The following is a 96987-nucleotide window of genomic DNA, read 5'->3' on the forward strand; positions in this document are numbered from 1 at the left end:
TTACATTAAACATTAATGGCCCTTGAAGTTTGCGTATTCTCGATTCATCTTCTCTGAAGTTCATATCAAGCATCCAATGCATGCTTTCAACCTGCCAGTGACTGCGTACTGCATTGAGTGCTTGCGCTGCATTTAAGTCTAATGAACTTATATACCAGCGTGTTTCAGTGGTATCCGACCCTGCCGACTTATCATGAACTTCAGCCCTGACCTTAATAATACTCGTTAAGCCAGGCCAACGATAATCCTTGCCTAGCCAGCTTTTATCTATAAGTAACTGCTGGCATGTACGTGTTTCAACACGCCCATGTCCTGAGCTTATTTCGGTATGTTCATCACAATTATGCTTAGTTAACCTTTCACGCTCGCACTTGTGCCACCACGCTTCTAGTTCCTTTTGCATGCCTGAATGATTACCTTTAAGTGCAAGAATATAATCTGCTTTTTGTTGGATGATTTGTTTTGCTATTTCTTGTTGGCATCCCATCGCATCTAACGTAATGATACTGTTTTCAATATCGAGCAGGGTGAGTAATTCTGGTATTGCGGTGATTTCATTTGTTTTATTATCAACAGCCGTCTGCCCAAGCACTAACTGGTGTTGGCAACTCCATGCACTGACCGTGTGTAAGGCACTTTTTCTGTCTTTTGTGGTAAATGAACGCCGTGCGGTTTTGCCATCGATAGCGATGATATCTGCACCTGTAGTTTCAATCAGTGATGATATCCAAGATTGAAATGCCCTTTCTATTTCATTTGCTTTTAACCGACACATGACGCGAGCAATCGTGTCATGTTTTGGAATTCCTGCGTTGAACGTGCCGTATTTTTTTAACCAATCAAGCTTTAGGTGCCCAAAGTCTTCAATATCTTCCCATCCTTCTGCACCAGAGAGTACAGCGCTAATAGCAAGGAGAAGAATATCGATAAGTTCATGCTTTTTACAACGTTCAATGCGAGGATCTGTAATTGAATTAAAATGTTTCAGAAAAGTAGTGCTCATATTTATGCGACCAAGTAATTATTATGCCTTGATCTGATCACTACTTGCTCTATAAGTTCAATTTATAATGATCTTGCCGTGAGAACTACCTTCAATATACTCTGAAATAATGAGGTTAGCTGAGGCTGGTGTACTGAGACTTGCTAATACAAGTGCCAATGGCGTTATTTTTGTTTTCAACATTATTATTTTTTCCCGTGTTTTTTTGTTTCCCCAAATGGGATTATTAGTGTAGGGAAAAATGATTACAAATAGAATACAAAACATTAACAATGGTGAGGTTATAAATATAAAAAAGGGCTATATAGCCCTTTTTTATTTGCAAAATGCTTTTATCACTTACTTAAGTAGCGAGCAGCCTGCTTTGCAAAGTAAGTTAAAATACCGTCTGCACCTGCACGCTTAAATGCTAATAAAGATTCCATAATAGTCGCTTCCTCACTTAGCCAGCCGTTATCAATAGCGGCTTTATGCATCGCGTATTCGCCACTGACTTGGTAAGCAAAGGTTGGTACACCAAAGTCATCTTTAACGCGACGTACAATATCTAAATAAGGCATACCTGGCTTAACCATTACCATATCGGCGCCTTCTTGAAGATCGAGTGCGACTTCACGAATTGCTTCATCAGAGTTGGCAGGATCCATCTGGTAGGTCTTTTTATCGGCCCCTTTTAAGTTACCAGCAGAACCGATAGCGTCTCTGAATGGGCCATAATAGCTAGATGCATATTTAGCTGAATACGCCATAATGCGGGTATGAATAAAGCCGTCAGCTTCGAGAGCTTCGCGAATTGCGTAAATACGGCCATCCATCATATCTGATGGAGCAACAACATCTGCGCCAGCCTGGGCATGAGATAGTGCTTGTTTAACTAAGATTTCAGTGGTTACATCGTTTATAACATAGCCATTATCATCGATAATGCCGTCTTGGCCGTGTGTAGTAAATGGATCAAGAGCTCCATCAGTAATAACACCAAGTTCAGGAAACGCTTCTTTAAGTGCACGCACGGTACGTTGTACTAAACCATTATCATTGTAAGCTTCTTCAGCAAGTAATGACTTTTTGTCTGATGGTGTTACAGGGAAAAGTGCTACCGCAGGCACACCTAAATCTACTAGTTCTCTAGCTTCTTCAAGCAATAAATCAATAGATAAACGCTCAATGCCAGGCATTGAGTCGATAGTTTCTCGGCGGTTTTTACCTTCGAGTACAAATACCGGAAATATTAAGTCGTTCACAGTTAGCTGATTTTCTGCCATTAAGCGGCGCGAAAAGTTATCGCGGCGCATTCTGCGCATACGAGTATAAGGGAAAAGATCGAGACCTGATTGGGCCATTATTGTGCTCCTAGTCTAAAATTGGAAAATTAACTACGCGATTTTGGGCACTTTTCTTGGCTGGATAAAGCGCTTTACCTGCATAATTAGTGAATAATTCTGGGTTATTAATATCGTTGGCAATGGCGCTATAACCCCCTGCACTTATTGTAAAACTGATACTGCTATTAGTAGCGGTTATATTCATTTTGGTAACTGATTGGCAAATAGTCTTGGCGATTTCTATCGCACTATCTAGCGCAGTGTTAGGAAGTAATGCCACAAGCCCTGGTTTTACGGTATCGTTGAATTTTAAATCCGTAGCATGGATAAAGTGCTCATCTGCGGTAACAGTGTTGGCAATCCCCGAAAGAGACAAAGTCAGCAGTACTGTGGCAATAGCTCCCCAAAATGCCTTCATTTAGTTAGTCTTATTGACAAATAACTGTTGAAAGTTAGCTGTAGTTTGTTTTGCAACGTCATCAAAGCTAAGTTTTTTGAGCGTAGCGATTGTGTCGCAAACATAGGCTAAATAACTCGGCTCGTTTCGACGTGATTTAGGCTTTGGTGAGATAGTACGAGGGATTAAAAAAGGCGCGTCTGTCTCAATTAATAATCGCTCAAGTGGAATGTCAGGGATAAGCTGTTGTAGCTCTTTTCCTCGGCGTTCATCACATACCCAGCCAGTAATACCAATATATAAACCTTGGTTTAAGTAGCTATCTAAAGCGTTTTTGTCACCTGTAAAACAGTGTAAAACTCCGTTAACAGAATGCTCTTTTAAAATAGCGAGCATATCTTTGCTTGCATCACGCTCATGTAAATAAACGGGCTTATTCAGTTTTTTAGCAAGATCAAGTTGCTTTGAAAAAACCTCACGTTGAATATTTCTAGGTGAAAAGTCGCGATTATAATCAAGCCCACACTCACCAACAGCCACGACTTCTGGTTGTTGTAGCAAGCTGCTAAGCTTTTCAATAAAATGTTCGTCAGCTGATTTTGCGTCGTGGGGGTGTACGCCTGCCGTCGCGTAATATCGATACTTTTTAGCGAGTGTTAAAACGTCTTGGCTGCTTTGTAAGTCGCAGCCAATTAACAGCATATTGGTTACATTGGCTGCGTTTGCGCGAACAATGATATGATCATGCAGGCCATCAAATTGATGGTTAGTTAAGTTAACGCCCGCATCAATGAGTGGCTGCATTATTGGATACGCTTAACGCGAATAGAGCGGTTTTGTCCTTCTTTTTTTAGTAAGAATGAGTTGAACATACCACGGCTAATAATAACTTTGTCACTACTTGAAATACGGATGTTGTCAGACCCAATTTGACGCCATTGTTGGCCGTTCTCTAAGGTGATAATTAACTCGCCATAAGGTGCTTCATCGACACTTTTAACGATTACTTTGATCTCATCGTCATTATCTTTGGCCACTTCTTTGTGCTCTAAGCCAAAGTTTTTGTTCTTAGCTTCGGGGCTTGATGCTACCGCAGCATTTGCAGCTTCAGGCTTATTTGAAGAAGCGCTGACTGGCACCATAGTCGCATCTTTACGGCTCAAAGACTTGCCCGCCATAGTATTGTCGTAACAGAGTAGACGATTAGTGTCATTTTCAACAAATGCACAAGCGTGTAGTGCTTGTAAATTAACTTCCTCAGCGTGTGCCATTGTAGTCACACTTATTAATGTAAGTAGGGGTAATAGTTGTATTTTCATTTATTCCTCGGATTCCTGTTGTGGCTTTGCTGTATAAAAGGCAGCTAAAATTAAACCCAGTTCAAATAACAATAGCATAGGAAATGCTAATAAGGCTTGTGACAGCACATCAGGTGGGGTTAAAAACATTGCAATAACAAATACCCCAACCACAATATATGGTCGTTTTTCTTTTAAGCTTTGGGTTGTTGTGGCGCCACTCCAACATAGCAACATAATGGCTACGGGTATTTCAAACGCGACACCAAAAGCAAAAAACAGTTTTAATGCAAAGCTTAGATAGCTGCTTATATCTGGTGCTAATGTCATCATTTCAGGCCCCGTACTGGTAAAAAAGCCTAAAATAATTGGCAACACAATAAAATAGCAAAAAGCGATACCACCATAAAATAGCAAAACACTTGATGCTAAAATAGGCGTGAACATGCGCTTTTCATGTTGATATAAACCAGGGGCAATAAACCCCCAAACTTGATGCAATATCATCGGTATTGCTGCAAAAATAGCGACGAATAGAGTTAATTTAAACGGCGCGAAAAATGGCGCTGTAACATCGGTTGCTATCATGGTTGCCGTGCTTGGTAAATGTGCAACCAGTGGCGCGGCAACAAAACTATAAATATCATTAGCAAAATAAACTAATGATATAAAAATAATCAGTACTGTCAGTAATGCTTTCATTAACCGGTTACGCAACTCAATTAAATGGCTAATAAAACCTGACTTAGCTTGCTCCGTCATATTATTTAACTCATTACTTAATTAGTTGGCTACAAATAGCGGAAGTAATTTCATTTTTTTTCATTATCAATAGCTTTTTCTGGTTGTTCTGGAGGTGTTTTTTTATAGCTATGGGTAACCGAGTCAGCAGCATTTTTTAATTCATCGAATGAATCCTGTAAGGCTGGGCTAAGATCTTGCATATTTTTCTGCTCAGCTTTTTTGAGGTTTTGATGTAGCTCATGTACTCGAAGCTCTTCATTAACTTCAGCCTTAACAGAATTAGCCATTGATTTTATGTTTTTAATCCATTGGCTTACTGTGCGAACTGCAACAGGTAGCCGGTCAGGACCTAAAACAAGCAGGCCTACAATTAAAACGATGATTAACTCCCACATTCCCATTGCAGTTAGGCCTTATTATCTTCTTTCTTAGTTTCAGCTGACTCTTTTTCATGCACTGAGGTAGGTTCAACGTCGTCTAACTGTTCTGTTTTCTTGGATTCATCTTCTGAAACAGCTTTTTTAAAACCTTTAACAGCATTACCTAAGTCGCCACCGATGCCACGTAATTTTTTTGTGCCAAAAAGTAGTATGATGATTGCTAAAACAATTAATAATTGCCAAATACTGATACCGCTAAAACCCATTATGCTCTCCAATTGAATTAATATTGTTATAACTGATTATACTTACCAAGCATTAAATAGCACTTAGTTTATGATGCGTTTCGCCAAGCGATTATAAAACCTGTTAAGGATGCAACCCCTGCAATAAGAGCAGCAATCGTATCATGCTGTAAGTAGCATAGCCCTGAGACTATCATAGCAGCTGCAGAAAAAACGCCAATTAAAAGAGGTTTTTGTGATGTACTCACAATTGGTGCTGTAATAGGCGCTTTTTGTTGCTGCTTTAAATTATAGTAAATTAGATCCGGTAATTCAGGCATTTTTTCAGCCCAAAATGGTAAGTTTGCATAAACTTGTTTGAGCACTGACCAAGGACCCACTTGTTGTTTAACCCATTCTTCTAAAAAGGGTTTAGCTGTTTTCCATAGATCAAGTTGCGGGTAAAGTTGTCGTCCAAGCCCCTCTACATACAGCAACGTTTTTTGTAATAACACTAACTGAGGCTGAACCTGCATATTAAAACGACGAGCGGTATTAAATAGATTCACAAGTACGTGACCAAATGAAATTTCTGCCAATGGTTTATTAAAAATAGGTTCACACACGGTACGTATAGCAAACTCAAACTCTTCAATACTGGTGTCAGCGGGTACCCAGCCGGAGTCCACATGCAGCTGCGCTACTTGGCGATAATCTCGGTTAAAAAAGGCTATAAAGTTTTCGGCAAGGTAGCGCTTATCTTCTTTACTGAGTGTACCAACAATACCGCAGTCTATGCCTATAAACTTAGGGTTTTCTGGTGTTTCATACGAAACAAAAACGTTACCAGGGTGCATATCTGCATGAAAAAAACTATCACGAAACACCTGGGTGAAAAAAACCTCAACACCACGTTCAGCGAGTAGCTTCATATTAGTGTTTTGCGCAATCAGGGCGTCAGTGTCCGAAACTGGAATGCCATAAATTCGCTCCATTACCAGTATATTTACCCGACTATAGTCACTGTAAACATAGGGGATATAAAGTGAATCTGAGCCTTCAAAGTTACGCTTTAGCTGGATACCATTAGCGCCTTCGCGCATTAAGTCGAGTTCATCGAGCAACGTTTTTTTGTATTCTTTTACTACTTCAACAGGGCGTAAACGTTTGGCTTCGCTAAGTAGTTTGGCAATGATATGAGCAAACTTTTCCATTAACGCTAAATCGGCATCAATTTGGCTTTTGATATTAGGACGAATAACTTTAATGACGACATCTTGCGGCAGATTTTTTTCATCAACCAACGTAGCGGTATGCACTTGTGCTATAGATGCCGACGCTAAAGGCATTTGGTTAAAATTGCTAAAGTGTTCACTAATATCATGAATACCCAGGGCTTTTTCAATGATTTTTTGCGCCAGTTCACCCTCAAAGGGCTGTACTTGGTCTTGCAGTAAAGTAAGTTCAACTGCGATATCCTGAGGTAATAAGTCACGTCTCGTTGAGAGCATCTGGCCAAACTTTATCCACACCGGCCCAAGTTCTTGTAAGGCTAAACGTAATCGCAGGCCTGCTGGTTTATCAGGATGTTTATTACGAAACCAAAATAAACATTTTCGGCCTAACTTACCGTACCATGGAAACTTATGCTTTGGGATCAGCTCGTCTAAGCCGTAATTAAGCAAGGTTTTAGTTATGTTATAGAGCCTAGCTGTAGACACGAAAAATCCTTACTGATTTTATTTAAGTAACTGATTAATGCGCATTTCAAGTTGCGCAGTTCGGCTTTTTAATTGGCGGTTTTGCTGTTTTAATTGCTCAAGTTCAAGTGGGTGAATAGTTACGTTAAGCTCATCTTGGCAAAGGCTTGTAATCGTATTTGAAAGTTGTGCAAGGGACTTGGTATTTTGGTTTTTTAATTTTTGTATTATTAAGTGCAATTGCTGGGCACCTGCATCACCTAAGTACCTCGAGGCGTGTTCAGGCCAATCAATATCAATGTTGGCAAAAGCATTGCTGTAAGCTTGTGCTACATTAAGGTCGCCTTGTAAATCGAGTTTATCTTGGCGAATAAGCTGGGTTAAAACACTCGGATCTTTTAGGGCGATAAGAGTTTCTATATCTGCGCTGATCATGCAATCGCCGTGTTGATCATCACTTAAGTATAAATGCAAATGTTGAGCTGAAAATACAATCAATAAGTGTTGTTGCCAGTCACGTATTTCAACTAATAAGCGTTGATGTTCAACTTTTTTTAATTGCGTAAGAAGGTTTTTATCAAGTGCCAGAGTGGTGTTAATAATACGCTCAATTAGCGCGATAACTAGATTTGATAACATCACTCCTCCTATTAAAATTGACCGTTAGTATTTAAAACCACGATGTAGTGCGACAATACCGCCGGTTAGGTTTTGATAAGTGGTTTGTTCAAAGCCCGCATCATCCATCATCGCTTTTAGTGTGTCTTGATCGGGATGCATACGGATAGATTCAGCTAAATACTTATAAGACTCGCTGTCGTTGGCAACCAGTTTACCCATTGTTGGTAGTAAATTAAATGAGTAAAAATCATAGGCTTTACTTAGTGCTTCATGCTCTGGTTTAGAAAATTCTAGTACCAGTAAACGACCACCCGGTTTTAATATGCGGTACATTGAGCGTAGTGCTTTGTCTTTGTCGGTGACATTGCGAAGGCCAAAAGCAATGGTGATTAAATTAAAGCTATTATCAGGAAAAGGAAGCGCTTCAGCGTTCATTTGTACGTAATCAATGTTACCGACAAGGCCCTGATTTTGTAGCTTTTCACGGCCGACTTTTAACATTGAAGAGTTAATATCGCCTAAAACAACTTGCCCCGTTTCACCGACTAACTGGCTAAATTTGGCGGTTAAATCACCGGTGCCGCCAGCTAAATCAAGAACATGATGCCCTTTACGAACGCCAGAGCTAGCAATAGTTTGACGCTTCCATAAACGATGAATACCAAACGACATTAAATCGTTCATTACATCATATTTTGCTGCAACCGAATGAAATACATCAGCAACCATTGACGCTTTGTCGTTTTCGGCAACTGTTTTGTAGCCAAAATGTGTGGTCTTTTCTTGATTTTCGTTCATGAATTTTCTCTATCGTGGCAATACAGCCTAGTGTACTTGATAGTGGTAGTGGGGTGCAATTTGATTATATAAAAAATGCTTTTGGAGCAAGCTTAATTTAGAGCAAGTCATTGGCCGGCAATAAAACTGCTTTGACCAAGTGATTTTGCTTTATGGGCTGCAAGAGAAGCTTTACGAGCTAGCTTATTAAAATCAACTTCATCATGATGCTTAGCGATACCTAAACTTATATCGATTGTAGGTAGTTTTGTCTCACTTTTAGAGCTAACAAAACGTAGCTTTTCTACACCGGTACGCACTTTCTCGGCAATAATATTCGCAGTTTCAGGATCAATATCAGCAAGTAACACAGTAAATTCGCCTTTACCTGTACGGCCAGGTAAGCCACTTTCAAAAACATACTTTTTAATTTGCTTAGCCACTTTACTTAAAATGGCTTCACCAATTACATCACCGTAATTATTAATAAAATGGTCAAGATTATCTATTTGAATGGCTATCACGCAAATTGACTTGTTTTGATTTAGCCAAAGCTGAGTCTGTTGGTTGAGGAAATGACGCTTATACAAACCTGTTTGTTGATCGGTTATATGTTGTTTGCGAAGCATTGTTAGTTGTTTTTGGGTTTTTCTGTGAAGCTGCTTAGCTTTTGTTAGCGTCAATTTAAATTGTTTATGTTGATTGAGTATATGTGCTGTTTTATTGCTAAATGTGTTTAATGCTTGGCGGCTTTTTGCGACATTATTTTCATCAAGCGAATGAACACAGTCATTTACTTGATCGGCAAACTGTATCACTTCTTGCTCTGTAATTTTGGCGTTACGAGAAAGTGAACCGAGCAAGTTATCAACATTATTGACTATGGCCGTTTCTGCTTGGTGTGCAGTGTTCATAAACTCAAAATACAACTGCTCGATATATAGGCAGTCAATTGTTTGCCTCTGTTTAAGCGCACGGTCAATTTCGGTATTTAAATTTGGGTTTTTTTTACTAATGTATTGATAGATTACGCTATAGTTTAATGGCGACGGAGGGAGTACGTGCAGCTCTAAAAACTGACATACTCGAGTCATTTTTTCTTGTGCAATAGCCATGGAGTCATGGAACATCATTTAAATACACCAATTAAATAAGCGTAATAGCTAAACTAACCATTCCATGGGGGTTTGGGCATCCAAGCGATGATATTAAGTATCAATAGCATTACACTAATCTTTATCGTTACGTTTTAAAAGTAAAAAGTACAATTTAGCTGTGAAATTTGTAATTTTTAGAGCAAATAGTTTGTTTTCTCAACAATCTATTTTATATAACATTTTATGACTCATCTATGAGGCCGTTACCGCGTTATTTTTGAACGTTCAATTAAGGCTCTTGATCGCATTTGTTTGGTGTTTTAGCTAAGCTAAGATAGGTTGGGTATATAATTAAAGTAAAGTGAAACTATTTATATGAAAAAGTCTTTTTCTCGCCAGTTGTGTCATTCAGTGGTTGCTATCACGCTTGTCGGTGCTTTAAGTGCATGTCAAGCAACTCGAGTTGATGCCGACAAGCAGTTTACGCAAGTAGCTCAATCTATTGTTGATTATCGTCAGAGCGTTAACCCTTACAAGCATAAAGAGGGTGTTGATGGCTATTTACTGCCTAATTTATCAGCGGAGTTTTTAACGCAGCAATATCAAAAAAATACAGACTTACTCGCTCAGCTAGATGCGGTTGATAAAGATAAGTTGTCAGAACAAAATCGTATTAATTTAACTATTATCCGAGCGCAAGTGCAAAATAGTGTCGATGAGTATGTGTTTAACACCCACTATATGCCGCTTACTTCTGAATATGGCTTTCATTCTAGTTTATCTTTTATGATTAATAGCTCTGATTACAAAAAGCCGGCAGAATACCAAGTATATTTAGCGCGTTTGCAGCAAGTTCCTCGCTTTTTTACGCAAAATATTAACTGGATGAAAAAAGGTATTGAAGTTGGACTTACTCAGCCAAAAGCAGTGCTAGTAGGTTATCAGGACTCGATCAGTGCTTATATTGTTGATGACGTAACAAAATCTGAATTTTATAAACCTTTTTTAAATAATACCGCAGGTTTAAGCGAGAGTGAGTTTAAAGACCTACAGCAACAAGCCAAGCAAACGATTCGTGATAAAGTGCTGCCTGCTTATAAAGGCTATTTAAGCTTTTTTAATGAGCAATATCAGCCAGCTGCTCGCAGTGATATTGGTATTTCATCGACACCAAACGGTAAAGCATTTTACGCTAATCGTGCAAAATATTACACCACCACAGACATGACGCCTAAAGAGATTCATGAACTGGGTTTAAAAGAAGTGGCACGGATTCGCGCAGAAATGGATGAAGTGATTAAAGAAGTTGATTTTGACGGTACGTTTGCCGAATTTGTTAACTTTTTACGTACTGATCCACAATTTTACGCAAAAACACCTGAAGAGTTATTAAAAGAAGCTGCCTATATTGCTAAAAAAATGGATGCGCAATTGCCAAAGCTTTTTCATACTCTGCCAAGAATGCCTTATGGTGTAGCGCCTGTGCCTGAAAGTATCGCGCCTAAATACACGACAGGACGCTATATAGGCTCAAACCGTGACGATCAAGCCAGTTATTACTGGGTGAACACCTACGCATTAGATAAGCGCCCACTTTATGTACTTGAGGCGTTAACATTGCACGAGGCAGTTCCAGGCCATCACTTACAAATATCACTTAATGCAGAGCTTGATTATTTACCAAGCTATCGTCGAGATGCGTACTTATCAGCGTTTGGAGAAGGCTGGGGTTTATATTCTGAATATTTAGGCTTAGAAGCAGGCTTTTATCAAGACCCTTATAGTAACTTTGGTCGCCTAACGTATGAAATGTGGCGGGCAGCGCGTTTAGTCGTCGATACGGGCATGCATATGTATGGTTGGAGCCGTGAGCGAGCGATGAAGTTTATGAGCGAAAACACAGCATTGTCATTGCATAACGTTAAAACTGAAACTGACCGTTATATTTCATGGCCGGCGCAAGCACTATCTTATAAAATTGGTGAGCTAACAATTAAGCGCTTACGTGAAGAGACCGAGCAAGCGCTTGGGCAAGATTTTGACATCCGCGAATTCCACCATCAAATATTACGTCATGGCTCAGTGCCATTGTCAGTTCTTGAAGAGCAAATAAACCTTTATATTCAAAAAGCACTCGCCACGGCAAGATCATTATAAATTGAACTTATAGAGCAAGTAGTGATCAGATCAAGGCATAATAATTACTTGGTCGCATAAATATGAGCACTACTTTTCTGAAACATTTTAATTCAATTACAGATCCTCGCATTGAACGTTGTAAAAAGCATGAACTTATCGATATTCTTCTCCTTGCTATTAGCGCTGTACTCTCTGGTGCAGAAGGATGGGAAGATATTGAAGACTTTGGGCACCTAAAGCTTGATTGGTTAAAAAAATACGGCACGTTCAACGCAGGAATTCCAAAACATGACACGATTGCTCGCGTCATGTGTCGGTTAAAAGCAAATGAAATAGAAAGGGCATTTCAATCTTGGATATCATCACTGATTGAAACTACAGGTGCAGATATCATCGCTATCGATGGCAAAACCGCACGGCGTTCATTTACCACAAAAGACAGAAAAAGTGCCTTACACACGGTCAGTGCATGGAGTTGCCAACACCAGTTAGTGCTTGGGCAGACGGCTGTTGATAATAAAACAAATGAAATCACCGCAATACCAGAATTACTCACCCTGCTCGATATTGAAAACAGTATCATTACGTTAGATGCGATGGGATGCCAACAAGAAATAGCAAAACAAATCATCCAACAAAAAGCAGATTATATTCTTGCACTTAAAGGTAATCATTCAGGCATGCAAAAGGAACTAGAAGCGTGGTGGCACAAGTGCGAGCGTGAAAGGTTAACTAAGCATAATTGTGATGAACATACCGAAATAAGCTCAGGACATGGGCGTGTTGAAACACGTACATGCCAGCAGTTACTTATAGATAAAAGCTGGCTAGGCAAGGATTATCGTTGGCCTGGCTTAACGAGTATTATTAAGGTCAGGGCTGAAGTTCATGATAAGTCGGCAGGGTCGGATACCACTGAAACACGCTGGTATATAAGTTCATTAGACTTAAATGCAGCGCAAGCACTCAATGCAGTACGCAGTCACTGGCAGGTTGAAAGCATGCATTGGATGCTTGATATGAACTTCAGAGAAGATGAATCGAGAATACGCAAACTTCAAGGGCCATTAATGTTTAATGTAATGCGAAAGATAGCCATGGCGCTTTTTAAACAAGATGCATCTAAGTCAGCAAGTATGGCGAGGAAAAAGAAAATGGCAGGGCTAGACGATGATTACCGCTCAACCCTGCTAGAGTCTGGGATTAAAATGCGCTAGCCGTGAAGCACTCGCAGAAAAAGCGCAGTAATAGATTGATAATGGTTTAGTAATTAGCTATACGGCGCGATGTAACTTTTTAAATTATATCCATATACGGGATATATTGCGCCGTTTTCATTTAAAAGGCTTTGCTTGAAATCTAAACTACTTATATTCTTTCTCTTAAGTGGGAGAGTTATTAATTAAGGGCGTTGAATGAATGACTTTATAATTTTTAGTATTGATGTGTTTGCCAGCTTATTTATCGTGCTGTTGGGTTGTTTAGTGTTGGTGGTGATTTACTTTTACATAAGTGATGTTACCCAGTCAAAGCAGGCTATTCGACGCAATTACCCCGTAATAGGGCGCTTTAGGTATTTTTTTGAACGCCAAGGTGAGTTTTTTCGCCAATACTTCTTTGCTATGGATCGTGAAGAGATGCCATTTAATCGTGCAGATCGTAGCTGGGTTTATAAAGCGGCTAAAAATGTCGATCGCACTAGTGCCTTTGGCTCTACACAAAGTTTAGATGTTACCGGCACTATCATGTTTATGAATTGTGCTTTTCCTACCTTAGATGAAGAGGCGCTAGAGCCGAGCGCCGTTACGTTAGGCCCATACTGTGAAAAGCCTTACAGTACACAATCGTTATTTAATATTTCAGGTATGAGTTATGGGGCGCTTTCTAAACCTGCGGTTAGCGCATTGTCAAAAGGTGCAAAGCTAGCAGGTTGCTGGATGAATACCGGTGAAGGAGGTTTGAGTCAGTATCACTTAGAAGGTGGTGCAGATATCGTATTTCAAATTGGTACTGCAAAATATGGAGTGCGTGATGAGCAAGGTAAATTAAGCTTAGATAAGCTAAAAGCCATTGCAGCTCATGAGCAAATTAAGATGTTTGAAATAAAAATGAGCCAAGGCGCAAAACCAGGTAAAGGGGGGATGCTACCGGGTGCTAAAGTGAGTGCAGAAATCGCCAGTATTCGCGGTATTCCAGAGGGGCATGATTCAATTAGCCCAAATGGTCACCCTGAGGTCAAAACCCCCGCAGACTTGCTTGATATGATTGCAAAGGTTCGTGAAATCACAGGTAAACCCACAGGATTTAAAGCCGTGATTGGTGCATATGCATGGCTTGAAAGCTTATTCGCCGAAATCAATCATCGCGGCCCAGAATCGGCGCCTGACTTTATTACTATTGATAGCGCTGATGGCGGTACGGGGGCTGCCCCTCAGCCACTACTAGATTCAGTTGGCTTACCTCTAAAAGAAAGCTTACCGTTAGTGGTTAATATGCTTGAAAAGCATGGCCTGCGTGAGCGAGTAAAAGTTATTGCCTCAGGTAAATTAATTGTTCCTTCAAAAGTGGCTTGGGCGTTGGCTTTAGGCGCTGACTTTGTTGTTTCGGCGCGTGGACACATGTTTGCGCTTGGTTGTATTCAAGCTATGCAATGTAATAAAGATACCTGTCCCACTGGTATTACAACGCATAACGAGCGGCTGCAACGGGGGTTAAATGTGGCCGATAAAGCGCAACGTGTAGCAAATTATAATAAGTATATTCACTACGGCGCGGGGCTTATTGCGCATTCGTGCGGTGTATTTAGTGCGCGTGAATTAGGTCGTCAACATGTACGGGTAGTTCAAGAAAATGGCCTGTCCGAGCCGCTAGATAAACTCTATGAAAACTATCAGTAAAAAAGTGAATTGATATAGTGCTAAATATTAAAGGCGCTTAATGCGCCTTTATTCTTTGAACCAAAGAAATTATAAAAGACATTAGTTTAGTTGGCTGATGAGTAAAGAGAAAAAATCTTTTTTATTGTGACAAGTATGGGCGTTGAGTATTAACTGCTCGCCAATAGCTAATGTATGGCGCTGTACTTCTAGACGCGCTTTTTCATCTTCAATACCATCAATATCTGCCACATGAGCTAACCCAATGGTACGACGAATCAATTCTGTGCCACAGTAACCAATCGCGTCTTGTAGTACTTGTTGCATAAAGTACTCGCCGAAACCCGCGGCTTTTAAATTGTTATCATTAGTTTGTGTGGCAATTAATTCAAGCCATTGCTGTTCAAATAAACCGTAGCTTTCTTGCAAGCAAGTTAACAAATGAGACTGATAATTACGACGAGCTACAAAGTCGCTTATACGGCCATTTTGGGCACAATAATTAAGTAACAAGTTGCCGATAAATGAGCCAATATCAAAGCCTACGGGACCAAAAAAACCAAACTCAGGGTCGATCAGCTTAGTTGAGTTTTGATCGACAAAAATACTGCCACTGTGCATATCACCGTGTAACAATGTTTGCGGGCAAGATAAAAACTGTGCTTTTAGTTTGGCTATAGCTAAATGAAGTGCCTTATTATTTTGTAGCTTATTAACCGTACTTTGTAATTCACAGGGGTAGTTATTGCGTTCATGCTCACGAAGGATATCGTTAAAAAATAAATCCTCGGTAATTTGGCACAGCTCTGGGTTGTTAAATTGACTTACTTTTGCTTTTTTATCTTGCGCGGTTAAGTAAAAGTCAGAGTTATAAAAACCGGTTTTACTTAAATAGATGGCAACATGTTGGCCTAGTAATGGAAATTGCTCAGCGTTAATTTGTGCTGCGCGCAAAATTTGTAAATTGCTTAAGTCTTCTAAAACCGTTAATGCCTGTGATGGGTTGTAATGCAGTACTTTAGCTGTGTGTTCAGGGCAATGCGCACCATGATTAAGTAACACTTCGGCTTCAATGCGTGCTCTGTCAAGAGTTAATGGCCACGATTCGCCTGCACAGCGAGCGTAGGGGAGTGCTTGTTTTAATATCACACTGCGGTTTTGCTCATCACTTATTCTAAATACTAGGTTTAAATTACCATCACCAAACTCATAGGCTGTGAGCTTTTGTGCAGGCTGAAAAAAATCATAACCGTCTTCTTCTACAATATTTTTAATATAATCAACTGCATGTTGGGCATTAAACGCAAAGTATTCGGCCATGGGGTTATTCTCGCTAATTTATAACTTACTTAAAAATAATGGCATTCTATACCCTCAACCGTTTAGATGTCTACACTTCCAGGTTGTGTGTTTTATAAAGTGATGTAAAATGCGTTTATTCCATTTGTATTAAATAAATAATGCGAGACCGTGCATGCAAAACCTCATAGCCAGTAGCTTGAAATACCAAAATAATTGCTTAACCGTGCTTGATCAGTATTTACTGCCGCATCAGCAAACGTGGCATGAGTGTAATGATGTAAATACGATGAGAGATTTAATCTTAACCCTTAAAATACGCGGTGCGCCGTTAATAGGCTTAGGAGCCAGTTTATTAGTTGCTCATTTAGCAGAGCAAGGAATGCAAAGGAGTGAACTGAAACAAGCAATAAACGAGCTGGAAGCTACGCGCCCCACAGCCGTTAACTTAATGCATTGCATGGCACTGTTAAGGCTTGCTTTGCAGCACGATGATTATGTTGCTGAGATTGTTAAAACTGCTGTGCAGTTATTTAATGAAGATATCGCATTATGTGAAAGTATGGCGAATCATGGTGCTAAGTTGGTAAATAGCGGCGATAATATTCTTACGCACTGTAATACAGGCGCATTAGCAACGTCTGGAATTGGTACTGCTTTGGGGGTTATTTATAAAGCGCACCAACAACATGGCGATATTCATGTTTGGGTCGATGAAACTAGGCCTCTATTGCAGGGCGGGCGACTAACCGCGTTTGAGCTTGAGCGCTGGCAGGTACCTTATACCTTAATTTGCGATAATATGGCCGCAAGCTTAATGGCTGCGGACAAGGTTGATAAAATTTTTGTTGGCGCTGACAGAATTGCTGCTAATGGTGATTTCGCTAATAAAGTTGGCACCTATAATCTAGCTGTATTGGCGCACTTTCATAACATCCCATTTTATGTAGTTGCACCAACTACGACACTTGACGTAAATACCGAAAGCGGCGCAGATATTGAAATAGAACAACGTAATAGCAATGAAGTACGCGGTGTTAGTGGGAGCTTTGGAGAAGCGCTGTGGGCGCCAACGAACGCGAGTGTTTACAATCCGGCATTTGATGTTACCCCAGCCAAGTTAATTACAGGTTGGGTGATCGATACCGGCGTTTACAATCAGCAGCAAGTCTTAGCCGGTAAATTAAAAGGAAGACTCTAAACCTTTGCCACATACACCCAAGCGCTGTTACCTGTATTAAATATCTCTTCTACACGAACGTAGTCGTCAACTTCATAGCTATCGGCATTGGCAAGCTCTTGTTCGGTAATGCTAAAAATGGTGCCGGTTACAGTGTCGGTTGTTTGCCCTGTTTTTATAAGCGCAGGGTGAAAACGCTGTCCGCTACTTTTAAGTACTGCGGCATCAGTAATTTCTACTTCACTTACGATATAGCCTGATAAAGTATCAGTTTCACCTTCGAGCAAGCGGTTAAAGGTATCAAGCTGTACTTGTTCAAACTGTAATGTGCCGTATGAGAATAGCTTTTGCATTTATATCCCTTTACTTATAGGTACTTAATCTAATAACGGAAATTGCGTGGCTATTTCAGATTCGGTACTTTGTGCTACCCAGCCTTCGGTATTATTGAATAAGCGAATCGCGGTAAACTCAGGATCACTGCCCATATCAAACCAATGTGGGGTAAGCTCGGGTACTGAAATCAAGTCACCTTGTTGGCAAAGTACTTGGTAAACTTTGTCGTTAATGTGTAGGCAAAACAAGCCTTGGCCTTTTACAAAAAAGCGTACTTCGTCTTCACAATGAGTATGCTCAAATAAAAATTTTGCGCGTAGTTCCTTGGCTGATGGGTTACCCTTAGCGAGTGAAATAACATCTACTGTTTGGTACTTGCCTTGTTGCTTTAGGCGTTCGATATCAGCGCTGTAAGCATTAATGGTTTCTTCATGGCTAGTATCAGTGGTAATGGTTTCTGTTGCCTGCCACTGCTCAAAACGTACATTTACTTTAGCAAGCTCTGTGGTAATTTCACTGGCATCGTTACTTTGTAAAAGCGCATTATCGCCATTGCAATCAGCGAATATTGTTAACTGGCTCATGCTAAATACTCCGTAGTAAATTGGCTAAAGTCGTTAATATAATTATGCTCTTGTGAGCTTGCCTGACCGTCACGAATTAAATGTAGGGTTTTTAAACCAGCGCTTTTAGCGGCATCAAGTTCAGCTACCACATCACTTAAAAACAGTACTTCGCTTGCGGCGAAAGGAAGTTCTGCAAGAATATTTTCATAAGCGATTGACTGTTGTTTTGCCCCAATTTTGGTATCAAAATAATCATTAAACAGTGAGCGAATATCGCCAAAGTCCGAATACTGAAAAATTAACTGCTGGGCTTTCACCGATCCTGATGAATACACATAAAGTTGTTGGCCTGCTTGTTGCTGGTTTTTTAGGAAATGGTAGGCATCAGGGTATAAATGGCCGGTAAAATCACCATTTTCATAACCAGCTTGCCAAATAAAACCTTGTAGTTGTTTGAGTGGAGTGATTTTTTTATCTGTGGCAATCCACTCAAGCAGGGCACTAATTACCGTGTTTATATCTGCACTTGGCTGCTCGATAAGCTCTTTAACGGCAGTTACTTGCTCTGCCACTAGCGGTTGATGTTGGTTGGCTTTTACAAATTCAGGTAATTGTTTAGCTGCGTAGGGAAATAGCACCTCTTTTACAAACGAAATACGCGTAATTGTACCTTCAATATCGGTAAGTAATGCCTTGATCATACCTTGAATCCTGCTTGTATGGCTTCAAGCTTTAAACGCTCAAGCTCGCAACTAAATAAAAACTCTAAACCTTCAAGGTGACGCTCTACTTCTTGAAGATTACGGCCAACCACATACAAACCATGGCCACGAATAAGCACACCATGTTCAATAGGGCTGTGTAAGTGGTGATCGCTGACCAATAAGGCTAGGCGGTCAACATCTTGGTCGTTATCAAAAATAGGAATGCTTAGCGTGTCTAGATGTGAAGTATTGCCAGTCAATGATTTTTGCATTTCATAACCTTGTAAATCTAGGTTGTGGCCTTTAATCACGCGTGATAACACGGTTGCTGCGACCGAGTGGGTATGCAATACAAAATTAGCATGAGGAATAAGCTTATACATACTTAAATGCAATTCAGTTTCGGCTGAGGGTTTACCTGCGCCAGCGGTGCGATAACCCAAATGGTCAAGCTCAATAAAGGTGTGAGTGCCTAATTGACCTTTATCAAAGCCACTTGCCGTGACAACAAAACCAGTCGCTGTGCGCGCTGAAAAGTTTCCACCTGTGGCGGGGACCCAGCCGCGCTGGCTGATCCATTTACCTGCTTTTATAAGTTCTGAAATTGCAGTATTGTTATGCATATATTCCCCCAAGCTACTGAAATAGTATAGACGGCTATACTTCTACTTAGTGCAATGATAGCATCGCTTTGGGCGCAAAACCATCATTAAGGGCCACCTGTGTTTGAAAGTAAACTGCCAAATTTAGGCACCAGTATTTTTAGTCAAATGACCATGCTTGCAAATCAATTCCAAGCTATTAATTTATCACAAGGATTTCCTGAATTTGAGGTGCCAGAGCTACTTAAAAAGCAGCTTAACCATTATGTGCTTGAAGGTGAGAATCAATACTCTCCATCCGCAGGTATACCCCGTTTACAACAACAAGTAGCTGGATTAGCAAAGCGTAAATACAACGCTAATATTAATGCCAGCGAGCAGGTCACCGTTACCTCGGGTGCAACAGAAGCGTTATTTGTGGCAATTCAAACCATTGTACGCAAAGACGATGAAGTGATTGTATTCGACCCCGCTTACGATTCCTACCAGCCCGCGATAGAACTCGCTGGTGGTAAATCGGTTCATGTTGCATTGAGTGCTCCTGAATATGTAATTGATTGGCAAGTGGTAGCAAAGGCGGTAAACAGTAAAACGCGCGCTATTATTATCAATACGCCGCATAACCCCAGCGGTAAAGTATTGAAGGTACACGACATTGCTGCATTGAAAGCATTAGTTTTAGAGCACGATTTATATGTAATAAGTGACGAAGTTTATGAGCATATTACTTTTGATGATAAGCCGCATTTAAGTGTACTGCGTGATGATGGGCTGTTTGCTAAAAGCTTTGTAGTTTCAAGCTTTGGTAAAACTTTTCATAGCACTGGCTGGAAAATGGGTTATTGTATTGCCCCGGCCGAACTTGCCGCAGAGTTTCGTAAAGTTCACCAATATGTAACGTTTTCAAGCTTCACCCCCGCACAACATGCTTTGGCAGATATGCTAGAACAGGAAGGGGAACATATCGACGAGCTTAGCGAGTTTTATCAACGAAAGCGTGATGTACTTAGCGGCGCACTAAAACAGAGCCGCTTCACTATTTTGCCAAGCGAAGGTACTTACTTTTTATTGCTTGATTACAGTGATGTCTCTGATTTAAATGATATTGAATTTTGCCAGTGGTTAGTTGAACAAGCCGGTGTTGCGGCCATTCCGCTCAGTGTGTTTTATCAGCAGCCTAGCAATGATAGAGTAATTCGTTTATGTTTTGCTAAAAACGAATTGACCTTATTACAAGCTGCGGAGATTTTATGTCAACTTTAACCATTGCCTTAATACAAACATCGCTTAACTGGTTAGATAAAGACGCTAATTTAGCAAGCTTTAGCGCTCAAATTGCGGATATCGATAAATCAGTTGAGCTCATTTTACTACCTGAAACCTTCGCCACCGGCTTTGCTATTAACCTAGATTGCGCAGAGCCTGAAAATGGTAAGGTGCTCGATTGGATGGTCGCAAATGCAAAGTCAGCCAATGCAGTAATTGCCGGTTCGGTACTCGTACAGCAAGGTGATAAAAAAGCCAATCGCTTTTACTGGGTGTGGCCAAACGGGGATGTTAAATTTTACGACAAGCGCCATCTGTTCTGTTTAGGGAAAGAGGGCGATTTTGTACAAGCTGGCGAGCAGCGTAAAATATTTACGCTCAATGGCTTTAGAATTTTACCGCAAGTGTGCTATGACCTACGTTTTCCGGTCTTTCAACGTAGTTGTAATGATTATGATGTAATGGTCAATGTCGCTAATTGGCCCGCAGCCAGACGCAAAGTATGGGATACCTTACTGATGGCGCGCGCGATGGAAAACCAATGTTACGTATTGGCGGTTAATCGGGTGGGTGATGATGGTAATGGCGTTGCGCATAATGGTGGCACTGGTGTGTATGATTTTAAAGGTGACACCCAAGCACTGGCACAAGACAATCAAAGTGAGGTCATCATTAGTACAATCAGTAAGGAGCCACTTGAACTGTTTAAACAACGCTTTCCTGCACATTTAGATGCCGACAAGTTTAGTGTGCAGAATTAACCCGCGTTAACAACCAGAGAGGCTATTTAGCCTCTATATTTTTGGTAACTTTACATGGATTACCAACGGCCACTGAATTGGCTGGAATGTTTTTAGTAACTACACTACCTGCGCCAATCACACAGTTATCGCCAATGTTTACTCCTGGCAACACCGACACATTACCGCCGAGCCAGACATCGTTACCGATTGTTATTGGTTTTCCAGATTCTGTGCTACGACGCTCAATAGGGTCGATAGGGTGAGTGGCTGTTGAGATCATTACATGTGGGCCAAACATCACATTGCTACCAATCGTCACTTTGCAAACATCTAATATAGTTAAATTATGATTAGCATAAAAGTTATCACCTAATTCAATATTGCGACCAAAATCACAGTAAAACATTGGCTCAAGATACGCTTTGCCTCTAAATTTAAGTAATTCGCCAAGAATTTTAACTCGCTCATGAGGCGTTGTAGGATCAGCCAAATTAAACTGATGGCAAATAACCTTTGCGTGAGTGCGCGCTTTCGCAAGTTCGGGATCGGAGGCGACATAAGGTAAGCCCGCCAACATTTTTTCAAGTTCAGTCATAGTATTAGTCATAAGATTAGTTCGCGTAAGTAAAGGTGACTAAGATTATAAAATACTAACAAAAACTAACAAGAGGGCCTAACGCAGTGAGATTATTGCAGATTTGAAGTCGGAATTTGCTGATCATTACAGGAAATGAATAGGCTTGCTTATGTCCATGTACTTTACCCTTCGGCCGCACTACGTGCGTTTAACTTGGTTTAAGACAACGTTTGGGCGAACCCTGTAGAAGCTTCTCACCTGCCTTCTGTTATTTTTTATAACAAAAAAAGCCCCACAATAAATTGTGGGGCTTTCTTCGATAATAAATGGCGGAGAAGGAGGGATTCGAACCCTCGATAGAGCTACAAACCCTATACTCCCTTAGCAGGGGAGCGCCTTCGGCCACTCGGCCACCTCTCCGGCGCATAAACTGTTATTTTGATAATCGAGTGAATCACCAAAACATAAAATGGTGGAGAGATAGGGATTTGAACCCTAGAGGGGCTACAAACCCCTGCCGGTTTTCAAGACCGGTGCATTCGGCCACTCTGCCATCTCTCCGTTGGGAAAGAATAATACGCAGGTGATTGAGGTGTGTAAATAGCAAAATGTTCGTTTGATGGTTTTTTGTTCTAAAAAGGCTTTTTTATTATATAGATGGGCGTAAATAGCGTATTTATAGATTAAATAATAAAGGGTTGCAGCAAACGAGGAGCTAAAGAAGAGTCTTCATTTAGTGGTTGGATGTTTGCTGCACCGCTAAAATAATCATGGTTGGGTGATTATTTGTATTGAATTACGCCGCCTAATGCGAGCGCTTTTCCATACTGGTTAAGTCTAGCTAACATTTTTGCTTTGCGATTGGTTGATTTAGTTGCCACAGGTGGGGTTGCTGCGCCATTTAATGTATTTACTGGTGTCATTACTTTTGCTCCGAATTGTTTTGGTTGAAAACGTGCGTATTTTGCATGCTATTTGGATAAAAAGACAACGATAAAAATTGAGGTTGAAGGATTAGTTTTATTTATCTGAAAGTGGCTATTAACTTGTTGTTAAGTTTGTGAGATTTTAAGGTGTTGCATTTTTATGCATAGCGGTTTATTTTTAACTTGTTGTGTTTATTCATTTTTATTTTTATTTTGTATAGGTTTATGCATTTGAATATAAAGTGGCTGCGTAATTATTCAGATTAATATAATTTGCTTTTTTGTGTTTTTAAGTGGCCGTTAAGTCTAGCAAGGAAAAGCGTATGTAGATGGTGGTAACAAGAGAGTCTATAGCTAAAAAAATACTAAAAAATAATTGATTAATTACTATAGGCTACCTCAAGGAAGGGGTTAAGTATCGACTAGTTAACCAATGGGAGCTTTGACTTAAACCGTGAAAAAGTTTGCCAGGTCGCTTTAGTGTTTTTAGTAGTGGTAATAAGGGCTGATAGGTTGCTGCACTTAACAGTGAATGCATTATTTAATAGTGGTTGTATCATTAGCGTTTTTATCATGTGAAACAGATAATAACTTTGCACGGGGCTTTAACTGTAAAGCTAAAACTTAATGCAGCGCTGCTTTGAGTTTAAAGCCAAGTTATATCGATACCAGCCACAATTAAAACGTTTGGTTTATTAATTAAAGCCGATGGGAGTTTATCAGTTTAACGCGAGCTAAAAATAGTGTTCATCCATCTGTCTTGCGTTATAAAAAAGTAAAGTATAAAAAAAGCGCCTACTAGGTAGGCGCTTTGGCGTTAGTTGCGCAATAGCGCACTCTAACTGGGGATAGAGCTTTTTTGCTGAAATGATCTGGCAGCAAAAAAGCGTTAATTCGCTTGGTGGGCGGGCGTCAGTACAATAGCATTACCGAGTAGCACTAAACTAAACCCTAAAAAGGTATTAGCTTGCCAAATAAAGCATTCAAAAATACTACTTAGCGTTACTGCAACTAACGAAATAATACTATTACGTAACAGACCCGCTCTGGGCGGATATTTTTAGTAAAGCTAAGTAGCATGTAAAGGAAATCACAATACCGAAGACCGCGAACTAAAGCAGTGATAACCAATAGCTACTCAGGGCAGAAATAACAAAATTACTATTACTTAATAGTACATATATGGCTAAGCCAAGTGCACTATATAACATGCCCCATATGTTAACTTATATAGCACCAATATGTTACCTTGCATGGCACCAATACAGTGCAATGAGTTGCGCTCACTCACCATATTGCCCAATGAGGCCACAAAGGTACCCGTAAGTGCAAGGAGTAACCCGACGAACACCCAGTTACTCAAGTCGAATTGCTGGTTTTGTGGCCAAAACACGCTCATGATACCAATAACCTCCAGATTTGCACCAAAATAAATATGTTTTGCCATCTGTTTACCAATAACCTACAGGGTTGCACCAAAATAACTACGTCTTACAATCTGTTTAGTAAAGAATAACCGGGTATTGATTGTGTTCATTAAATAGCAGTATTGAAAATGTTGCATATTCCGGAGCATCGTGAACAGTGATTCCGGCCCATCGTGAACACCCGTTCTGGTTTTAGCGTGAACGCTCATTCCGGTTTTATCGTGAACACTTTTGACTGATTTTCCGGAATCGGTGTTCACACCAAACCAGTACAATTTCAACGCATTGATTATTAATTACTTTGTTAAGCTATTTCCTTTTTGTATTACTGAGGAAGGGATATGGCGACTAAGAGGATCACAATGCGTAAAATTCGAGAAGTGTTGAGGCTACATTTTGCTGCCCAACTCAGTGTCAGAAAAATAAGTGCCAGCACTAAGATCAGTGTCGGTGGTATTCAAAAACTACTCACTAAAGCCAGAGCTTTATCGTTAAGTTGGCCACTGCCCGACGAGCTTGATGATTCTGTGCTTGCTAGTCAGTTCTATCCTCGCGCCGACACTCGGCCATCCCAGCGATTTGAAGTGCCAGATTGGCCAGCCATTCGAAAAGAATTAACGGGCAAAGGCGTCACCAAGAACTTACTCTGGGAAGAATATACTCAGCAATATCCGAATCGTTGTTACAGCTATTCTCAGTTCTGCGATCGCTATATGACCTGGCTTAAAAAGCAAAAACGTTCGATGCGACAAGTGCATAAAGCAGGAGAAAAACTCTTTGTCGATTATGCGGGTCAAACGATGCCCATTGTTTGTAATGCGACGGGTGAAGTGAAGTTCGCCCAGATATTCGTGGCGGTGATGGGCGCATCAAATTATACATTTTGTGAAGCAACCTGGAGCCAAAGTCTACCCGACTGGATCGGCAGTCACGTGCGAGCATTTGAATTTATCGGCGGTATACCTGACATGGTTATCCCCGATAATTTACGCAGTGGTGTCAGTAAAGCGTGTCGCTACGACCCTGATGTTAACCCGAGTTATCAGCAATTGGCCGCGCATTATGGCACCGTGATTGTGCCTGCTCGTCCCAGAAAACCACAAGATAAAGCCAAGGCCGAAGTGGGCGTGCAAATCATTGAACGCTGGATACTCGCCAAGTTACGACACCAAACCTTTTTCTCATTAGCTGAGCTAAACCATTGCATCAAAGCCTTACTGCTTGAGGTCAATAATAAGCCCTTTAAGCAACTGAGTGGGACACGACAATCATGGTTCGAGTCAATCGACAAACCCGCCCTCGCGCCCATGCCCAAACTAGCTTATCAATTCACGGATATTAAACACGTCAAAGTGAATATTGATTATCACGTTCAGTATGATAACCATCTTTACTCGGTACCCCATCACTTGGTGGGTGAAAAGCTTGAACTTCATGCCAAAGACAACTTGATTGAGGTTTATTTCAAGCATAAACGCATCACCAGTCACCCGAGAAAATATCATCCGGGCATGACCACCACATCCGAGCACATGCCTGTAAAGCATGAGAAGCATCATAAATGGTCACCAGGGCGTTTAATGAATTGGGCGAAAGATATTGGAGATGACGTTTTGCTCTGGGTGAAAGCACAATTGGCACAGAAACAACATGAAGAACAAGCGTATCGTGTGTGCTTAGGCTTACTCAACCTATCAAGAAGCTATCCCGCCGATCGGCTCAATAACGCCTGTGCGATAGCCAATCAATACAGTTTATATCGGTTAAAACATATCAAAGACATACTCAGTAGCAACCAAGATAAATTGCCGCGAACGCAAGAAGAGCCGTCGACGTTATTGCCACAATCCCATGAAAATATCCGTGGTCCTAAAAGCTTCCATTAAGGTAAGGAAATTCTATGTTAGAACAAACGATAACTCAGCTTCGTCAACTCAAACTCAGTGGTATGGCCAACGCCTTAGTGAGCCAAATGGAACAACCAAGTACTTATGAAGGGTTGTCCTTCGATGAGCGACTACAACTGCTAGCAGACAGTGAAGCCCAAGACCGAGAGAGCCGAAAACAACAACGCTTACTTAAAGCGGCAAAACTTAAATTAGCCGCTAACGCCAGAGACATAGATTATCATCACCCGCGAGGTCTCAATCAATCGATGATGGCATCGCTACTGCAATGTGATTGGCTGAATAAATCACAAAACTTACTCATCACAGGCCCTTGCGGTAGCGGTAAAACCTATATCACTTGTGCGCTTGCGCATACAGGATGCATGAAAGGCTACAGCGTTAAATATTACCGACTCTCAAGGTTGATGCTTGCGCTGACACAAGCCAAAGCAGATGGCACTTACAGTCGAATGTTACAGTCACTCGCTAAGATCGACTTACTCGTTTTAGATGATTGGGGGCTTGAGCCACTTAAAGCGGCACAACGAAATGACTTAATGGAGATCATGGATGATAGGCACGGCAGTTCATCAACCGCCATCATCAGTCAATTACCCACCGAAGAATGGCATCAATCCATCGGCGATAATACCTTAGCCGATGCCATTTTAGATCGACTAATGCACAATGCTCATCGGATAAAATTAAAGGGGGAGTCTATGAGAAAAATTCAATCTAAAATTGACCATCGTGAACACTTAGGTTAAAAATGTCATGAACCCAATGCGTGGAATTTAAGTGTTCACGATAAAACCGGAATCGGTGTTCACCATCACCGGAATACGCAAATGTGATAGAGACCATTGCTGAGCTTTGGTAATTTGCGTCCAATAAAGTAATTTAAGCCAAAATTGCAAAGTGCCAGTAAGCCATGATCGTGAACTGAATTATGCATCGGTAACTTTTTACTTAATACCAATATCCAGGTTAGTACAATTGCTATATAACGCTGCGCTTTTCATACGTTGTGCCTTTAACCGTTGAGTTTAGAATCCTAGCTATCGTGTTGATTGGATTATAGCGGGTAAATTTGCAGCTCAAGTACGACGTTAAAAGTGTGCTTTGAATTGTTCGGCGCCGTGTATTAATCCGTGGACCTTGTATGAATTTATTGCCAGTGGTGAGTATGACCGTTATTTAGGCTGATTTAGGCCCAGAGTACGGTACAGTAAAACTTTTTCATTTAGCACTTTTTGTGGGTATAAGTATTACGCTAGGGGTTATTTTCTGTGGGAAAGAAGTACCGTAGTTGCTTTAGAATAAGCTTTGGCTTGCCATGGGGTGAGAGCGTTTAGAGGTGGTTTTTTATACTTTGGCAGAATTAACTCAGCAAGCTAAAAGTAAAAAAGCAGCAAGTGGAATTAAGCCATTTGCTGCAAAAGGGATATCAAAACTTTACTGTTTAGAGGTGTTTTGCTTGTAGCTAAACAATGAGTAGCTTTTTAACTCAGGAAGCAGCGTTACAAGTTGCTGCTCTTGCTCTGCAATAACCGAAAAGTTACTGCATAACGTATCTGCGCGTTTTTCTAAACGTTTAGCCTGCTGCTCTACTTTGGTTTCTATTGCTGTGCCCATGTTTTCCATGCGTTGTTCAAAGCTTTTCATGTCGCCACCTGAGTCCATCATTTGTGAGCCTACCGCCATTAAAATACTACCCATGGACTGGCTGATTGCAGATTCAACCGCAGCTGATATTTGCTCTTCAAAATCTGATTCAAAGTTTTCACCAAATTTTTGAAAGCTTTGCTGGCCCATCACAAAATCATCTTGCTGGTAAAAAGTATCGTTTACTTCAGTTTCAATATCAGCCATTAACTTGTCGATACTATCAAGCTCTTCAATATTAAATGCTTGAGCGACTTCATTAATTGCAACACCTGCAATTTTTACGCTTTCTAGGGCTATATCAGCAACTTCGGGTAATTGGCTACGCAGGCTTTGCGAGTAATCGTTGATTGCTTGGCGCTGCTCACTATTAAGTGTAATACTTTGATCATCGATATAAAGTTGGTTGTCATTAACAATTTTCATGGTGTGATTATCACTGGTGAAGATCTCTAACTCGTTAGGCTTAATACGCACGTCATTATGAAACTCAACGTCGCACTGCTCACCATTAAAAGAAATATTATTATCATGATCGTTATGCGCCATTACAGAAGTCGTAATGAGTAATGAGCTAATTAACAGTAACTTTTTCATGTTATTTTCCATCTTATTTGAAATAATAATTCGTTATTATGTAGTTATTATCAAGCTTAATGCCAATTGTATTTTGTATTTATAAACAAGGAGTTAACGTTTTACGATGAACTTTATGTAAAGCCTTTTATTAAAAATAAACTAATAGTTAGTCAATTTGACTAATAAATCCTGGGTAATAAAATTTTTTTATCGTTTCGATAAAAAAGTCTCACTTTCTAAAATTCAAATTTAGCGCTATTTATTCACATTAATGACATAGAAGCTATTTAAGGTAGCAATATGGCTTTATTTTAATGCGCCTTCATAGTCTGGATAGCCGCATTAAATTTATTTAATCTACCAGCTTTTGTCGCAATGAGCGTTTGGTTGGTTTCAAGCATTTTATGGAGTGGGTTGTGAGTAAGACATTTAGTTACGATGCGCTAGATGATGATTTTGTTGAAGACGAGTACGAAATGGTCGGGCGCAATCAACATGACAAGAAAAAGCAAAAAGTGAAAAAAAAGTTGGAAGACTACCTGGAGCAAAAACGCTTGCGTAAAAGTATAGGTGATGATGACTTTGATGAGTACTTAAACGACTAAAAGTAAAGAGGCCTAATGCCTCTTTATTGTTTGGTGGTGTTCTAAAAAGTATGCTGGCATCAGACGTAGCCATAATTGATGTAAAAGAACACCAAATCAAACACTTTAAAATGATTATCAAGCTTTTTTGAGAAGCAACAAGTCTTTCTAACCGCTCGTCTTAATCGGTGTCTAAGGCGACAGTTATTACCCTCTATACCTATGGTATGCTGTTTGCCAACCTGTTTGTGATCACCTTTAAAGGCGGTTTTAAAGCTATCCCAGTTGTCCATACTGATAGAGCCATAGCTTACTTTAAGTTGCTTTAAACGTGCTCTTAGCTTCTTAGCTGTTTTTAAGTCACGTTTGCCCCAGACATAAGCGACAATCTCATTAGTAGCACGGTCATAAGCGTAGATGAGCCAGACTTTACGCTTCTTGCGATACACGTAAGTCCAGAACTCATCAACCTCTAAGCGTTCATAGTAGCGCTTCTTAGGCGCGATCTTATAAACAGATGAGCCTATGGTGCCCAATACTTTACCGATACTGACTGAGGCTATAATAGCTATGTCTCTAACACCGCAACCTCTCACCGTCATTAGCCGTATGATGTCTTCTATTTTAGAGTGACAGCCCTTATAAGTTAAGGCATGGTCACCAATGAATTGACGTTTGCAGTCCTTGCATTGGTAGTTCTGCTTGCCATAGCTTTTTATGCCGTTTTTCTTTAAACTGGGACTGTGACAGTCGGGGCAGCTGATATCTATTTGTGTCTTCATAACCTCAAATATATCATCTTGCTTTGGCTGTCACCCTCCTTTATTTCTTCAGCATACTTTCTGACACACCACCTATTGTTTTAATGCTTACGACTTATTTTTAAGCGCCTTAACAATCGCACTTTCAATTTGCTGTGGCTTGGTAAAAGGCACAAAACGCTGAATTGCCTGGCCATCTGAACCAATTAAAAACTTGGTGAAATTCCATTTTATTTTGCGAGTAAATAGCCCCGGAAGTTGTGACTTCAAATGGCGAAAAATTGCGTGAGCATGCTCGCCGTTTACATCAACCTTATTCATCACCGTAAAATCTACACCATAGTTAATTAAACAGCCTTTAGCTATTTCATCTGCATTACCGGGCTCTTGCTTACCAAATTGGTTACAAGGAAAAGCCAGCACCACTAAACCCAGCTCAGCATATTTTTTATGTAGTGTTTGTAGCCCTTCATATTGCTTAGTAAAGCCGCACTCACTGGCGGTATTGACTATTAATACGACTTTATTTTTTAGATCGCTAAATTCGTAGGGTTGGCCTTGCAAGGTCATCGTTGAAAGTTGATAAAAGTCATTCATGTTGGCTCAATAATTATTATTGTTATTTGCGTCAATATTAACTTGAGTACTGAGTTATGCAAAGCCGAACTTTTAATAATCCCTTACATTTCACTGCTAAAACTTTTTAGTAAATACTCTATCAGTAGCCTAACCCGATACGGCATTAAGTCTTTACGCGGGTAAACCAACCATGAGGCGTTATCAGTTACTTGAAATTCTTCTAAAATAGTAAGTAGCTGGCCAGTTGCTACATATTCATCAACAATATCAGCTGCTAAGTGAGCAATACCAAGCCCTGCTAAAGTGGCGCCTAGCAGTGCTCTAGGGTGGCTGCTACGCCAGTTACCCGTTACTTTTACTTCTTGCACCTCGTTATTTACATTAAAGCGCCAGCGGTTACCCATGGCAATTAGGCAATTATGTTGCTGTAGTTGTATTGGCTGTGTGGGAGTTGAGTTATGTTTTAAATAAGTAGGGCTGGCCACTAAGGTCATAAAACGTGGACAAAGGGGGCGAGCAATTAAATTAGAGTCTTGCATGCGGCCAAAGCGAATGGCTAAATCAAAACCCTCTTCGACTAAATCAACATTGCGGTTGTTAAAGTCAATTTCAATTTCTACTTCAGGGTAGTCTGTAACAAATTCGGCTATTTTAGGCGCTACCTGTGCAGCCATAAATTCACCAGCACCTGAAATACGAATAAGCCCTTTAGGTTTTCTTTGCTCACCTTGCAGTTGATTGTTGGCATCAATCAACTCTTGTTTGATGGCTTTTAGTTTTACCGCGTATTCGCGACCTGTATCCGTTAGGTTTATTTTACGCGTAGTGCGCTGAAATAAAATTGAGCCAAGGCGCGCCTCTAATTGTTGAACTTGACGGCTAATGTGGGAGGTAGACACATCCATCTTTTTTGCGGCTTGTGTAAAGCTGCCGTATTCAACCACGTGTAAAAATTCATCGAGTCCTTGCCACATAGGAATATTTCCAATATAGATATAATTATTACTTATATCATTCATTGTTGCATACATGCAAAGGAGATTACCTGCTGAACCACTTCTTTTTAGAAATTAAGGACCTACAATATACTGCATATTAATGACACAATGATGGATAAAAAATGCTAAATTTTAGTTTTTCAAACCCGACGAAAATTCACTTCGGCGAACAACAAATTGCAGAAATTAAACAAGAAATACCTAAAAACTCAAAAGTACTTGTTACTTACGGTGGCGGCAGCATTAAAAAAAATGGCATCTATGAGCAAGTCAGCGATGCACTAAGTGAGCATCAATGGTTTGAATTTGCAGGTATTGAACCAAACCCAAGCTACCAAACGTGTATGAAGGCCGTTGCATTAGTTAAAGAAAAGCAGATTGATTATATTCTAGCAGTGGGCGGTGGCTCGGTTATTGACGGTAGTAAGTTCATTGCTGCTGCGGCTAACTTTGATGGTGAGCCGTGGGATATTTTAGCCAAGGGTGCTGAAATTAAATCTGCGATTGCATTGGGTGTCGTACTAACTTTGCCAGCAACAGGTTCAGAATCAAACAAAATGAGCGTGATATCTAACCTTGAAACTGACTCTAAATTGCCATTTGGCAGCCCCTTTGTGCAGCCACAATTTGCAGTGCTTGATCCGGCTGTTACTTACTCATTACCTAAACGCCAAGTAGCCAACGGTATTGTTGATGCGTTTGTGCATACTATGGAGCAGTACTTAACTTATGATGTTGGCGGTAAGCTGCAAGACCGCTTCGCAGAAGGTATTTTAATGACCTTAATAGAAGAAGGTCCTAAAACATTTAGCGAGCCAGATAACTATCAAGTGCGCGCCAATGTTATGTGGTCAGCAACTATGGCGCTCAATGGTTTAATTGGTGCTGGTGTGCCACAAGATTGGGCAACACATATGCTTGGTCATGAAATGACCGCTGTGTACGGCCTTGATCATGCGCAAACTTTAGCAATTGTGTTACCGCGAATGATGTTAGAGCAGCAAGAAACCAAGCGCGATAAAATTTTGCAATACGCCGAGCGTGTATTAGGCCTTGATATTACTGATGAAAATGAAGCCATTAAGCAAGCGGTAGTCGCGACAGAAGCATTTTTTCATAGCGTTAATATGCCAACTCGATTGAGTGATTATAACTTAGGTGAAGAAGTTGCAGATAAAATAGTATCGCAGCTTGAACGCCACGGCATGACAGCACTTGGCGAACGTGAGCAAGTGACGCTAGATAAAAGCCGTAAAATTTTATTAGCGAGCGTTTAGCGTTGATCTAACTCACTAAAATAAGTTAGTTTAATATTAAAAATAAACCCATGGCTACCAATGTTGTGTAGTAAATGTTGTGCGTTTTATAGGCCACAATAATTGCCGAAATTGCAGCGCTCAGGTATGGGTTTTGCCAATTTAAATTAATCCCATCATCAGTGACAAACACAATCGGCACCCAAATAGCGGTAAGTACAGCGGGGGCGCTAAAACTTAAAAACTGCTGCATTTTAGGCCCAACTTTAAATGGTAAAGCGCGGTGTAAAAATAAATAGCGAGTAAAAAAGGTAATACAGGCCATGAGCAAAATAGTGGTCATCATACGCTGTGCTCCTTCTTTGTTTGGATGCGACTAATTAAGTAACCGACACTCATTGCTGTTAAAGCCGCTGCAACGAGCCAAAGTTGAAAGCCTTGGCTTTTTAAAACAGTAGCAACAATACCGGCCGTTATTACTGTGGCTAAAGTAGCCAAACTTTTAATGCCTGGGATAACCAGTGCAATAAAGGTGGCGGCGATGGCAAAGTCGAGGCCAAGATTAGTCAGATCAGGTAATAAACTACCCGCCACAATGCCAATCAAGGTCCATAAATTCCACGCGATATAAAAACTAAATCCTGCACTTAGGGCGTAAATTAAGCGCACTTTAGTACGGTATGCTTTACGGTGATGCGAAAATGCAAAGAGCTCATCAGTTAATACAAAGCTTACAGGTAAGCGCCAGCGTATAGGTTTATCAATCACTTTATGGCGAACAGCTAAACCGTATAAAAAATGCCGAGAACTAATAATAAAAGTAGTAAATAAAATAGTTAATAAGGAGGTGTTACCCGCCATTAGTTCAATTGCAACAAGCTGCGCAGAACCTGCAAAGACGAGTAATGACATGACTTGAGTTTCAAAAGCAGTAAAGCCATTTTGAATCGCCAATGAGCCGCACAAAATTCCCCATGGTATCACCGCAAGGCACAGCGGCAGCATGTCTAAAAAACCTTTCAAAATGGCGCGGTAAGTCGACTTCATAAAATGGTACTCTTTTTATTCTTTTTTTGTCATAGATAAATCAAGCGGTAATGCTAAAATATCGTAAGTTTGGAATAATACCCTTTTTATTGGCTTGAGGTTAGTGATGACAAAAATTAAAGTATGGGACGGTTTTATCCGAAGTTTTCATTGGCTGTTAGTAATCGCTATGGCAACACTTTACTTTAGCGCTGAAGAAGCAATGATGGAACTGCATTTTGTTGCAGGCTTTTTTACAATCGCACTACTGGCTACGCGACTTATCTGGGGCTTTATTGGCAGTAAAACTGCCAAGTTAAGCGCGCTTATTCATTCACCTATTAAAGCATTTAAGTCGTTTACTGAAACAGATGAAAAGCCAGGCCATGGCGCAGCGGGTAGTTATATGGTGATTGCATTTTTTGGTTTGCTGATTGTGCAATTAATTTCAGGGCTGATGAATAGTGATAGCATTCTTATTGATGGCCCTTTGGCGGAATATGTTTCAAGCGATACTGTGGATTTTGCCGGTTGGCTTCATAGTATCAATTTTGATATTTTATTTTATGCGATTGTTTTGCATGTTGTAGCGATTGCTATTTATAGTATTAAAGGCAAGCCATTAGTTAAAGCGATGATCACAGGCAGTAAAGAGCAGCAAAGTCCCACTCCAGCAAAATCAGTGACCAAAGCTCCTTGGCTAGCTTTTGCCATTTTTGCTGTGCTGTTAATTGTGCTAATGCTTACGTGGGGTAAAGAGCCATTGAGTTATTTATTTAGCTAGAATTTATCTTTGCGGTTATGACATTTAAGTTACCGCTAAAAAAAGGCACTGAATTCAGCGCCTTTTTTGTTTGTTTTATTGATTAGCTTTTATATTAATCTTTAAATGATTTGTGGCAGTCTTTACAGCCTTTAGCCCATGGACTAAATGCTTTAGCAATAAGCTTTTTATCGCCTGTTTTTGCCGCCACAGCTAACTCATCAGCGTACTGCTGAAAAGCGGCTGATTTTTTCATAAAGGTTTCGTTGTCACTCCAAATTTCAGGTAATGCAGCGGTATCACCTTTATCACTACCTTCTACAAATGCTTCCCATGGCATTTTTGCTAAAGCCGCCGCATTGTCGGCGCGTTTTTGAAAACGTTCTGCGTCAAAAGGAACTTTACCTTTTAGCATATCACCCATGTCACCAATTTGTACGCGGATCATTGAAAATGCAGCTTGACGATATTCGATGGCGTCGCTTGGTTCTTCAAATATTGAGTTCGCCGATGCTCCAAATGTAACTGCTGATAATGCAGCACCTAAAAATAACGATGTTAATTTCATTCCTTTTACCCCTTAGTTTATTTATTCATTACCAGAATAATTTATGTTATACCCTAACCATTATAAATAATTTTTCAAGTTTAGCTTAGCTCAGCTTTAATATCAGATTTTAGTCACCGATATCAATGTCGGCAAATATCATTCCTCTGCGCATACTTCGAGTTGCAAGAAACACCTCTCCAAGTAATGCTAAAAACGCAAAAATAAGTAATGCCATTGCTATTACAAAACAAAAAGCGATAGTCACACCTAAATTAATTGATTGAATATGCGATAAGAACAATAACATAACCACAGTACATACCAATAGTGCACTTAATACGCTAAAGCTAAATGCAATATGGATACAGCGCGAACGTTTTAGTAGTGCTCTGAGTTCTGTTGCTAAAGTTAGATTAAAGTTTTCATCAACGCTTACTTTTAATCTTCGCTCAAGCTGACGTGCACGATCGGTTATACGAGCTAATCGGTTCGATAACACGCCAAGGGTTGCTGCGATACCGGTAATTAAAAATACCGGTGCAACAGCTGTTTGGATTACTTTTGCCATGGTTAAAATATTAATAACGTCTGAATTCATTCATTGCCTCGAGTCGTTTTCTCTTGTTTTAGCGGCGAAAATCAATTTCGTTTACAAGTTTTTACAATTGTTTATTTTATGTTTGTTTTGTTTTTTATCAAAGGTTTACTTTATTTTTTATGTTCAAAATTAATAAAGTATATGTTTTATATTTACTAAGTGTTGGTACTAATAGCCTAGTCACTTTATATTGCTTGTGAAACTTTGTTTCATCATACAACAAGCAAAATAAAACATAACCATCCCAGGGGATTAAATATGTATTCTAAAGGAATTAAGTATTCAGCAATTGCACTAGCCGTTACAGGGGCTTTATGCGCATCTGCACAAGCAAATAATGATTATACTAAATATAATTTATCGTCACAAAAAGCAGTAAAAGCAAGTACGGTCGCAAAAAAAGAACAAATAAAAGTAGGCGAAGCGACGAGCTGGCTAGTTAAATTAAATGCCCCAGCCTCTGTTGCTGCTAAGTCTTTAGGTCAGGATGTTACTGCAGCGCAAGCGCAAGTAGCGAATGCACAAATAAGTGTAGAAAATTCGATTTCTAGCATGGGCTTACCAGTGCAAGTCATTGCTAAAACATCGACATTAATTAGTTCAGTCGTTGTTAATGGTAATAAAAAAGATATTCAAAAACTATTAAGTAATGTGCAAGTTGCTGATATTTATCCTGTATATGATTATGAGTTACATGTAGCTGACAGTGCAGACTATATTACAGCAACGCCTCTAGTTGATAACGTCCTTGCAACAGGTGAAGATGTTCGCGTTGCGGTACTTGATACTGGTATTGATTATACTCATAGTCAATTTGGCGGTGCTGGTACAGCTGAGGCATATCAGGCGGCTATTGCTGACCCTGCAACGGTAGATTGGCCTCAAGGTAAAGTTTTAGGCGGATATGATTATGTTAATTTTGATGATGATCCAATTGATGTTTCAACTAATCATGGTACGCATGTATCACACTCAGTAAATGGTATTGCCCCAAATGTTGACTTATTTGTTTACTCTGTTTGTGATAGTGGTTGTAGTGGCTTAGCTCAGTTATTAGCACTAGAAAATGCAATGGATCCAAATAATGACGGTGACATTTCAGACCGTGTTGATGTGATTAACATGTCTTTGGGTGGTACTTATGGCGATATTGCCACTGATGCTGTGTCGTTATTTATCAACGAAGCCGTTAAGTTAGGCACTAATGTTGTGATCTCTGCAGGTAATGATGGTGCATACCCATTTATTGTTGGCGGTCCAAGTACCACTGAAAATGCGCTATCAGTAGGTGCCATGACACACCCTACTAACGAGGAGTCGGTAGCTAAAGGGGTGGTTAATGGTGACGAAACTGTAGTTCAGGCACCTAGTTTTGGTCCTCAAACAGCCTTTTCTTATACTGATAATGATTTTGACGTTGTCTACCCTGAAACAAATCAAGATGGTTGTTTAGCTTTTGCTGAAGATGTCGACTTCACAGGTAAAGCGGTCATTATTGATCGTGGTGCATGTGCATTCACTGAGAAAGTATTAGCAGCGCAAAACAACGGCGCTATATTTGTCATTATTGCTAATAATGTTGATGATGGAGCCGCATCGCCAATGGGTGGAGAGGATGCTGCTGTAACGATTCCTTCTATCGGAGTAACACTCCCAGCAGGTGATGCAATCAAGGCCGGAGGGTCTTTTGCGTTAACCGTTGAGCGTTTAGTTATGTCTGGTGCTATTGCCAGCTTTACTTCACGTGGTCCATCTATGGGGGGGTTATTGAAACCTGAAATTACTGCGCCAGGTGTTAATATCATGACCGCGCACCCTGGTTTAGGTGATGGCTTAACAGGTGTATCGGGTACATCGTTTTCTGGCCCTATTACGGCAGGGGCGATGAGTTTGTTAAAAGAAGCGTTACCAGAGCGTAATGGCCTTGAACTTAAAGCAACACTGATGAATACCGCAAACCTTAATGTAACGATGGAATCGGCTGCGCTTAACCCCGATACAGAGCTTGCACCTATTAGTTATATTGGTGCGGGTTTAGTTGATGTTAATAAGGCGGCTAATTTACCTGTAGCCGCATGGGCGCAAGATACTAAACAGGCGGCGTTATCGTTTGGTTTAGTTAATACAGCAGAAGTGGTTGAGCTTACCAAAACCATTGAAGTTAAAAACTTCTCAAGTGAACCTAAGGTCTATACGCTTTCTTTAGAACAGCGTTATCAAAATGATATCGACCGTGGCTCATTTTCTCTGGATTATCCTGAAACGATTACAGTCCCTGCAGGCCAAACATTCTTATTTGATGTGGTTGCATCGATTGACCCAGCAACATTACCAGAATGGACGCTGGATGCATCTAACATCGGTTCTGTTGACGCGAGTGCTGATTTAACAAACCTTGAGCTAGATGGTGCATTGGTTTTCTCTGATGGCAGCGAACCTGCCTTTCACTTGGTTTATCATGTATTGCCTAAAGCGAATGCGAAAGTAAGCATTACGCCTGTTGCTACTGAAGAAGGGCCTGCACACCAAATTACCAATACCGGTGCAGTCGAACTTGCACCTGTTTTTTCGCCTGTTGTAGCTGTGGACGCAGTGGATTCAGAACATCGTTTTGATATTGTTGGTACATCAATTGAAACATTTGCTGTTCCTGCTGAGGTCTGTGAGCAAGGCTTTTTAACACTCACAACAATGGTATTCAATGAGGGTATTACACATACCTATGTTGGCGGCTTTATGGCTGACTTTGATATCGACCAAGATGGTATCTACGATGCTACAGCGCAAAACGGTATGCTAGAGTGGTTCGAAGATGTTGAGCCTGGTACCGCAATTTCATTTACCCATGGTTATGGTGAATCTTCAGGCTTATTAGATGATATTTATCAAGTCACAGGTAATAACCATTTAACGCTAAGAAGCTGTATAGGTGGGTTAGGTTTAACTGCTGAAGATATGGAAACCACTACGGCTACAGTGCGTTTTCGTACTGAAGAGGCTACATGGTCTCCACTTGCAAGTAACACCGGAGACGTTGTTATGGGCACTTACACATTCACTGATGCGACAGAAAATGTATATAGCATGATGGTTGATGAATCAGATAATTTTGTTGATTCATTAGCACCGGGTGAATCAGCGATGATTTTAAACGCAGGCGCTGATTTTATGATTCTATCTGATTCAGGCTCAGAGCTTTATGTTGCAACACCCGAAAGTGATAGTAGTGCAAAGCCTACACTTGAAAATGCGACTTTTGATGTTGATGAAAATACTGCAACGGATACTGTGATTGGCAGGCTAGAGGCATCTCATGGTGCTGATATGGCAAACCCGGTATCTGAATTTATTGTAATTAATTCAACCTCAACTGCCGTATCCGTTAATGCCCTAGGTGATGTTGTAGTAATGGATGAGGCGCTCCTTGATTATGAGGCTGGCTTGATGAGTGTAGAGCTTGAAGTTGTTGTTACTGATACAGCAGGCAATATCTCTGAGTCAGCAAGTGTCACAGTAACTGTCAATAACGTTGCAGATGAAGGCACTGAAGTAACGCCAGTTGTCGACGCAGAGCAAAGCTTCACTGTGCAAGAAAACTCAGCAATAGATTCGGTGATTGGCTCAGTTACTGCAAGCGATCCAGATGCAGAAGTAACTCCAATCGCGAGCTATACAGTGACAGGCAGTGAACTGGTAAGTATTTCAGAGTCCGGTGAATTGAAAGTGGCAGGAGCTATTGACTATGAGGCAGTGACAGAGCTTAAGGTTATGGTTGTAGCTATTGATTCTGATGGTCATGAGTCTGAACCTGTTGAAGTAATGATTACTGTTACTCAAGATCCAGCTGAGGATGTAGTAACACCTGCTCCAGAGTCTTCAAATAATAATGACTCAGGTTCACTTGCTTGGTTTACATTGCTCCTTGCGCCATTGGCATTTATGCGTCGTCGTAAACAAAAATAATATTTAAGTTAAGTATGTAAAAGGGAGCTTCGGCTCCCTTTTTTACATTCAAATATAAACTTTATGGGTGGTGTGTCAGAAAGTATGCTGAAGAAATAAAGGAGGGTGACAGCCAAAGCAAGATGATATATTTGAGGTTATGAAGACACAAATAGATATCAGCTGCCCCGACTGTCACAGTCCCAGTTTAAAGAAAAACGGCATAAAAAGCTATGGCAAGCAGAACTACCAATGCAAGGACTGCAAACGTCAATTCATTGGTGACCATGCCTTAACTTATAAGGGCTGTCACTCTAAAATAGAAGACATCATACGGCTAATGACGGTGAGAGGTTGCGGTGTTAGAGACATAGCTATTATAGCCTCAGTCAGTATCGGTAAAGTATTGGGCACCATAGGCTCATCTGTTTATAAGATCGCGCCTAAGAAGCGCTACTATGAACGCTTAGAGGTTGATGAGTTCTGGACTTACGTGTATCGCAAGAAGCGTAAAGTCTGGCTCATCTACGCTTATGACCGTGCTACTAATGAGATTGTCGCTTATGTCTGGGGCAAACGTGACTTAAAAACAGCTAAGAAGCTAAGAGCACGTTTAAAGCAACTTAAAGTAAGCTATGGCTCTATCAGTATGGACAACTGGGATAGCTTTAAAACCGCCTTTAAAGGTGATCACAAACAGGTTGGCAAACAGCATACCATAGGTATAGAGGGTAATAACTGTCGCCTTAGACACCGATTAAGACGAGCGGTTAGAAAGACTTGTTGCTTCTCAAAAAAGCTTGATAATCATTTTAAAGTGTTTGATTTGGTGTTCTTTTACATCAATTATGGCTACGTCTGATGCCAGCATACTTTTTAGAACACCACCACTTTATGAAATTATTTTGGATTACCCGCATTACTAGTTAAAGACCCTTCAAGTTTATTAAAAAGGGATGCTTTAGTGAATGGAGTAACTCACCAACAGTATTAAAAATCAATGGTGTACCTAAACGTATGCAGGAGTTTGAACAATGTAAGCGCAATTGTTATATTCATAATTTTGTTTTGTTATTGAGCTATTCCAGCTGCAAATAAGAAGACGCTAATTTAATGTAATTGGTATAAACCTGAGCAATCAATATATACTTTAATCTTTGAGGGGTTGTCATTCGTGATAATTAAAATCAGCGTAAAGAGAAGCTCTGAGTAATATTGGTTGTTTTTAGCTTCTGTTGTTGATACTCAGTATTAAATAGCAGCATAATGAAAAGCACACAAAGTTGTCATATTTATCACGGTCACTTTTACAAATTAAGGAATTGTTTAAATTAATAAAGTACTTAAAAGGAAACTATTATGGAAGAAAATCAAAGACCTGAATCTGAAACAACACAATCAACTACGCAGCCTTTAGAGCCGCAAGCTGCCCCTCTTGAACCGACTAATAAAGAGGAGCATACTTGGGCTATGGCTTGCCACTTAAGTGCACTTGTTGGTTTTTTTATTCCATTTGGCGCCATCATTGGCCCTTTAGTTATATGGCTCATCAAAAAGGATGAAATGCCACTGGTTGAAGTACATGGTAAGAAATCACTTAATTTTCAGCTTACATTACTGATTGCTTATGTGGTTTGTTTTATGCTGATGTTTGTTGTTATTGGTGTGATTTTACTGCCTCTGGTTGCTATTTTCTCGTTTATTATGGTGGTGATTGCCGCTGTTAAAACCAACGATGGTAAAGAGTTTTCCTACCCGATGACGATTAACTTTATAAAATAATAGCTAGCAAGCTAGGCATTTTTTTAACCCAGCTACGGCTGGGTTTTTATTTGTGTGAATTAAAGGTGCTATGGCTTATTTAACTCTATTTTTTACGGCATTTGTCTCTGCGACTTTACTACCAAGTTCATCAGAACTGGTGCTTACAGCGATGGTAACCGAAGGGGGTTATTTACTATGGTTACTTTGGTTGGTGGCAACGTGTGGCAATGTGCTTGGTAGCTGTACTAGTTATTGGCTAGGTACACAAATAATGCGCTTTAAAGATCGTCGCTGGTTTCCTGTTTCATCAGGGAGTATCACGAAGGCTGAGCTGAGCTTTGAAAAATATGGCGTGTATAGTTTATTTTTTGCATGGTTGCCGATTGTTGGCGACCCACTTACGGTTGTTGCTGGGATATTTAGAGTACGCTGGTGGACGTTTTTGTGGATTGTCACCCTTGGCAAAGGAGTTCGTTATCTCGTCGTACTCGCCTTTGCCACGGGGCTTGATAAGATTATTATTTAGTCCAATCAAGGGTTAATGATACAGAGTCAGCAAAACGCAATGCATGGGGTTTATCTACTCTTACCTTGGTGTAATTGACACTGCTGTGGCTATGGCACACAGCTAGAATTTCAGCGACCAACTTTTCAAGTAATAAAAAGTGTCCTTGCTCAACAATACTGATTACTTCTTTGGTGATTACTTTGTAGTTAAGTGCTTGCTCTACTTCATCAGTTTCGCAGGCTTGATCAGCTGGGTAATGAATTTCTAAGTTAATCACAACATCTTGTTTTTTTTCACGCTCATCAGGATTAAAACCAATGTATGTACGCAGGCGTAAGTTGGTTACGTTGATAATTGCATTGGCCATTAGCTCAACCTTTTACTAGTTGTAAAAATTCATTACGAGTTTTTGAATTTTCTCTAAAGCTACCTAACATAACCGATGTACGCATACTTGAGTTTTGTTTTTCGACACCACGCATCATCATGCACATATGCTTTGCTTCAATGATTACGCCAACACCTTTAGCACCCGTTACCTCTTCAACCGCTTTGGCGACTTGATGAGTGAGTTGTTCTTGAATTTGAAAGCGACGTGCGTACATATCAACAATACGAGCAAACTTAGATAAGCCAAGTACTTTGCCATCGGGAATATAAGCAATATGGCAGCGACCAACAAATGGCAATAGGTGATGTTCGCACATAGAGTAAAGCTCTATGTCTTGAATAAGTACCATATCATCGGCATCAGAAGTAAAAACTGCGTTGTTGGTGATTTCATCTAAGGTTTGGCGATAGCCTTTAGTTAAATACTCCATAGCTTTGGCTGCGCGTTTAGGGGTATCGAGTAAGCCTTCACGGTTAGGATCTTCACCTACAGCGCTGATAATTTCTTGGTAACTGTTTTTTAGTTCATTGTGCATAATGTTCTCAATTATTTATAAATTAGTTATTTTAAATGCCGGCCACCATCGACAGGTAATGAGCGTCCTGTGATGTATTGGCTATTTAGTAATAATTCGACACTGTTGATAATTTCTTTACAGCCTGGTTCGATAGCCATTAATGATTTTTTTAGCGTTTTTTGGCGATACTGTTCATCATCACCTTCATTAAAAATAATTAACGAAGGGGCAATCGCATTTACTTTTATATAGGGGGCATATTTAGCTGCAAATGATTTTGTAAGGTTTTCGAGTGCAGCCTTACTAGCGGCATAAGCTAAGTGCTTTGGGCTACCTTTTTCAATTACATAATCAGTTAAATGGATAATGTCTGCAGGCTGATTATGCTGCTGGTATGCTAATAACAGCTCACTCACAGCTAGGTTTATTAAATAAGGCGCTTTAGCATGAATACGCATCATGTTATCAAATAATGCAGCACTGTCAGGGTTGTTTGCTTCACAGTCCCAGCTAGAGGCATTATGAATAACCGCTTTTAACGACTGACAATGTTGCTTTAATAGCGTAATAAATTCATTAATTGCGGTATCGGTATTAAAATCTGCGTAGAGGCAAATTGCACCTTGTGCTTCGAGTTTATCAATAGCGGCATGGCGAGTACGATAGGTAACAATAATAGATTGCCCAGAAGCAATAAAGTGTTCGGCCAATGCTAAACCAATTCGTTGGCCTGCACCGGTTATTAAAATCGGTGATGTCATAAAGTATGTTGTTCTCAATTTAACACGGTGTTTTATTCCGCCCACTATAAACTAAATGGCGGTAATATTTCATCCATAGTGACGCCAGCTATACGTAAAAAACCTTTACAACGATCAACGGTTTTATTTTAGCCTGATATAAAAAAGCAGTTAACGAATAGTCATTGGCGTTAACTGCTCTTAATTTAGCGTGTGATAGCTGTAATTAGCTATAAATAATTACAGCTCATCATAAATTGTAGGTATTGCTTGGCGTTTATGTTGGGTATGTTTGTATATTGCGATGAGCTTTTCTTCTACTTCGGTCGCGACTTCTTTGCCTTCTAAAAAGTCATCAATTTGCTCATAACTTAAGCCTAATGCTTCTTCATCTGTAAGGCCTGGGCGGTCGCATTCTAAATCAGCCGTTGGCGTTTTATGAACAAGAGCGGCAGGGGCTCCTAATTGCTCAGCAAGGGCGCGAACTTGGCGTTTTGACAAACCAAACAGGGGGGCTAAGTCGCAAGCACCGTCACCAAACTTGGTATAAAAGCCAGTAATATTTTCTGCGCTATGATCGGTGCCAACCACTAAGCCTTGGCAAAAACCGGCAATTTCATACTGCGCTACCATGCGCTGACGGGCTTTGACGTTGCCTTTAATAAAATCAACTTGAGTTTGTTCAGGTAATGACTCATCCGCGCCTACAATCGCGGCGAGTGCTTGCTCATGCATGCCGTCTGCGCCGGGTTTGATGTTAACTGTGAGGCGTTTACTTGGCTTGATAAAATCAAGTGCCATTTGTGCTTCATCTTCATCGGCTTGCACGCCGTATGGTAAACGCACAGCAATAAATTGATAGTGAGGTGTAGTGTGTGCTTGATTCAGTTCATCAACAGCAAGTTGGCATAAACGACCGCAGGTTGAGGAGTCCACACCGCCACTAATTCCTAAGACTAAAGAGCGACACTTGGCAGCCTCTAGGCGATTTTTTAGAAAGTTGACTCGACGGGTGATTTCAGCGGTTACATCTATAGTCGGCTGTACTTTCATTTCAGCAAGTATCTCAGCGCGCATTGGTTTGCTCCTCGTGTTGATTAGGGGGTAATTATGTAATGAGATTAACCGAAGTTAAAGCCCTAAATGTTGTTTTATTTTTGCAAGCTCGGTTTTTAGTTCGTCAATTTCAGCCTGTAATTCACTGAGTTCATCGGTTTTAAATTTAGTCACTGGTACCGGCTCTGTGAGGGGGCTAGGGCTTTTCGCATCACAAAATAAATGGCTATAACGGCTTTCGCGTTTACCTGCTTCTCGTGGGTGTTTAGTTACCAGATCTAAGCCCGTTAATGTATTCAGTGCGGCTTCTACTTCATTAACATTATTAAATTCAGCAAGGCGATTACAGCGTGTTCTTAATTCGCCAGGTGTTTGTGCGCCTCTTAGTAGCATTAAGCAAATAATAGCGCGTTGTTGCTCACTGAACTGTAAATTGCCAAACTCGGTATTGCAAAAGCGATGTGCATATTTATTTACTCGTCCAGATAGCCCTTCATCGAGGGTAACTAAGTGTTCTGAAATTAGTTCATCTAGGGTGTTTTGTACTTGCTCTTCACTCAGTGTAAGTATTGGGTCACGGTTTGACTTTTGGTTGCAAGCATTGGTTAAACTATTTAAAGATAATGGGTAATGCTCTGGCGTAGTGCTTTGCTTTTCTAATAAACAGCCGATTACTCGTTGTTGATTTACGGTTAACTGCATAATATTTCTCTGCCTACTTAAAGTCTTAGCTTAGCGCGTTATTGATGGCTTAGCCATTGTTGTAGCATAGGATTAAGGACTTTAAAATCAAGTGGTTTCGTTAGGTAGTCATTCATGCCGGCAGCTAAACACTTTTCTCTATCGCCTTGCATGGCGTTAGCTGTGAGCGCAATTATTATTGTCTCTTTATATTCCTCTCCCGCTTGGCCTTGACGAATTGCTTTTGTTGCTTGATAACCGTCCATTTCTGGCATTTGGCAATCCATTAAAATGAGTTGATAAGGTGCTGAGGCTTTTTCTTTTATTTTAGCGATAGCTTCAAGGCCATTTTCAGCAATATCAAAATTGACTCCTGCTTGCTTTAATAATGCAGACGCCACAACTTGATTAACTTTGTTATCTTCAACTAAAAGCACTGTAACACTTTTTTCATCGGCAAAATTACTTAAGGTTACCGATGTTTGTGGTGGCGTATTAATTTGTTGTTGCTCTATGTATTTATCGTTCGCTAAAGCATCGAATAAGTCTGATGGAGTTAGTGGTTTAAAGATAATGCTGGCAATCTCAAAAGGTAAATTCGCTTCCTCACGAGAAAAGCCCATTGGTGCCATTAGAATCAATTTACAGTGATGTTTGGTTAAATATTGGCTAAGTGCTGCAATGCTTTTAGTATCGCTTTGCTGGAAAAAGTAATAATTGAGTAACACTGCGTCAAATACGTTGTCAAAGGCCGCTAGTTGCTGTTGGCAGTTTTCGTAATTGTTGAGAGTGTTAACATTACTGCCCCATAAGCTTAGCTGTTTACTCGCGATGGTGCTACTTAAGATGCAGTCATCAATTATTAGTATTTTTTTATTCTTAATCAAGTGGCTGGGTAGTTGTTCTTCAGTTTGCACTGGATGAACTTTAATAGTAAATGAGAATGTACTACCTTGACCATATACACTCGTAGCACTGACTTCGCCACCCATTAGTTCACAAAGCTGCTTTACAATTGCAAGGCCAAGCCCGGTGCCGCCGAACTGACGCGTCGTAGAGGTGTCTGCTTGGGTAAATGAATCAAAAAGTGTATCTTGTTTATTTGCTTTGATACCAATTCCGGTATCAATAATAGCGCAACGTAAAAAGGTGCCTTCAAAGCTATCTTTAACTTCTGCCGTTACAATTACTTCACCATCTTGAGTGAATTTAGCGGCATTTCCAAGTAGGTTATTAATAATTTGACGCAAGCGGTTAGGATCGCTTTTAATCACATTAAATGTGACTTTGGTGGCATCTAAAATCAATTTACTATTGTTTTGTTCTACCTTTAGTGCAAATGACTCGACAATTTCACCGAGCAACTTAGAAAGGTTAAATGTGACATGTTCAATGTCTAGCTTGCCGGCTTCGATTTTAGAAAAGTCTAAAATATCATTAATAATACTTAACAATGATTGCGCTGATGACTGTGCCAATTCGATATGATGCTTTTGTTGTTTATTAAGCTGGGTTTGCTTGACAATATTGAGCATGCCAAGTACCCCATTCATAGGAGTACGAATTTCATGGCTCATACTAGCTAAAAACTCGCTTTTAGCTTTTACGGCTTGCTCTGCAGTTTCTTTGGCGGTGACTAATTGTTGCTCGGTTTCGATACGTTGCTGACTAGAGTGAAGACTACCAATAAGCGCAGCCACGGCGATTAAAAAACCTTCCTCATTGTGAGTCCAGTGCCGTTTGTTACTTGATTGCTCAGCGCAAACAATGCCCATAACACCAGAGCCTGCGGGAATAATAACATTGAGCATTGATTTAATTTCAAGGGGCTTAAGGTACTGAGCGGTTAAAGGGCTGAGCATAGCGTGATTTTGTGCATCTGTAGCGCTAACCACTGCATGACTTTCAATGGCGGCAAAAAAATCCTCTAATTCACTTTTAAGCCATGGTTTTGCAGTGCTGTAGCTAAGATCATGATTACCATGGAAGGCAAAAAGCTCTAGCTTGTCTTTTGCAGTGTTGAATATCCAAATGCTTGCTCTATCTACTTTTAAAGCATGGCAAATTGCTTGAGTAATAATAGCTTTTGAGCGACTTAGCTCACCCGTTAGAATTAAATCATTAGTGGTTAACGATGCGAGCATTTCGTTGTGCAATGCTATTTTACTATTTTCTAACTCAATCCGTTTGCGGGTATCAATATTTTGTAATGAGCCAAAAATACGCACGCATCGGCCATTTTTTTGCTCTGGCTCACCATGCATAAGTACCCATACGGTTTGCCCTTCAGAATTTATTATTTGTAATTCTACCTCGTAATTCTCGTTGTGTTTAATTGCTCTTTCAATGAGCTTCTGTATTGTATTACGGCTTTTACCTGACTTAAAATAGTTTAAATTAGTGGGCCAGTCGGGCTGCTTATCAAGAGGATATTTAAATATTTTCTTGGTCATATCTGACCAGTAAACTTGCTGATTCTCTAAGTTAAATGACCATGCCCCAACTTGTGCCATATTGCTCATGGTCACGAACATTTGTTCGCTTTGTTGTTGGCGGTTAAGCATTTTTAAAAAGAAAACAAAGGCCCAAATTAGCATCCCGCAAATTGTTAAAATAGTAAATCGTAATGGCCAGATACTTGAACTAGCAGGATCCCATCCCGATTTAGGGCTTACATATAGCTGCCATTCTCCGCCTTGAAAGTGCAGTGGGAATGATAGCGGATCGTTACTTAAAATATCAGTTGAACCTCGAAAATAATCCCCCTCAGTACCAAGACCATCACGGCCCTGTAGCGCTACAAAGTACTCTTCTTCAAGTTCATATAATCCTGCTTTGGTGTAAATTTTATCGATGTCTAACCCCACCGATAATAGCCCCCAGAATTTTTCATCAGGTTCCAAAAATACAGGTACCTTGGCTATTAAGGCTTGCTCTCCTTGTATCAATTCCAGAGGCCCAGCCATAACAATGTTATTGGTATCACGTGCTTTGAGAGCATTGGAACGGTGTTTTTCATTTTCTAAAAAATTAAGGCCAATAGCTGCTTCATTACCTTTTAAAGGGTAGGCCATGCTAATGACCATATTAGGCGCACCGGCAATATTTCGTAACTCAGAGGAGGTTTTAAATAATGGGGCTGCTATTTGTGCGAATCGTGCTTGATCTAAGTTTGGCTCTGCAGCTATTGCTACGCCAAGACCTCGAATTAATTGAATGTTAGCTACTAGAGTGGATTCAATTTGGGTGCGATAGGTACTGACCTCAGAAAGAACCTGCAGCCTTTGTGCTGCTTTTTCACGGTTGTAATTAATGTGATCGAGTACAAAACCTATTAATACAATCAGTACTAGGGAAACCCAAAAAGCGATTTTAAAGTTAGTGGTTTGAAGTTTTTTATTGTTTTTTTGCAAGGGCATCAGCACATCAAACTTTATTGTTAGGCACATTAACTATAGCTAATTTATACGTAGGTGACAGTACCTACGTGGGATTAATTATAGTTATTTTTTTATTGATATAGTGTGTAATATTATTTTTTCATAAAACACAGGTTATGATGGGTTAATACCCGTCAAGGAATACGTTTATGGTTAAGGTAATAAAATGGTTGGTGCTGAGTTTATTAATAATAGCTTTACTTGCTACTGGTGTTTTGTATGCAGTGCTAACGCTTAGTTTGCCCGCCCTTGATGGCCAAGGGAGCAGTAAAGCAGTGACGAATAAAGTGCTCATTGAGCGTGATAAATTAGGCCAAGCCGTTATTCATGCAAGTAACCGTAATGATGCCGCTTATGCACTTGGTTTTGCCCATGGCCAAGATCGTTTTTTCCAAATGGATTTACTACGCCGCAATGCCGCTGGCGAACTCAGCGAGTTATTTGGTAAAGCAGCTATTAATTTAGATAAAAAAATGCGCTTTCATCAATTACGCAAACGAAGCCAATTTATTTTCGAGCAGCTTCCTGAGTCGGATAAAAACTTATTAGCTAGTTATGCAACGGGTGTAAACGAAGGGCTGGCACAAATTGGCTTTAAGAGTTTTGAATATTTATTAACGGGTACAGAGCAAAAGCCATGGCAAAGTGAAGATAGCCTGTTAGTTATTTTTAGCATGTACCTAGATTTACAAACGGCAACCTTTGAGCGAGATAAGGCGCTGATTCAAATTGAACAGCAATTTGGCAGGCAAATGATAGCGTTTTTAACCCAGCCAAGTACTCATCAAGCAGCATTAGATGGTAGTAAGTTAGCGCCTTACTCAGGTGGGATCCCCGCACTTGAACAGAAAGTCGGTACTCATGTTGAGATTGCAGCCAATCAAGAACGCGGCAGTAATAATTGGGCGGTAACAGGTGCATTAACAAGTACGGGCGCTGGTATGCTGTCGGATGATATGCATTTATCTATGGCAGTGCCGGTTATTTGGTATCGGGCGCAACTTAATTATCTTAAAAATGGGCAACAGCATCAGATTACTGGCGTATCTTTACCCGGCGCGCCCGCCATTGTGGTTGGCACTAATAATAAAATCGCGTGGGGTTTTACCAATGGTTACCTTGATACTGCTGATTGGATTGCGATTAATGACACCCATAAAACGTGGCAAGTAAAAGAACAAATAGCGGTTGCAGGTACAGTTGATGAAGATTACTCAATTACCATGAGTGAATACGGCCCTGTACAACAAATTAATGATAAACCGTATGCGTTAAGCTGGGTTGCTCATCATGATTATGCGGTTGACATGAGCTTACTAAAATTAGAGCAAGCTACAAATGTTGATGATGCATTAAGTATCGCTGCTGAAATCGGGATCCCTGTGCAAAACTTAGTAGTGGTTGATAGTCAAGGCAGTGCAGCATGGAAAAATATGGGCGCAATACCAGCACGTAAAACCCCTAGTGAACTTGCAGTACCTGAGGGGCGCTATTCTCCAAAGTGGCACGATAATGAAGTTATAAGACCAAGTGTTAAAAACCCTAAAGATGGTCGGTTATGGACGGGTAACTCACGAGTAGTTTCAGTCCAAGATGATCAACGTTTTGGTAATGGTAGTTATGCACTTGGCGCTCGCGCAAGTCAAATTCGCGATAGGCTTTATGAAAAACAGCAATTTAATGAAGCTGATTTTAACCAATTACAGCATGACAACGAAGCTCGATTTTTAACGCCCTGGCATACTTTATTGCTTAGCCAATTAAAGGCAGCGCCACAAAAAAATAAGCAGTATATACAAGCTCTTGATAGCTGGCAGCGATGTGCTTGTGCAGAGTCTGTAGGATATACATTAGTTAGGCATTTTCGTGATGAAGTGATTAATAGTTTATTTGGTAGCATTGAGAAAAACCTTCAGCAACAACAAGGTAGCTTAGAGTACATAAAGCGTGATTTAGAGCCAGCAACATGGCAACTGATAAAGCAACAGCCAGCCAGCTGGTTAAATAAAAAGTATGCTAATTGGTCCGCGCAAATGGAGGGTGCTTTTGAATTGGTAGTTAAAAAGTTAACTGCCAAATATGGTAATAACTTGCAAAGTTGGCAATGGGGTAAGGTTAATGAGTTAGTGATAGAGCACCCATTTGCTAAACAGATGCCTATTTTAAAAAGCTTTTTAAATATGCCCAGTGCGGTAGGTTTTGGTGATAGCTACATGCCTGCAGTACAAGGTACTAGCTTTGGTGCATCGCAGCGCTTTATTGCGCAGCCTGGGCATTTAGATAAGGCAATAATGGCAATACCTGGTGGGCAATCAGGGCATCCGTTTTCGAGGTTTTATCGTGCTGGGTTTGATGACTATATAAAAGCTAAGCCAACGCCATTGTTACCACAATCGGTGATTCATCGACTCACGATTAAGCCATACTAGCTTGTAGCAGTATATTTGCGCTGGCGGCATTTTAAAGGCGCCTGATGGTACTCAATACATGGATGATAAGTGAGCGCTGGGCGCGGTAAGTGACCATTTAGGGCTAATTACGTATTATCGGCTAGTTGATAAAGCAAAAATGTTGGCAGTGGTTCTGCCAGCTATACTAGGCTTAGAGTGCATCAAGTGGTTACTAAAAAAGTGACTAATTACACTTTTTATCGTAGCTTAAAAAACTCAGCCAATGTTAATATATAAAATTGAATGGTATTTTTGTGCCATTATTTCATATCTGTTGAGCTGAGGTTTGCTTTATTCAGCAGGTATTAATCCCTTTTGCCAAAAGGAGTCGTGTATGTCGGCAGAAAAAACCCACCTTGAGATTTGCAACTTAAGTAAAGAGCAGTATCCACAAGTAAAAACCTTGATGGATCAAGCTTACCCTGGTTTAGGTGGGGCATGGCCAACGCACACTATTTTTAGATTAATAGATCAATTTCCTGAAGGGCAATTAGGCATAATTGATGATGGTGTTTTGGTTGGCTTAGCGTTAAGTGTGCAAGTTGATTACAATCGTTTTTCTAATCCACATACTTACGAAGACATTGTTGATGGCCACGACCGTGTATTTAGCGACCTAGAAGGCGATGCTTTGTATGGCCTTGATGTGGTCATTTCTTCTACTCACCGTGGTATGCGCTTAGGCCGCAGACTTTATGATGCGCGCAAAGAGCTTTGTCGTCAGTATAACTTACGAGCTATTTTAGCCGGTGGTCGTATTCCGCGCTATTTTAATCATAGTAAGGATATGAGCCCGACGGAGTATATTGCTAAGGTTGATCATAAAGAGCTTTATGATCCAATTTTAAGTTTTCAGCTGTCAAATGATTTTCAAGTAAAACGGCTACTTAAAAAATACTTACCAGAAGATCAGGAGTCAGTAGGTTATGCCACGTTACTTGAGTGGAATAACATTATGTATGAACCAACCGACACGGTACTTGAATCGACTAAATCGATTGTGCGTGTCGGTGCAGTGCAGTGGCAAATGCGCTGCGTAGACTCGGTTGATGAATTATTAAAGCAGGTAGAGTATTTTGTAGATACGGTATCTGATTACAAAAGTGACTTTATCCTCTTTCCTGAATTTTTTAATGCGCCGCTAATGGGCTTAACTGAACAAAAAAGCCAAACTGAAGCGATTCGTAATTTAGCTGAATACACTGAAACATTCCGCGATGCCATGTCGCGTATGGCTGTTGAATATAACGCCAATATTATTACCGGTTCTATGCCACTTTCAGAAAATGATAAAATTTTCAATGTTAGTTATTTATGTCACCGCAGCGGTAAAGTTGACGAGCAACGTAAAATACATATTACCCCGCATGAGCAAAACGATTGGGTAATTCAAGGTGGTGATAAAATTGCCGTTTTTGATACCGATGCAGGGCGAGTAGGCATTCAAATTTGTTATGACGTAGAATTCCCAGAACTGTCGCGTATTTTAGCCAAACAAGGTCTAGATATTTTGTTTGTGCCATTTTGGACCGACACCAAAAACAGTTATTTACGTGTTCGTCACTGTGCCCAAGCTCGTGCGATTGAAAATGAGTGCTATGTAGTGATTGCAGGCTCAGTTGGTAACTTGCCAGAGGTAGAAAGCCTCGATGTACAATACTCACAATCGGCGGTATTAACGCCTTCGGACTTTTCGTTCCCGCATGATGCAACGCTTAATGAAGCAACCCCGAATACAGAGATGTTGCTATTTAGTGATTTAGATATGGATAAGCTGAAAATTCTTCACAGTGAGGGGACCGTACGTAACTTAAAAGATCGCCGTGAAGATTTATATGATGTGATTCTAAAAAAGAGAGATAATTAATGGCGTGGATGTATTTAATTATTGCTGGCTTACTTGAAATTGGCTGGCCTGTAGGCTTAAAAATGTCGCAAGAAGGTGAAAACCGTTGGTTAGGTATTGGCATTGCAGTGGTGTTTATGGTTGCCAGCGGTTTTATGCTATGGCTTGCTCAACGTGATATTTCTATGGGTACATCTTATGCCGTATGGACGGGGATCGGTGCCGCGGGTACGTTTTTAGTTGGTATTCTTTTTTATAACGATGCTGCCAGTTTTGGTCGTATTGCTGGGGTGCTGTTGATTATAAGTGGTGTAATTACGCTTAAAATAAGTCATTAATTCAATTATTTAAAGTGTGGCAATAGCCGCACTTTTTATATTGGTAGTATCACTAAGATTGCTGCTATGGCGATTAACACAAGCCCCACACTATCTTGGTGTTTGAGCGGCTGTTTTAACCACAATATTGATATTAAAATAGTAAAAAACACTTCTACTTGACCCAAGGTTTTTACATAAGCAACATGTTGTAAGCTCATGGCACTAAACCAACCAATAGAACCAATACAGCTAAAAAAGCTTACTGCGCTAGTCGTGCGTTTATGTGCCCACATCGCACAAAATGTTGCGGGTTCTTTAAAGGCAATATAACCACATAACATAATAGTTTGTAGGCTAATAATAAACAGCAACACCCATGCGGCAGAATAAGGAAATAGTAGCCCTGAGTTAAGGCTCGCTTCGCGGATCCACGATGAAGACAATGCAAATGCAGTACCACAGGCTAAACCTAGTAGAGCCGTTTTCAAGCTAAAGTGCTTAACATTAGTGATTCCGCTTAATAATAAAACGGCTATAGAGCCAATAAATACACCCAGCCAACCTAGTACTGAGAGAGTGGCACCAAAAAACAATACTCCTAAAATAGCTGCTACCAGCGCTTCACTCTTAGCAAGCCCTGCGCCGACGGCAAAGTTATTCATTTTAAATAATTGCACCATCAACCCTGTCGCTATAATTTGTACTATGCTGGCACCGACAATATAACTAACAAAAGATAGGTTAAAAGTTGGTAAAGCAGCATCCTGATAAAGATATAAAGATGCTAAATAAGCCAAGGCAATTGGACTGGCAAGAATAAAGCGTGCAAGTGTTACTCCTGCAACGCTCACATGTGCACTGAGTTTACTCTGCAGGGCATTACGCCACGATTGCATAAAAGCCGCTAAAATAGTTAAAAAAATCCAAGTCATAATAAAAAACAAAAAATTTGATAGATGGGTAAGTTACCAGTAGAGAAACGCTAATGCGAATCCATAATACGGAATATGAAAATATATTGGCTGCGACAATTTGTCACAGTTTCAAACTAAGCAATCTGAGCTATAGTAATGGTGATGTTATTGTTAGCCGTCATTACTTATATCAGTAGTGACGGCTTTTTTATGCTAGTTTATTGAAAAGTAATAAGAGGAATAACAATGACAACTTTACTGATCTGCGCTTTACTTTCGGTATTAATGCCTTACCTTGCCAAAGTACCGCTTGCTTTAGCGATGCACAAGCTTGACGGCTACGACAACAAGCACCCGCGTGCTCAGCAAGCAAAGCTAAAGGGTTTTGGCGGGCGGGCTTTAGCTGCACACCAAAATTGCTTTGAAGCGCTTGCGGTATTCGCCGTTGCTTTGGCGGTAGTGCTTGGTACCAATAATGTGCATCAAGTAACTGAGCTTTTGGCTGCTACTCATATTATAGCGCGTGTTTTATATTGTGTTTTTTACTACTTAGACCTGGATGTGCTTCGCTCATTAGTGTGGTTTGTTGGTTTAGGCGCAGCTATCGCGATGATTGTGGTCAGTTTCTAACGTCTATACTCAAACCACCTCAATATGCGAGTTTCAGTTGGAATTAAAAGCGATTTAGGCAAGGCATTGATTGCAAATAATAGTGGTTCTATTGTAAAAATCAATAACGCAGTATAAATCGCTTTTAAGCCAACCCTTTGGGCGTTTTACAGGACTTACTCTCATCGTTGTTCCATCTTAAAAGGGACTGCCATTCTTGCAAAGTAACGCCTTGATATTAAGCCCCTGTGAAACGCTGAATTCTGCATCTTGAGATGGGTTGGGTATATATTTAAAAACCACAAAGCAAGCGGCTAAAATAAGGCGCTTGCTTTAGGGTTTCTAAGTGTTGAAACTTATTTTGCAGCAACAGTCACTTTTTCAATCAGACTTTGCGATTTGTATGTTTCATCAAGTGCAAAGTCTAACTGCACGAGTACATCTTTAAAGCCAGAATTTGATGGCTTATATTGCCATTGCTTTAATGCTACTTTTGCCTCCTTATTAAATACACCCGCTGGCTTGGCATTAACGACGGAGACATTTTGTGTCTCACCGTTTGGGCTGATATCGTATTTTAAAACCACGGAACCACTAATGCTTTGCTCAGCAGCATGTGAAGGATAAACTGGTTCAATGCGTATTGTGGGTGAAATGTGCTCTGCTTTAGCTAAAGATGCGTCTGTTTGTTTAGCTGTGGCAAAGCTGCTTAGTATGCCTGCGGTAAAAATAAGTAAGGCACCTTTGGCGGCCAGTGAGCTGTTTCCGGTATGCTTTATTTGCTTGAGTCGTTGTAACATCATGTTTTTATCTCCGTAGTGTGAGTAGGCCATTAAACCTGTGCGGGTGTGTTCTGCACAATTAATCAGTGCTTTACTGTATAAAATTCGTTGTTGAGTACCCTTATTTTCAAGCACTTTTTCATCGCATGACAGTTCTTGTAAGCGTCTAAAGCTTAAGTAGCCTAGCCATGCTACTGGGTTAAACCAGCATATTAATGTTGCTATTAAAAACAGCATATTGAGTAAATTATCACGGCGTTTTATGTGTACTTTTTCATGCTCAATAATAAGCGCTAATGATGCACTATCGGTTTTTTGAACATTTGCAGGGCGCATTCTCGTCTGCTTTAGCCACGAGTTAAGCCCTGCGGTTTTAGTTTTTATGCTTGGTAATGGCTTTACTCTGCTTAACCGCCCTCTCTGAGGGAGGCTTACGTTGCGAATCTATATAGGCAGCGACCTGTTCCAAACTACCGCCGCCACACGATACAACACAGTAGCTAGGAGACCAAAACTTGTCGCCCCAAAGCTTTGTTTTTACTGATTCCCAATAGTCACGTCGAAGTATGTAACTAGACTTACCCTTTAGCTTGCCCACTAAATTAGATACGGCTAGTTTAGGGTGAACCTGCACCATTAGGTGGACGTGTTCGGCCTCAAACCCGTATTCCATTAGCTCGCACTGCATTTGTTCGCAGGTTTCGCTGAATACTTGTTTAAGGATCTCGCCCATTTCTAGCGTGAAGACTTCTCGACGGTATTTTGTAACGAATACTAGGTGTACTTGATTCTTATAAACGCAACTTCTTCCTGTTCTCCATTCGTACATATTAAACTCATGGTTGATTTTTGAGTAGAGCTATAATATTCTGTGTTTAATAATTGAGCAAGGTATTTGATTAATGGCAATTCGTGGATTTAGCATCGAAATAACTGACAGATTGAGTAGCCGTCAGGCTACTCATTTTGCACAGTGGATCGGTGGCTCGAATGTCATGCGTAATCAAAAGATTGAGGAAAGTCTCGAACTTATCCGAGCCGAAAAAGGTTCGGAGATCCACCAGAAGTATGCGGCCATCAAAGCGAAGCCTGAGCTGGCTTTCTTGAAAGAAGTGCCTGTACAAATACTCCGTAACTCTGCAAGTATGCTTATTGCCGACGTTAATGCGTGTAGAAGCGGGCTTAGGAAGTTCCCAAAGCCCAAAGGACGTAACCGTAAACGTAGCTGTGTCGTCACAAAAGAAATGTTCATTATTGAGCCGTTAGATTGTAACAGGACACTTCTAACATTCTATGAGAAGGCTTCAAAGAAGCCTGTAAGAATGTTTTCCATACAACTAGATTACGCGCTTCAAAAGTTGGCTAAACAATTTCGTATTTCGCGCCAAGGTAGACGCTTTCACCTATCGGGGTCGTATAGCGACGGTATAGAATTAGCGGCGAACGAAGAGTTGTTAAATGGCTTTGTACAACAAAATCTAAGTGATGGTGAACTACTAGCTCAAATCACAGGTATTGACCGTGGCGTTAAGCTGCCTATAGCAACAAGCGACGGTTTGCGTAAAGCCTATAGCCCTGATGCGGCTGAGAGACTAAAGCAGCTTGCCCGTAAAAAAGCGCGATATCAGCGTATTTTGGCACGTAAAAAGCGCCAAAATAACAACAAAAACACTAAACGTGTCGAGTCAAACGAGCAACAAAAATTAGCAGATAAAATCGCTAACTTTGATAGTAAAACTGCGCGGATCAGACATGACTTTTTGCACCAGACCTCGAAAGAGGTCGTGCTCGCGGCTAAGCCAATAATCGCTTTGGAATGCTTAAAACTCAAGAATATGACTAAGCGTGCTAAACCAAAACGCGGCAAGCATGGACGCGGCTATGTGAGCAATCGCGCTCGTGCTAAGAGTGGGCTAAATAGAAGTCTACTAAATGTCGCTTTAGGAAAGCTTGGTGATTTCATTAAATATAAAGCCAACGACTACGGCAAGGCCGTAGTCGAGGTAAATCCTGCATTCACGTCGCAGACGTGCCATGTGTGCGGTGAAAAGAGTACAATAAGGCCACAACAAGATACATTAATTTGCCTTAACGGTTGTGGTACTTTTCATGCGGACGACAATGCCAGTATTGTCATTGCGCAACGTGCTGTACCTTACATTCAAGAGTCTATGTTTGCCCAGAAAGCAAAACCTCGTAAGAAAACAGCAATACGTAAAAAGGCGGTAATACCGCCGTTGGGGAATGAACTGACCTCAACTGAAAAACCAGGAGAGTTAGAGGCTGCATCAACGGATGTGTCCCTTGCGTGCTCACGCACGCAAGCTGACGTAAGACCGTCACCGACGGCAAGTCTTGTACCAAGAAACTCTCTTACAACAATGGACACCAGTCAAGCTGGTGTCTTGGAAACTCGATAGCTTTAGCTACGAGTAGTTCATCATATTCACTAGGCAGTACAAGTTGGGTGCGAAACAACCCAATGACCATAGGCGTGTTAACGGCGCCGCTTTGTAATAACGCAATATTGAGGTTTTTATTAGTTAGTTTAAAGCTATTAAGTGGAGCAAGTCGCAGTTGTTTTATAAACCGTTGGTGCGTGATCACAGTTAGTAACGTTAATAGAGCAAGCACCATGCTATAAATTAATGCCCAACTAATACTTAACTGAGTATCTAAATTTCGCTCCGGCGTTATCAACATGGTGCTCATTGCTGTATTTTGAATTGGCTTGAAATGTTCTGGTAAGTTAATAAGTAACAGCGAAGTTGGTAATAATAGCCATAACTTATAGACAAAATTTGCGCTGAGCCACTTTAGAGAATAACGTTCCAAAACCAATAAGCTCAGTATTAAAAACGCAATGAGCAGTTGCTGTTCAATAAGCCAGTTAAAAGTGCTTTCTAACATAAGAGTATCCTTACTTTTGTTGCTTTTCCCACTCATCAATCACCTTTTTCAGCTCATTGATGTCTTGTTGCGATAATTGCTCAGATTTAGCAAAACCACTGACCAGTGGTGCTATACGGCCACTGAAAAAGCGCTCAATAAAGTTTTGGCTTTCTTTTAAGGTGTATTCAGCACGTTCCATACAAGGGGTATAAATATACTGGCGGCCCTCTTTTTCAAAGCTCAGGGCATTTTTTTTAACTAGGCGGCCGAGTAGAGTTTTTATGGTTTTCTCGTGCCATTGTTTTTCATCACTTAGTCGTTCAATTATTTGACTTGCCGTAGCGGGGTAGTTTATCCAAAGCGCATCAAGCACTTCAAATTCAGCCTTTGAAAGTTCAATCATAAAGTTTGCCTACAGATGTAATCCTTGACTTAAGATTACACCTGTAATCAGTTTGTGCAAGTGTTTTATACAAAAATTAATTAATTTTTTAAAATGGCTGATTTATTGATTTTAAGGAAGGTGTTCTCGGGTATGTTCAACTCAGCGAGGTTAAGCGCCGCAATTTGTTCGCGGTATAAGTCAATAACTTGATAGCCACAGTAGTGCGCCATTTTACGAATTTGCCTATTAAGCCCCTGTTTTAAAATGATACTAAATTGCTTGTTTGTTACCTTTTCGACTTTACAGGGTAAAGTTAGCTGCTTATTTACTGGCACACCCGCTGCCATTTTTTGGCAAAAATTATTATCAAGTGGCTTATCTACTGTCACTAAATAGCGCTTTGGCTGGTGGAAGTCTGGATGAATTAATTGATTACAAAACTCACCATCGTTAGTCAGGATCAATAAGCCACGAGAGTCTTTATCGAGTCGACCGATAGGGTATATCCGAGTACCTGTAGGTAGATGATGAATTAAGCTGCTTCTACCTGCTTGATTAAGCTTGCAGTCAATTCCCACCGGTTTGTGATAAGCGTAATAAATAAGCTTTGCTTGACCTTGCACACGCACGCCATTTACCCGTATATAGTCGTTATCATCAACATGATCAATGTGGTTAGCTAACTGGTTATTTACCAGCACAACACCTTCGTCTATTAATCGTGATGCTTGTTTACGTGAACACAGGCCCGCATGGGCGAGATATTTTGCTAAGCGGGTTTTGTTTCTCATAGGGGGATCTTTGGTTTGGATTGATCAAAGTATATCAAGGCTGCGTAAAAATACGCACTACACTTTGCAAAAGGTTAATGCTATGGCGATTAAGTTATCTGAGCTGGGTCAACACCAGCCAATACAAAAAGTGATTTTGCATTCATTGGAGATGGTGCTTTATCAAGTTTCAGTGATGATAAATAATGTAGAATACTATGTGACTGACGATAAAGGGGAGTTTATTCGCGGTCTGAGCCCATTAGATATTCAAAAGCGCCTAAAGCATTTGAGTTATGCGCAGATGGTATTACGCCACATCAGCGCCTATGATGAAATGTGTGGTCAGCCAGAAAAATGTGCGAGTAATATGCTTGAGGTTTCATACGCAAATAATAATTTGTATTAATTAGCTATTACCTTAGACTGGCACTTTTCATTGCGACTTAATAATTATGTATCAATTAAAATCGGATGATAGTGAAAGTTTAAATCAATTACTTCGTGAGCATATAGTAGATTTCAATAAGGCGCACTTTGATGCGTCACGCTTGCCTCTTGGCTTTAAATTTGTTGATAAAAATCAGCAAATAGTTGCAGGTGTATTTGCACAAGTGTTTGGTCATTGGCTACAAATTAACTGGTTGTGGTGTGCGCCAAATGTACGTGGCAAAGGGTTCGCTAAAAAGCTGTTAGATAAGGTGGAACAAAAGGGTAAAGGATTAGGGGCACTATATGTACAGCTGGATACACTCGACTTTCAGGCCAGGCCATTTTATGAAAAAAATGGCTATTCAGTTAAGTACCAAATGAATAATTACCCTCTGACTGGTACGCGATTTTTTATGGAAAAAGTGCTTTAACCTTTATTTTTTAATACATCTTCATTTTTAAAACTAACCCCTAAAAACGGCGTCGTCTCTGGTGCGAGCATGAAGGTACGAATATTCATATGATCGCTACCGGTGGGGTTGTTGAGCACATCATCGTGATAAAAAGCACCAAAGCAGTCTAGGGTATTTTGTTTACTCAGTTGATTAAGTTTGGCAAAAGCCAATATTTTACATGAGCCATTATTTTCGCTTGCAGTGCTTTCTATACCGTGGTTATTAAAAGCGCCGGGGGTAAAGTGGTAGTTGGCGTCTATTACTGCCATAGTATCTGAAAAATCGATATTTTGTGGTGAGTTAGCGAGTTTAAATAAAAAGTTATTAAGCGTCATTGTTCATCCTTAATTATTATGGAGCTAACTCTAACTGATCGGTTTGCTGATTAATATTGAATTTAAAGTGATTTAAAAAATTCATACCAAGCAATCCATAACCAGTATGGTTATCAATAATCAAAATATCAAAGTTGTTTAATTGCTGTTGGCCAATGGTGATTGACTCAACACGGTAGCGCTGTGCAGTTACCTTGCCATTGGCGGTATTCACCATTAAGTTGCCAAGGGGTTGTGGTGCCGTTACTAGTTGCTCAAACACCGTGCGTGGTAATACGGTAAAACTGGCGCCGGTATCAAGCATTAGCGTGGCGTTAGTATATTGATTAAGCGTAGCCTCTACCAAGTAATGGGCACCTTGTTTTTGCAGAGAGATTAAATCAATCCCAGCATTTTTATTATCAATTAAGGTTTGCAGTTGTTCAACCTCTTGCTGCATTGAGTGCTCGGTGGGGAGACGATCTAAGGTATTTTGAGCGCTTAACAAGTCATCTAGCTGATAATAAGCACTTGCCAGTGCCAGTAGGTAACGCGGTTTTTCATTGTCATAATCAAGCCACACTAAGGTTTGGGTAACCATTTTTTGCCACGCCTGTTGCGCGGTTAATTCGTTGAGCTGATCATTGGTTAGCTGCATTAATTGGTTACTGAGCTTGGCTTTTAGTGGCTCATCAGCCAAGGCATGTAATGCGTATAAGCTGATAATAGCATTGTGTATCTCGCCTTGTCTTAGTAACCGCTGTGCGTCTTGGTAAAGCATTTTTAAATCATAGGGGCGGCGTACTAAAAAGGCATTTAAAAATTGCTCGCTGGTAATAAGTTCATCATTTAACAACCACCTCTCGAGCGTTGACAGCCAATTTGTATAAAGTGCTTCAGCAGCAAGCGGGTGGCTATCTTCAAGGGCAAGATACAGTGTTACTGCATGCTCATAATCGCCATTTTCAAAAGCATGTTGGGCGGCTTGTGTTGGAGACGTTTGACTGAAAGCTAAGGGGGTTGCGCTATGGCTTTTTTGTGTTGCCTTTTGTGGTTGCGCAATTGTATTTGGCCAAAGTAAGTATCCATTTAAAGCGATCGATAACGTCAATAAACCACTTACTACTTTGCTATAAAAAGTCATAGTTTACTCACACATAGTTTATAAAATATTGAAGCGCTTGAATATCGGTTATTTCAACATCGGCAAGGCCTCTATATGCGTAATTAGCTTGTTGATTATTAAGCCAAACCGACTGACAACCTGCATTGTGGGCGCCTTGCACATCGGTATCTAGACTATCGCCAATATGCAAAATGTTCTGTGGGGCGACATTTAACTGCTTTGAGGCTTGTTCAAACATGGCTGTATGCGGTTTCGCTTTACCATTTATACCTGCTTGCAGTACTAACTCAAAGATACCTCTAAGATTAAACTTATCAATTTCAACATTGCCGTTGGTAATAGCAATTAAGCGGTACTGTTTAGCGAGTTTAGTAAGTAAGCTTAACACCTCATCGGAAACAGTAATTTGGCTGCGCGCATCTGCAAAGGCTTGATAAGCGACTGTTGCATGATGTTCAACCTCATTGGCTGTAAGGCCCATTTTACCAAGGCCAACACGTAAGGTGGCTTTACGCCAAAGCGTAACATCGTCGACAAGACCGGGTTGCTGTTTTACTGCCTGTTCGCGACATTGTTGCCAGTACTGTTTACCTTGAGCCTGCCACTTCGGTAAGGTATTAAGGTAATCCATTTGTGCTTGAACAGCTGCTTTAATAATAGGGTGGTTATTATAAAGCGTGTCGTCTAAATCAAAACTAAGCACAGAGAAAGGTGAAATAGCTCGGTTAAAACGGATCATAATGGGCTCTTTATTCGGGGCGCTTTTTAGCTCGCGGGTGAGTGTTATCGTATACTTTGGCGAGATGCTGAAAATCTAAGTGAGTATAGACTTGCGTGGCCGATAAACTACTGTGGCCTAACAGTTCTTGTACTGCGCGTAAATCGCCAGATGATTCTAAAATATGCGATGCGAACGAATGACGTAACTTATGCGGATGAACCTGTGAGCTAATACCTTGCTTAATACCCCATTCTTGCATTCTTAAACGTACTTGGCGCACCGAAATGCGGTTCTTTTTACTGCTCACAAAAATAGCTATTTCATCAGGTTTAGCAAATTGAGCGCGAACTTTTAGCCAATCAGTGAGCGCATCAAGCGCTTTTGAACCAACGGGTATTAAGCGCTCTTTATTGCCTTTACCACGTACTCGTATTTCTCCTTCACCGCGTTTTATATCTTGTAAGTTTGCACCGACTAACTCGCTAATACGTAAACCTGATGAATACATAAGTTCCATCATAGCTTTGTCGCGGATGGCAAGCGGATCATCAACATCAATATCTAATAACCTTGCCACTTGGTCAACATCGAGATTTTTTGGTAATGGCTTTGCAAACTTAGGGCCTTTAATAGCCTCGGCAGGGTTGTGGTAATGTGTTGTATGGTCGTCACTTTTGTTTTTTAAAAATTTATATAATCTACGAATACAACTGAGCTTTAAGCTAATGGTACGGCCGCTCAATTGCTTGGCGCGTAGCTGCATGCTGTAACGGCGTATATGTTCGCCTTGTACTTGTGACCAATTATCGCAGAGCTTACTAAAGTAGAGTGCGGCAAACTGTAATTGGCTGGTGTATTGCAAAACTGTATGAGCAGAGTACTGTCTTTCATAACGAAGATATTCGCCAAAGGCGGTAATTGCTGTGCGCCAATCATCGTGTAGCTCATTGCAAAGCTCATTGACAGTGGGCGGCACGCTTTGGCTCATGCTCGTTCCAACTCTAATAATCTTAACTGTAACGAACGGACAAACTCTAATATGAAAAAGCTGTCTTTAGCAGGCTCAAAATGGCTCATATTGTCACTACCAAAAGCAAGAATGGCCACTGGGTTCTGATTGTTGCCAATCAAGTAAAGTGCGGTTGATTGGGTGCTTTTTGAAAAAAGCAACTCTCGTTCTTGTTCGTTTGCACGGCCTAAATAGCTGCCTGAGTCAGCAAGCCTGTGAGCAATTAAGTCATCATATTTTTTTTCGTAACGCACTAAATGGCATTCGCTAACCTCTGGGTTCGTACAAATGATATTACGTAAATTGCTCGCTAAGGTTTTAAAGTCGTAATTGGTCCAAAGTTGACGATGGCACTCGCTAAATAAACGATAAATCAGTTCATTTTCTTTAGCTTGTGCGATAAGTGTATCTATTTGGTTTTTTAATAAAGTATTGTGCTCACGCAGTTTTCGCTGCTGAATATGTACCAGCGATGTTGCGCCTTGGGCTTGCTGTTGTAGCTCAAGCTGAGTTAATAGAGCCGGATTTTGTAGTAAAAAGTCTGGGTTTTGCTGTAAATACTCAGTAACTTGTTGAGGTGTCACTTGGCTCATAAGGCTACCTGCCCATCAAATATATGTTCTGCTGGGCCGGTCATACGTACTGGGTGACCTTCACCTTGCCAACGAATTTGTAAGCTACCACCTGGTAAATCTACTTGTACGGTGGTCGTTAATTTACTTTGAATTTGCCCAATCACCATAGCCGCACAAGCTCCTGTGCCACAGGCAAGTGTTTCGTTTACGCCGCGTTCCCACACTCTTAGTTTAATATGTTCTTTAGAAATAACCTGCATAAAGCCGACATTAGCGCGTTGTGGAAAGCGTTCGTGACTCTCTAAAAGTGGCCCAAGGGTGGCAACGTCAGCAGTGTCAACATCATCCACTTCTAACACACAGTGCGGGTTGCCTATCGATACAGCTCCACTAAAAACGGTGTGTTCTTCTGCGCGGATAATATAAGTAAGTTCGCGCTTTGTGGCTTTTAATGGAATTTTGCTTGGTTCAAAGCTGGGGTGTCCCATATTAACCGTGACTTGGCCGTCTTTTTCAATGTAAAGAGTAAGGTTTCCTGATTTAGTCGAAACCGTTACTTTATGCTTATTAGTTAAGCCTTTCATACGTACAAAACGCGCGAAACAGCGAGCACCGTTGCCACATTGTTCTACTTCGTTGCCGTCAGCGTTGAAAATACGATAGTGAAAATCAAGATCAGGAGAATAAGGAGCTTCGACCATTAATAGTTGGTCAAAGCCTATGCCGAAGTGACGATCAGCCAGCTTTTTGATTTGATCTCGGGATAGAAAAACATTTTGTGTAATGTTATCAATAACAACAAAGTCGTTGCCTAAGCCGTGCATTTTTGAAAAATTAACTAACATAGCGCTCTAATTCGGTTTTGCTCTGTGCTAATCATGCCACAGAGCGCCACCGTAATGAAAACGTTTATGGTAAAATTTTCTCACCTTGCCAAAGGTTCTCAAGTAACTCGCGTTCGCGGATAACAAAGCTTTGCTCGCCATCAACCATAATCTCAGCCACTTTTGGGCGTGAATTGTAGTTTGAGCTCATGGTAAAACCATAAGCGCCAGCACTACGCTGGGCCAGTAAATCCCCTTGTTCTAAGGCAAGCATGCGATCTTTACCTAAAAAGTCACCGGTTTCACAAACGGGACCGACAATGTCAAAGTTATGAGTGGGTGTACTGTCATTGCGTGGTGTAACAGGCACAATGTTTTGCCATGCTTGATAGAGCGAAGGGCGCAGCATATCGTTCATGCCTGCATCGACAATGGCAAAAAACTTGTCTTGATTTTGTTTTATAAACTCGACTTTTGTCACTAAGATACCAGCATTGGCAGCAATGGCACGACCGGGCTCAAAAATGAGTTCAAGGTGTTTATAATCAGCTAAACGCTCAGTAACAAGAGCAACATACTCGCTAGGGTGTGGTGGTGCTTCGTCGTTGTAAGTAACGCCTAAGCCGCCACCAATATCTAAGTGGCTAAGATTGATGTCGTTCGCTTTTAACTCATCAATAAGCGCCAGTACTTTATCGAGCGCTTCTAGAAATGGTTTTACTTCTGTGAGCTGTGAGCCGATATGGCAATCAACCCCGGTGATTTTTAAATTCGGTAATGATGCCGCGTACTGATAAACGCTAACGGCTGTTTGAATATCAATACCAAATTTATTTTCTTTCAAGCCCGTTGAAATATATGGGTGCGTTTTAGCATCAATGTCAGGGTTAACTCGAATTGAAATTGGCGCAACGAGATTTAATTCAGTAGCAACTCCTGAAATACGGTCAAGTTCAGATACCGATTCAACATTAAAACATTTAATGCCCAATTCAAGGGCGTAAGCGATTTCGTCTGCCGTTTTAGCTACGCCAGAAAACACCACTTTTTTAACATCACCGCCAGCTTGCATGACTCGCGCAAGCTCACCTTTTGATACAATATCAAAACCGGAACCAAGACGAGCAAGTATGTTTAATACGGCTATATTTGAGTTTGCTTTAACAGCATAGCAAACTAAGTTTTTATGTTCAGTCGCTGCTTCAGCAAACGCTTTATAATGACGTTCAAAAGTTTGGCGTGAATAGATATAGCAGGGTGTACCATACTTCTCTACAATTTGATTGACAGCGGTGTCTTCAGCGTGCAGCTGGTTATTTTTATATTTAAAAAAATCCATCTATTGTTCCTGTTTAGGTTCAGTTGTTGATGATGGGGTAGTAGCGGGAGCTACTTGATCCGGTTGATTTGGTTCATTTTTTTCTTCTTGCAGGTAAAGAGGCCCGCTTTGCCCGCAACCGGCTAATACGATAAATAAAATACCTAGTACAGGTATGTACTTTAATTGTTTAAGATGTGTCTGTTTCATTAGATTAATCGCGTTGCTGGCTTTATACTCGCAGAGTACCAGAATATCTAAAAAATGCAGCTATTCGCGGATGATTTTATTCCTGTTACACTATCTGCATGTCCTATGTACCCAATGCTAGGTTCAGCCTAGAAAATGCTCGTAAAGGAAATGATAATGACTGATCATGAATACCATCAATTAGCCGAAGCCCTAATGTTCACTATTGAAGAACAAGTAGATGATTGTGGTGCCGATTTAGATTACGAATCAGCTGAAGGAATTTTAGAAATTATTTTCCCTGATCGCACTAAAATTGTAATTAATAAGCAAGCGCCTTTACATCAAGTATGGGTAGCAACTAAATTTAATGGTCACCACTTTGAATTACGTGGTGATAAGTGGATTGATAACCGCTCAGGTGCAGAGTTTTGGCAATTTATAAATGAAGCAACAACTCGACAAGCAGGCCAACCAATTGAGTGGCAATCAACGTTATGAGTTTAGAATTTGTTGAACACCCAGCAAAAACTGAGCACAAAGCCAGTGTTATTTGGTTGCATGGTTTAGGCGATTCTGGTGATGGTTTTTTACCTGTTGCCACGCAATTAGCTTTACCTGATGAATTAGGTGTGCGGTTTATTTTTCCTCATGCGCCAATTCAGCCAGTAACGCTGAACGGCGGAATGGCAATGCGCTCATGGTACGATATTAAATCAATGGATCTAGAGGCGCGGGCCGATGAGGCTGGCGTACGAGAGTCAGCGGCTAAAGTTCAGCAGCTTATTGAACAAGAGCTTGCCAGTGGCATTCCTGCTGATAAAATTATTCTAGCGGGATTTTCTCAAGGCGGGGTTGTTTCGTTACACTTGGCACCGCGTTTTACGCAAAAGTTAGCGGGCGTTATGGCACTTTCGACTTATATGTGCGCGCCTAATAAACTTGCAGATGAAGCAAAGCATACAAATTTAAATGTTTTTATGGCTCATGGCCGCCATGACGATGTAGTACCACACAGTGCCGGACGTAATGCATTTGATATATTACAAGCAAATAACATGGATGTAAGTTGGCAAGACTATCCAATGGCTCACCAAGTCTGCGGGGAAGAGTTGGCAGCAATTCGTCAATGGTTAATTGCCCGCTTGAGTTAATTATATAAGTAGCAGAGGCTAGTATGAGTCAAAAAATAGTGATCACCGCCAATATGAAAGGGCCCGCTGAGTCCAAAGTGCCAACGACCACCTATCAATGGCATTGGCGGCGGATTATTATTGCTGCGGGGATTGTGCTGTTATTATTGAGTGCTTTTTACGGTTTAATAAGTTCAGTGAATGCAGAGCAAAGCGACACTGATGACACGCCAAGTGCTGTAACTAAGGCTGTAGCGCTTGATAGTAACCTTGAAGAGCTGGAGCTTACATCAGAGCTAAAACCTGAACTAAAAGCTACAGAGCAAGAGCCTATATTAGCAAAGAGCGAACAAAATGATTTTCTGCCAAGCAGTCAACAGAACAGTTCGACCGTTTCTGAAGGTGACGCAGTAAATCCAGAACGTGTTGTGCAGAAAAGTGATCTGCAGACAACAACCGAAATAGACGAGGATGAGGCCGTTAACGCTGTTGAAGAAGCTAGTAGCTCGGGCGAAATATCAATGAGTAGCACCACCGGCACTACACAAGAGCAGCCGCTTGAAACTAATAGCGAGCAATCAGTAAAGCCCTCAAAACAAGATGACCTAGAAGGCTTTCCACAATCAGCCCATGTCGCTAATGTGGCACTTGGCGCGAGCATTAATACTGAAAAAGTGAGCCGCGCTGTACTGACCCGCGAAGTAAAAAACCGCGAACCAGTGAATGTTTTTCAGGCGGATATTCGTCGTAGTGACTTTACTAAAACCCTCGCCTTTTTTAGTGAGCTTAAAAACTTGCAAGGGCAACACGTTCAGCATATTTGGTATTATCAAGGTGAGGTTGTTGCCAGCATAGATTTAAGTGTAACCACACCGCGCTATCGCACTTACTCAAATAAAAGCATCATGGCAGAACAAATAGGCGAATGGCGCATCGATGTAGTGGATGAGCAAGGCCACTTATTGGCTAAAAAAGAATTCAGAATTTTAGCAAACTAAGCCTCTTGGTTTATTTGCATACGATATTGTATTGGAACCTTTATGATAGATAAAACAAAACACGTTCGCATAGCGACTCGAAAAAGCGCCTTAGCGCTGTGGCAAGCTGAGTTCGTTAAAGCGCAGCTTGAGCACTTGCATGATGATGTAAGCGTTGAACTAGTGCCTATGTCCACGCAAGGGGATATTATTTTAGATACGCCACTGGCAAAAATTGGTGGTAAAGGATTATTTGTTAAAGAACTTGAGCAAGCAATGCTTGATGGGCGCGCCGATATTGCCGTGCATTCGATGAAAGATGTGCCTGTTGAATTTCCTGAAGGCTTAGTTTTGCATACTATTTGCCAGCGTGAAGACCCGCGAGATGCGTTTGTTTCAAATAACTTTTCCAGTATTGATGAGCTACCTCAAGGCGCGATTGTTGGTACTTCAAGTTTACGTCGCCAGTGCCAAATACGCGAAGCGCGCCCTGATTTAGTGATTAATGACTTACGTGGCAACGTGAACACCCGGCTAGCTAAATTAGATAAAGGTCAATACGACGCAATTATTTTGGCGGCTGCGGGCTTAATTCGTTTAGAAATGCATGACCGTATTACGGCCTTTATTGAACCTGAAGTGTCATTACCTGCCAATGGCCAAGGCGCTGTTGGCATTGAGTGCCGCGAAGATGACAAAATGCTTAAAGCGTTACTTGCGCCACTTGAGCATAATGAAACGCGTATTCAAGTTAGCGCTGAGCGCGCTATGAATCGTCGCTTAGAAGGTGGTTGCCAAGTGCCAATTGGCGCTTATGCCTTAGTTAATGGTGAGCAAGTGCATCTACGAGGTTTAGTGGGCGCGGTTGATGGCAGCCAAATGCTTCGTGATGAGGTTTCAGGCCATGTAAACGACGCTGACAAACTAGGTGTTGAGCTGGCTGAAAAACTGCTTGCTCAAGGTGCAGATAAAATTTTAGCCCAAGTGTATAGAGACGCATAAGCCATGAATATACTGATAACCCGACCACACGGAAAAGGTGACGCTTTGGCCCAGCAGCTTCAGCAGGCGGGTTATCAAGCGACTTTATTTCCGGTGTTAAAGCTTGATTACTTAACCCCTAATCAAACTCAACTCACCCCTTTATTGAATGCTGATAAAATTGTGTTTATTTCACAAGACTCAGTAAAAGCGTTACTTGAATTAAAGCCTAACATTAACACCAAAGCACAGTTTTATGCGGTAGGACAGCAAACCGCCGATGCGGTTTGGGATGCTTTTGGCGTGCGTGCTGCACTACCAAAACAGCATGACTCAGAAAGTTTATTAGCACTAGAATCGTTGCAACAAGTTGATAGTCAAAATATTGTATTGGTTAAAGGTAAAGGCGGCCGCACAGTTATTGCCGGTACCCTTAAAGAGCGTGGCGCATTTTTAAATAGCGTGGTGGTTTATGAGCGTACTGCTGTAGATACGCATTCGCAAAAGTGGTTAGACCATTGGCAAAATATAAATGTTAGCGGTATAGTTATTACCAGTAATGCGGCGGTTGACGTGATATTTCGCGATTTACCCCAAGCCCAACTAGACTGGTTATTACAGTGTCAGTTTTATGTGGCGAGCCAGCGAATTGGTGAGCATCTTGAATCGCAAAGCATTAAAAAGACTAATATACACATTGCTGCAGGGGCAAGCGATAGCGCTTTGTTTTCCTGCATCGATAAGCAAGGTAGCATTATGAGCGAAGATCCTAAAGTAACCAGTAAGCCTGAACCGCAAAGCACGGCTGATAAAAAAGCAACCGCTGCAGAAACTAAAAAAGCTTCATCGACGAGTGCTGCTTCAGCGAATAAAAAAGATAATACCATGCACAAAAACCAAAAAGCGGGTGTCAGTAAAACGGGTAGTTTAGCGTTATTAATTTCGTTAATTGTGGCATCGGGGGTGGGCTATCAATTTTATCAAAAGCTCAATACCGAACAACAAGGTGCTAGCGTTATTGCCAAATTAAATGCCGATAACGATATGCTTAATAAAGAGTTACAAGCATTAAAATCGAGACAACAAGAGGTGCAGCAGGCTTTATCTCAAAGCGAGAAAAAAGTCATGAACGCACTTAGCGATAGTGAGGAAAAAACCGCAGAGCAATTACAAAGTGCTTTGCAGCGTGCAGAGCAGCAAACGTATAGCCTAAACCCAAAAGAAGTGACCAGCTTACAGCGTATGGCTGAATTTAAACTTTGGGCAGAAAAAGACTACCAAGGGGCTATTGCTGTATTAAACCGTTTAGATGCCTTATTGGCTGAACACCCCGGTACTGGTGCTATTCGCCAAGCAATCCATCAAGACTTACAGTCACTTAATAGTGTCCATAAAGTGCCAGTTGAAGCGATTTACTTAAAGTTACATGGCCTAACTACGCAATTAGACGAGCTTGCTTTTAATGCTGTGGCATTACCCAGCGAAGCCGGTGATGAGGAGCCGCAAGTTCTAAGCAATGACGTGAATGACTGGCAGCAAAACCTAGCTAAAAGTTGGGAACAATTAATGGATGGCTTTATCAAAATTCGCCAGCGTGAAGATATTGCTATTGAGCCATTATTAACTGAACAAGAACGTCATTTAATAAAACAGCGATTGAGCTTGTATTTATCACAAGCGCAAGATGCTTTATTAACTGGCCAAGCTAGTGTTTATTACACCGCAATAGATCAAGCGCAAAGTTTAGTTGAAGATTATTTCAAACAAGGTGATGCCCTTACAAAAAGTACACTTAAATCGCTGATAGCGTTAAGTAAAGAGCAACTGAATTTTAATACAGAAATTACCTTACAAAGTACAGAGAAGGTCAAGGAGTGGGCACAATGATCCGCTTGATCTTGGTTATTTTAGCTATCGCTGTGTTATTGGCGGTGGCACCTATGTTAATCGGCGAAACCGGCTATGTGTTAATTTCATTTAACAAAACGACTATAGAAGGTTCGATTGTTGCTTTTTGCGCAGTGATATTATTCGCAGGCATGGCGGCATACTTAATATATAAATTAGTACGTTATTTATGGTCTTTATATAGCAATACTCGCCACCGTTTTTTTGCCCGTAGTGAAGAGCGTAAACAACGAGCTATTGAAGAAGGTGTGTGGAGTTTAATTAATGGTGATAGTAAACAGCTTGAGTTAGCACTTGAAAAAAACACCGTGAATAAGCAGTGGCAAGATGTACGTTATGCGCTTTTAGCGCAGGCAGCACTACAGCAACAGAAAACAAATAAAGCTTTAGGTTGGCTGGACAAGATAAGTCCAAGAAATCAATTAAAAGCAGCCAAATTATGGCTTGCAAGTGGCGATTGCAGCACAATTACAGGTGAATTAAAAGCACTTGCAGAGTCAAAGCATGCCAGTACTTTAGAGTTAAAACTATATGCTGAGGTATTAGTAAAGCAGCAAAAGTGGTCTGCACTTGAATCTTTTATGCCACGTTTAGTACAAAAAAATGTACTGTCAGAGGCAAATTGGAAAGTGCTATTTAATGCTTATTTTGCAGCGCAAAGTGAGACAGCGTTAACAGATAAATACAACGGGCTAAGTAAAAAGGTTAAGCCTCTTGCTGAGCAAAGTTACCTGATAGCTATGGCGCAAGCAGGCATGTTGAACAAAATTGAACTAGTACTTGTAAAAATGTTAAAAACCTCTGATAAGCAACAAAAACTGGCTGAAATATTAAAGCTATCGGCCTCGGGTGATGCATTAAAATTGCAAGCAAAAATTCAGGATGAACTTAAAAAAGACCCGGATAATGAAACGTTGTTATTAAGTTTGGCATGTCTTGCTAATGCCCATGGTGAGTATGATTTAGCCTCACGGGTATTCGATAAAGCTTTAACATCATACAACCGCGCTGAATACTTAACTCAAGCACAATTAAGTTATAGTAAAAGCGCACAACCAGAAAAGGCATTAGCGCTGTATTTGTAGGTAACTCAAAGCTTATAAAAGAAGTTGATCCAGTTTAAAGGTTTTAGTGGCGCTCACGTTTTAGCTTTTTTGTTATTTTTATTGGGTTTTTAGTAATGTGTTCTTGGCTATTGATCGTTTTCAGTTGTATTGTGGCTGCTTTTAGCTATACATAAATGCGTATACCGTCGCGACTTATTTATCACGTTAAAGCAGACATATGACCTCAAAAATGTGCACTAAACCAGCTAAGCTTGAATTACCTATTTAAGTGCGTATGATTCGCGAAAATTCAACTGAGACCTAATTATGATCAATAAAAAACTTCCCTTGCTTGATATTCATCGTCACTTAGATGGCAACGTTCGTGCACAAACTATTTTAGAACTTGGTCGCCAGTTTAATTTAAAGTTACCCGCTGAGAACGTCGAGGCATTAATTCCCCATGTTCAAGTGATTGATCCTGAGCCAAACTTAATGGCGTTTTTGCAAAAGCTTGATTGGGGCGTCAAAGTGCTCGGCGATTACGATGCCTGTCGTCGTATCGCTATTGAAAATGTTGAAGATGCTGTTGCGCAAGGGCTCGACTATGTTGAGCTGCGTTTTAGTCCTTATTACATGGCACAAAGCCAGGGATTACATCCGCAAGGCGTCGTTGAAGCCGTTATTGATGGTGTAAAAAGTGCTAGCCAGGGGAGTCCTTTAAAAACCAATTTAATCGGTATTTTATCGCGCACTTACGGTACTAAAATTTGTCAGCAAGAATTAGAGGCGTTGCTGGCGTTTAAAAACGACTTAGTCGCAGTTGATTTAGCCGGAGATGAAATTGGTTTTCCGGGGGAGTTATTTGTTGAGCACTTTAAACAAGTACGTGATGCGTATTTAGGTGCGACGATTCATGCAGGTGAAGCGCTTGGCGCACAAAGTATTTGGCAAGCAATTAATGAGCTTGGTGCAAACCGTATTGGCCATGGCGTTAAAGCAATTGAAGATGCTAAATTAATGGACTATTTGCGCGATAAAAAAATAGGAATTGAGTCGTGCTTAACCAGTAATATTCAAACCAGCACCATCGCCAGTTTAGACATACACCCGCTAAAGCGCTTTTTAGATCATGGTATTTTAGCGTGTATTAATACCGACGATCCTGCGGTTGAAGGTATTGAAATAGCGCATGAATATAGTGTTGCAGCGCCTGCTGCGGGTTTAACTCAATCCGATATGGGCAAAGCCCAAGCTAATGCATTGGAAATTGCTTATTTAAGCGAAACTGAAAAACAGCAACTTAAAGCGCTGGCAGCCGCACGGTAGTTAGTATATTAAGGTGTAAGCAGCTTGGCTTACACCTTATGTTCTTGGCACGATAAGTAATTATTAAACATCGCTTTTAAAATATCGCTTCGGCCAATCATGCCAACTACGGTTGTGCCCTCAACTACAGGGTAGTTTTTCGGTTTACCGGTTTTCATTTTCTCGGCCAGCTCAATAATATTAGTATCACCAGTAACTGTCACGACTTCGGTTTGCATTAGCTGCGATACTTTTACCACGCCATCACAAAAATAACTGCTTTGCATGAGTGGTTTTAACAATTCTTGCTCTGAAATAAAGCCGACTAAGCATTTACTGTCATCAAATACTGGCGCACCGAGCAATTTAAATTTTTGTAATTCGCTAATGGCGGTCGTCATTTCTGTATTAGGGGTAATGTGAGGCAACTTACGCTGCATTACATCGCTTACTTTGGTATTTAGCATCAGGATACCTCTTAGTTATCTGTTAAACTAAGTATGGTTAATGATTGCGGTTTTGTGAAATTGTTTATATGGATTAGTTTGATAGATTTAAACAATGTGACCTCATTGCCAGCCTATCTTCATTAAACTGGCAATGTAGCGCTAGAGATAGGTTGTCTGGGGATTTATTTTATAAACGCAAATGCATCTGCATACATGTTTTCGCGTATTGCGCCGTGAGTGATAAAGTCATCGCGTACGATGCCAATCATATCAAAACGACCTGCCATATAAATATCATACGGTTCAAGAGAAACAATATCATTCATTATTGCTTTATGAACATAGCCGGTATGGCCCGTCCAGTTATCTGATGGGTTTTCGACTACCGGAATAAACTTAAAGTTGTCGCGACTGTCAGCCCATGCTTTCATTTCTGTATGAGCATAAAGTGCTGACTCTTCACGTACCCCCCAGTAAAATAATACTGGGCGGTCACAACCAATTTCACTTAAATGATCAGCCATTGATTTCGCATACGAAAAGCCAGTACCACCGGCAAGTAAAATAATAGGGCGTTCGCACTGCAAACGCAGCTGTGAAATACCTAAGCCAGCTTCAATATCGACAAGCTTATTGTTTGCATGGGCTTGGCGTAAATGTTCGAGAGTTTGCATCGCATATGAATCAGCAGCAGAAGCACCAATATGTAATTCAAGTTCATTACATTGTGACGGGCGACTGGCAATAGAGAACGCACGCTTGTCTTTTTCAGCTAATACCACTAGCAAGTATTGACCAGCTTCAAAGGTAACGCTTTGTGCTGGTTTTAAAATTACTTTGTGAACAAATTCAGTTAAAGGGCTGATCGATACAACTTCAGCGTGTAATGTTTGCATGTTTTACCTTTTATTACTTTTTATTGCAGTTATGCTCTCGAGTTAGTCGATTCTAGCATATCTACATAGGGAGTTTATAGCTTGTTTATTGCTCATACATATACCCAAGCCAGCTCAAGATGCGAGTTTCAATTGGAATTAAAAGCGATTTAGGCAAGGGCATTGATGCAAGTAATGGTTATTCCCTTGGTAAAATCAATAACGCAGTATAAATCGCTTTTAAACCAACCCGTTGGGCATTTCACAGGCACTTACTCTCATCGTTGTTACTTCTTAAAAGGGACTGCCATTATTGCAAAGTAACGCCTTGATATTAAGCCCCTGTGAAACGCTGAATTCTGCATCTTGAGGTGGTTTGGGTACATAAGTAAATTAAAGAATATCCAAGCTATCCCAGAGTTCATCAACACGGTCTTTAGTGGCCTTATCCATAATGATAGGCTCGCCCCATTCACGATCAGTTTCGCCCGCCCATTTATTGGTTGCATCCATGCCCATTTTTGAGCCGAGTCCTGAAACCGGTGATGCGAAGTCTAAATAATCAATCGGGGTGTTTTCAACGAGCGTGGTATCACGAGCGGGATCCATACGTGTGGTAATAGCCCAGATCACATCATTCCAATCACGTGCATCAATGTCGTCGTCGCAAACAATGACAAACTTGGTATACATAAACTGACGTAAGAAAGACCATACTCCCATCATCACCCGTTTGGCGTGTCCCGGGTATTGTTTTTTCATTGTTACTACGGCCATGCGGTAAGAGCAGCCTTCTGGCGGTAAGTAAAAATCAACAATTTCAGGAAACTGCTTTTGTAGAATCGGAACGAACACTTCGTTAAGTGCAACACCTAATACTGCCGGCTCATCAGGTGGGCGGCCAGTAAAAGTACTGTGATAAATCGGATCTTTTCGGTGAGTAATATGCGTCACAGTCATGACTGGAAAATCGTCAACTTCATTATAGTAACCAGTGTGATCGCCATAGGGACCTTCAGGTGCCGTTTCGCCAGGGATAATATGCCCTTCGAGCACAATTTCTGCGCTGGCAGGTACTTGTAATTCGTTAGAGACTGACTTAACCACTTCAGTTTTGCTACCGCGCAAAAGGCCTGCAAAGGCATATTCACTTAGGGTATCAGGCACTGGCGTGACTGCACCAAGGATAGTGGCAGGATCAGCACCCAATGCTACCGACACCGGATATGGCTGGTCAGGGTTCTCCTTGCACCATTCTTGAAAATCAAGCGCGCCCCCACGGTGTGATAGCCAGCGCATAATAATTTTATTTTTACCGAGTAATTGTTGACGATAGATTCCTAAATTCTGACGTTTTTTATAAGGTCCTTTAGTGACAGTTAAGCCCCATGTGATAAGTGGTGCTGCATCGCCTGGCCAGCAATGTTGAATAGGAAATTTTGTTAAATCAACGTCTTCACCTTCAATGATCACTTGTTGGCACGGCGCTTTTTTTACTTCTTTGGCAGGCATATTAAGGACTTGTTTAAAGACAGGAATTTGTCCAAAAGCTTCTTTAATACCCTTTGGTGGCTCTGGTTCTTTTAAAAATGCTAATAGCTTGCCGACTTCACGTAGTTCACTTACATCCTCTTGACCCATGCCCATGGCAACACGCTTGGGTGTACCAAATAAGTTGGCAAGCACAGGGACATCATAACCCTTAGGATTTTCAAATAGTAAAGCGGGACCTTTAGCGCGTAAAGTGCGATCGGCTATTTCAGTCATTTCTAAATAAGGGTCAATTTCTTGGTGAATGCGTTTAAGTTCACCTCTTTTTTCGAGTAAGTCGATAAAATCGCGTAGATCTTTATATTTCATTGTCGGCCGCTTTAAACTGAAAAATACTAAAAACATTATACCTTGAATTCAAGTATTAAGTGCAATCATTATGCAGCCACCAGAACTTCTGATTGCCCCGTAAATAATTCATGAGGGGTTTTATACCCTCTTGTTTTTCTTGGCCGATGGTTGAGCTTATCAACTGCCGCCTGTATCTCTGCTTCACTTAGCGCCATAAAGTCAGTTCCCTTGGGGAAGAAGCGTCTAAGTAAGCCGTTGGTATTCTCATTTATGCCCCGCTCCCATGATGAATAGGGATGAGCGAAATACACATCAGCTTCTAATTTTTGTGCAACATGCTCATGGTGAGCAAACTCTTTTCCATTATCTAACGTCACGGTAATAACCTTACCTTTATATGGTGTCATACACGTGATCAGCGCATCGGCTGTTATTTTCGCATGCTTGCTTTCAATTCTGTGAACGACTGTATATAACGTTTTACGTTCAACCATTGTGACAAGCGCATTTTTACGCCCTTTACCTATCACTGTATCGCCCTCCCAATCACCAATCCTAGACTTTGAATCCACAATACTTGGGCGTTCATCAATGCTGACTCGATTAACTATCTGTCCACGTTTATCATAGCTTCCATAGCGTTTTTTATACTTTTTACATGCACGAGTGAGTGTCTTATGTAGCTTGCCACCACGAGCCTTGTCTCTGTAAATATATTGATAAATTGTTTCATGATGTAAAACGACCTGTTTCTCTAAAGCTAAGCGGCCTGCCACTTGCTCAGGGGAAAGTCCGTCATGCAACAATTTATTAATCCAGTGAGTGACGTCCTCTGTTAACTTACTTGCTTTGAAAGATGACTTACGTCTTTGTTCAGCAAAGTTATTGGCTTGGTTAGGCCGATAGCCTTTAAGTCCTTTATTGCGTTTTAGCTCTCTAGAAATAGATGACGGTGAACGAGTTAGTTCTTCAGCTATCTGCTTTTGGTTATTTCCTGCTTTTATTAACGCGTAAATCTGGTATCTTTCTTCTTGTGTCAGCTGTTTATATTTCATTAAAGCAATTTCCTTTGGCGAGAAAATGGCCGAATTATAACAGCTGGCCATCTAATCTGAGAAATTGCACTTATTATCCGAATTTAGGTACCCAATAAAGCGCACTAAGCGAACTAAAGCCACTTTTGCGAAATTGGCTGTTAAAGTAGTGAGGTCGTTTTTTATCGAATATTTAGGTTATGGTTTTTATTACATTATTAAGTACATAGGCTATAGTTTACGGCAGGTGTGTAAAATGAGTTTTTAATTAATGGGTGGGGTTATTATAAAAGCAGTGCTTAACATGGTTGTATTTTTCGCACTTGTAATGCCTATAAGCCAGGTATTTGCTGTAGATACTCTAGGACACATAATTGACGAGCAAATTTTTGCTCAGCACAGTGCTGTAATGTTAGTTGTTGAACCGCAAACGGGGGAAATTGTATTTGCTAATAAAGCGGCAGCTAAGTTTTATGGTTATAGCATTTCTCAACTGCAAGTAATGCAGATTCAGCAAATCAATATTTTTACTGAGCAGCAAGTCGCACAGGAGCGCCAAGCCGCATTAAGCAAAGGACAAAATTACTTTGTTTTTAAACACCGTTTAGCCAGTGGTAAAACCCGTACCGTGAGTGTTTATTCAGCTCCTTTTAAGCTTAATAACAGGCGCTTACTCTTCTCTATTATTTATGATATCTCATCTCAGCGCAGCTTAGAAAAAGAGTTGTGGCACTACCAGGAAAACCTCGAAGAGTTGGTTGCAAGCCAAACCGAAGAAATAGAAAATAAACGTGCTGATCAATTTTCATTATCTCTTATATCAATAGCTTTGTTGCTTATTATGCTGGTTATTCTGGCTATTTTAGCGGCTCGTTTGCGTGCTGCTAAAAAGTCAGCGCAAGAAGACAGTGCCACCTTAAAAGCTATTTTTAATGGTATTGATGATTTACTTATTTTTACAAACACTGAGCATACTATTTTAGCGGCTAATACTATGGCTGTACAAAAACTAACTACAGGGAATGGGCTTAAAGGTAAAAATATTTATTCATACATGGAGGCCTTACCACAGAACACCACCATTGATAGTGAATGTCAGTTTAATGGAGCTGAGCAAGCCTTTTGGGGTGAGGTGCGTATAACCGCGGTAACAGATGAAAGTAAGAAACAAGTAGGTGAAATATACTTAATTCGTGATATCACTGAAAAATTAGAAACACGTCAACAACAGCGTCTTGCTAGCACCGTATTTTCAACCACCAATGAAGGCATTTTGGTTTGCAACAGTGACAATAAAATTCAAGCTATTAATGCTGCGTTTACCCATATAACAGGTTATCAAGAGCGTGATGTGCTTGGAGAAACCCCCGCAATATTAAATTCTGGTCGTCACAAATCCTCATTTTTTACAGCGCTTTATGCGCAATTAAGTAAGACAGGGCATTGGGAAGGTGAAATATGGAATCGTTATAAAGATGGCCGCATTTATCCGTGTTGGTTGAATATTTCGGTAGTTTTTGATGAGGAAAAACAAATAGAAGTGTATGTGGCATTGTTTAACGATATTTCGCTGCGTAAAGAAAACGAACAAGAAATGTGGTTACAAACTAACTTTGATAACCTAACTGGTCTTGCTAATCGCTACCACTATAACAGTAAGCTCGATCAAGAGATGATTCGTGCAAACGCTGATAACAAACGCCTCGCAATTTGTTTTATTGATTTAGACCGTTTTAAAAGTGTGAATGACACCTTAGGGCATAACAGTGGAGATATACTTTTACTTGAGACGGCAAAAAGGCTTAAGGCCTGCATGCGCAGTCGGGATGTAATTGCGCGCTTTGGTGGGGATGAATTTGCTTTACTACTGCCAGGTATTAATACACTTAGTGATATTGAACAGTTAGCGAAAAAAGCACTAAAAGCACTTAGCTCTGCATTTCAAATTGGTGAACAAGAGGTATTTGTATCGGGGAGTATGGGGATCACCATTTATCCTGATGATAGTACCGAACGAAAAATATTATTACGAAATGCAGACAGTGCTATGTATAAAGCAAAAGAGCAAGGTCGTAATTGCTATGAGTTTTTCACTCGGGGTCTGCATGAACAGGCAACGGCTCGTAGTAAGTTAGAAAATGCCTTACATAAAGCACTGAGCAATAATGAGCTTATGGTTTATTTTCAACCTATTGTTAGTAACGACAAAAAGAAAGTTGGCTGTGAGGCTTTGTTGCGCTGGTATAATCCCGAGCTTGGTCACGTATCACCTGCTGAGTTTATTCCGATTTGTGAAGACTTAGGACTTATTATTCCTATAGGAGAATGGGTGTTAAAAGAAGCATGCAGAGAAGCCGCTAAGTGGTGCGGCCAATTTGGTGAGCAATTTTTTGTAACGGTGAACCTATCAAGTGTGCAGTTTATTCGCCAAGATATTGCTCGATTAGTGAAAGAGGTGCTGCAAGAGTATAAGCTTTCTGCAGAGTGTTTAACTTTAGAAATCACCGAAACTTTACTAGCAGATAACAGCCCTAATACTTTGCAGCAATTAAAAGCGATACGTGCTTTAGGTGTTGGTCTTGCTATTGATGACTTTGGCACTGGGTATTCATCACTCAGTTATTTGAAACGCTTTCCGTTAAACAAGTTAAAGATAGACCGTGAATTTGTTAAAGATTTACCAAACAATAATGAAGATTGCGCGATGGTGAGCGCGATTATTTCTTTGGCTAGTAACTTACGCCTTGAGGTTGTTGCTGAAGGCGTGGAAACGTCGGCGCAGAGAACTTATTTATCATCCCTAAACTGTGACTATATTCAAGGCTTTTTATACAGTAAGCCGCTACCAGCGGATGAGTTTGATAAATACATAAAAGGATTTATTGAACAACAAGGTAGTGGCTAACTTCGATTTTAGTTATGCACTTGCTATCCGAGTCCAAGGCTTAAATTTATTGCTTTACTGTAAGTTACAGGTTTGTTTATTACCCTCAATAATCAACATTGCTTCGCTACCCTTACTCCAAAATAAAGCATTATCATTACTATACTTCACACCTGATGCGCCTTTTTTCTTCGTTAATTGGTACTCTTTTTGGTTATATTTTAGCGTGGCGCTTTTATTATCAATACTGGTAAGTGTTGCGGTTAACTGGTTATCACACGCAAATGTTTGGGTTTGTGGTTGTTCGGTACATGCGCTAATTCCAAATACGCCAAGTGCGATTAATAGTGTTTTATACATAATAAAGTACCTTTGTTTATCCTATTTTTTAACTAGCATAGCAAATCAAAATTAACCGTTGGTGAAAGTTATAAGTTAAGCTATTTTATATTATCGATAAAACCTATTGGGAGGAATGTCATGGCAGGTACAAACCTTTTAACTTTACTGGATGATATTACCACCTTACTTGATGATATTGCGACCATGAGTAAAGTCGCTACGAAGAAAACCGCAGGCGTGCTTGGAGATGATTTAGCATTGAATGCACAGCAAGTGACAGGAGTTAGTGCTGATCGAGAGTTACCAGTGGTTTGGGCGGTTGCTAAAGGATCTTTTTTAAATAAAACCATATTAGTACCCGCCGCACTATTGATTAGTGTGTGGCTGCCTTGGTTGATAAGCCCGTTATTAATGATGGGTGGATTGTTTTTATGTTTTGAAGGAGCAGAAAAGCTCGTTGAAAAGTTTTTACCACACCCAGAGCAAACACAGTCATTGGCTGCGGAGCTAAGCTTAGCTGAATATGAAAAACAAAAAGTAAAAGGCGCAATCCGTACCGACTTTATTCTGTCAGCAGAGATTATTGTTATCACCTTGGGCACGGTTGTAGGCGCGACACTCGTTAACCAAGCATTGGTACTGAGTGTAATAGCTATCATCATGACCATTGGTGTTTATGGCTTAGTTGCGGGGATTGTTAAGCTCGATGATGCTGGGTTATATCTAGCTAATAAAGCGCAGCAAACAGGTAGTCGTTTTCAGGAAGTTATAGGTAAAGGGTTATTGGCTGCAGCGCCTAAGTTAATGGCTTTTTTAGCTTTTGCAGGGACTGTGGCTATGTTTTTAGTGGGGGGCGGTATTTTAGTACATGGTATTAATGTACTGCATCATGCTCAGCAAAGTGTCAGTAGCTATGCATTAACGCATCTTGGTACGGTTGGTGAAACTATTTCGCCGCTAATTTTTAACGGTTCACTCGGTGTATTAGCTGGAGCGATTGTGGTGTTAATGCATCATGCTTGGGCGATCTTTAAAAGAAAAAAACCGACAAAGTAACTTTGCCGGTAAAGATTAGCATGGGAAATGAGCTTCAACTGAGTTGAGATTAATGGTCGTGATCTTCATGTTCTGAATCACTTGCAATACCTAGCCAAGTAATTTGATTTGGCACGAAATCAAGCGTTAAAATAGTCTCTGAGGTTTGTTCATGTGTGTCTACACTGATTACGCTTTGATTGCTATTATCACTGATGTAAAGCGTATCGTCTGCCGCTGAAGCGGTCATGCTGTAGCTTGCTGATGGTTGTTCAGCAACTTGAAAACGAGCACTTACCTGCCAGCCATCTTCTGCTGATAAAACTGACAGCATGCCGTCACTTTCTAATACATAAAACTCACCACTGACGGCATCAAGTGTACTAGCAAGTATGGTGTTATTAGTATCTTGTTGCCAATCGAGCTGTGACATTAGGTTGTTTTCAGCATCGATGGTGTAAAATAAAGTACTTTGAGCAATACCTAAAAATAGCTCACTGTGCTCACTACCTTGGATAGAGGCAATCTGTGCGCCTTCAGCAAAACTGTCAAGGTTAGCTACTTTTAGAGCACTAAAACTCTCATCCACTTGAGTGACTACCAACACGCCGTCATCACAACCAAATGCAATATGTTCATGGTTTTGAGCACTACCATGTAGAGATGGGCAGTCCACTTCAAAACGTTGCTCTTGATGATAGTGATCACCATGAACATGTAGCTGCTCTACGTAGTTTGGAAGTACACTTACAGTGTTATCACTTCTAAATGTAGTGATCACTGAATCGCCGCGCACTTGAGCTGTGCCATGCATAGCATTATCAAATGTATGGCGTGCTAGTACTTGGCCTTCTTCAATTGATTCATCAGTTAATATTGCAAAACTAGCTGGAATACCGCTATCTATATTGCCATCAAAAAATAGGGCCGCTTGCTCTTCACTAACATCAAAATGTGTCGGTTTTTCATCAGTTAGCGCAAAGCCAGACAAGGTAGGAGCTTGTTGGTAGTCATGTAAGTGATCATCATGCTCTTCACTAAATAACCCACCATCAATAAACTCTACATAGTTATCATCACGCTGAATTGCGACCGCATAACGGTAACCTGGAGTTGTAAACAAGCCACTAACAGTATTTACGGTATTGAACATTTCTAATAGTTGGTTTTCTTCCGTATCATAAATTGACACATTGGCAGTATCGGTGTGGCTTATAGCGAGCCGACCTTTTGAAGTGAGCTCTACATGATCGTGCTCAGTATCTTCGGAGCCTTGTTGGTTATTTTGTGCAGCTAAATCATCAATTTCACTGTTACATGCGCACAGTAGTGCAATTGATGAAGCAAGTAGAGTCATTTTTAAATGTTGAAAATTCAAAGTCATAAGTGTTAATAGTTTTGTTATAATATATCAGTAATGTTATATTGTAACCAGTTATGTGTAAATAGTGATGCTATAAATTTATTTTATTGCTATTTCGAGTTGTTATCTTAGTTATGGGTCTTGGATTTAAAAGTTTAGTAAAAATTCAGCTTAATTCAGCTTATAGTCAAGTAAGCTATCCGCAAGTTAAAAGTCGCATAGTAACAGCATAGCCAAATTAACTATAGTAAACCTATGGAATACCCCATAGTGATAGTTATTCAAGTTAGGGTTAAATGACTAAATATAAAAAGCGGCTATTATTTTTTAGTGGGTAGTGTTTGCCCTAACAATAAGGGCAAACCAAGCTGGAAATTATAAGTAAATATGTTTACTTACTCACTGACAGGTTTTGCTTTCATAGTGGTTTTAGCATCCGCAGCCATAAAAGCGAATACTGCGTAAGTCGCTGTATTTTGCTTAAGCTTTTTAGGATCTACTTTATCTAAAGTATCGTCAGCGGTGTGATGATAATCGAAGTAGTCAGTCCCATCTTGATGTAAGTCGAAAATAGCAGCGCCGGCAGTGCTTCTAAGCGGTATTAAATCAGGGCCGCCACGAGCTGCATTTTTACCAATATATTCAACATCAAGTGGTGCAAGTTGCTCTGCGATAGCGCGCACTACAGGTAAAGACTCAGCTGTTACATTTGATTCAAAACCATACACTACATCAGCACCAAAATCAGACTCGGCAGCCGCAACAATATTATCTAAATCATTTTGGTGTTTTTTAAAGTACGCTTTAGCGCCCCATAAACCAAGTTCTTCTGCGGCAAATAACACGACACGGATACTGCGTTTAGGGCGTTTTATTTCGCTAATGTGTTTAGCGGCCGCCATTGTTAAAGCAACGCCTGCGCCATCATCGAGTGCGCCTGTGCCTAAGTCCCATGAATCAAGGTGACCACCAATTAGCACATATTGTTCAGGGTTTTCGGTGCCATTAAATTGGCCAATCACGTTATAGCCTTTCCCTTGGCCTAAATCTTCGGTTTGTACGTTAATATTAACCTTTACGTTTTCACCTAGTGCGATTAGTCGAGCAATTTGGTCTGCATCAGGGTTGGCAATAGTAACATTAGGTATTTTAGTTACGCCGTCTTTGTAATGACTACCACCGGTGTGAGCAAAGCGGTGATGAGCTGTACTTACCGAGCGCATCATATAAGCTATTGCGCCTTTTTTAGCGGCTTCTACAGAGCCTGTTGAGCGTGCACGTACCGCAGGCCCATAACCGTTGCCATCAATATGACGATTCATACGGTAATTTATGTAGGCAATCTTGCCTTTTAAGCTGTTAGCAGGGGCGGCGATAAGCTCATCTAGCGTTTCAAATAAGACGACTTCAGCAGTGATCCCGTCTTTAGGTGTGCTTACGCTATGACCTAATGCCGTTAAGTGCAGGGGTTGCTTGCTAGGCGTTAAAATTTTGCCACTTTCGCTATAACGGCGCCACTCTGGAAAAGTAGCTTCTTCAAGCCATATCTTATCAAAGCTAAGTTCTTTAAATTGTGCTTTTGCCCAAGCGACCGCTTTTTTATCGTTTTCAGTACCTGGTAAACGAGGGCCTACTTTAGTTGTCAGAGACTCAAGTAATTGGTAGCTTAAATCGCTGTTACTGGCGTTGGTTCGAAGCTCAGCGACTTGTTGTAATTGTTTTGCGCTAAATTCAGGTTCTGCGGCGCTGGCAAAAAAACTACTGGTTAGTAGCAATCCAGTGATGATCTTTTTCATGGTTGACCTTGGCTTGTTAGAAATTAACGACTATTTAATCATTAATTACAACTTAGTAAAAATAGAATGCGACAAAAAAGCCCGCATTATTAATGCAGGCTTTGGATGGGTATTTAGGTTAGTTAAGCTTTAGAAGTTAAATTGTGCCGCTAAACGTAAGTTAGTGCCTTCGCCAACTGTTACGTTGTTAGTACCGCCACCGCCAAGGTAGTTAGTATCAAACAAGTTTTCAACATTAAGACGTAAGTTAATATCAGTATTGCTCATAATAAACTTATACGTTGCACCTACATCTACACGTGTGTACGCATCTTTAGTAATGGTGTTATCACTATCAGCAAAACGCTCACCTTCGTAAAATGCACCTGCGTTTAATGCAATTACGTCGTTTAATTCGTAACGAGTCCATAGTGATGCAGACCATTTAGGGGCATCGGTAGGGCGCTTACCTTCAAACTCTTCATCACGTTCAAAATTAGCGTCTAGGTACATAGTTGATGCCATAACAAATAAGCGGTCAGTAGCGGCACCTTGTGCGCTTAGCTCAAAACCTTTATGGCGTTGTTCGCCTACTTGGGTTGTTTTAGTTGTAATTGAACCCATAGGTACTTCAAGTTGTTCAGTGACCAAGGTTCCATTTTTACTGATATCGAAAACTGCACCACTGAGCATTAAACGCTCATCAAATAGCTGCCATTTAATACCAAGTTCTCTTTGTTCTGAGGTAACAGCATCTATTTTCATACCGAAGTTGATATCTTCTTCGTCAGTAATCGTTTCTTTTTGTGGCTCAAAGCCTTCGGTATAGCTGGCATAAATAGTTGCAGATGCATGTGGATGATAAAGTACGCCGACTTTAGGTACGAACGATTCGCTATTGCTGTTTTCTTTACTTTGTTTATCGTAACGACCACCTAGCGATAGTTGCCATTCTGGTGAGAATGAAATTAAATCTTGGATATAAATCCCGTAGTAGTCGTAAGCAGATGATTTAATTGTGTCGTCCGTTTTGTAGCTTATATTAGGACGTTCAGGTTCGTTTTGCCCAGCCGTGTAATCGAAATGATATGATGTGTTTTTACGATCTTCAGGCACTTTTAATTTGCCATAATAATAATCAAGCGAGTTAGCACCAATTAAAAGTTGATGCTGAATACCAGCTGTTGCAAATTCACCAATAAAGTCAACAAAGGCGGTTTTAAACTGCCAATCATCAAAACGATCGTAAGGTTCTGAGGTGTAGCTGTCGCCTTCAACAAATCCACTTGGCATACTTGGCGCAGACTCAAAACGTTGACGCTCAAATGTTTGCTCGTTGTAACCAAGTTTTACTTGCCAGTTTTCGGTTAAAAACACTTCTAGGTCAACACCTAGGTTTTCTACCGTTATATCTGTAAACGCCCAAGACATATCGCGAATTGTTTTATCGTCGCCAATTACATTGGCATTACTATCAATCCAGGCACCCGTATCTAAACCGGCTTCGTCATCTGTGCGGTCGTAATGTACGCGTACTAAGGCGTTATCGCTAATATCGTAATCAACAATTAATGCACCTAAAAAGCGATCGCGTTCACGGTTTTCACCATTTTGGTATTCACGCCAATAATCAACATCTTGCTTTACTAAAATACCGCGAGCACGTAAATCTTCAGCTTCAGTGAGTGCACCACCTGCATCAACCATAAAGCGAGTAGAGCCATGTTGATCTACATCTGCACTGGCATTAAACAATGTTTGCGCAGTTGGCTTTTTAGTCACCATGTTAACTAAGCCACCAGGACCTGATTGACCATATAAAATACTTGATGGTCCTTTAATAACTTCAACTTGTTGAAGTATTTCAATCGGTTGTTGATAGTGCGACCAATGCTGGTGGCCATCACGCAGGTAGCCGGTTGATGAACTTAACTTAAAACCACGTAAGTTAAATACTTCACGATTACGTTGCTTAGATCCTGGCGTTAAACTCGCATCGTTACTTAGTACTTCACCTAAGGTGGTTGCTAGTTGCTCATTTACAATTGTATCTGTAATAACAGTGACTGATTGTGCGGTATCGAGTAATGAGGTTGAGGTTCTCATTGCGCCAGTGGCGTTATCTACTTTGTAGTCGTTGAAGTAACTGCCTTTTACTTCAATGCGCTCTAGATTGTCATTGTTTTGCGCGGCTTGAGCCGAGGTGATTGTTGTAATAAGTGCAAGGTACAGCGGGCTTAATTTCATTATATGCTTCCATGTTGTATTGTTTGTACTTTAAATAGTGATGCAGATGTTAATGAAAATAAATGTCATTTTCAATAGCTTTCTGAGATTTGTTTTAATCATCGCCTCAGATGGTGGCTGTTTAGTTATTCTGCTATTATGCAGGTTATTAAAATTGAGGTGCAGACCTCATTAGCTTGTTTATTTTTTCAGGATTCATTGTGACCACAACTGCTTTTTCATCGTTATCTTTACCATCTGAACTTGTTGATAACTTATCAACGCTTGGCTACAGCCAAATGACACCGGTGCAAGCGCAAAGCTTACCGCCAGTCCTTGAAGGTAAAGATATTATTGCCCAAGCTAAAACAGGCTCAGGTAAAACTGCCGCATTTAGCTTAGGGGTGTTAGCTAAACTGAACGTAAAACGTTTTCGTATTCAGTCATTAGTTTTATGTCCAACTCGGGAGCTTGCCGAGCAAGTTGCCGTCGAAATGCGTAAATTAGCGCGCGGTATTCACAACATTAAAGTGCTTACTTTATGCGGTGGTGTTTCGATTGGCCCGCAAATTGGATCGCTTGAACATGGTGCACATATTATTGTTGGTACGCCTGGGCGTGTGGACGACCACATTCGTAAAGGCACATTGCGTTTAGATGATGTTGAAACATTAGTCCTTGATGAAGCTGACCAAATGCTCGATATGGGTTTTCAAGATACTTTGGATGCTATTATTGAGCGTATTCCAAAGCAGCGCCAAACGTTGTTATTCAGTGCGACTTTTCCAAGAGCGATTGAAGCCATTGCTAAGCGTGTGCTGAGTAATCCTGTCATAGTTAAAGTGGAAGAAGAACAAGAAAAAAGTACGATTAAGCAGTACTTTTATAAAATGGAAAATAATAAACAGCGCTTTAACACCTTAAAGTTATTGTTATTAAAATTTCAGCCAACTAGTTGTGTTGTGTTTTGTAATACCAAAGTTGAAACGCAACAAGTGTGCGATGATCTTGCTGATGAAGGGTTCAGCGCAGTGTCATTGCATGGTGATTTAGAGCAGCGAGATCGCGAACGTACACTTATTCATTTTGCTAATAAAAGCGCTTCTATTTTAGTGGCAACCGATGTTGCTGCCCGAGGCTTAGACATTGACGATATGGATATGGTGATTAACTATCACTTAGCTCACGACACACAAACTCACGTTCATCGTATTGGTCGAACAGGTCGCGCGGGTAAAAAAGGTATTGCCTGTTCAATTTACGGCGATGCGGAGCAGTTTAAAGTGGCGCAAATTGGTGATCACTACGAATGTGATTTTTTACCAGAACCTTTACCACCGTTCAACTTGCTTGAAAAGCCACCTTATAAACCAGAAATGGTGACATTGATGATTGACTCAGGCAAAAAGCAAAAAGTACGCGCAGGTGATATCTTAGGGGCATTAACCGGTAAGGATGGTATCGCGGGACGCCAAGTGGGTAAAATCAATGTACTAGATAACGTGGCTTTTGTTGCTGTTGAGCGTAATAGTTCAAAGCCTGCATTGCGTAAACTTACTGAAGGCAATATTAAGGGGCGTAAAATTCGCGCTCGTCGTTTAACGCGTTAAGTTAACTCTTAAAAAAGTTAACCTTTTACAGAGCAGCTTGACTTGAGTTGCTCATATTTACTTTTCAGTATTTTAAACCGTTCTTTGTTACCACTAGCCTTATCAGGGTGGTATTTAATCGCTAATTGTCGCCAGCGCTTTTGCACTTCTTTTATTGTGCGGTCATCTGCAAGCCGCTAATACTTAAATAACTTTTTTCGTTGCTTAGTGGTTAATGGTATTCTAGGTGGGGTGGAACGAGTAAAGCATTGCCAAAATTGGCTTAATAGCTCGTCAATATTGGCGTTGGATGTTTCAAAGTTGCGCCAATTTAAATAGTAATCTCGCAGTGGAGCAGATTTTTGTAGTGCAAATTAGTGGCCTTAGTTATTAACTTTATATGTAGGCCTGATATTTGTAGCTGCTGTAGTTGGTATAGCGCATTCATCATCAAAAAATTACGTTTGAATAAATCCCGTTCAGGTAAGCTATCTAAAACGCTAATAGCCCCTTGGCTTTTTAACTTTGTTGCCAAAGAGTGGACTTGCCAAACTTGACCGTTAAAAATTAGTCCAAAAATCTCATCTATCAGTGGGTTAAGCATTGTTTGCAGCATAGCAATTAGTGTATCTTGAAGACCCTAACACAGCTTTTACTGCTGCTAAAGATTAAGGATTGATTAATGCCAAGTCAGTTTAAGCAACGACTACCTTTTATTTTTTTACTGCTTTTTACCTTTGCGATGCCTAAGAGCTATGCAAAAGAAGTGAGCTTTGCCCAGTTTGAAACTGAGCAAAATTGGCAAGAAAAAACACGTGTTGCAACTGTTTTATTAGCTGGTGAAAAATTACCTAGCAGTCAAAAAATAACTATTTATCAAGAGTTAGCGGATGAAGCTTTTAGCAATAAGGATTTTTCTAATGGCTTAAAATACTTTAAATTATTAGAGCAAAGTACAGCACTTGATCACTTACCCAAAGAGCATTTTCGGGCGATGAAAATGCAAGGGGTTTGTTATTACTTCCAAGGCTTAATGCAACGTGCTGCAATTGAATATGGCCGTGCCTTAAATTTAGCTAAACAAATGGACGATAAAATAGAGCAAGCTAATTTATTGAGCAATATAGGCTTAGCTTATTTTAAAATGCATAACATGGAGTTGGCCTTAGATTACTATCAACGCGCTAAAGATATTTATGAATTAGAAGGCAGTGCACAAGATAAAGCCGATATTCTGCATAACATTGCAGGCGTGTATATTCGTTTATCTCGCTACGACCTTGCACTTGATATGTACCGCCAAGTACTTAAGGTATTTCAAAAACTCGGTAATGAAAACGCAATAGCCCAGGTTTACGGTAATATGGGGGTTGCTTACAGTGAGTCAAAACAATATCCATTATCACTTCATTATTATCAATTGGCTCTGCGTTACTATCAAACTCAACAAGATAAACTTGCACTTTCAAGAACAAATACTAACCTAGCAAATATCAACCTAGTACTTGATAAACTGAAAGTGGCTGAAATACATGCGACAGCAGGGCGTGACTATGCTACTCAGGCTAATAATAAGTCATTATTATTAGCCGCATTGCATGTGCTTGGTAAAGTTCAGTTGGCTTTGGGTGATATTGCTCAAGCTCAAGCGAGTTTAACGCAATCACTAAGCCTTGCAAAAGAGTACAAAGATGAACTGATAATTAAAGATGGTCTTGGGATGCAAGCATTGCTCAGCGCAAGCTTGGGTGATTATAAACGTGCAGTAACACTACATAACGAATTTATTGATCATCAACGTAGCACTACTAGTGGAGAGGTACTACAAGCGTTGAACGCTTTTCAAACTCAGTTTGAGGCGAATAGGCTTAACCAAGAAATTAAAGAACTTAAGCAAGCGCGCAATTTGCAGAGGTTAGAAACGACAAAACAAACACAGCTAACAATTATGCTCACTATTGTGGTGATGCTGGTGGTGATCACTGCAGTGGCACTTTATCGTCGTTCAATGGAAAAAAAAGCAAAATTTCAATTAGCTGAAAAAGTACAGCAACGCACTGAAGAGTTGCAAACAATAGCTCAAGAGCTGCGCCAAGCTAATCAAGTTAAAAGTCAATTTTTAGCTAATATAAGCCATGAAATACGCACCCCATTAACGGCCATTTTAGGCCAAACTGACCATCTTATTCAGGGCTTATATCCTCCTGAGCAATTGCAAAATGAATTAAAAGTAATTCAAAGAAATAGCGATCACTTAAAAGGTTTGATCAATGATGTACTTGATTTGAGTAAAATTGAAGCAGGTAAACTTGAGCTTCATTTAACCGAGTTTGATTTGAGTTATTTGCTTTTAGATTTGTTTGCTATGTTTAAACCGCAAGCAAAAAGTAAGCAACTGCAGTTATTGTTAGATAACCAGGTGGGTCCTAGCTTTTGGGTGCAACTTGATTATATACGTGTAAAACAAGTTCTTATTAATTTATGCGCAAATGCCATAAAATTTACCAACAAAGGTTCGGTGACGATTCAGTTGTTGTCTACAAATCAAGGTGTGCAAATTAATGTTATTGATACCGGCATAGGTATGGATAATGAGCAAGTAGAAGTGGTTTTTGATTGCTTCATACAAGCCGATAACAGTATAACGCGCCGCTTTGGGGGGACAGGGTTAGGCCTTAGTTTATCGCAGCAGCTGGCGGTGATGATGGGGGGGTATATCAATGTTGAGAGTGAAGCAGCGCAAGGCAGCACTTTTGGTTTTTATTTACCTTGTAAAGAGCAACAGCCAAATAAGACACAAACTGCCTTAGAGTTGCCAGATGCATTAACTAAGTTACAAGGGAGGGTATTACTAGCAGAAGACCATCCGGATAACCTTCGCCTCATCGCGCATTATTTAAGGTCTTTTGGGCTTGATGTTATTAGTTGTGAAAATGGTGAGCAAGCTGTTGAGTTATGTTTGAAAGAGTTTCCTGATTTAGTGCTGTTAGATATTCAAATGCCGGTAATGGATGGTATGAGCGCACTCAATTTACTAAAGGAATGTGGCTTTAACGCGCCTATTTATGCGTTAACTGCTAATGCTATGAGCCATGAAATAAAAGGTTATTTGGATGCTGGGTTTAGTGGCTACTTAAGTAAACCGATAGATAAGTTTGCATTTTATAATGCACTTGCAACGCATTGCACAGTGTTAACAGATGTATTGGATACCCCAAAAATTGATTTGAGTGATTTAGCTAGTCGTTTTAGTAAAAGCTTTGGTGATGAATCGCAGCTTATCAAAAGCCACTTTAAGCATGCCGATTTGGCCGCTTTAAAACAAGATAGTCATCGATTGCTAGGCGCCGCACAAATGTTCAATTTAGATGAGCTGGCCCAATGTGCTTTAGTATTAGATCGGTTATTATCTAAAGGCAATAGTGAAGTAGCTTATCAGAGTTTAGAACAAGCAGTGGGAAACTTATTGCTTGCTCTTGATGGTGAAGCCTTAAACTCTTAAGTCGCTCTTAAAACAAAAATGCCTGTATTAAACAGGCATTTTATTAAGCATTAATAACAGTTTGAATTATTACTGACGTCTCATTGAGTCAAAAAATTCGTTGTTAGTTTTGCTCATTGATAACTTATCGATTAAAAATTCCATGGCGTCTATTTCTGACATATCATGAACAATCTTACGAAGAATCCACATTTTTTGCAGTTCGTCAGTTTTAGTTAGCAACTCTTCACGGCGAGTACCTGAGCGGTTAAAGTCAATCGCAGGGAATACACGCTTTTCAGAAATCTTACGATTTAAGTGTAATTCCATATTACCAGTACCTTTAAACTCTTCGTAGATAACTTCATCCATCTTCGAGCCAGTATCGATAAGTGCAGTCGCAATAATTGTTAAACTACCGCCTTCTTCAACATTACGTGCAGCACCAAAGAAGCGTTTTGGTTTGTGTAATGCATTGGCATCAACACCACCAGTAAGCACTTTGCCTGATGAAGGAATAACGGTGTTATAAGCACGTGCTAAACGGGTAATTGAATCGAGTAAGATGATCACATCTTTTTTGTGTTCAACTAGGCGTTTAGCTTTTTCGATAACCATTTCAGCTACTTGTACGTGGCGACTCGCTGGCTCATCAAATGTTGATGCGATTACTTCACCTTTTACCAAGCGTTGCATTTCAGTTACTTCTTCAGGACGTTCGTCAATAAGAAGTACCATTAATGTTGCATCTGGATGGTTGTAGCTAATCGATTGCGCAATGTTTTGTAGTAACATGGTTTTACCCGCTTTTGGCGGTGCTACTAATAAACCACGTTGGCCACGGCCAATTGGTGAAGCTAAATCAAGTACTCGAGCAGTTATATCTTCTTTACTACCATTACCACGTTCCATACGTAAACGTTCATTGGCATGTAGAGGAGTAAGGTTTTCGAAAAGAATTTTAGTGCGAGAGTTTTCAGGTTTATCAAAGTTTACTTCATTTACTTTTAATAAAGCAAAGTATCGCTCACCATCTTTAGGTGGACGGATAAGCCCCATAATAGAATCACCAGTACGCATACTAAAACGACGAATTTGACTAGGTGAAACATAAATGTCATCTGGGCCGGCCAAGTAAGAAGCTTCTGATGATCTTAAAAAACCAAAACCATCTTGCAAAATTTCTAATACACCACCGCCAAAAATATTTTCACCACTTTTGGCGTGGGCCTTAAGGATAGCAAAAATTATATCTTGCTTTCTTAAGCGGGCTACGTTTTCGAGCCCCATGGACTCAGCTAAGTTTACAAGCTCTTTTATCGACTTGTCTTTTAATTCGCGTAAATGCATATTGGTGGGTTCTTTATTACAGTTGTCATACTCAAAATCAATTTTGAAAGTTGAGTGAGGTTCGTTGAATATAACTAAGGATTAGTTGGTTTTATAAACTAGCAGGTCGCCGCGTGGGCGTCCAGTATTTAAGTAAAATAAATATAAAAAAAGGGCAAAAAGCCCTTTTTTTGACTTTTAGATGTTGTTTTCTAAAAACTCAACTAGTTGAGTTTTAGAAAGTGCGCCAACTTTAGTCGCAGCAACTTGGCCATCTTTAAAAAGCAGTAACGTAGGAATACCACGAATACCAAACTTAGGTGGAGTCCCGGCATTCTGGTCGATATTTAATTTACCAATTGTTACACGGCCGTCAAATTCATCTGCTATTTCATTAAGAATTGGGGCGATCATTTTACAAGGTCCGCACCATTCTGCCCAAAAATCAACTAATACAGGCTTGTCCGATTGTAATACGTCAGCCTCAAAACTGTCGTCAGTTAATTGAATCATTTTTTCGCTCATTGCGCTCTCCGGTAAGTTAGGCGAATTATTTAATGGGTATTTAAACACTCTTGTTTCTTATTGCAAGTTTAAACGTTATGCTTAAACGCTATGACTAAGACACATTTGACCGATAAAAAGTTTTCAGACTTTGCTATTGCACCGGAAGTGGTTGCCGGATTAACCGAAAATGGGTTTGAATATTGCACGCCCATTCAAGCTAAATGCCTACCTTTTATTTGTGATGGCCGCGACATTGCGGGTCAAGCACAAACGGGTACAGGTAAAACGTTGGCGTTTTTAACCGCCACATGTCATCGGTTATTACAATCTAGCAAAACACCTAGTAAACATCCAAGAGCCCTGATCATGGCCCCCACTCGGGAGCTTGCGATTCAGATCCACAAAGATGCAAAAATTTTAGCGCCACAATGTAATCTTGACTTAGGTTTAGTATATGGTGGCGAAGATTACGAAAAACAACGTGCACAGTTAGAAAAAGGCGTTGATATTTTAATTGGCACAACAGGGCGCTTAATCGATTTATATAAGCAAGGGTATTATACCCTTAATGAAATCGAAGTCGTGGTACTTGATGAAGCCGATCGTATGTTCGATTTAGGCTTTATAAAAGACATTCGTTATATGTTCCGCCGTATGCCAGATACTGCAGAGCGTTTAAACTTACTATTCTCTGCAACTCTATCGTATCGTGTGCAAGAGTTAGCTTTTGAACATATGACCAACCCAGAGCATGTACAAATTGAGCCTGACGTAAAAACAGGTAAGCACATTCAAGAAGAATTATTCCAACCCTCACAAGAAGATAAAATTAAGCTTTTATTAACTTTAATTGAGGAAGAATGGCCAGACAAAGCTATTGTTTTTGCTAATACTAAGCACAGTTGTGAAACAGTTTATGCATGGTTAAAAGCTGATGGACACCGCGTTGGAATGCTAACTGGTGATGTGAACCAGAAAAAGCGCCAATCAATATTAGCGCAATTCAGCAAGGGTGAACTAGACTTTTTAGTTGCAACTGATGTTGCTGCGCGTGGATTACATATTCCAGAAGTGAGTCACGTATTTAACTTTGACTTACCAGATGACTGTGAAGATTACGTACACCGTATAGGTCGTACAGGTCGTGCAGGTGCATCGGGCCATGCAATTAGTTTTGCATGTGAGCAATATGCATATAACTTGCATGAAATTGAAGAGTATATAGATCACAGTATTCCTTTATCACATTACGATAAAACAGCATTACTGGATGATTTAACTAAACCTACTATTCATAGAAAGCGTAACTTTTCTACAGGCCCACGTAATCGCAGTAACAACAGCGGACGTCGCCCAAATAATAGTTATCAAAAAGGACGGTCATAAACGACCGTTAGTTTAACTGTAATAGTAACCAGAGGTTTTTGAACGGTGGCGCAACTTAAACCGCAAAAGAATGTTTATGCAGTTATTGATTTAGGTTCAAACAGCTTTCATATGTTGATAGCTAAATCAATTGCTGGCGGCTTACAAACTATTGGTCGCGTTAAACGTAAAGTCAGACTTGCTGCGGGCTTAAATAATGAAAATGTTTTAAGCTATGAAGCAATGCAGCGAGGCTGGGAATGTTTAGCTCTGTTTGTTGAACGTTTGCAAGATATCCCGAAAAAAAATATCACTATAGTCGCAACAGCTACTCTACGCCTAGCGACTAATGCTGATATATTTAAGCAAAAGGCCGAGCAAATCTTAGGCCATAAAATCAATGTTATTAGTGGTGAACTTGAAGCACGTATAATCTATAAAGGGGTGGCACATACTTCTTCGTGTGTTGGACGTCAGCTAGTCATTGATATTGGTGGCGCAAGTACCGAAGTCGTTATTGGTAAGGGTTTTAGTGCCTTACACTACAAAAGCCTAAACATTGGCTGTGTTACCTACCTTGAGCGTTATTTTAAAGACTATAAGCTAAATGAGGCTAATTATAATGCAGCCATTAAGGCTGCTCGATTAGTGATTGACGATATCGCTGCAGACTATAAAATTGCAGGTTGGGAAGTCGCCTCTGGTGCTTCAGGTACCGTACAAGCTATTCAAGAAATAATGATAGCGCAAAACCTAAGTGATTCATTAACACTCAAAAAGTTACAAACCATTAAAGCTCAGTCAATTGAGTATCAAACCATAAATGATCTAGATTTACCCGGATTAAGCGAAGAGCGCAGACTGGTATTTGTTTCTGGGCTTGCAATTTTAATTGCACTATTTGAATCGCTCGAGATTGAAAGAATGGGATTGGCAGGCGGAGCGCTGCGTGAGGGGGTGCTATATAGCATGATCCCTGAATTTCATAACCATGATATTCGTAAACGCACAGTTGATGCCTTTATGTCTAGATACCATGTTGATCAAAAACAAGCAGATCGTGTTGCTGAATTATCCTTACAGCTTGCAGAAAAAGTAAATGAGCAATGGGGG

Annotated in this window: 96 protein-coding genes and 2 tRNA genes (2 of these 98 cut by a window edge); 35 read left to right on the forward strand and 63 right to left on the reverse strand. The window is 40.5% G+C overall.

What is annotated here, in order from left to right; translation table 11 throughout:
- The 12 genes from ACT3S9_RS00735 to ACT3S9_RS00790 form a co-directional block, all read right to left on the reverse strand.
- On the reverse strand, window positions 1-1003 hold the 5' portion of the coding sequence (locus ACT3S9_RS00735; protein ID WP_008466968.1) for an ISAs1 family transposase. It extends 134 nt beyond the left edge of the window; only the first 1003 of its 1137 coding nucleotides appear in the window; the start codon lies at window positions 1001-1003; its stop codon lies beyond the left edge, outside the window.
- 335 nt (window positions 1004-1338) lie between these two features.
- Window positions 1339-2346, reverse strand: coding sequence for a porphobilinogen synthase (gene hemB, locus ACT3S9_RS00740; protein WP_441994500.1), 1008 nt, complete (start codon window positions 2344-2346; stop codon window positions 1339-1341).
- A 10-nt stretch (window positions 2347-2356) separates the two neighbouring features.
- Window positions 2357-2746, reverse strand: coding sequence for a GGDEF domain-containing protein (locus ACT3S9_RS00745; RefSeq protein ID WP_444750652.1), 390 nt, complete (start codon window positions 2744-2746; stop codon window positions 2357-2359).
- Window positions 2747-3532 carry a TatD family hydrolase gene (locus ACT3S9_RS00750; protein ID WP_444751096.1) on the reverse strand — a complete coding sequence of 262 codons (786 nt, stop codon included), beginning with the start codon at window positions 3530-3532 and terminating at the stop codon, window positions 2747-2749.
- Entirely contained in the window at window positions 3529-4044 is a 516-nt protein-coding gene (locus ACT3S9_RS00755) for a hypothetical protein (protein ID WP_444750653.1), read from the reverse strand. Before ACT3S9_RS00755 ends, ACT3S9_RS00750 begins: the two co-directional genes overlap by 4 nt.
- Window positions 4045-4785, reverse strand: a complete 741-nt coding sequence (tatC, locus tag ACT3S9_RS00760) for a twin-arginine translocase subunit TatC (RefSeq protein WP_441835827.1) — start codon at window positions 4783-4785, stop codon at window positions 4045-4047.
- Between the two features lie 50 nt (window positions 4786-4835).
- A complete protein-coding gene (gene tatB / locus ACT3S9_RS00765; protein ID WP_441835828.1) occupies window positions 4836-5168 on the reverse strand; it encodes a Sec-independent protein translocase protein TatB in 333 nt (110 codons plus the stop codon).
- Window positions 5169-5173: 5 nt separating this feature from the next.
- Window positions 5174-5413 (reverse strand): twin-arginine translocase TatA/TatE family subunit, encoded by a 240-nt coding sequence (gene tatA, locus ACT3S9_RS00770; RefSeq protein ID WP_441993600.1) that lies wholly within the window; start codon window positions 5411-5413, stop codon window positions 5174-5176.
- Window positions 5414-5481: 68 nt separating this feature from the next.
- Window positions 5482-7092: a ubiquinone biosynthesis regulatory protein kinase UbiB gene (ubiB, locus tag ACT3S9_RS00775; protein ID WP_444750654.1), complete on the reverse strand. Its 1611-nt coding sequence runs from the start codon at window positions 7090-7092 to the stop codon at window positions 5482-5484.
- An 18-nt stretch (window positions 7093-7110) separates the two neighbouring features.
- On the reverse strand, window positions 7111-7710 hold the full coding sequence (locus ACT3S9_RS00780) for a ubiquinone biosynthesis accessory factor UbiJ (protein WP_441994496.1): 600 nt from the start codon (window positions 7708-7710) through the stop codon (window positions 7111-7113).
- A 24-nt stretch (window positions 7711-7734) separates the two neighbouring features.
- Window positions 7735-8490 carry a bifunctional demethylmenaquinone methyltransferase/2-methoxy-6-polyprenyl-1,4-benzoquinol methylase UbiE gene (gene ubiE / locus ACT3S9_RS00785; protein ID WP_441994495.1) on the reverse strand — a complete coding sequence of 252 codons (756 nt, stop codon included), beginning with the start codon at window positions 8488-8490 and terminating at the stop codon, window positions 7735-7737.
- Window positions 8491-8597: 107 nt separating this feature from the next.
- Window positions 8598-9584 (reverse strand): GGDEF domain-containing protein, encoded by a 987-nt coding sequence (locus ACT3S9_RS00790; protein ID WP_441836625.1) that lies wholly within the window; start codon window positions 9582-9584, stop codon window positions 8598-8600.
- 357 nt (window positions 9585-9941) lie between these two features.
- Between ACT3S9_RS00790 and ACT3S9_RS00795 the strand changes: the two genes are divergently transcribed.
- From ACT3S9_RS00795 to ACT3S9_RS00805, 3 genes are all read left to right on the forward strand, one after another.
- Window positions 9942-11723: a DUF885 domain-containing protein gene (locus tag ACT3S9_RS00795; RefSeq protein ID WP_444750655.1), complete on the forward strand. Its 1782-nt coding sequence runs from the start codon at window positions 9942-9944 to the stop codon at window positions 11721-11723.
- A 62-nt stretch (window positions 11724-11785) separates the two neighbouring features.
- On the forward strand, window positions 11786-12922 hold the full coding sequence (locus tag ACT3S9_RS00800; RefSeq protein WP_008466968.1) for an ISAs1 family transposase: 1137 nt from the start codon (window positions 11786-11788) through the stop codon (window positions 12920-12922).
- A gap of 198 nt (window positions 12923-13120) precedes the next feature.
- The gene (locus ACT3S9_RS00805; protein WP_441836169.1) at window positions 13121-14602 is read left to right on the forward strand and encodes an FMN-binding glutamate synthase family protein; all 1482 of its coding nucleotides are present in this window, start codon (window positions 13121-13123) and stop codon (window positions 14600-14602) included.
- Between the two features lie 81 nt (window positions 14603-14683).
- Here the strand turns inward: ACT3S9_RS00805 and mtnK are convergent, their stop codons facing one another.
- Window positions 14684-15901 carry an S-methyl-5-thioribose kinase gene (gene mtnK / locus ACT3S9_RS00810; protein ID WP_441836170.1) on the reverse strand — a complete coding sequence of 406 codons (1218 nt, stop codon included), beginning with the start codon at window positions 15899-15901 and terminating at the stop codon, window positions 14684-14686.
- A 154-nt stretch (window positions 15902-16055) separates the two neighbouring features.
- Between mtnK and mtnA the strand changes: the two genes are divergently transcribed.
- Window positions 16056-17081: an S-methyl-5-thioribose-1-phosphate isomerase gene (gene mtnA / locus ACT3S9_RS00815; RefSeq protein ID WP_441836171.1), complete on the forward strand. Its 1026-nt coding sequence runs from the start codon at window positions 16056-16058 to the stop codon at window positions 17079-17081.
- On the opposite strand, the gene ACT3S9_RS00820 is transcribed toward mtnA, so the two are convergent.
- From ACT3S9_RS00820 to ACT3S9_RS00835, 4 genes are read right to left on the reverse strand one after another with little or no spacing between them, the layout of a single operon-like run.
- On the reverse strand, window positions 17078-17413 hold the full coding sequence (locus ACT3S9_RS00820) for a gamma-glutamylcyclotransferase family protein (RefSeq protein WP_441836172.1): 336 nt from the start codon (window positions 17411-17413) through the stop codon (window positions 17078-17080). The two genes, mtnA and ACT3S9_RS00820, sit on opposite strands and share 4 nt — an antisense overlap.
- Window positions 17414-17437: 24 nt before the next feature.
- A complete protein-coding gene (locus ACT3S9_RS00825) occupies window positions 17438-17980 on the reverse strand; it encodes a 1,2-dihydroxy-3-keto-5-methylthiopentene dioxygenase (protein WP_441836173.1) in 543 nt (180 codons plus the stop codon).
- Window positions 17977-18663 carry an acireductone synthase gene (mtnC, locus tag ACT3S9_RS00830; protein WP_441836174.1) on the reverse strand — a complete coding sequence of 229 codons (687 nt, stop codon included), beginning with the start codon at window positions 18661-18663 and terminating at the stop codon, window positions 17977-17979. The genes ACT3S9_RS00825 and mtnC overlap by 4 nt, the downstream gene beginning before the upstream one ends.
- Entirely contained in the window at window positions 18660-19289 is a 630-nt protein-coding gene (locus ACT3S9_RS00835; RefSeq protein WP_441836175.1) for a methylthioribulose 1-phosphate dehydratase, read from the reverse strand. The genes mtnC and ACT3S9_RS00835 overlap by 4 nt, the downstream gene beginning before the upstream one ends.
- A gap of 99 nt (window positions 19290-19388) precedes the next feature.
- Here ACT3S9_RS00835 and ACT3S9_RS00840 point away from each other — a divergent pair, with 99 nt between their 5' ends.
- Together ACT3S9_RS00840 and ACT3S9_RS00845 are read left to right on the forward strand one after the other, a co-directional pair.
- On the forward strand, window positions 19389-20531 hold the full coding sequence (locus ACT3S9_RS00840; RefSeq protein WP_441836176.1) for a methionine aminotransferase: 1143 nt from the start codon (window positions 19389-19391) through the stop codon (window positions 20529-20531).
- Entirely contained in the window at window positions 20519-21295 is a 777-nt protein-coding gene (locus tag ACT3S9_RS00845) for an amidohydrolase (protein WP_441836177.1), read from the forward strand. The genes ACT3S9_RS00840 and ACT3S9_RS00845 overlap by 13 nt, the downstream gene beginning before the upstream one ends.
- 22 nt (window positions 21296-21317) lie before the next feature.
- Here ACT3S9_RS00845 and ACT3S9_RS00850 read toward each other — a convergent pair whose 3' ends face one another.
- From ACT3S9_RS00850 to ACT3S9_RS00870, 5 genes are all read right to left on the reverse strand, one after another.
- Window positions 21318-21884 (reverse strand): sugar O-acetyltransferase, encoded by a 567-nt coding sequence (locus tag ACT3S9_RS00850; RefSeq protein ID WP_444750656.1) that lies wholly within the window; start codon window positions 21882-21884, stop codon window positions 21318-21320.
- A 297-nt stretch (window positions 21885-22181) separates the two neighbouring features.
- Window positions 22182-22274: transfer RNA gene (locus tag ACT3S9_RS00855), tRNA-Ser, on the reverse strand.
- 50 nt (window positions 22275-22324) lie between these two features.
- A tRNA-Ser gene (locus ACT3S9_RS00860) sits at window positions 22325-22415 on the reverse strand.
- Window positions 22416-22636: 221 nt separating this feature from the next.
- A complete protein-coding gene (locus ACT3S9_RS00865) occupies window positions 22637-22777 on the reverse strand; it encodes a hypothetical protein (RefSeq protein WP_441836577.1) in 141 nt (46 codons plus the stop codon).
- Window positions 22778-23966: 1189 nt separating this feature from the next.
- Window positions 23967-24227 (reverse strand): hypothetical protein, encoded by a 261-nt coding sequence (locus ACT3S9_RS00870; protein WP_441836578.1) that lies wholly within the window; start codon window positions 24225-24227, stop codon window positions 23967-23969.
- Window positions 24228-24548: 321 nt separating this feature from the next.
- Here ACT3S9_RS00870 and istA point away from each other — a divergent pair, with 321 nt between their 5' ends.
- Window positions 24549-26093 (forward strand): IS21 family transposase, encoded by a 1545-nt coding sequence (gene istA, locus ACT3S9_RS00875; RefSeq protein ID WP_444750657.1) that lies wholly within the window; start codon window positions 24549-24551, stop codon window positions 26091-26093.
- Window positions 26094-26107: 14 nt separating this feature from the next.
- A complete protein-coding gene (gene istB, locus ACT3S9_RS00880) occupies window positions 26108-26863 on the forward strand; it encodes an IS21-like element helper ATPase IstB (protein WP_008108839.1) in 756 nt (251 codons plus the stop codon).
- A gap of 688 nt (window positions 26864-27551) precedes the next feature.
- On the opposite strand, the gene ACT3S9_RS00885 is transcribed toward istB, so the two are convergent.
- Window positions 27552-28358 (reverse strand): YggN family protein, encoded by an 807-nt coding sequence (locus ACT3S9_RS00885; RefSeq protein ID WP_441836579.1) that lies wholly within the window; start codon window positions 28356-28358, stop codon window positions 27552-27554.
- Window positions 28359-28756: 398 nt separating this feature from the next.
- Here ACT3S9_RS00885 and ACT3S9_RS00890 point away from each other — a divergent pair, with 398 nt between their 5' ends.
- Complete coding sequence (locus ACT3S9_RS00890; RefSeq protein ID WP_441836580.1) at window positions 28757-28945, forward strand: PA3496 family putative envelope integrity protein; 189 nt, start codon at window positions 28757-28759, stop codon at window positions 28943-28945.
- A 59-nt stretch (window positions 28946-29004) separates the two neighbouring features.
- Here the strand turns inward: ACT3S9_RS00890 and ACT3S9_RS00895 are convergent, their stop codons facing one another.
- From ACT3S9_RS00895 to ACT3S9_RS00905, 3 genes are all read right to left on the reverse strand, one after another.
- On the reverse strand, window positions 29005-29706 hold the full coding sequence (locus ACT3S9_RS00895; RefSeq protein WP_443489204.1) for an IS1 family transposase: 702 nt from the start codon (window positions 29704-29706) through the stop codon (window positions 29005-29007).
- Window positions 29707-29793: 87 nt separating this feature from the next.
- Complete coding sequence (locus ACT3S9_RS00900) at window positions 29794-30282, reverse strand: glutathione peroxidase (RefSeq protein WP_441834013.1); 489 nt, start codon at window positions 30280-30282, stop codon at window positions 29794-29796.
- 83 nt (window positions 30283-30365) lie between these two features.
- Entirely contained in the window at window positions 30366-31295 is a 930-nt protein-coding gene (locus ACT3S9_RS00905) for a LysR family transcriptional regulator (RefSeq protein ID WP_444750658.1), read from the reverse strand.
- Between the two features lie 89 nt (window positions 31296-31384).
- Here ACT3S9_RS00905 and ACT3S9_RS00910 point away from each other — a divergent pair, with 89 nt between their 5' ends.
- Window positions 31385-32539: an iron-containing alcohol dehydrogenase gene (locus tag ACT3S9_RS00910; protein WP_444750659.1), complete on the forward strand. Its 1155-nt coding sequence runs from the start codon at window positions 31385-31387 to the stop codon at window positions 32537-32539.
- Between the two features lie 25 nt (window positions 32540-32564).
- Here ACT3S9_RS00910 and ACT3S9_RS00915 read toward each other — a convergent pair whose 3' ends face one another.
- Together ACT3S9_RS00915 and ACT3S9_RS00920 are read right to left on the reverse strand one after the other, a co-directional pair.
- Window positions 32565-32864 (reverse strand): AzlD domain-containing protein, encoded by a 300-nt coding sequence (locus tag ACT3S9_RS00915; protein ID WP_441834016.1) that lies wholly within the window; start codon window positions 32862-32864, stop codon window positions 32565-32567.
- A complete protein-coding gene (locus ACT3S9_RS00920) occupies window positions 32861-33565 on the reverse strand; it encodes an AzlC family ABC transporter permease (RefSeq protein ID WP_441834017.1) in 705 nt (234 codons plus the stop codon). Before ACT3S9_RS00920 ends, ACT3S9_RS00915 begins: the two co-directional genes overlap by 4 nt.
- Before the next feature lie 106 nt (window positions 33566-33671).
- On the opposite strand from ACT3S9_RS00920, the gene ACT3S9_RS00925 reads away from it, so the two are divergent.
- Window positions 33672-34328, forward strand: coding sequence for a cytochrome b/b6 domain-containing protein (locus ACT3S9_RS00925; protein WP_441834018.1), 657 nt, complete (start codon window positions 33672-33674; stop codon window positions 34326-34328).
- A 94-nt stretch (window positions 34329-34422) separates the two neighbouring features.
- Here ACT3S9_RS00925 and ACT3S9_RS00930 read toward each other — a convergent pair whose 3' ends face one another.
- The gene (locus ACT3S9_RS00930; protein ID WP_441834019.1) at window positions 34423-34875 is read right to left on the reverse strand and encodes a c-type cytochrome; all 453 of its coding nucleotides are present in this window, start codon (window positions 34873-34875) and stop codon (window positions 34423-34425) included.
- A gap of 109 nt (window positions 34876-34984) precedes the next feature.
- Window positions 34985-35455 (reverse strand): DUF2721 domain-containing protein, encoded by a 471-nt coding sequence (locus ACT3S9_RS00935; protein WP_441834020.1) that lies wholly within the window; start codon window positions 35453-35455, stop codon window positions 34985-34987.
- Between the two features lie 258 nt (window positions 35456-35713).
- Between ACT3S9_RS00935 and ACT3S9_RS00940 the strand changes: the two genes are divergently transcribed.
- The 4 genes from ACT3S9_RS00940 (at window position 35714) to ACT3S9_RS00955 (ending at window position 41687) form a co-directional block, all read left to right on the forward strand.
- Window positions 35714-39418, forward strand: a complete 3705-nt coding sequence (locus ACT3S9_RS00940) for a S8 family serine peptidase (protein ID WP_441834021.1) — start codon at window positions 35714-35716, stop codon at window positions 39416-39418.
- 139 nt (window positions 39419-39557) lie between these two features.
- Entirely contained in the window at window positions 39558-40259 is a 702-nt protein-coding gene (locus ACT3S9_RS00945) for an IS1 family transposase (protein ID WP_443489204.1), read from the forward strand.
- A 497-nt stretch (window positions 40260-40756) separates the two neighbouring features.
- Window positions 40757-41179, forward strand: a complete 423-nt coding sequence (locus tag ACT3S9_RS00950) for a DUF4870 domain-containing protein (RefSeq protein WP_441834022.1) — start codon at window positions 40757-40759, stop codon at window positions 41177-41179.
- Between the two features lie 70 nt (window positions 41180-41249).
- Complete coding sequence (locus ACT3S9_RS00955) at window positions 41250-41687, forward strand: YqaA family protein (protein WP_441834023.1); 438 nt, start codon at window positions 41250-41252, stop codon at window positions 41685-41687.
- Here the strand turns inward: ACT3S9_RS00955 and folX are convergent.
- The 6 genes from folX to ACT3S9_RS00985 form a co-directional block, all read right to left on the reverse strand.
- On the reverse strand, window positions 41680-42036 hold the full coding sequence (folX, locus tag ACT3S9_RS00960; RefSeq protein WP_444750660.1) for a dihydroneopterin triphosphate 2'-epimerase: 357 nt from the start codon (window positions 42034-42036) through the stop codon (window positions 41680-41682). The two genes, ACT3S9_RS00955 and folX, sit on opposite strands and share 8 nt — an antisense overlap.
- A 4-nt stretch (window positions 42037-42040) precedes the next feature.
- On the reverse strand, window positions 42041-42595 hold the full coding sequence (gene folE / locus ACT3S9_RS00965; protein ID WP_441834025.1) for a GTP cyclohydrolase I FolE: 555 nt from the start codon (window positions 42593-42595) through the stop codon (window positions 42041-42043).
- Window positions 42596-42621: 26 nt separating this feature from the next.
- The gene (folM, locus tag ACT3S9_RS00970) at window positions 42622-43338 is read right to left on the reverse strand and encodes a dihydromonapterin reductase (protein WP_441834026.1); all 717 of its coding nucleotides are present in this window, start codon (window positions 43336-43338) and stop codon (window positions 42622-42624) included.
- Between the two features lie 219 nt (window positions 43339-43557).
- Complete coding sequence (gene nadE / locus ACT3S9_RS00975; RefSeq protein ID WP_441834027.1) at window positions 43558-44394, reverse strand: ammonia-dependent NAD(+) synthetase; 837 nt, start codon at window positions 44392-44394, stop codon at window positions 43558-43560.
- 54 nt (window positions 44395-44448) lie between these two features.
- Window positions 44449-45075: a YceH family protein gene (locus tag ACT3S9_RS00980; protein WP_441834029.1), complete on the reverse strand. Its 627-nt coding sequence runs from the start codon at window positions 45073-45075 to the stop codon at window positions 44449-44451.
- Window positions 45076-45113: 38 nt separating this feature from the next.
- Window positions 45114-48473: an ATP-binding protein gene (locus ACT3S9_RS00985; RefSeq protein WP_441834065.1), complete on the reverse strand. Its 3360-nt coding sequence runs from the start codon at window positions 48471-48473 to the stop codon at window positions 45114-45116.
- 170 nt (window positions 48474-48643) lie between these two features.
- Here ACT3S9_RS00985 and ACT3S9_RS00990 point away from each other — a divergent pair, with 170 nt between their 5' ends.
- The 3 genes from ACT3S9_RS00990 to ACT3S9_RS01000 all read left to right on the forward strand — a co-directional run bounded on the left by ACT3S9_RS00990 (window position 48644) and on the right by ACT3S9_RS01000 (window position 53128).
- Window positions 48644-50923 (forward strand): penicillin acylase family protein, encoded by a 2280-nt coding sequence (locus ACT3S9_RS00990; RefSeq protein ID WP_441834030.1) that lies wholly within the window; start codon window positions 48644-48646, stop codon window positions 50921-50923.
- Window positions 50924-51278: 355 nt separating this feature from the next.
- Complete coding sequence (locus ACT3S9_RS00995) at window positions 51279-52811, forward strand: GNAT family N-acetyltransferase (protein WP_441834031.1); 1533 nt, start codon at window positions 51279-51281, stop codon at window positions 52809-52811.
- Window positions 52811-53128, forward strand: coding sequence for a DMT family transporter (locus ACT3S9_RS01000; RefSeq protein WP_441834032.1), 318 nt, complete (start codon window positions 52811-52813; stop codon window positions 53126-53128). Before ACT3S9_RS00995 ends, ACT3S9_RS01000 begins: the two co-directional genes overlap by 1 nt.
- 35 nt (window positions 53129-53163) lie before the next feature.
- On the opposite strand, the gene ACT3S9_RS01005 is transcribed toward ACT3S9_RS01000, so the two are convergent.
- Window positions 53164-54042: a multidrug transporter gene (locus ACT3S9_RS01005; RefSeq protein ID WP_441834033.1), complete on the reverse strand. Its 879-nt coding sequence runs from the start codon at window positions 54040-54042 to the stop codon at window positions 53164-53166.
- A gap of 228 nt (window positions 54043-54270) precedes the next feature.
- Between ACT3S9_RS01005 and ACT3S9_RS01010 the strand changes: the two genes are divergently transcribed.
- Window positions 54271-54654, forward strand: coding sequence for an MAPEG family protein (locus ACT3S9_RS01010; RefSeq protein WP_441834034.1), 384 nt, complete (start codon window positions 54271-54273; stop codon window positions 54652-54654).
- A gap of 335 nt (window positions 54655-54989) precedes the next feature.
- Here the strand turns inward: ACT3S9_RS01010 and ACT3S9_RS01015 are convergent, their stop codons facing one another.
- On the reverse strand, window positions 54990-55751 hold the full coding sequence (locus tag ACT3S9_RS01015) for a M56 family metallopeptidase (protein ID WP_441834035.1): 762 nt from the start codon (window positions 55749-55751) through the stop codon (window positions 54990-54992).
- Window positions 55752-55788: 37 nt separating this feature from the next.
- On the reverse strand, window positions 55789-56244 hold the full coding sequence (gene tnpA / locus ACT3S9_RS01020; protein ID WP_441834036.1) for an IS200/IS605 family transposase: 456 nt from the start codon (window positions 56242-56244) through the stop codon (window positions 55789-55791).
- Between the two features lie 73 nt (window positions 56245-56317).
- Here tnpA and ACT3S9_RS01025 point away from each other — a divergent pair, with 73 nt between their 5' ends.
- The gene (locus ACT3S9_RS01025; protein WP_441834037.1) at window positions 56318-57835 is read left to right on the forward strand and encodes an RNA-guided endonuclease InsQ/TnpB family protein; all 1518 of its coding nucleotides are present in this window, start codon (window positions 56318-56320) and stop codon (window positions 57833-57835) included.
- On the opposite strand, the gene ACT3S9_RS01030 is transcribed toward ACT3S9_RS01025, so the two are convergent.
- The 3 genes from ACT3S9_RS01030 to ACT3S9_RS01040 form a co-directional block, all read right to left on the reverse strand.
- Window positions 57789-58325 (reverse strand): hypothetical protein, encoded by a 537-nt coding sequence (locus ACT3S9_RS01030; protein WP_441834038.1) that lies wholly within the window; start codon window positions 58323-58325, stop codon window positions 57789-57791. The two genes, ACT3S9_RS01025 and ACT3S9_RS01030, sit on opposite strands and share 47 nt — an antisense overlap.
- Before the next feature lie 10 nt (window positions 58326-58335).
- The gene (locus tag ACT3S9_RS01035; protein ID WP_441834039.1) at window positions 58336-58710 is read right to left on the reverse strand and encodes a BlaI/MecI/CopY family transcriptional regulator; all 375 of its coding nucleotides are present in this window, start codon (window positions 58708-58710) and stop codon (window positions 58336-58338) included.
- An 80-nt stretch (window positions 58711-58790) separates the two neighbouring features.
- A complete protein-coding gene (locus ACT3S9_RS01040) occupies window positions 58791-59483 on the reverse strand; it encodes a pseudouridine synthase (protein ID WP_441834040.1) in 693 nt (230 codons plus the stop codon).
- A gap of 82 nt (window positions 59484-59565) precedes the next feature.
- Here ACT3S9_RS01040 and ACT3S9_RS01045 point away from each other — a divergent pair, with 82 nt between their 5' ends.
- Window positions 59566-59871, forward strand: a complete 306-nt coding sequence (locus tag ACT3S9_RS01045) for a DUF6482 family protein (protein WP_441834041.1) — start codon at window positions 59566-59568, stop codon at window positions 59869-59871.
- Window positions 59872-59917: 46 nt separating this feature from the next.
- Complete coding sequence (locus tag ACT3S9_RS01050; protein ID WP_441834042.1) at window positions 59918-60325, forward strand: GNAT family N-acetyltransferase; 408 nt, start codon at window positions 59918-59920, stop codon at window positions 60323-60325.
- Here the strand turns inward: ACT3S9_RS01050 and ACT3S9_RS01055 are convergent.
- From ACT3S9_RS01055 to lptM, 8 genes are all read right to left on the reverse strand, one after another.
- Window positions 60322-60684, reverse strand: a complete 363-nt coding sequence (locus ACT3S9_RS01055) for a HopJ type III effector protein (protein ID WP_441834043.1) — start codon at window positions 60682-60684, stop codon at window positions 60322-60324. The two genes, ACT3S9_RS01050 and ACT3S9_RS01055, sit on opposite strands and share 4 nt — an antisense overlap.
- Window positions 60685-60700: 16 nt before the next feature.
- Window positions 60701-61807, reverse strand: a complete 1107-nt coding sequence (locus tag ACT3S9_RS01060) for an aspartyl protease family protein (protein WP_441834044.1) — start codon at window positions 61805-61807, stop codon at window positions 60701-60703.
- Window positions 61808-61814: 7 nt separating this feature from the next.
- The gene (locus ACT3S9_RS01065; RefSeq protein WP_441834045.1) at window positions 61815-62528 is read right to left on the reverse strand and encodes an HAD-IA family hydrolase; all 714 of its coding nucleotides are present in this window, start codon (window positions 62526-62528) and stop codon (window positions 61815-61817) included.
- A 10-nt stretch (window positions 62529-62538) separates the two neighbouring features.
- Window positions 62539-63498, reverse strand: coding sequence for a tyrosine recombinase XerC (locus ACT3S9_RS01070; RefSeq protein ID WP_441834046.1), 960 nt, complete (start codon window positions 63496-63498; stop codon window positions 62539-62541).
- Window positions 63495-64112 carry a DUF484 family protein gene (locus ACT3S9_RS01075; RefSeq protein ID WP_441834047.1) on the reverse strand — a complete coding sequence of 206 codons (618 nt, stop codon included), beginning with the start codon at window positions 64110-64112 and terminating at the stop codon, window positions 63495-63497. Before ACT3S9_RS01075 ends, ACT3S9_RS01070 begins: the two co-directional genes overlap by 4 nt.
- Window positions 64109-64939 (reverse strand): diaminopimelate epimerase, encoded by an 831-nt coding sequence (gene dapF / locus ACT3S9_RS01080; protein ID WP_441834048.1) that lies wholly within the window; start codon window positions 64937-64939, stop codon window positions 64109-64111. The genes ACT3S9_RS01075 and dapF overlap by 4 nt, the downstream gene beginning before the upstream one ends.
- Window positions 64940-65003: 64 nt before the next feature.
- Entirely contained in the window at window positions 65004-66257 is a 1254-nt protein-coding gene (gene lysA, locus ACT3S9_RS01085; RefSeq protein ID WP_441834049.1) for a diaminopimelate decarboxylase, read from the reverse strand.
- Window positions 66258-66446 carry an LPS translocon maturation chaperone LptM gene (gene lptM, locus ACT3S9_RS01090; RefSeq protein ID WP_441834050.1) on the reverse strand — a complete coding sequence of 63 codons (189 nt, stop codon included), beginning with the start codon at window positions 66444-66446 and terminating at the stop codon, window positions 66258-66260. It lies immediately after the preceding gene.
- Window positions 66447-66602: 156 nt separating this feature from the next.
- On the opposite strand from lptM, the gene cyaY reads away from it, so the two are divergent.
- From cyaY to add, 7 genes are all read left to right on the forward strand, one after another.
- Complete coding sequence (cyaY, locus tag ACT3S9_RS01095; protein WP_441834051.1) at window positions 66603-66926, forward strand: iron donor protein CyaY; 324 nt, start codon at window positions 66603-66605, stop codon at window positions 66924-66926.
- Entirely contained in the window at window positions 66923-67579 is a 657-nt protein-coding gene (locus ACT3S9_RS01100) for an alpha/beta hydrolase (protein WP_441834052.1), read from the forward strand. The genes cyaY and ACT3S9_RS01100 overlap by 4 nt, the downstream gene beginning before the upstream one ends.
- A gap of 23 nt (window positions 67580-67602) precedes the next feature.
- On the forward strand, window positions 67603-68556 hold the full coding sequence (locus ACT3S9_RS01105; RefSeq protein WP_441834053.1) for a DUF2914 domain-containing protein: 954 nt from the start codon (window positions 67603-67605) through the stop codon (window positions 68554-68556).
- A 42-nt stretch (window positions 68557-68598) separates the two neighbouring features.
- Window positions 68599-69537: a hydroxymethylbilane synthase gene (gene hemC / locus ACT3S9_RS01110; protein WP_441834054.1), complete on the forward strand. Its 939-nt coding sequence runs from the start codon at window positions 68599-68601 to the stop codon at window positions 69535-69537.
- Window positions 69538-69540: 3 nt separating this feature from the next.
- Window positions 69541-71403 carry a uroporphyrinogen-III C-methyltransferase gene (locus ACT3S9_RS01115; RefSeq protein WP_441834055.1) on the forward strand — a complete coding sequence of 621 codons (1863 nt, stop codon included), beginning with the start codon at window positions 69541-69543 and terminating at the stop codon, window positions 71401-71403.
- Window positions 71400-72509, forward strand: a complete 1110-nt coding sequence (locus tag ACT3S9_RS01120) for a heme biosynthesis HemY N-terminal domain-containing protein (protein WP_441834056.1) — start codon at window positions 71400-71402, stop codon at window positions 72507-72509. Before ACT3S9_RS01115 ends, ACT3S9_RS01120 begins: the two co-directional genes overlap by 4 nt.
- Before the next feature lie 288 nt (window positions 72510-72797).
- On the forward strand, window positions 72798-73799 hold the full coding sequence (gene add, locus ACT3S9_RS01125; protein ID WP_441834057.1) for an adenosine deaminase: 1002 nt from the start codon (window positions 72798-72800) through the stop codon (window positions 73797-73799).
- A 29-nt stretch (window positions 73800-73828) separates the two neighbouring features.
- Here the strand turns inward: add and ACT3S9_RS01130 are convergent, their stop codons facing one another.
- The 4 genes from ACT3S9_RS01130 to ACT3S9_RS01145 form a co-directional block, all read right to left on the reverse strand.
- Complete coding sequence (locus ACT3S9_RS01130; protein WP_441834058.1) at window positions 73829-74245, reverse strand: CBS domain-containing protein; 417 nt, start codon at window positions 74243-74245, stop codon at window positions 73829-73831.
- Window positions 74246-74409: 164 nt separating this feature from the next.
- The gene (gene fre / locus ACT3S9_RS01135) at window positions 74410-75123 is read right to left on the reverse strand and encodes an NAD(P)H-flavin reductase (RefSeq protein ID WP_441834059.1); all 714 of its coding nucleotides are present in this window, start codon (window positions 75121-75123) and stop codon (window positions 74410-74412) included.
- A gap of 372 nt (window positions 75124-75495) precedes the next feature.
- The gene (ubiD, locus tag ACT3S9_RS01140; protein ID WP_441834060.1) at window positions 75496-76962 is read right to left on the reverse strand and encodes a 4-hydroxy-3-polyprenylbenzoate decarboxylase; all 1467 of its coding nucleotides are present in this window, start codon (window positions 76960-76962) and stop codon (window positions 75496-75498) included.
- 68 nt (window positions 76963-77030) lie between these two features.
- Window positions 77031-77999 (reverse strand): IS30 family transposase, encoded by a 969-nt coding sequence (locus ACT3S9_RS01145; RefSeq protein ID WP_086959932.1) that lies wholly within the window; start codon window positions 77997-77999, stop codon window positions 77031-77033.
- Between the two features lie 283 nt (window positions 78000-78282).
- Between ACT3S9_RS01145 and ACT3S9_RS01150 the strand changes: the two genes are divergently transcribed.
- Window positions 78283-80883, forward strand: a complete 2601-nt coding sequence (locus ACT3S9_RS01150; RefSeq protein WP_441834061.1) for an EAL domain-containing protein — start codon at window positions 78283-78285, stop codon at window positions 80881-80883.
- A gap of 54 nt (window positions 80884-80937) precedes the next feature.
- Here ACT3S9_RS01150 and ACT3S9_RS01155 read toward each other — a convergent pair whose 3' ends face one another.
- A complete protein-coding gene (locus ACT3S9_RS01155) occupies window positions 80938-81222 on the reverse strand; it encodes an MliC family protein (protein ID WP_441834062.1) in 285 nt (94 codons plus the stop codon).
- Window positions 81223-81342: 120 nt separating this feature from the next.
- Between ACT3S9_RS01155 and ACT3S9_RS01160 the strand changes: the two genes are divergently transcribed.
- Window positions 81343-82260: a DUF808 domain-containing protein gene (locus ACT3S9_RS01160; RefSeq protein ID WP_441834063.1), complete on the forward strand. Its 918-nt coding sequence runs from the start codon at window positions 81343-81345 to the stop codon at window positions 82258-82260.
- 49 nt (window positions 82261-82309) lie between these two features.
- Here ACT3S9_RS01160 and ACT3S9_RS01165 read toward each other — a convergent pair whose 3' ends face one another.
- The 3 genes from ACT3S9_RS01165 to ACT3S9_RS01175 all read right to left on the reverse strand — a co-directional run bounded on the left by ACT3S9_RS01165 (window position 82310) and on the right by ACT3S9_RS01175 (window position 87624).
- Window positions 82310-83623: a hypothetical protein gene (locus tag ACT3S9_RS01165; protein WP_441993346.1), complete on the reverse strand. Its 1314-nt coding sequence runs from the start codon at window positions 83621-83623 to the stop codon at window positions 82310-82312.
- Window positions 83624-83997: 374 nt separating this feature from the next.
- Complete coding sequence (locus ACT3S9_RS01170; protein ID WP_441994482.1) at window positions 83998-85398, reverse strand: M20/M25/M40 family metallo-hydrolase; 1401 nt, start codon at window positions 85396-85398, stop codon at window positions 83998-84000.
- A gap of 129 nt (window positions 85399-85527) precedes the next feature.
- A complete protein-coding gene (locus ACT3S9_RS01175) occupies window positions 85528-87624 on the reverse strand; it encodes a TonB-dependent siderophore receptor (protein ID WP_441994481.1) in 2097 nt (698 codons plus the stop codon).
- A 200-nt stretch (window positions 87625-87824) separates the two neighbouring features.
- On the opposite strand from ACT3S9_RS01175, the gene dbpA reads away from it, so the two are divergent.
- Window positions 87825-89213: an ATP-dependent RNA helicase DbpA gene (dbpA, locus tag ACT3S9_RS01180; RefSeq protein WP_441994480.1), complete on the forward strand. Its 1389-nt coding sequence runs from the start codon at window positions 87825-87827 to the stop codon at window positions 89211-89213.
- A 17-nt stretch (window positions 89214-89230) separates the two neighbouring features.
- Here the strand turns inward: dbpA and ACT3S9_RS01185 are convergent, their stop codons facing one another.
- The 3 genes from ACT3S9_RS01185 to ACT3S9_RS01195 are packed head-to-tail and all read right to left on the reverse strand — an operon-like array spanning window position 89231 to window position 89808.
- Complete coding sequence (locus tag ACT3S9_RS01185; RefSeq protein ID WP_441993139.1) at window positions 89231-89359, reverse strand: DnaJ domain-containing protein; 129 nt, start codon at window positions 89357-89359, stop codon at window positions 89231-89233.
- A gap of 30 nt (window positions 89360-89389) precedes the next feature.
- Window positions 89390-89542, reverse strand: a complete 153-nt coding sequence (locus tag ACT3S9_RS01190) for a DNA-J related domain-containing protein (RefSeq protein ID WP_441993145.1) — start codon at window positions 89540-89542, stop codon at window positions 89390-89392.
- Complete coding sequence (locus tag ACT3S9_RS01195) at window positions 89524-89808, reverse strand: DNA-J related domain-containing protein (RefSeq protein WP_441993140.1); 285 nt, start codon at window positions 89806-89808, stop codon at window positions 89524-89526. Before ACT3S9_RS01195 ends, ACT3S9_RS01190 begins: the two co-directional genes overlap by 19 nt.
- 66 nt (window positions 89809-89874) lie before the next feature.
- On the opposite strand from ACT3S9_RS01195, the gene ACT3S9_RS01200 reads away from it, so the two are divergent.
- Window positions 89875-92694, forward strand: coding sequence for a tetratricopeptide repeat protein (locus tag ACT3S9_RS01200; RefSeq protein ID WP_441994478.1), 2820 nt, complete (start codon window positions 89875-89877; stop codon window positions 92692-92694).
- 69 nt (window positions 92695-92763) lie between these two features.
- Here ACT3S9_RS01200 and rho read toward each other — a convergent pair whose 3' ends face one another.
- Together rho and trxA are read right to left on the reverse strand one after the other, a co-directional pair.
- On the reverse strand, window positions 92764-94023 hold the full coding sequence (rho, locus tag ACT3S9_RS01205; protein ID WP_441993143.1) for a transcription termination factor Rho: 1260 nt from the start codon (window positions 94021-94023) through the stop codon (window positions 92764-92766).
- 177 nt (window positions 94024-94200) lie between these two features.
- On the reverse strand, window positions 94201-94527 hold the full coding sequence (trxA, locus tag ACT3S9_RS01210) for a thioredoxin TrxA (protein WP_441836606.1): 327 nt from the start codon (window positions 94525-94527) through the stop codon (window positions 94201-94203).
- Window positions 94528-94617: 90 nt separating this feature from the next.
- Between trxA and rhlB the strand changes: the two genes are divergently transcribed.
- Complete coding sequence (gene rhlB, locus ACT3S9_RS01215; RefSeq protein WP_444750661.1) at window positions 94618-95895, forward strand: ATP-dependent RNA helicase RhlB; 1278 nt, start codon at window positions 94618-94620, stop codon at window positions 95893-95895.
- A 45-nt stretch (window positions 95896-95940) separates the two neighbouring features.
- Window positions 95941-96987, forward strand: the 5' portion of a protein-coding gene (gene gppA / locus ACT3S9_RS01220; RefSeq protein WP_441993144.1) for a guanosine-5'-triphosphate,3'-diphosphate diphosphatase. Its footprint extends 447 nt past the window's final position; only the first 1047 of its 1494 coding nucleotides appear in the window; it begins with the start codon at window positions 95941-95943; its stop codon lies beyond the right edge, outside the window.

The sequence above is a fragment of the Pseudoalteromonas sp. AOP31-A2-14 genome (genome assembly GCF_052378035.1).
Classification (GTDB): domain Bacteria; phylum Pseudomonadota; class Gammaproteobacteria; order Enterobacterales; family Alteromonadaceae; genus Pseudoalteromonas.

Bases quoted from the DNA above. Each gene is read 5' to 3' on its own strand.
- hemB (WP_441994500.1), bottom strand. From the start codon at position 2,346: ATGGCCCAATCAGGTCTCGATCTTTTCCCTTATACTCGTATGCGCAGA.
- ACT3S9_RS00745 (WP_444750652.1), bottom strand. From the start codon at position 2,746: ATGAAGGCATTTTGGGGAGCTATTGCCACAGTACTGCTGACTTTGTCT.
- ACT3S9_RS00755 (WP_444750653.1), bottom strand. From the start codon at position 4,044: ATGAAAATACAACTATTACCCCTACTTACATTAATAAGTGTGACTACA.
- tatC (WP_441835827.1), bottom strand. From the start codon at position 4,785: ATGACGGAGCAAGCTAAGTCAGGTTTTATTAGCCATTTAATTGAGTTG.
- tatB (WP_441835828.1), bottom strand. From the start codon at position 5,168: ATGGGAATGTGGGAGTTAATCATCGTTTTAATTGTAGGCCTGCTTGTT.
- tatA (WP_441993600.1), bottom strand. From the start codon at position 5,413: ATGGGTTTTAGCGGTATCAGTATTTGGCAATTATTAATTGTTTTAGCA.
- ACT3S9_RS00780 (WP_441994496.1), bottom strand. From the start codon at position 7,710: ATGTTATCAAATCTAGTTATCGCGCTAATTGAGCGTATTATTAACACC.
- ubiE (WP_441994495.1), bottom strand. From the start codon at position 8,490: ATGAACGAAAATCAAGAAAAGACCACACATTTTGGCTACAAAACAGTT.
- ACT3S9_RS00790 (WP_441836625.1), bottom strand. From the start codon at position 9,584: ATGGCTATTGCACAAGAAAAAATGACTCGAGTATGTCAGTTTTTAGAG.
- ACT3S9_RS00795 (WP_444750655.1), top strand. From the start codon at position 9,942: ATGAAAAAGTCTTTTTCTCGCCAGTTGTGTCATTCAGTGGTTGCTATC.
- ACT3S9_RS00800 (WP_008466968.1), top strand. From the start codon at position 11,786: ATGAGCACTACTTTTCTGAAACATTTTAATTCAATTACAGATCCTCGC.
- ACT3S9_RS00805 (WP_441836169.1), top strand. From the start codon at position 13,121: ATGAATGACTTTATAATTTTTAGTATTGATGTGTTTGCCAGCTTATTT.
- mtnK (WP_441836170.1), bottom strand. From the start codon at position 15,901: ATGGCCGAATACTTTGCGTTTAATGCCCAACATGCAGTTGATTATATT.
- mtnA (WP_441836171.1), top strand. From the start codon at position 16,056: ATGCAAAACCTCATAGCCAGTAGCTTGAAATACCAAAATAATTGCTTA.
- ACT3S9_RS00820 (WP_441836172.1), bottom strand. From the start codon at position 17,413: ATGCAAAAGCTATTCTCATACGGCACATTACAGTTTGAACAAGTACAG.
- ACT3S9_RS00825 (WP_441836173.1), bottom strand. From the start codon at position 17,980: ATGAGCCAGTTAACAATATTCGCTGATTGCAATGGCGATAATGCGCTT.
- mtnC (WP_441836174.1), bottom strand. From the start codon at position 18,663: ATGATCAAGGCATTACTTACCGATATTGAAGGTACAATTACGCGTATT.
- ACT3S9_RS00835 (WP_441836175.1), bottom strand. From the start codon at position 19,289: ATGCATAACAATACTGCAATTTCAGAACTTATAAAAGCAGGTAAATGG.
- ACT3S9_RS00845 (WP_441836177.1), top strand. From the start codon at position 20,519: ATGTCAACTTTAACCATTGCCTTAATACAAACATCGCTTAACTGGTTA.
- ACT3S9_RS00850 (WP_444750656.1), bottom strand. From the start codon at position 21,884: ATGACTAATACTATGACTGAACTTGAAAAAATGTTGGCGGGCTTACCT.
- ACT3S9_RS00865 (WP_441836577.1), bottom strand. From the start codon at position 22,777: ATGACACCAGTAAATACATTAAATGGCGCAGCAACCCCACCTGTGGCA.
- ACT3S9_RS00870 (WP_441836578.1), bottom strand. From the start codon at position 24,227: ATGGCAAAACATATTTATTTTGGTGCAAATCTGGAGGTTATTGGTATC.
- istA (WP_444750657.1), top strand. From the start codon at position 24,549: ATGGCGACTAAGAGGATCACAATGCGTAAAATTCGAGAAGTGTTGAGG.
- istB (WP_008108839.1), top strand. From the start codon at position 26,108: ATGTTAGAACAAACGATAACTCAGCTTCGTCAACTCAAACTCAGTGGT.
- ACT3S9_RS00885 (WP_441836579.1), bottom strand. From the start codon at position 28,358: ATGAAAAAGTTACTGTTAATTAGCTCATTACTCATTACGACTTCTGTA.
- ACT3S9_RS00895 (WP_443489204.1), bottom strand. From the start codon at position 29,706: ATGAAGACACAAATAGATATCAGCTGCCCCGACTGTCACAGTCCCAGT.
- ACT3S9_RS00900 (WP_441834013.1), bottom strand. From the start codon at position 30,282: ATGAATGACTTTTATCAACTTTCAACGATGACCTTGCAAGGCCAACCC.
- ACT3S9_RS00905 (WP_444750658.1), bottom strand. From the start codon at position 31,295: ATGTATGCAACAATGAATGATATAAGTAATAATTATATCTATATTGGA.
- ACT3S9_RS00910 (WP_444750659.1), top strand. From the start codon at position 31,385: ATGCTAAATTTTAGTTTTTCAAACCCGACGAAAATTCACTTCGGCGAA.
- ACT3S9_RS00915 (WP_441834016.1), bottom strand. From the start codon at position 32,864: ATGATGACCACTATTTTGCTCATGGCCTGTATTACCTTTTTTACTCGC.
- ACT3S9_RS00920 (WP_441834017.1), bottom strand. From the start codon at position 33,565: ATGAAGTCGACTTACCGCGCCATTTTGAAAGGTTTTTTAGACATGCTG.
- ACT3S9_RS00925 (WP_441834018.1), top strand. From the start codon at position 33,672: ATGACAAAAATTAAAGTATGGGACGGTTTTATCCGAAGTTTTCATTGG.
- ACT3S9_RS00930 (WP_441834019.1), bottom strand. From the start codon at position 34,875: ATGAAATTAACATCGTTATTTTTAGGTGCTGCATTATCAGCAGTTACA.
- ACT3S9_RS00935 (WP_441834020.1), bottom strand. From the start codon at position 35,455: ATGAATTCAGACGTTATTAATATTTTAACCATGGCAAAAGTAATCCAA.
- ACT3S9_RS00940 (WP_441834021.1), top strand. From the start codon at position 35,714: ATGTATTCTAAAGGAATTAAGTATTCAGCAATTGCACTAGCCGTTACA.
- ACT3S9_RS00945 (WP_443489204.1), top strand. From the start codon at position 39,558: ATGAAGACACAAATAGATATCAGCTGCCCCGACTGTCACAGTCCCAGT.
- ACT3S9_RS00950 (WP_441834022.1), top strand. From the start codon at position 40,757: ATGGAAGAAAATCAAAGACCTGAATCTGAAACAACACAATCAACTACG.
- ACT3S9_RS00955 (WP_441834023.1), top strand. From the start codon at position 41,250: ATGGCTTATTTAACTCTATTTTTTACGGCATTTGTCTCTGCGACTTTA.
- folX (WP_444750660.1), bottom strand. From the start codon at position 42,036: ATGGCCAATGCAATTATCAACGTAACCAACTTACGCCTGCGTACATAC.
- folE (WP_441834025.1), bottom strand. From the start codon at position 42,595: ATGCACAATGAACTAAAAAACAGTTACCAAGAAATTATCAGCGCTGTA.
- folM (WP_441834026.1), bottom strand. From the start codon at position 43,338: ATGACATCACCGATTTTAATAACCGGTGCAGGCCAACGAATTGGTTTA.
- nadE (WP_441834027.1), bottom strand. From the start codon at position 44,394: ATGCGCGCTGAGATACTTGCTGAAATGAAAGTACAGCCGACTATAGAT.
- ACT3S9_RS00980 (WP_441834029.1), bottom strand. From the start codon at position 45,075: ATGCAGTTAACCGTAAATCAACAACGAGTAATCGGCTGTTTATTAGAA.
- ACT3S9_RS00985 (WP_441834065.1), bottom strand. From the start codon at position 48,473: ATGCCCTTGCAAAAAAACAATAAAAAACTTCAAACCACTAACTTTAAA.
- ACT3S9_RS00990 (WP_441834030.1), top strand. From the start codon at position 48,644: ATGGTTAAGGTAATAAAATGGTTGGTGCTGAGTTTATTAATAATAGCT.
- ACT3S9_RS00995 (WP_441834031.1), top strand. From the start codon at position 51,279: ATGTCGGCAGAAAAAACCCACCTTGAGATTTGCAACTTAAGTAAAGAG.
- ACT3S9_RS01000 (WP_441834032.1), top strand. From the start codon at position 52,811: ATGGCGTGGATGTATTTAATTATTGCTGGCTTACTTGAAATTGGCTGG.
- ACT3S9_RS01005 (WP_441834033.1), bottom strand. From the start codon at position 54,042: ATGACTTGGATTTTTTTAACTATTTTAGCGGCTTTTATGCAATCGTGG.
- ACT3S9_RS01010 (WP_441834034.1), top strand. From the start codon at position 54,271: ATGACAACTTTACTGATCTGCGCTTTACTTTCGGTATTAATGCCTTAC.
- ACT3S9_RS01015 (WP_441834035.1), bottom strand. From the start codon at position 55,751: ATGCGCCCTGCAAATGTTCAAAAAACCGATAGTGCATCATTAGCGCTT.
- tnpA (WP_441834036.1), bottom strand. From the start codon at position 56,244: ATGTACGAATGGAGAACAGGAAGAAGTTGCGTTTATAAGAATCAAGTA.
- ACT3S9_RS01025 (WP_441834037.1), top strand. From the start codon at position 56,318: ATGGCAATTCGTGGATTTAGCATCGAAATAACTGACAGATTGAGTAGC.
- ACT3S9_RS01030 (WP_441834038.1), bottom strand. From the start codon at position 58,325: ATGTTAGAAAGCACTTTTAACTGGCTTATTGAACAGCAACTGCTCATT.
- ACT3S9_RS01035 (WP_441834039.1), bottom strand. From the start codon at position 58,710: ATGATTGAACTTTCAAAGGCTGAATTTGAAGTGCTTGATGCGCTTTGG.
- ACT3S9_RS01040 (WP_441834040.1), bottom strand. From the start codon at position 59,483: ATGAGAAACAAAACCCGCTTAGCAAAATATCTCGCCCATGCGGGCCTG.
- ACT3S9_RS01045 (WP_441834041.1), top strand. From the start codon at position 59,566: ATGGCGATTAAGTTATCTGAGCTGGGTCAACACCAGCCAATACAAAAA.
- ACT3S9_RS01050 (WP_441834042.1), top strand. From the start codon at position 59,918: ATGTATCAATTAAAATCGGATGATAGTGAAAGTTTAAATCAATTACTT.
- ACT3S9_RS01055 (WP_441834043.1), bottom strand. From the start codon at position 60,684: ATGACGCTTAATAACTTTTTATTTAAACTCGCTAACTCACCACAAAAT.
- ACT3S9_RS01060 (WP_441834044.1), bottom strand. From the start codon at position 61,807: ATGACTTTTTATAGCAAAGTAGTAAGTGGTTTATTGACGTTATCGATC.
- ACT3S9_RS01065 (WP_441834045.1), bottom strand. From the start codon at position 62,528: ATGATCCGTTTTAACCGAGCTATTTCACCTTTCTCTGTGCTTAGTTTT.
- ACT3S9_RS01070 (WP_441834046.1), bottom strand. From the start codon at position 63,498: ATGAGCCAAAGCGTGCCGCCCACTGTCAATGAGCTTTGCAATGAGCTA.
- ACT3S9_RS01075 (WP_441834047.1), bottom strand. From the start codon at position 64,112: ATGAGCCAAGTGACACCTCAACAAGTTACTGAGTATTTACAGCAAAAC.
- dapF (WP_441834048.1), bottom strand. From the start codon at position 64,939: ATGTTAGTTAATTTTTCAAAAATGCACGGCTTAGGCAACGACTTTGTT.
- lysA (WP_441834049.1), bottom strand. From the start codon at position 66,257: ATGGATTTTTTTAAATATAAAAATAACCAGCTGCACGCTGAAGACACC.
- lptM (WP_441834050.1), bottom strand. From the start codon at position 66,446: ATGAAACAGACACATCTTAAACAATTAAAGTACATACCTGTACTAGGT.
- cyaY (WP_441834051.1), top strand. From the start codon at position 66,603: ATGACTGATCATGAATACCATCAATTAGCCGAAGCCCTAATGTTCACT.
- ACT3S9_RS01100 (WP_441834052.1), top strand. From the start codon at position 66,923: ATGAGTTTAGAATTTGTTGAACACCCAGCAAAAACTGAGCACAAAGCC.
- ACT3S9_RS01105 (WP_441834053.1), top strand. From the start codon at position 67,603: ATGAGTCAAAAAATAGTGATCACCGCCAATATGAAAGGGCCCGCTGAG.
- hemC (WP_441834054.1), top strand. From the start codon at position 68,599: ATGATAGATAAAACAAAACACGTTCGCATAGCGACTCGAAAAAGCGCC.
- ACT3S9_RS01115 (WP_441834055.1), top strand. From the start codon at position 69,541: ATGAATATACTGATAACCCGACCACACGGAAAAGGTGACGCTTTGGCC.
- ACT3S9_RS01120 (WP_441834056.1), top strand. From the start codon at position 71,400: ATGATCCGCTTGATCTTGGTTATTTTAGCTATCGCTGTGTTATTGGCG.
- add (WP_441834057.1), top strand. From the start codon at position 72,798: ATGATCAATAAAAAACTTCCCTTGCTTGATATTCATCGTCACTTAGAT.
- ACT3S9_RS01130 (WP_441834058.1), bottom strand. From the start codon at position 74,245: ATGCTAAATACCAAAGTAAGCGATGTAATGCAGCGTAAGTTGCCTCAC.
- fre (WP_441834059.1), bottom strand. From the start codon at position 75,123: ATGCAAACATTACACGCTGAAGTTGTATCGATCAGCCCTTTAACTGAA.
- ubiD (WP_441834060.1), bottom strand. From the start codon at position 76,962: ATGAAATATAAAGATCTACGCGATTTTATCGACTTACTCGAAAAAAGA.
- ACT3S9_RS01145 (WP_086959932.1), bottom strand. From the start codon at position 77,999: ATGAAATATAAACAGCTGACACAAGAAGAAAGATACCAGATTTACGCG.
- ACT3S9_RS01150 (WP_441834061.1), top strand. From the start codon at position 78,283: ATGGTTGTATTTTTCGCACTTGTAATGCCTATAAGCCAGGTATTTGCT.
- ACT3S9_RS01155 (WP_441834062.1), bottom strand. From the start codon at position 81,222: ATGTATAAAACACTATTAATCGCACTTGGCGTATTTGGAATTAGCGCA.
- ACT3S9_RS01160 (WP_441834063.1), top strand. From the start codon at position 81,343: ATGGCAGGTACAAACCTTTTAACTTTACTGGATGATATTACCACCTTA.
- ACT3S9_RS01165 (WP_441993346.1), bottom strand. From the start codon at position 83,623: ATGACTTTGAATTTTCAACATTTAAAAATGACTCTACTTGCTTCATCA.
- ACT3S9_RS01170 (WP_441994482.1), bottom strand. From the start codon at position 85,398: ATGAAAAAGATCATCACTGGATTGCTACTAACCAGTAGTTTTTTTGCC.
- ACT3S9_RS01175 (WP_441994481.1), bottom strand. From the start codon at position 87,624: ATGAAATTAAGCCCGCTGTACCTTGCACTTATTACAACAATCACCTCG.
- ACT3S9_RS01195 (WP_441993140.1), bottom strand. From the start codon at position 89,808: ATGCTGCAAACAATGCTTAACCCACTGATAGATGAGATTTTTGGACTA.
- ACT3S9_RS01200 (WP_441994478.1), top strand. From the start codon at position 89,875: ATGCCAAGTCAGTTTAAGCAACGACTACCTTTTATTTTTTTACTGCTT.
- rho (WP_441993143.1), bottom strand. From the start codon at position 94,023: ATGCATTTACGCGAATTAAAAGACAAGTCGATAAAAGAGCTTGTAAAC.
- trxA (WP_441836606.1), bottom strand. From the start codon at position 94,527: ATGAGCGAAAAAATGATTCAATTAACTGACGACAGTTTTGAGGCTGAC.
- rhlB (WP_444750661.1), top strand. From the start codon at position 94,618: ATGACTAAGACACATTTGACCGATAAAAAGTTTTCAGACTTTGCTATT.